Raw genomic sequence first — 114,220 nt, forward strand, 5'->3', positions numbered from 1 at the left:
GGTTTGGTATCTTCAATGTGGGGCACCGTAATCCAGTAGTGGTTTCCGCCGTACAGAATCAACTCGCAAAACAACCTCTGCATAGCCAGGAGCTTCTCGACCCACTGCGGGCGATGCTGGCAAAAACACTGGCGGCATTAGCCCCAGGCAAACTCAAATACAGCTTCTTTAGCAACAGCGGCACAGAATCCGTCGAAGCGGCGTTAAAGCTCGCCAAAGCGTATCAGTCGCCACGTGGCAAATTCACTTTTGTCGCTACCAGCGGCGCGTTCCACGGTAAATCCCTGGGTGCGTTGTCTGCGACGGCGAAATCGACCTTCCGTAAGCCGTTTATGCCGTTACTGCCGGGCTTCCGTCATGTGCCGTTTGGCGATATCGAGGCCATGCGTACCCTGCTTAGCGAATGTCATAAAACCGGCGATGATGTCGCTGCGGTGATCCTTGAGCCTATTCAGGGTGAAGGCGGGGTGATCCTGCCACCGCAGGGCTATCTGCCAGCCGTGCGTAAGCTGTGTGATGAATTTGGCGCGCTGCTTATCTTTGATGAAGTGCAGACCGGGATGGGGCGTACGGGCAAAATGTTCGCCTGCGAACATGAGAATGTTCAGCCGGACATTTTGTGTCTGGCGAAAGCCCTCGGCGGCGGCGTGATGCCGATCGGTGCGACGATCGCTACCGAAGAGGTCTTCTCTGTCCTGTTCGATAATCCTTTCCTGCATACCACTACGTTTGGCGGTAACCCGCTGGCCTGTGCGGCTGCGCTGGCAACCATCAATGTGCTGCTGGAAGAGAACTTACCGGCACAGGCTGAGCAGAAAGGTGACATGCTGCTGGACGGCTTCCGCCTGCTGGCGCGGGAATACCCGGATCTGGTACAGGATGCGCGCGGCAGAGGGATGCTGATGGCTATCGAGTTTGTGGATAACGAAATCGGCTATACGTTTGCGAGCGAAATGTTCCGCCAGCGTGTACTGGTTGCCGGGACACTCAATAATTCGAAAACCATTCGTATCGAACCACCGCTTACGCTGACGATTGAGCAGTGTGAGCAGGTGCTCAAAGCCGCTCGCACCGCACTGGCAGCGATGCGCGTGGCGGTGGAAGAAGCGTAAAAGCAGACTGTGCGGCCTTCTCCCCCTCACCCCTGCCCTCTCCCTCAAGGGAGAGGGTGAAAAGCGGCCCCTGCCCGCTCGCTCGATTCCCTCGCCCCTCAAGGCAGAAGGGGAAAAGCCGCCCCTGCCCGCTCGCTCGATTCTTTCGCCCCTCAAGGCAGAGGGGGAAAAGCTGCCCCAGCCCGCTCGATCGATTCCCTCTCCCCTGGGGAGAGGGTTAGGGTGAGGGGAAACAGGCGGCAGCGAGGCTTGTTCCGTTCACCTCCAGTCCTGCTAAACATGCCAAATCCGTCACTCGTGAACGTGCTAAGGGGGCTTGCCGCCGCCCCCTTAGCCATCCCCGCGGCCCCGCACGGAAATCGGTGCTTCGCACTGCGCTCACCTCCCGACCCTCAGCCTGCGGTCGGTTTGACTCGCCGTCCTGGCTCGACAAACCTCTGTCCGCCCTCCCTGGCGGCCAGCCCTTGTCTTCCGGCCTCCGGCTCGCCGATTTCAGCGGGGACTCAATACCCTCGCTGAAAGTCCGGAACAAAATGAAAAAAGGAATAGCTGTAGGGTTTCTTTCAGGAAGCAGCGGGGTCATTTCATATTTAATGCACTTTCTGGCAGCGAGGGTTTTCTGGTCCGGCTGAAAATCGATGAGGCGTTGACGGCTGACCGGGGCCGCCCGCAGGGACGCGGGCGGAGGGGATAGCCTGCAAGGACGCAGGCTGGTCCCCGACCCGACAGTCAGACGACATAAGCATCATGGACCGCGCCAGCGGCGATTTTCCTTGCCGGGAGCCTGGGTTGCAAGGGAGGCGGCGGCGAGCCTCCCTTGCACGTTCACGGGTTCTGGAGCAATAGAAAAGCAAGGAACATAAGGTGAACGGAATGACCACCAGAGCCGCATTTTCCCCCTCACCCTGGCCCTCTCCCTCAGGGAGAGGGGACTGTCCGTACTCGTATTATTTGTGGGGATCCCCCAGCCCTTTGGGTTGAAGGGAAACAATGCGCACCACACCAAACCGTTACTCCGGCATTAGCCCGACAAACGTCCGTTTTTTACGCGGCTCCGACATCAGATCCTCCAGTTTCTCCACGCAGGCCAGATAGTGTGGCGTCTCTTTGTGTGCCAGCACGGCGGCCTCATCCTTATAAGCCTCGTAGATAAAAAACCGCGTCTTCACTTTCGGATCCTGCAATACATCAAAACGCAGATTTCCCGGCTCCTTCACTGCCCCCTCGTGATTGGCGCGAAATACCTCAAGAAACTCATCAATCTTGTCCGGCTTGATGTTTATCTCCACCAGCGTCACATTCATTGTTGCTCTCCCTGTTTCTCTTCCTGCCAGAACTGATACGCCTCACGGGCGCTCATATTCTCGTGTACCACTTTTTTTACCGCTTTGAGCATGGCGAGCGGCGCGCTGGACTGGAAAATATTGCGCCCCATGTCCACGCCGGACGCCCCCTGGTCGATGGCGCGAAAACACATCTCTAATGCCTCCAGTTCAGGCAATTTCTTACCACCGGCAATCACAATCGGCACCGGGCAACTGGCGGTCACTTTCTCAAACCCCTCTTCGACAAAATAGGTTTTGACAAACTGCGCCCCCATCTCGGCGGCAATACGGCTGGCCAGTGAAAAATAGCGCGCATCCCGCGCCATCTCTTTACCGACGCCGGTGACCGCAAGCGTAGGCACACCGTACCGGTTCCCGGCATCCACCAGTTTAATGATGTTATTGATCGACTGGTGCTCATGTTCGCTGCCGATATAGACCTGGGCCGCCACCGCACAGACGTTGAGGCGCAGGGCATCCTCCATTGCCACCGCCACGCACTCGTTCGACAACTCGGTCAGAATGGAGTTACCGCCTGACGCTCTCAGCACCACCGGTTTGTTCGTGGCGGGCGGCACCTGGCTTCGCAACACCCCACGGGTACACATCAGCACATCCGTTTCGCCAAACAACGGCGCAATGGATAAATCAATGCGCTCAAGCCCGGTGGTCGGCCCCTGAAAGTAGCCGTGGTCAAAGGCCAGCATCACCGTGCGGTTGCTTTTGGGGTTAAAAATCCGTGAGAGCCGCGACTGCATTCCCCAGTCCAGCGCCCCACAGCCTTTGAGCGTAAACGGCACATTCTTTTGCGGCCGGTCGAGGCCAAAATCTTTGCCATCTTTAATGTCATCTAAATCCGCCATCGTTTCCTCCCGTCAGAAGTCGTATTTACCAATGTTCTCTTTGGTGAACACCACGCGTTCCGGCAGCAGCACGATCCCGTTGCCTTTCGCTTCATACTGATAGCCCTGCACGCTGTTTGGCTCGACTTTAAGCGTGCCGATATCTTTCACGTCGACGCTGTCGCCAACGTTAAGATCGCCTTTTTTCAGCAGATGTTCGGCGACATTCACCGAAATTTTCCCTTGTTGCACCACATCCCACAGGCCAAAGGCTTTCACCGTGCCGCGCTCCACATACGGGCGCATGACGTTCGGCGTACTAAAGCCCACAATCGCCACCCCTTCCCGTTTCAGGTTTTCCGCCGCCTGCGCTGCCGCCGGCAGGGCATTGGCATCCGGTGCGATGATCGCGTCCAGATCCGGATACGCTTTTAAAATCCCCTCGGCGGTTTGCAGGGATTTGGTCGCATCGTTATAGCCAAACTGCGTGGTGACGATTTGCCACTGGGGATGATCTTTCTCGATTTTGGCTTTCGCCTCTTTCACCCACTGGTTCTGGTCGGTGACGGTGGGGCTGGAATAGAAGAACGCCACTTTGGCATTCGGTTTGGTCACCTGCTTGCCCGCCATATCCACCAGCAGGCCACCCAGTTGCTCCGGCGTACCCTGATTGATGTAGATGCTGCGGCACTCAGGCTTGGTATCAGAATCCCAGGTCAACACTTTCACACCGCGCTGCATCGCGCGTTTCAGCGCCGGGCATAACCCGTCCGGCGAAACGGCGGAGACAATAATGGCTTTGTAACCCTGGTTGACGAAGTTGTTGATGAGCTGAACCTGGCCTGACACGCTCGGTTCGGTCGGGCCGTCATAGGTCACATCCACCCCCAGGTCTTTGCCCGCCTCTTTCGCGCCGTTGCCGCCGCTGGTAAAGAAGCCCACCCCAACCAGTTTGGGAATAAAAGCGATACGGTCTGCCGCCTGCGCCGCCATGACGCTACCCGCCAGCGCCAGCGCGCTCAGTTGCACTATCAGTTTTGTCTTCATCTCATGCTCCGATTGTTTTTCGCGAGAGAACCCGACGCCAGGTCATGCGCACCCATTCCCGGTGCAGACTCAGCGAACGCCCCATCACCACCACCACCAACAGCGCCCCTGACAACGCGCTCGACACCTGGTTGGGGATGCCGACCATCTGTAAACCCTGCTGTAGATACCCCACCAGCAACGCCGCCAGCGCAGTACCCAGCACCGAACCTGAACCGCCATAAATATTGGCGCCGCCCAGTACTGCGGCGGTGAGTGCAGGCATCAGCAAATCGCGCCCCAAATCGGAACGCGCTGAACCGAAATAAGAGACCAGCACCACGGCGGCAATGGCCGATGCCACTCCGACCAGCCCGTACAGTGCGTAAGGCATACCGTTGACCGACAGCGCCGCATAGCGTGCCGCGCGCGGGTTCTGCCCCAGGAGAAAGAGATGGCGGCCAAAACGCGCCCGGTGCGTAATCAGCCAGAAAAACAGGGTTACTACCGCAAACAGCACCAGCGGTACGGGTAGGCCCAGCAAGGTGAGATTGGCAAAGGCGGTAAAACTGTCCGGGAAACCGCTGATGCCTTCATAGCCCGTCGCGCCTGCCATGCCGGAAAGCAGCAGCGCGCCGCCGCCATAGAGGTAAAGCGTGCCGAGTGTGATAACCAACGGGCTGATGCCGGTGTAGTGAATCAGCGCTGCGTTGACCAGCCCGCACAGCAACCCCAACAGCAGGGTCAGCATAATGGCGATGCTCATCGGCCAGCCCGCCTGCATCATCACCCCCAGCGCAATGGCGCACAGACCGATGGTCGAGCCAAGCGAGATATCAATGCCGCCGCTGATGATCACCAGCGTCAACGGCAGGGCCACAATGCCGATGCAGATAAAGTCGCTGGTGCTGAACAGCAGCATATTGACGTCCAGCATCCGCGGGTTCAGCGCGCCAAAGAGCAGAATCTCCAGCACCAGTAACAGCAGCAGCGCAAATTCCCAGTTGAGCTTCATTTACGCCACCTCTTTGTTTTTACGTTTGGGAAAGGGGGCCACGTTTTTGCCCCCTTTATTACCGGGCATAAAGCGGCTGTATTTCAGTTGCCGTTGATGGCGGGCCAGCGCCTGGCGTAAACGTCCATCCAGCACCAGCACACCGAGCAATACCAGACCGGCGATAAAGTCATTCCACCAGGCCGGGAGCTTAAAGAGCACCAGCACAGTGTCGATTTGGGTGAGGAAAAAGGCGCCCAGGAAAGCACCAATAAGCGTCCCCGTCCCGCCGAGCAACGAAATACCGCCGAGCACACAGGCGGCGATGGCTTTCATCTCCAGCCCGCTGCCGGTCTGGTTCGGCACAAAGCCAATCTGCGAGGCAAAGACAATCCCGGCGCAGGCCGCCAGTACGCCGTTCAGAGTGAAGGCCAGCATCCGCGTGCGATTTACCGCCACGCCGAGCTGTCGCGCGGCCGCGAGGTTATCCCCCACCGCATAGAAGTCGCGGCCAAATGCCGTACGGGCGAGGATCCAGGTTCCCACGCCCAGCACCAGCAACACCAGCCAGCCCAGCGGCGATACCCCGACAGCCCCCGCCGCAGAGAGGGATTTCAGGCTGGCGGGTAACCCTTCGATCCATTTGCCGCCCGTCCATAGCAGCATCGCACCGCGATACAGCCCGAGCGTACCCAGCGTCGCCACGATTGCCGGAATTTTCAGCCCCACCACCAGCACGCCGTTAAACGCCCCGGCCAACGCGCCAATCGCCAGCGAGAAAAGCATGGCGACGGGCAGGCTATAACCGCTGTTCAGCGCGACCCCAACGGCAATGGCGCACAGCCCCACCGTGGAGCCGACCGACACGTCGATGTTGCGGGTCAGCATCACCAGGGTCGCGCCGAGCGCCAGCAGCATCAGGATCTGGCTACTGGCGAAAATCATCCCCACCGTTTGCAGACTAAAAAAGGAAGGATTCAGCGCCACCAGCACCACAAACAGCGCCAGGATAGCCAGAAACGCGCTGAGCTCACGATTTTTCAGTAACGTTTTCATGGCTGTCCTCCGCCGAAAGCCAGTGTCATCATGCGATCCACACTCACCGCGTGACGCGGCAGTTCCCCGCTAAGTCGCCCCTGGTGCATCACCAGCACCCTGTCGGCCAGCCCCGGGAACTCATCCAGATCGCTGGAGATCATCAGCACCGCCACGTTTTGTGCCGCCACGCTTTTGATCAACTGATAGATATCCGCCCGCGCCGCTACATCCACGCCGCGCGTCGGCTCATCGACAATCAGCAACAGCGGGTTAGCCTCCATGCAGCGCGCCAGCAATACTTTTTGCTGATTCCCGCCGGAGAGGGTGCGGACAATCTGATCCGCATGATTCAGCTTGATACCCAGCGCCCGGTGATAACGCTCCACCACCGCCGCTTCACGTTTGCGCTGCTGCCAGAGCGAGGGTTCATTGAGGGCGACCGTGTTCCAGCGTACCGGGGCATCCAGGAACAAGCCCGAGACCTGACGGTCCTCCGGCAGATAGACCAGCCCCCGCGCCAGGCGAGCGCGGGTAGAATCGCCATTGATTTCACGATTCTCCAGCCAGATGCGTCCGGCACGCACCGGGCGCAGGCCGTAAAGGGTTTCGGCAAATTCAGTACGCCCGGAGCCGACCAGCCCTGCCAGACCGACGATCTCCCCGGCGTGGATTTCAAGGCTGAGATCGATAAACCCTTCCCCCGTCAGCGCATCTACCCGCAGCACGGGGAAATCCTGCGGCTGAGTACGACGATTACCCGGCAGCGCCAGCCACAATTTTTGCGTATCGCTTAAGCTTTTTTCGCGGCTCGCGGGCGTCATGGCGGTAATCAGGGCGTTGTCATCGAGACTGGCGATTTCACCGCTCAGCACCACCGCCCCGTCGCGCATTACCGAGACATGGCTTGCCAGGGCGCGGATTTCCGGCAATTTATGGGAGATAAAAACAATGCCGACGCCCAGCTCTTGCAGGGCACGGATCTGGCGAAACAGCCGTTCGGTTTCACCGGGCGTAAGAGAAGCGGTGGGCTCATCGAGGATCAGGATCTTCGCGTCGCGCATCAGGCCACGTAAGATCTCCACCATTTGCTGGTCGGCGACTTCCAGCGTACTGGCGGCCGCCTGCAGGTTAAGCTGACAGTTAAGCTGCTGCAGTTTTTCTGTCAGCTGCGCGTCGTGTTGCGCGCTGCGCGGCAGACGAAACAGGATATTTTCCCGCACGCTCAGGTTGGGAAACAGCATCGGTTCCTGCGGGACCAGATAGATACCAAGCTGATGCGCCTGATTCGGCTTAAGGCGCGCAAACGCCTTGCCGCAAACGAAAAGTTCACCGCTGTCTGGCGTTTCCACCCCGGCGATAATTTTCATTAGCGTCGATTTTCCCGCGCCATTCCCCCCCATCAGCGCATGGACCTGGCCTGAATATAGCGTGAAATCAATACCTTTCAGGACCGTTACGCCTGAAAATTGTTTATTGATGCCTCGCGCTTCAATCAGTGGATTCATTGCAGCCCCGCTATTGAACAAATGATTTTTTATTTAAATAATGTTCAAAAGCGTAGACGGTGAACTATATTTACAACCGTGCAATGATCACACTTTTATGTATTTGGATCTCTCTATTCCAACAGCGACATCAAAAGATCCGTTTTGCCAGGCGGCTCACACTTTCACCCCAGGCAAGCACGAACATATGATCTAAATTTTTATAAGAGTTCAGATATGAGCGAAAAAAGAACATCAGAAGAAGGACGCTTTGCAGGTCTGGCGCTGGCAGAAGAAGAACTGGTGGCCCGTGTGGCCTGGTGTTACTACCACGACGGCCTGACGCAGAACGATATCGGAGAGCGCCTGGGTTTACCGCGCCTCAAAATTTCTCGCCTGCTGGAGAAGGGGCGCCAGTCCGGGGTGATCCGCGTACAGATTAACTCCCGCTATGAAGGATGCCTGGCGCTGGAAACGGAGCTGCAGCGCCAGTTTGGCTTACGTCTGACCCGCGTGCTGCCTGCATTGAATACCCCGCCAATGAGCGTGCGGCTCGGGATTGGCGCAGCGCAGTCGTTGATGGGGGTACTGGAGCCAGGCCAGCTTCTGGCGGTGGGATTTGGCGAAACCATGATGAGTTGTCTGCAGCATCTGAGCGGGTTTATCAGTTCGCAGCAAATTCGTCTGGTGACGTTATCCGGCGGCGTCGGCCCCTATATGACCGGGATTGGTCAACTCGATGCCGCCTGTAGCGTCAGCATGATCCCCGCCCCACTGCGCGTATCGTCGCCGGAGGTGGCAGAGATCCTGAAACGGGAATCGAGCGTACGGGATGTGATCCTCGCCGCCACCGCCGCCGACGTTGCCGTGGTGGGCATTGGGTCAGTAAACCAGAAACGCGATGCCACGATCCTGCGCTCGGGCTATATCAGCGAAGGTGAACAGTTGATGTTTGCGCGCAAAGGCGCTGTCGGCGACATCCTGGGTTTCTTTTTACAGGCCGATGGTAAACGGGTCGAAGGGCTGGAGATTCACAGGGAATTACTTGGCGTCACCCTGGATGAGCTGGCGCAATTGCCGACCATCATCGGTGCCGCCGGAGGTGTGGAAAAAGCAGACGCGATTTATGCCGCACTCAAAGGTCGCCGTATCAATGGCCTGGTGACGGAAGAAACAACAGCACGCGCGGTTCTGGCGCTGGCGCAATAACGCGCCGCTTGCCGCGCTGCGCTGATAACAGCGAGGCAAGCCCATGAGTTACCTTTTAGCGTTAGATGCAGGGACCGGCAGCATACGTGCAGTGATCTTCGATTTAACCGGCAGACAGGTCGCCGTCGGCCAGGCGGAATGGAAACACCTGAGCGTGGAAAACGTGCCGGGCTCAATGGAATTCGATCTCGCGACCAACTGGAAACTCGCCTGCCAGTGCATTCGCCAGGCGCTGGAGCGCGCGGGTCTTTCCGGTGCGGATATCAAGTCCATCGCCTGCTGTTCCATGCGCGAAGGCATCGTGCTGTACGACCAGTACGGTGACGCCATCTGGGCCTGCGCTAACGTCGACGCCCGCGCCAGCCGGGAAGTCGCCGAACTCAAAGAGATCCACAATGATCAGTTTGAATCCGAAGTCTATGACGTCTCCGGACAGACGCTGGCCCTGAGCGCCATGCCACGCCTGCTGTGGCTGGCGCACCATCGCCCGGATATCTATCGCAACGCGGCCACGATCACCATGATCAGCGACTGGCTGGCGGCGCGCCTTTCCGGCTGGCTGGCGGTCGATCCCTCCAACGCTGGCACGACCGGCATGCTCGATCTGTTTACCCGTGACTGGCGGCCGTCCCTGTTGGATATGGCCGGACTGCGCGCCGATATTCTCTCGCCGGTCAAAGAGACCGGTAGCGTGCTGGGTGAAGTGACCAAAGAGGCGGCGCAGGAGAGCGGTCTACGCGAGGGCACCCCTGTCATTATGGGCGGCGGCGACGTGCAACTGGGTTGTCTTGGGCTCGGGGTGGTCCGCCCCGGGCAGACGGCGGTGCTGGGCGGGACATTCTGGCAACAGGTGGTCAACTTGCCACAGGTGCGAACCGACCCGGAGATGAATATTCGCGTGAATCCGCATGTGATCCCAGGCATGGCACAGGCGGAGTCGATCAGTTTCTTTACCGGCTTAACCATGCGCTGGTTCCGCGACGCCTTCTGCGCGGAAGAAAAGTTGATTGCCGAACGCATGGGCATGGACACATATAGCCTGCTGGAAGAGATGGCTGCTCGCGTCCCGGCGGGCTCCCACGGCGTGATGCCGATCTTTTCCGATGCGATGCATTTCAAGCAGTGGTACCACGCGGCGCCGTCGTTTATTAACCTCTCCATCGACCCGGAAAAATGCAATAAAGCAACGTTATTCCGCGCGCTGGAAGAGAATGCCGCCATTGTCTCAGCCTGTAATCTGGCGCAGATTTCCCGTTTTTCCGGGGTGAAATTCGACAGTCTGGTGTTTGCCGGCGGCGGTTCAAAAGGGGCGCTGTGGAGCCAGATTTTAAGTGATGTCACTGGCTTACCCGTGCGCGTGCCGGAGGTTAAAGAGGCGACCGCGTTGGGTTGCGCCATTGCCGCAGGTGTCGGGGCAGGTCTGTACGACGATATGGCGGCGACCGGTGAGCGGCTGGTGAAATGGAGCCGGGAGTTCACGCCGAACCCGCAGCACCGTGAGCTGTATGACGAGATGATGCAGAAATGGCAGGCTGTGTATGCCGATCAGCTCGGCCTGGTGGACAGCGGACTGACAACGTCCATGTGGCAGGCTCCGGGGCTGGTACGTTCACCCTCACCCCGGCCTTCTGCCTGAGGGTCCTGGCAGCAATCCCGGATGCGGCGTAAACGCCTTATCCGGGCTACGGGAGAGGCCCCGAGGAATCCCAGTCATATTACGTTTTACAGCGATGACACCGCTTAATAAGAATAAAACAGTGACAGCAATGACAGGGTCCGGCTGAAAATCGATGAGGCGTTGACGGCTGACCGGGGCCGCCCGCAGGGATGCGGGCGGAGGGGATAGCCTGCAAGGACGCAGGCTGGTCCCCGACCCGAAAGTCAGACGACATAAGCCTCATGGACCGCGCCAGCGGCGATTTTCGTGGCCGGGAGCCCGGGTCGCCAGGGTGGTGGCGGTGAGCCACCCTGGCACGTTCACGGGTTCTGTCGTTATAGAAAAGCACAGAACATAAGGTGAACGGAATGACCATCAGAGCCGCATTTTCCCCCTCACCCTGGCCCTCTCCCACGGGGAGAGGGGACCGATCATCGTGCTCGCATTTTTTGTGGGGTTCCCTCTCCCCGTGGGCTGAGGAATCCCGGTCATATTACGTTTTACAGCGATGAGACCGCGTCATCAGAATAAAACCGTTACCGCGATGACAGGGTCCGGCTGAAAATCGATGAGGCGTTGACGGCTGACCGGGGCCGCCCGCAGGGACGCGGGCGGAGGGGATAGCCTGCAAGGATGCAGGCTGGTCCCCGACCCGACAGTCAGACGACATAAGACGAATGGACCGCGCCAGCGGCGATTTTCCTGGCCGGGAGCCCGGGTCGCCAGGGTGGTGGCGGTGAGCCACCCTGGCACGTTCACGGGTTCTGTCGCGACAGAAAAGCAAAGAACATAAGGTGAACGGAATGACCACCAGAGCCGCATTTTCCCCCGCACCAATCTTTGAATCCCATCACAATCGCCACATTCCCCTTTTCCCTTTTCTCCGGTAAACGCTAAATTACAACTCATCCGACCACATAACAAAAAATTAACACTGGAAGCGATATGAGCCACTACCCATCGTTGTTTGCACCCCTGGAGCTGGGTTTTACCACGTTAAAGAACCGCGTCTTAATGGGGTCAATGCACACCGGCCTGGAAGAGCGCCCCGATGGCGCGGACAGGCTGGCGGCCTTCTATGCCGAACGCGCGCGTCATGGTGTGGCGCTGATTGTCACCGGCGGCGTAGCGCCGGCGCTCTCGGGGGTAACCATGCAGGGCGGCGCGGTGCTTAATGATGAAAATCAGCTTCCTCATCACCGCCTGATAACCGATGCCGTGCATCAGGAAGGGGGCAAAATCGCCCTGCAAATTTTGCATACCGGGCGTTACAGCTATCAGCCGAATCTGGTGGCACCGTCCGCCATTCAGGCACCGATTAACCGCTTTACTCCGCACGAGTTGACCCACGACGAGATCCTCGCCCTGATTGACGACTTCGCCCGCTGCGCGCATCTGGCACAGCAGGCAGGCTATGATGGCGTCGAAGTGATGGGCTCAGAAGGCTATCTGATTAACGAGTTTCTTGCCGCGCGGACCAACCAGCGGAAAGACGAATGGGGCGGCGATTACGCCCGGCGGATGCGCTTCGCCGTGGAAGTGGTCAGGGCGGTGCGTGAGCGGGTTGGCCGGGAGTTTATTATTATCTATCGCCTGTCGATGCTCGACCTGGTGGAAGGTGGCGGCGTGTTCGCGGAAACTGTGCAACTGGCGAAGGCCATTGAAGCGGCGGGCGCGACTCTCATCAATACCGGTATCGGCTGGCATGAAGCCCGTGTCCCGACCATTGCCACCCCGGTGCCGCGCGCGGCATTCAGTTGGGTCACCCGCAAGCTGAAAGGTAAAGTCGGCATCCCGCTGGTAACCACCAACCGCATTAACGATCCGCAGGTAGCCGACGATATTCTCTCCCGGGGCGATGCTGATATGGTGTCCATGGCACGCCCGTTCCTTGCCGATGCCGAGATCCTCTCCAAAGCGCAAAACGGCCGGACCGATGAGATCAACACCTGCATCGGCTGCAACCAGGCCTGCCTCGATCAGATTTTCGTGGGCAAAGTGACCTCTTGCCTGGTCAACCCGCGGGCCTGCCACGAAACAAAAATGCCGCTCACGCCTGCCCCCCGCCAAAAAACGCTGGCCGTGATTGGCGCCGGTCCTGCCGGACTGGCCTTTGCCGTCAACGCCGCAGCGCGTGGTCATCGCGTGACGCTGTTTGATGCGGCCGCCGAGATTGGCGGTCAGTTCAATATCGCCAAACAGATCCCCGGCAAAGAGGAGTTTTACGAAACCCTGCGCTACTACCGCAAAATGATCGACATTACCGGCGTGACGCTGCGGCTCAATCAGTTTGTGCAGCCCACCATGCTGGACGCCTTTGATGAGGTGATCCTCGCCAGCGGCATTGTGCCGCGCACGCCGGAGATCGAGGGGATCGCCCATCCGAAGGTGCTGAGCTACCTTGACGTTTTACGCGATAAAGTGCCGGTCGGCGAGAAGGTGGCCATTGTCGGCTGTGGGGGAATTGGTTTTGATACCGCGATGTATCTCAGCCAGCCGGGCGAGTCCACCAGCCTGAATATCGCGGAATTTTGCGTGGAATGGGGGATCGATACCAGCCTCGACCAGGTGGGCGGCCTGCGCCCGGAAGGGCCACAGTTTCCGAAAAGCCCGCGTAAGATTGTGATGCTCCAGCGGAAAGCCAGCAAACCGGGTGAAGGTTTGGGTAAAACCACCGGCTGGATCCACCGGGCTACCCTGCTGTCGCGCGGGGTGAAAATGATCCCGTCAGTCAGCTATCAGAAGATCGACGATGAGGGTCTGCATGTGTTGATCGGCGGCGAACCGCAATTGCTGGCGGTGGACAATGTGATCCTCTGTGCGGGTCAGGAGCCGCGACGCGAGCTGGCGGATCCGCTACGGGCAGCGGGAAAAACGGTGCATTTGATTGGCGGCTGTGATGTGGCAATGGAGCTTGATGCTCGCCGGGCGATTGCGCAGGGCACCACGCTGGCGCTGACGATCTGAGGTTTTGCGATGTTCCCGGATGCGCTGCGCTTATCCGGGCTACAATTTTGTAGCCCCGCTTAGCGAAGCGCATCCAGGAGGAAAATCAGCGCTGTTTGCGCAATTTCACTGCTTTTAGCACCACGAACTTACCGTTAGACGCCACGTTGCTGCAGTTGCTAAAAATCTTCTTAAGCTTACGGAAGTAATCGAGATGACGGTTGCCGACCACGATTAATTCGCCGCCGTATTTCAGGCTACGGCGCGCATCGTGGAACATCTGCCAGGCAATATGATCGGTGATGGCGCTTTGCTGATGGAACGGCGGGTTGCACAACACCACATCAAAACGGTCCGGCTCAATACCTGACAGCCCGTTATTGACCATAAACTCGCTGCGTGCCAGCGCATCCGGCATATTGCGTTCCACATTCAGGCGGCTGGAGGCGACGGCCATGTGGGATTCATCGGTAAACAGCACGCGCGCCTGCGGGTTCTGCGCCAGCAGTTGCAGACCAATCACGCCGTTACCACAGCCAAGATCGACCATCTCCCCTTCCACATTTTCCGGCAAATGCTTGAGGAAAAGACGCGCGCCAATGTCCAGCCCGCTGCGCGAAAAGACATTCGCATGGTTATGGATGGTCCAGTCCGTTCCCTCTAATTGCCAGTCATAGGTCTGCGGCGCATCGGCCACGGCCGGGGCAGTAAAGGTACAGTAGATCAGGCGTGCTTTCTTCCACGCCAGCGATGTCGTGGTCGGCCCGAGGTATTTTTCAAACAACGCCATAGTGGAGTTGTGAATATCGCGCGCTTTGGCTCCGGCGATAATCTGCGTTTGCGGGGTCACGACGCGACGCAACGCGCAAAGCTGCTGCTCCAGCAGCGCCAGTTGTTTGGGTACTTTAATCAGCACGCGGGCGGGGGCAGCCGGCAATTCGCTCAGGCTGTCCAGGAAAGTCACCGCATCTTCGTCCATTCCGTTCAGACGCAGGTTATGGCGCGTAGCCTGCTCCGCGATAAATGAGTCATTGACGCTGACAGGACGATACTCCGCCAGGGCACAGGCCAACGCGCCGAAGCTATCGTTAAAGATGAGCGTCGTGCCTTCGGTCTCATTTACCTGATTTAACAGATATTCATCTGCCGCGTCCCACGCCTGTAACGATGCTTCTTCAGCATTAGGTGGGAAACGCTCTAATGCAAATGACTGTCCAATTAACTCAACCTGGCCCATCGACCCTCCGGGATGCTAGAATTCGCGCGTTTTATCGCTTAATTATCCGGAGTTGTAAACCCCTTAAACATGACAACACTCACTTATTTGCAGGGTTACCCCGAAACACTGCTGACGCAGGTACAAACGCTGATTACGCAAAACCGACTGGGCGAGGTTTTACGCAAGCGCTACCCCGATACGCACGACATCACGACCGATAAAGCGCTCTATGTTTATACGCAGGATTTTAAAAATCAGTTTTTGCGTAACGCGCCGCAAATCAACAAAGTCGCTTATGACAGCAAAATCCACGTTCTGAAAAACGCATTAGGGCTGCATACCGCCGTGTCGCGCGTGCAGGGGGGTAAACTTAAAGCAAAAGCCGAAATCCGCGTCGCTACCGTTTTTCGCCAGGCGCCGGAAGCCTTTCTGCGGATGATTGTGGTGCACGAACTGGCACACCTGAAAGAGAAAGAACACAACAAAGCGTTCTATCAATTATGTTGCCACATGGAACCTCAGTACCATCAGCTGGAATTTGATATGCGTTTGTGGCTTTTATGTAAAGACGAAGGGTGGCTTTAAGATGAGATTAAATAAACCATCAACAACTAATAAATAATTCCAGTGATTTATTCAACATTTATTAATATGCGATCCCAGTCACTAATCGTGCAATGAATTTATCTTTAAAGACCCACATAAAATATGCGTAACTAACGGTAATATAAGTGCTTATTTAGAAATAACCTGCATTTTCACCCGCCAGAACGCAAGCAGATACCCCCCCGGAACGTTATTTATTTTGATTTTGAATCATATGATTCAACATTTGAATTTGACGCAGAGGCACAATAAAATCATTATGCAGAAATACTTTTACAGCTTGTTGTAGAAGTATTCTCGAAGCATTTAGATGATTGGTTTAATACATATTCGCACTCAGGCACATGAATCATTTGTCAGTGGATATGGACATAAACCCTTTACTCACCATGTATCCCTTGTGGGATACATGGTTTTTTTATGTCTGAACTTATTCAAGAGAGGCTTTAAGGCGGGCAACGGCTTTTCTCAGGTTTTCATCTGCCACTGACACGTAAGACATACGCAACGTCGACGCATCCGGGTTATCCGCATAGAAGAACTCGCCCGGCACATAGACCACGCCGTTTGCCAGCGTCTTTTTCAGCCAGTCAGTGGTGTTCTTTTGATACTTAAATTTAGCCCACAGGAACATCCCGCCCTGCGGACGGTGGAAGGTCAAATGCTCGCCTAACTCGCGTTCAATCTCTTCACATAACACCTGACATTTATCTTTATAAGAGGCACGGATAATTTTTAACTGATCTGGCAGGCGCCCCGTCTGCAAATAGTGATAAGCCAGCGACTGCGAGAGTGAACTGGTATGCAAATCCGTGGCCTGTTTCAGGGTCACAATCTGTTTCTTAATCCACTCCGGCGCGACAACCCAACCCACGCGCGCACCCGGTGCCAGGATTTTAGAGAACGTCGAGGTGTAAATAACGTTTTCGCTGTTATCGATCTCTTTCGCCCATGCGGTTAATGGCTTGAACAGTTTGTCAGTGAAATTAATTTCGCTATAAGGATCATCTTCGATAATGACAAAGTTATAGCGTTTGGACAGTTCAACCAGCTTTTTGCGACGCTCATCAGAAAGTGTGACTCCGCCAGGATTGCCGAAGGTCGGCACAATATAAACGGCTTTGATGGTGGTGGTTTTAACCAGCTCTTCCAGCTCATCAACCTTCATGCCTTCACCGTCTGTGCCCACAGACGCAAGCTGCGCTTCCGCCAGATGGAAGACCTGCAATGCGGCCAGGTAGGTGGGTCTTTCCACAACAATGACATCACCCGGGTTAATCAGTACGCGGGCGAGCATATCCAGAGACTGCTGAGAACCCGAGGTAATCACGACGTCGTCAGGGTGGCAGGTAATCAGACGCTGTTTCAGAAGCTGGCAGATCGCCTCACGCAAATCCGGGCTGCCTTCGCTCAGACCGTATTGAAAAGCATCTTTCCAGGAAACAGATAACACTTTATCCATCGCCATCTGGAGCCCTTCGCGATCGAAGAGATCGGGGTTAGGAATGCCCCCGCCAAGAGAGATAACCCCTTCCATTTTGCTGTGTTTTAATAATTCGCGGATGGCAGATGACTGCACGTTTTTGACTTTCTCGGAGATTCTCTCGTCTGACATTACCTTAACCTTTGTTTTGCCGTTCGTTCTTATTATGGTGCGATAGTTTTCATGCTAAGCAATTCCGTTATACAGCAATAAAAACAGGTCGTAAACGGAGCCGCTTCGCCCCTGACTTTATTTATATTCTGCCAGTATTTTTATCTTTTTTGGTTTAATACTCTATACATGACGAGAAATATTAATTAAATAGATATCTATGACCGGTGAGTATCCGGAATTTCCTCTGATCATCGTGCGATGATTTTAAAACAATGCAGACGGCTCATCTGCGATCAACCATCCAGCCAGCATTATCATGTGAATTGCGTTCCGTCTCGTGTGAGAGCTGACTGACTGTATTTATACACAGCTAATGCACACATCAGGTCGAGGCAAATGAAAAGAGAAAGATACTGCCTTTCTGTTGCGGTTTTTATCCTGCTCGGAAGAGGCAATCAGACAGGTATGTTCAGACGCACGGGCACAGGGTGGATAGAGGGTTATTCCAAATACGGCTGGTGACGCTTCTCACCCTATTTTCGTCTCATCGCCGGAGCATTGCTCCGGCGTGATGGTTTAGCCCTGATTTACTTCCGCTATCAGAACGGCGGCGGCGCGTTTTTTCTTCCACATATAGCCCGCCCCCAGCACCAGCAGCCATGCCGGGATCAGACATACGGAGATGCGGATCCCCGGCGTCATAAACATCACCACCAGAATCGCCGCCAGAAACAGCAGACAAATAACGTTAGTCAGCGGGTAACCCAGGCTTTGAAAGGCGGTGGTTTTCCCGGCTTTCTGCATGGCGAGACGGAATTTCAGGTGGGTGATACAGATCATCGCCCAGTTGATCACCAATGCGGCAACCACTAATGCCATCAGCAATTCAAAGGCCTTACCCGGCATCACATAGTTGATCAGTACACACAGCGCCGTAGCCACAGCGGAAACGCCCAGCGCGGTCAGCGGGATCCCCCGGCGGTTTACCTTAAGCAGCGAACGCGGGGCGTTACCCTGCTGCGCCAGGCCAAACAGCATGCGGCTATTGCAGTAAACACAGCTGTTATAAACCGACAGCGCGGCGGAGAGCACCACCAGATTGAGGGCGTTGGCGACGATATTGCTGTCCAGTGCATGGAAGATCAGCACGAACGGGCTGCCGCCTTCCACCACGTTTTTCCACGGGTAGAGCGACAGTAAAACGGCCAGCGATCCCACGTAAAACAGCAGAATACGGTAAATAACCTGATTCGTGGCTTTGGGAATGCTTTTTTGCGGATCGTCGGCTTCTGCTGCGGTGATCCCCACCAGCTCCAGGCCGCCAAAGGAGAACATGATCACCGCCATTGCCATAACCAGACCACTGATGCCGTTCGGGAAGAATCCGCCATCCTGCCATAGATTCGCCACCGATGCGTCCGGACCACCGTTGCCGCTAAACAGCAGATAACCGCCAAAAACAATCATACTGATGATGGCAGCGACTTTAATAATGGAGAACCAGAACTCCATCTCGCCGTACACTTTGACGTTCGTCAGGTTGATAGCGTTGATCGCCACAAAGAAAATGGCCGCCGACACCCACGTTGGCACGTCCGGCCACCAGTACTGAATATAAATCCCAACCGCCGTCAGCTCTGCCATACTCACCAGCACATACAGCACCCAGTAATTCCAGCCGGACATAAACCCGGCAAAAGGTCCCCAGTAGCGATTGGCAAAATGGCTGAAAGACCCCGCCACCGGCTCCTCTACCACCATTTCGCCGAGCTGGCGCATGATGAAAAAAGCAATCAGTCCGGCAATCGCATACCCCAATAGTACGGACGGCCCGGCCATGCGAATCGTCTGTGCAATGCCCAAAAACAGCCCGGTGCCTACGGCCCCACCAAGCGCAATCAACTGGATGTGGCGGTTTTTTAACCCGCGTTTTAATTCGTTATCGTGTTGTGCTGCCATCTCTGACCTCTCCCCTGTCTGTAAAAGTCACCACCGGCCTGAGCAACTTTCAGGCCAGCCAGTGGGGAGAGAACGACAATAGCAGGCTAACTCACTGAATAAGCGAACAATATAAATTTTCATGCAGATTCACACTTTGTGAGAATCGGTTGAATGTTCAGCAGTTTCGCGCATTAACGACGCCAATCACGCACGACTTATGAGAAAAGTGACTTTCGAATGCATGAAAACGAACCGTTTTAGTGCAATGGGAAAAAGCGCAGCGCCGTCAGGCTTCCCGCCATCAAAAAAGCTGTTAGTCTGGTAGTCACTCTTTCGTTCCGGTATTGGCGCACATGTATAACATCGACGACTTTGATCTGAAAATCCTCACCCTGTTGCAGGCCAACGGCCGTTTGACCAACCAGGAACTGAGCGATCTCATTGGCCTTTCTGCTTCCCAGTGTTCACGGCGTCGTATCGCACTGGAGCAGGCACAATTGATTCTCGGTTATCATGCGCGGCTCGCGCCGGACGCCGCCGGGCGTGAAATGCTGGGGCTGATTGAAGTGCGTCTTTTAAACCACACGCAGGAGTATGTGGAAAGTTTCCACCAGATGATAAGCGAAGTGGACGCGATTCTCGATGCCTGGAAAACCACCGGTGACGCCGATTACCTGCTCCGGGTTGCCGTGCCGGATTTACCCGGCCTGAGTCATTTAATCAGCCATATTCTGGCGCAAAACAAAGGGGTTGCGCATTTGAAGACCTCCGTTGTCCTTAACCGCCTGAAAGAAAATGGTCAGTTGATGCCTGACAGCGGTTTGCTGCCCTGATACAGGGCAGTGCGCCTTATTTTGGTGCAACCAACCGGTTGATTAATGTATAGAATGAGAAAAAATCACACACATCACCCGAATATCGGCATGTAAACGCACAAAACACGCACCCCTCTCTTTTCGCCATATCAATATGTTAGGGATATGGCCGCCTGTTTTTTCCCCACTCAGTTATGCCGGAAAGCGGATCTGGTGTGGTTTTTGCAGGATATTTCTTATCTCTGGCAATTGTTGAATCGTACTTTCTTATGGATAACGTCCTGACTCCCAATAAACTTGCTCATACCTGGCTGGAAGATGCGCTGGCGCTGCTGTTCGGTACGCTGATGATCTCTTTTGGCGTGATTATGTTCCGCCAGGCGGGCGCGCTCACTGGCGGTACGGCGGGTATCGCTTTTCTGATCCACTACGCAACCCATTTGCCGTTTGGCGTGGCGTTCTTTTTGATCAACCTGCCGTTTTACTGGCTCTCTGTTCGCCGGATGGGCATGCAGTTTACGCTGAAAACGTTCTGCGCCGTGGCGCTGGTGTCGCTGTTCTCCGATCTGCACGGGCGCTTTATCCATTTCGATCAGCTTAATCCCTACTACGCCACACTCTTTGGCAATATCATGGTTGGCATCGGCTTTGTGGTGCTGTTCCGCCATAAAGCGAGCCTCGGCGGCGTAAATATTCTGGCGCTCTATCTGCAGGATAAAAGCGGCATCCGCGCCGGTAAATTCCAGATGGTGGTTGATGCCTGCATCGTGACCGCATCGCTGTTCTTCGTGAGCCTGCCGATGCTCGCGGCCTCTATTGTGGGTGCCGTGATTCTGAATTCCATTATTGCCATGAACCACCGCCCGGGACGCTACGCGGTGTAATGGATTGACCTCTGACTGTAATTTCAGGAGTAGTGACTGTGTTCCAGAATGTTGACGCCTACGCGGGCGACCCTATCCTGTCGTTGATGGAGACTTTCCATCAGGACAAACGTGCTGACAAAGTGAATCTCAGCATCGGGCTGTATTATGACGAGCAGGCCATCATTCCTTGCCTTAAAGCCGTTCAGGAAGCTGAGACCCGCCTGCAGAGTCAGCCACACAAAGCCAGCCTCTATCTGCCAATGGAAGGTTTTGCCCCTTATCGCAGCGCCATTCAGACACTGCTGTTTGGCAACAACCATCCGGCGCTGAACGCCGGGCGTATTGCCACTATCCAGACGCTGGGCGGCTCAGGTGCGCTGAAAGTGGGCGCCGATTTCCTGAAACGCTACTTCCCGGACTCCGACGTATGGGTCAGCGATCCGACCTGGGAAAACCACATCGCTATTTTTGCCGGTGCCGGATTTAACGTACACACCTACCCGTACTTCGATAACGCCACGCGTGGTGTCGATTTCAGCGGCATGCTCAGCACCTTAAAACAGCTACCGCCGCGCAGTATCGTGCTGCTGCACCCGTGCTGTCATAACCCGACGGGTGCGGATCTGACGAATGCGCAGTGGGATGAAGTGATTGAAGTGCTGATTTCCCGCGATCTGATCCCGTTCCTCGACATCGCCTATCAGGGATTTGGCGCGGGTCTGGAAGATGACGCCTACGCCATTCGCGCGATTGCCAGCACTGGCCTGCCTGCGCTGGTCAGCAACTCGTTCTCCAAGATTTTCTCGCTGTACGGCGAGCGCGTGGGCGGGTTGTCCGTGGTGTGTGAAGATGCCGATGCCGCCGGACGCGTGCTGGGCCAGTTAAAAGCCACCGTGCGTCGCAACTACTCCAGCCCGCCGAACTTTGGCGCGCAGGTGGTTTCCATGGTGCTCAACGATCCAGAGCTGAACGCCCTGTGGCGTGCCGAAGTGGACGCCATGCGCACCCGCATCAGCGAAATGCGCCAGGCGCTGGTGGATGTGCTTAAAGACGCTCTGCCGGATCACGATTTTACCTACCTGCTCACCCAGCGCGGGATGTTCAGTTACACCGGGTTCAGCGCCGAACAGGTGGATAAACTGCGTGAAGCCTTTGGGGTCTACCTGATTGCCAGCGGCCGTGTCTGCGTGGCGGGCCTTAACCACAACAATATCGCACGCGTAGCCTCAGCCTTCGCCGCCGTGCAGTAAGGTATCACGCCTGTTTTTGTTGCCCGAGCGTGACAAAAACAGGCGGTTCCCAGGCCGTTACCGCTGGCAACCTCCCCTCAAATTTCGCAATCTCCACCCGGCAACTCTGCGCGCTACAGCCTTGTCCCAGACGCGAACTGCCGCGATCTTCGGTTAACACATTGGGATTACCGTGTTTATCCAGCGGCTGGGCGTCGGCGGTATTTTCCGGGTCATACCAGGCGCCGGTGGACATCTGCACCACGCCGGGCCGTATAGCCTCACTCAATTTCACCCCGGCCAGTAATGCGCCTCGCGTATTGAACACTTTCACCACGTCGCCGTCGCGAATACCGCGCGCGGCAGCATCATACGGATGGATCCACAGCGGCTCTCGCCCGGAAATTTTGCTCTCCCGGCTTACGCTGCCGTGGTCGTACTGACTGTGCAGCCGGGTACGCGGCTGGCTGGAGAGCAAATGCAGCGGCCATTCCCGGGCAACCGTCTGCTGATACTGCGCTTCCGGCTCGTGCCAGTACGGATGCCCCGGACACTCTTCGTAGCCAAAATCGGCAATCGTCTGCGAAAAAAGCTCTATCTTACCGGAAGGTGTGGCAAGCGGGGCGTTAAGCGGATCGTCACGAAAATCCTTAAGCAGGATTTGCGGCTCTTCAGGACGCATAAATTCCAGCACGCCCTGTTGCCAGAAATCATCGAACGCCGGGAGTGCGATCCCTTCGGCCTCGGCGCGCGGGCGCGACTGCTCATACATAACCTGTAGCCAGGCCCTGACGTCCCGTCCTTCGGTGTAAGCCTCGCCAAACCCGAGACGGGCAGCCAGCCCGCTGAAAATAGCATAGTCATCGCGGGCATCGGCAAACGGCGCAATGTGCTGGCGCATGGCGATCATAAAGCCGTCGTTGCTGGCGCTCCCGATGTCCTCGCGCTCAAGCGAGGTGGTGGCGGGCAGCACAATGTCGGCGAATTTCGCCTGCGCCGTCCAGTACTGCTCGTGGACCACAATGGTTTCCGGACGCCGCCAGGCGCGCACCAGCCTGTTGAGATCCTGATGGTGATGAAAGACATTGCCGCCCGCCCAGTAGACAAAGCGAATGTCCGGGTAAAAGTGGGTCTGCCCGTCAAATTCATAGGGTTCGCCGGGATGCAGCAGCATGTCGGCGAAACGGGCGACCGGGATTTTGCCCTCAACCGGATTGCGCCCCTGGGGCAAACGCGGGCCGGAAAAGACGCGCCGGTCGGCTCCCGCCAGGTTGGTCGAAGCGTAGCCAAAGCCCAGTCCACCGCCGGGCGTGCCAATCTGCCCCAGCAGCGCGGTCAACGCCACCGTCGCCCAGAAGGTCTGTTCTCCCTGGCGGGCACGCTGAACCGACCAGGCTATGTTAATCATCGTGCGATGCCGTGCCATCTCATGGGCCAGATGACGGATCGCCCCGGCGGCAAGCCCGGTTCTGGACTCAGCCCATTCCGGGCTTTTCACCACGCCGTCATCCCGGCCAAAGAGATAATCCCGGTACGGTGCGAACCCCACCGTGTGGCTGTCAACAAACGCCCGGTCGTATAACCCGTCGGCAATCAGCACCTGGCAGAGCGCCAGCAGTAGCGCAGTGTCGCTCCCCGGGATAACGGCCAGCCAGTCGGCATCCGGTACGGCAGAGAGATCGTTTTTTACCGGACTGATATTGATAAAGCGGGTGCCGTTACGGCGCAAGGTCTGCAACCAGTGTTGCAGGGCATGATCGTTGGCCCCGCCGCCGTTCACCTGCGCATTACGCAGCGGCAAGCCGCCAATGGCGACAAATAACTCGCAGTGCTCCGCCAGCACCGGCCAGTGAGTATGCTGGCGTTGCAGGGTGTCGAGATCGCCGAGAATATGCGGCAAAATGCGCTCTCCGGCGGCGATACTGTAGGTATTGGTGCTGCCGGTATAGCCACCAAAGAAATTGAGAAAACGGTGCAGCTGGCTTTGCGCATGATGAAAACGTCCGGCGCTCGACCAGCCATAAGAGCCGCCATAAATCGCCGCATTGCCCTGCTCGCGTTTCACTCTGGTGAGTTCATCGGCCACCAGCGTCAGCGCCTGCTCCCAGCTCACTTCGACAAAAGGTTCACGTCCACGCCCTTCCCGCGAGGCGGCGCCTTTTTGCAGAAACCCCTCCCGCACCGCCGGACGGCGTACGCGTGAGGTTCCCTGCACCGCACCCGGCAGCGATTGCCCAATGCGCGACGGGTTGCTGTCCCAGGCCACCGGGCTGACAGCGGTCAGTTTGCCGTTATCGGTGGTCACCCGGTAGGTTCCCCAGTGCATTACCGCAAGTTGATCAGGTTTCATTGTGATACCTCAGAAATGAAACCTGCCCATCAGGCGTTATTGTTGCAGGCAGTTTGGACACGGACAGCGCGCAACAACCGGAGCGTACACGTAGTACGTGAGGATTGTGAGCACTGCCCAGGTCCAAAATGGCAAATAAAATAGCCTGATGGGCAGGTTTTAGTGCATCGTCATCCCACCAGTAACATTAATCGCCTGCCCGGTCATATAGGCCGCCAGCGGGCTGGCAAGAAACGCCACTACGCCAGCCACATCTTCTGGTTGCGCCGTGCGTCCCAGCAGAACCTGGGAACAGTCTTCGGCGTAGATGGCTTCCGGCGTCATGCCGCGCAGTTCCGCACCTTCGCGACGTTCGCGCCACTTCATCTCCGTCTCGACAATGCCGGGGCACACCGCGTTCACCAGGATATTGTCACGGGCGAGCTCAATGGCCATCACTTTAGTCAGGCCGAGGACCGCATGTTTAGACGCCACATACTGCCCCATTAGCCGATAGCCATTTTTTCCCGCCTGTGAGGCGATATTGATGATGCGGCCACCGCTTTTGACTTTCATTAGCGGTATGGCCGCCTCCGCCAGGTAACCAATGCTTTTGACGTTGACGTCCAGAATGCGCTGCCAGTCGGCATCGCTCATCTGCGTTACCGTACTCATCGCCGAGACGCCACAGCTGTTGACCAGGATGTCCACGCCGCCGAAAGTCTCCACCGCGGCGCCAATGAGCTGATGGGCCTGTTCGCGAGAGGAAACATCGGTACGTAGCACTAGCTGGCGCAGCGTCTGCTCCCGCGCTCTGGCGGCGATATCGCCTACCACTACATTTGCGCCGCCGCGATGCAGCAGTTCTGCAATGGCTTTACCAATCCCCTGCAGGCCGCCGGTCACGACGGCAGTCTGGCCGCGAAAATCGAGGGCAATCATCGCTTATTCCCGAAACGGGTCGTCGCTGATACCGGCATCCAGCACCAGCTTCGCGTATTCCTGGGCCGAGAACAGTGAGTGATCGCGATAGTTGCCGCAGGCAAGCGGCGTGACCGCAGGCACATCTGTTGCGGTAAGCACACGCTGCAAGACCCGTGTCAGCGCCGCTGCGATGTGTTTCGGATCGTGCTCATCCCACAGGATCAGATAGAAACCGGTACGGCAACCCATCGGTGAAATATCGATAACGCCTTCCAGTTCTTCACGCAGACCAAACGCCAGCAGGTGTTCCAGAGTGTGTAGCGCGGCGGTGGGAATGGCATCCGCATTGGGTTGCAGGAAACGTAAATCAAACTTCTGCACCACACTGCCAAGCCGGTGACGCTCATAACCGGCTACGCGGACATACGGGGCTTTGACTTTGGTATGGTCGAGGGTAAAGCTCTCTACAACTGGCATATTGCTCTCCTGAATAGATGAAATAGCAGCCTCACTCGCGGCGAATACGGCGAGCAACGCGGGTTCCGAGGGTCTGGATAAGCTGAACGATGACAATCAGCACCAGCGCGGTGACCAGCGTGGCGAAAGCATCAAAGCGCTGGTAACCATAGGTAATGGCTAAATCGCCGATCCCGCCGCCGCCCACGGTTCCGGCCATGGCGGTCGCGCCCAGCAGGCCAATGGTGGCGGTAGTAAGGGCCAAAATCAGAGATGATGCTGCTTCCGGCAACATAAAGTGCCAGATGGTCTGTAAGGCGGTGGCGCCCATGGCATCGGCGGCCTCAAGGATCCCCTCATCCACTTCCAGCAGCGAGCTTTCGACCAGCCGGGAAATATAGGGCGCAATAAAAACAATCAGCGGCACAATCGCCCCTGCCGTACCGATGGTGGTACCCACCACCAGACGGGTAAAAGGCAGAATGGTGATCAGCAAAATGATAAACGGCAGCGAGCGGACAACATTGATTATCGGGTTCAGCACCTGGTGCACAAACCGATTGGGCAGAATGCCGCCAGGACGGCAAACGACCAGCACAATGCCCAGCGGGATGCCGAGCAGTGAACCGAAACCCAGCGAAACGGCGATCATCACCAGGGTGTCGTGCAATGCCAGCAGGAATTGATCGCCGGTGACGGCTGTGTCAATAAACTCAAACATGGGTGATTTTCACTCCTGCGTCGCGAAGGTGGGCAATGGCGTTGTCGGTTTGCTCTGCCTCACCGAGAATCTGCACGATCATGAACCCCAGAATTCGCCCCTGAACGTCGGACATGCTGGCAAAGAGAATATTCACCTCAATGGCATAGTCCTTGATGATGCGGTTGATGATGGGCTGCTGCGCCGTTGCGCCAACAAACTCAAGGCGCAGAGCCTGCGCGCCGTTATCCCGTTGCAGCACAGAGGAGACGCGCTCCGGCAGCTTGTCATGAATCACCGACTGCACGAAGCTGGCGGTGACCGGATGTTGCGGCTGGGCAAACAAGTTAAAGACCTCTCCCTGCTCCACAATGCTGCCGTTCTGCATTACCGCAACCTTGTTACAGATCTTCTGAATAACCGACATTTCGTGCGTGATCAGCACGATGGTGATGCCATAGCGGCGGTTGATCTCCTGCAACAACAGTAAGATCTGCACCGTGGTATGGGGATCCAGCGCCGATGTCGCTTCATCACACAATAAAACGGATGGATTGGTCGCCAGCGCGCGAGCAATACCGACACGCTGTTTTTGCCCGCCCGATAATTCGTTCGGGAAGCTATGCAGCTTGTCGCTGAGATTGACAAACTCCAGCAACTCCGTCACCCGTGCCTGAATAAATGCCTTATCACGCCCCTGCAAAATGAGCGGAATGGCGACGTTATGGAAAACCGTTTTCGAATTCAGCAAATTAAAGTTCTGAAAGATCATTCCAATATCTTTCTTGATCGCACGCAGACGTTTACCGCTAAATTCCTGCAATACTTCGCCATTAATCACCACCTCTCCCTGGCCTGGCGATTCGAGACGATTGATTAAACGTAGCAAGGTACTTTTCCCTGCACCGCTATAACCAATAATCCCGAAAATATCGCCCTTAGCAATACTAAGGTTAATGTCCTTTAATGCCAGAACCGGGTTTCCATTACGGGAGAATGTTTTGCTGACATGGCGAAGCTCAATCATTGCATTGCTCATTTCAAATAATCAGGCTGCAAGTAACCGTTATATTGCTCGTGAGTCAAAATATAATTTTTGAAATCAGCTGAGTGGTATCCGGCAACAATATCTTTAGCAAACTGCGCGTCTTTATTTTTACCGGCAATGGTCACGACGTTAATAAACTGGCTTACCGGGGTTTCAAGCTGTAATGCCGAATTGAGCTTCAGACCGCTGGATACGGCAAAGTTGCCCTGAATCAAACCGTAATCCACATCCGGCAGCGCACGGACCTGCTGCGCGTTATCCATCTCTTTGAGGACAATTTTGTACGGATTTTCGAGGATGTTGCGCTGTGAGAAGGTGGCAGGATCGCTGTCTGGCTTGAGTTTTACCCAGCCGAGGCTTTGGAGTACTAACAGAGCCCGATATTCATTAGGTGGCTGATTAGGAACAGAAATTACGGTGCCTGCCGCCGGGGTTTTCAGCGCTTTAATTTTGCCGCCATACAGCCCCATTGGCGGTGTCGGCACCTGCACGATACCAATGTTGTCGATACCCAGACGTTCATTCACCGATTTCAAATATACCGGATGCTGCATGATATTGGCTTCAATGTTGCCACGGGCAACCGCATCGTTTACCTGAATACCATCGCTGAAATCTTTATATTCGACTTTATAGCCTTTCTTAATCAGAAAGGGTGCGACACCCTTTTCAAATTGTTCTTTATAAGGCCCGGGATTAAAACCGACTCGAATAATATTATCCTGCGCCGCAGCCAGAAATGAAGATGATGACAATAAAGCAAAGACAAAACCTAATACTACTGGCTTGTTCATAACGCATTTTCCCTGTTGGTGTGCAAGTAAAATCGATTAAATCACAGCCGACTGTGCGTTGTAAGTCACATTACCGGATTTCATTTTGCTTTTTTCGCATAAATATAATCAGGAAATCCATATCTAAAAATCAGAAATCAATAGCTAATTTTGTTGCTTAGACAATGCAGAAAAATAAATTAAAGATGGAAACATATTAATAAATAAATCCGAGAACCCCATGCCTGATTTTAACGCCTCACCGCTGGTCGATGCGCTGGAAGAGAATTTATTCAGTGTACTGGAAAAACTGGCAGCCCAGGTGAACACGCCCGATTTACCGCTGATCGATCTCTCGAGCGGCAGCCCGGATCAACCCACGCCGCCGGAAGTGGTCGCCTCGCTGCAGGTAGCGATTGAGAGAAGTGAGAACCACGGGTATCCCTCATTCTGGGGCAAGCCGCAGATCCGCCAGGCCATTGCCGATTTTTATCTGCGCCATTACGGCGTGGCGCTCGATCCCGACAGCGAAGTGGCGGTATTCCAGGGGTCACATATCGGGGTGAGCGGGATCCCTCGCGCGGTCCTCAGCCCAGGGCAATATCTGATTTCTACCGACCCCTGCTATCCCATTTACCGCTCGGCGGCATTGCAGTCTCAGGCCTGTTTTTACGGCCTGCCACTTCGTGCTGAAAATCAATTCCTGCCTGATTTCAACGAGGTACCGGGTAACGTTGCAGACAAGGCCGGACTGGTGGTACTCAACTATCCACATAACCCGACGGGTGCCCTGGCCACACCGGAACTGTTCGCCAGCGCGTTGCGCTTCGCACGGCGTTATCACGTGCCGATCCTGCATGATTTTGCCTATGCCGCCATTGGCAGCGATACCGCAGACACTCCGCTGAGCCTCTTCTCGCAATCCGACGCGAAAGCGTGGGGAGTGGAGACGTATACCTTCTCGAAGACCTTTAATATGGCGGGCTGGCGCTTTGGCTTTGCGGTCGGCAACGCCTCGATCATCCGGGCATTTAAAAAATTGCACACGCACAGCTACAGTACTGTGTTTGGCGCGATTCAGGATGCGGCGGTCACGGCACTCGCCCTCCCCTCTGAACGTTTAGCGCAACTGGTATCGGTCTACCACCAGCGTCGCGAACGCGTGTTACAGCGCCTGGCGGCGCTACGCTGGCCGGTACGCGAAACGCAAGGGACTTTTTTCCTCTGGCTTGCGGTACCGCCTGCGTTTAACTCGCAGCAATTTGCCCAGTTGTTGTTGCACGAGGCGCATGTGCTGGTCGCGCCTGGCACAGGTTTTGGGCAAGGTGGGGAAGGTTTTATTCGCATTAGCCTGACAGCGGGAGATGAAGCGTTGCAAAGTGCGCTGGATCGCATTGCCGGGCTTAATCTTTTTTAACAAAAAGAGTGACATGCGAGACGTCTTCCATAACCGGGAGATCAACCTTTTTTCCTCTGTGCGCATCATGCTACATTGCCAGACAGTGCTCAGTTAAAGGAACTCGCTTAATGATACGTTTTGCTGTCATTGGCACAAACTGGATCACCCGCCAGTTTGTCGATGCCGCCCATGAAACGGGCAAATATAAACTCACGGCGGTGTACTCCCGCAGCCTCGAACAGGCGCAGGATTTCTCCCGGGATTATCCTGTCGAACATCTTTTTACCTCGCTGGAGGCCATGGCGCAAAGCGATGAGATTGATGCAGTTTATATTGCCAGCCCCAACTCGCTGCATTTTCCGCAAACCCGACTCTTTCTCAGCCATAAAAAACATGTCATTTGCGAAAAGCCGCTGGCGTCGAACCTGCAAGAAGTGGAAGAGGCGATTGCCTGTGCCAGAGAGAATCAGGTAGTCCTGTTCGAAGCCTTTAAAACCGCCAGCCTGCCCAATTTTGTGCTACTGAAACAGTCTCTTGCGAAAGCAGGTAAACTGCGCAAAGCGTTTCTCAACTATTGCCAGTACTCCTCGCGCTACCAGCGTTACCTGGATGGCGAAAACCCGAACACATTTAATCCGGCCTTCTCTAACGGCTCGATTATGGATATCGGTTTTTATGTCCTGGCCGCCTCTGTTGCACTCTGGGGCGAACCGAAGGGCGTGCAGGCCACCGCCAGCCTGCTGGAAAGCGGCGTAGATGCTCACGGCGTGGTCGTGCTCGACTACGGCGATTTCAGCGTCACGCTGCAACATTCCAAAGTGAGCGACTCGGTACTGCCAAGCGAAATTCAGGGTGAAGCCGGCTCGCTGGTCATCGAAAAGATCTCCGAATGCCAGAAGCTCTCTTTCGTGCCGCGCGGCGGTAAAGCGCAGGAGCTGACGCAGCCTCAGCATATCAACACCATGCTGTACGAAGCGGAAACGTTCGCCAGCCTGGTCGAGCAGAATGAAGTAAACCATGCAGGCCTGGCAGTTAGCCGTATCACCGCGAAGCTGTCGACGGAAATCCGCCGTCAAACGGGGGTAGTTTTCCCGGCAGATGATGTGAGCGTGGAACTGCCTGCGTAAAGGTATGTAAAACATATGTTACAGATCATTGACGGGGTGAATCCCCTGTCATATTTTGTTACGAGCAAAGGGGAGTAACTTCGTTGCCGGTGGGTCGTCATTACGATGCCTCTACCCTAAAGATTTCGCGTTGCAGGAAGGCGGCAAGTGAGAGAGTCACGATGAGCTTACAAAGTAAGTGAGTCGGATGAACGAATGTAGCCAACGCACCTGCGGTTCGAAATATGACGGGTATAAGCATCCGGTCGCCGGGCGTCATTAATGTGACGTAAGTGAGACCTTGCCGAAAGGCGAGGACCCAATTGCACCTAAAGCATGCGGCTGACGTCTTTCGACGTTAGCCGTTTTTGTTTATACACGCCATCATCAAGGATGACGTGTAAGGTGCTGAGGAACCTCACATGAATACTGTCGGTACACCGCTACTCTGGGGCGGCTTCGCCGTTGTTGTCGTTATCATGCTGGCTATCGACCTCCTGCTTCAGGGGCGTCGTGGCGCGCACACGATGTCCATGAAACAGGCGGCCGTCTGGTCTCTGGTCTGGGTTAGCCTTTCTCTCTTATTTAACGCTGCATTCTGGTGGTATCTGGTACAAAACGAGGGCCGCGCTGTCGCCGACACCCAGGCGCTGGCGTTCCTGACCGGCTACCTGATTGAAAAAGCGCTGGCGGTGGATAACGTCTTTGTCTGGCTGATGCTGTTCAGCTACTTCTCGGTACCGGCTGCGCTGCAACGTCGCGTGTTGATCTACGGTGTGCTCGGCGCGATCGTCCTGCGTACCATCATGATCTTCGCCGGCAGTTGGCTTATCTCCCAGTTTGAATGGCTGCTGTATGTCTTCGGCGCATTCCTGCTTTTCACCGGTGTGAAAATGGCGCTGGCAAAAGAAGATGAAGGCGGCATTGGCGACAAGCCTCTGGTTCGCTGGTTACGCAGCCATTTGCGCATGACGGATAAAATCGAAAACGAGCACTTCTTTGTGCGTAAGAATGGCTTGCTGTTTGCCACGCCATTGCTGCTGGTGCTGATTCTGGTTGAACTGAGCGATGTGATATTTGCGGTCGACAGTATTCCGGCAATTTTTGCTGTCACTACCGACCCGTTTATCGTACTGACGTCTAACCTGTTTGCAATCCTGGGCCTGCGGGCGATGTACTTCCTGCTGGCAGGCGTGGCAGAACGCTTCTCGATGCTGAAATATGGCCTCTCGGTGATCCTGGTGTTTATCGGTATCAAGATGCTGATTGTCGATTTCTTCCATATCCCGATTGCCATCTCGCTTGGCATCGTGGGCGGCATTCTGGTGGTGACTTTGCTGATTAACGCATGGGTTAACCACCGCAACGATAAGCGTGAGCTTGCTGAATAAGCAGTTCTAAGGCGCTGAGTTAACAACGTCCCTGGTTCGCCCTCTTTCCGGAGAGGGCGTTTTTCTGATTTTTCCCCCCGCCAGTATCTGAAACAGCCCTCCGAGCAGCGAATTCTTTATACTCAATCCGTTGCGCCTGCTGGCGCAGCACCGATGGAACACCAATAAAACCAAGGAAAAGGTATGCACACACAACTCACTACGACATGGTTGCAACGCATGATGCGCGGCAATATCGTCAAGCAAATTCTCGCCGGACTGGTACTGGGCATCTTGTTGAGCTGGCTTTCGCCTGATACCGCTCTCGCCGCTGGCATGCTGGGTACACTGTTTGTCGGTGCGCTAAAAGCCGTGGCTCCGGTTCTGGTATTGTTTCTGGTGATGGCCTCGGTGGCTAATCATCGGCAGGGGCAAAAAATCAGCATTCGTCCTATCCTGCTGCTTTATTTAATCGGCACCTTCTCCGCCGCATTGACTGCGGTGATCGTCAGTTTTCTGTTCCCTTCCACTCTGCATCTGGTAGCAGGCGCGACCGATATCGTTGCGCCTTCCGGTATTATTGGCGTGCTGGAAGGGCTGCTGATGAATATCGTCGCAAACCCGGTCGATGCGCTGATCAAAGGAAATTACATCGGGATCCTGGCCTGGGCCATTGGTCTCGGCTTTGCCTTGCGCCACAGTAGTGATGCCAGCAAAAGCCTGCTTAACGACATGTCCAGTGCGGTGGCGTTTATGGTTACGTTAGTGATTCGCTTTGCACCGCTGGGTATTTTGGGGCTTGTGGCCTCCACCCTGGCGACAACGGGCTTTGGCGCGCTCTGGAGCTACGCGCAACTGCTGCTTGTGCTGGTCGGTTGTATGTTGCTGGTTGCGCTGGTGATTAACCCGCTGCTGGTCTGGGTGAAGATCCGCCGCAACCCTTATCCGCTGGTGCTTCTCTGTTTACGTGAAAGCGGTGTAACCGCTTTTTTCACCCGTAGCTCGGCGGCGAATATCCCGGTAAATATGGCGCTGTGCGAAAAACTCGGGCTTGATAAAGACACCTATTCCGTATCGATCCCCCTGGGGGCGACAGTCAATATGGCTGGCGCGGCCATCACCATCACCGTGCTCTCGCTGGCGGCAGTACATACATTGGGCGTGGCCGTGGATATCCCGACAGCCGTGCTCTTAAGCATCGTGGCTTCGCTCTGCGCCTGTGGCGCATCCGGGGTAGCGGGCGGCTCGCTGCTGCTTATTCCGCTGGCCTGTAACTTGTTCGGCATTTCAGCCGATGTTGCCATGCAGGTCGTCGCCGTCGGCTTCATTATTGGCGTCGTGCAGGACTCCTGCGAGACCGCCATCAACTCCTCAACCGATGTGCTGTTTACCGCGGCCGCCTGCCAGGCAGACAGCGAGCGCGCGTCGTTAATGCCTCTGCGCAATTAACGCGGAGAAGTACTCTCTTTTTGCAGCGCGGTTTCGACTTTAAACGGGTCGATGCCGCGTTTTTGCATTCGCCAGAAACGGATAATGTTCAGGCCGTTCACCACAAGGAAGCTGCCTTCTATCAAAGTGCCGCCAATCGATCCCAGCCACAGGTTATGCGTGACCCAGCAGGCGGTTGAACACCACATGATGCAGCGCACGGAAAGTCCTTTGCAGCGAAACAGCGCCCAGGTACTGGCAACCGTACCAATAATCGGCAGCAGTTCGACCGGGTGGTGTAATTTGATCAAACCAAAAAACAGCGTCAGTACAATAAACACGGCCATGACCCACAGCTTGCGGGTATGCATGGAGATAATAGTACGTACGGCGTTGAGTTCTGCGCTCATGCCAGCAGGCAGTGCGCCCATCAGAAAGAAATGCGCGCCGATCGTGGCGCTGTAGAGGGAAAGCTGGAGCTTGAAACGCTTTTCGTCGCGGTTAATGAACGTGGTGATACCGATGATAAACGCCAGTACACCAACGCCCTGGGCTAACCAATACGCGCTCATGGAAGATCCTTGTTAATAACGCAAAAAGAAACGACGCTTCATAATATGAAACGTCGTTTTTAAATTCTACTGCTGTGTTACCCAAAAGATGTCGTGCTACAGCCAGGCGGCAAGTCCAGGAATCCCCGGAAGCTTACATACGTAAGTGACCGGGGTGAGCGGACGTAGCCAACACCGCTGTAGCGCGAGAGATGAAGGGTAACTTATAACGTTACGCCGCTCTTGAAGATAGCCAGCTCGCGGAACTCATTGCGTTCATTACAGGTCTGCTTACCGTTGGCAAAATCCACGATCGCATCCACGAACTCGCTCAGCAGTTGCGGCATGGTTTTTCCGTGAATAAGCTGACCCGCGTCGAAATCGATCCAGTGTTTCTTCTTCGCCGCCAGTTCGCTGTTAGTCGCGATTTTTACTGTCGGCACAAAGCCGCCGTAAGGGGTGCCGCGACCAGTGCTGAACAGCACCATGTGGCAACCCGCCCCCGCCAGTGCGCTGGTGGCAACCGCATCGTTGCCCGGCGCGCTCAGCAGGTTGAGACCGTGGGTTTTCAGGCGTTCACCGTAACGCAGCACGTCGACCACCTGGCTGGCGCCCGCTTTTTGGGTACAGCCAAGCGATTTTTCTTCCAGCGTCGTGATTCCACCGGCTTTATTACCCGGCGATGGGTTTTCGTAGATCGGCTGGTTATGCGCGATAAAGTACTGTTTGAAGTCGTTCACCATGGTGACGGTCTTCTCGAAGGTCTCTTCGTCGCGGCAATGGCTCATCAGAATCTGTTCTGCACCGAACATTTCCGGCACTTCGGTTAATACCGTGGTACCACCGTTACCGATAATGTAGTCAGAAAAACGTCCCAGCATCGGATTCGCAGTGATCCCGGAAAGTCCGTCTGATCCCCCACACTCCAGACCAAATTTCAGCTCGCCCAGTTTGCCGGGCTCGCGCTTGTCATGGCGCATGGCTTCATACAATTCGTACAAATGCTCAATGCCCGCTTCCACTTCGTCGTCCTGGTGTTGGCAGATCATAAAGTGGACGCGGGACGGATCGTATTCGCCCAGCGTTTCGCGAAACGCATCGACCTGGTTGTTTTCACAGCCCAGACCAATGACCAGCACCGCCCCCGCATTCGGGTGACGTACCATATTTTGCAGCATAGTACGGGTGTTAATATGGTCATCGCCCAACTGTGAGCAACCGTAGGTGTGGCTAAACAGGTGCACGCCATCGATATCTTCGGCGTTGTGCGTCTCTTTCAGAAAACGGGTCTGGATTTGACGAGCAATGCCGTTAACACAGCCCACCGTCGGTAGGATCCACAGTTCGTTGCGAACCCCAACCTCTCCGTTTGCACGGCGGTAGATCTGAACTTCACGATCGGCCGCCGGTGCATTTTCATCAATGAGATCAGGTTGATAGCTATACTCATCCAAATCGCTTAGATTGGTACGCACATTGTGAGAATGGATGTGTTCACCTGCGGCAATATCTGTTGTGGCATGGCCGATAGGAAGACCATACTTCACCACATTCTCACCCGTCGGGATGGCCTGCAGGGCAAATTTATGTCCACGTACCACCGCCTGACGAAGCAAAATCTCATGACCGTCAACAACAACTTCTGTGCCTTCGGCGAGATCCGCCAGCGCTACCGCGACATTATCCAGCGAGTGGATCTTGATGTATTGCATATCAACCTCAAACGGCCTTAGTTCAGTTCAATCGCGAAGTAGTCACGCGCATTGTTAAAGCAGATATTTTTCACCATCTCGCCCAGCAACTGGATATCAGCCGGGGCTTCACCCGCGTGCACCCAGCGGCCAATCATCTGGCACAGAATGCGACGGAAATATTCGTGACGGGTATAAGACAGGAAGCTACGGCTGTCGGTCAGCATACCCACGAAGCGGCTCAGCAGACCGAGCTGTGCCAGTTGGGTCATCTGACGTTCCATACCGTCTTTCTGGTCGTTGAACCACCAGCCGGAACCAAACTGCATCTTGCCTGGCATACCTTCACCCTGGAAGTTACCGATCATGGTGCCCAGCACTTCGTTATCACGCGGGTTCAGGCAGTACAGGATAGTTTTCGGCAGCAGGTTTTCTTCATTCTGCTTGCTGAGTAATTTCGACAGCTCTTCCGCCAGCGGACGGTCATTGATGGAGTCAAAGCCCACATCCGGCCCCAGCAATTTGAACTGACGCAGGTTGTTATTACGCAGCGCACCGATGTGATACTGCTGTACCCAGCCGCGACGGGCATATTCCGCACCGAGGAACACCAGAACGGCAGTTTTGAACTGCGCGACTTCATGCTGGCTTAAGCTTTCACCCGCCAGGCGGCGAGCGAGGATGCTATCCAGTTCCGCGTCGCTTGCTTCGGCGAAGAGTACGACGTCAAGCGCGTGGTCTGACACTTTACAACCATGTGCTTCAAAGTGATCCAGACGTTTAGTCAGCGCGGTTTGCAGATCGGCAAAGCGACGGATGTCGGTGTCAGACACTTCACCCAGCTTGCTCATGTAGTCGTTAAACGTGGCCAGTTCAATGTTGAAGGCTTTATCCGGACGCCAGCTTGGCAGCACTTTGATGGTGAAGGTGGTGTCTTTGGCAACGGCAGCGTGGTGCTCCAGAGAGTCGATCGGATCGTCGGTGGTGCCGACCATCTTCACATTCATCTGCTGCATGATACCGCGAGCAGTAAATTTATCCTGCGCCAGTAATTCATTGCCCAGATTCCAGATTTCATCCGCCGTAGACGGCGAAAGCAGCTTACCTGTAATACCAAATGGGCGACGAAGTTCTAAATGGGTCCAGTGGTATAACGGGTTGCCGATCGTATGCGGTACGGTTGCGGCCCAGGCGTCAAACTTCTCACGATCGCTGGCATCACCGGTACACAGGCGCTCCGGCACACCATTGGTGCGCATTGCACGCCACTTGTAGTGATCACCTTTTAACCAGATGTCATACAGGTTTTTGAAGCGGTAGTTATCCGCGATCTGCTGCGGCGGCAGGTGGCAATGAAAGTCAAAAATCGGCTGATCTTTCGCGTAGTCATGGTACAGGCGGCGCGCAAATTCGGTATCTAACAGAAAATCTTCGGTCATAAACGGGGTCATTATCGTCTTCCTCTAAACGAGTGCGTCTGATGCTTACCTTAATGCTGACAAAGTTATCACACCAATTTCCAGTGGCCGAAGACTTTTTCGTGAGTTAGATCAATAAACGATGACAAATATTTACAAGATTGCGCATCAAAATCACCGCCAGCCCGCGCCAGTACTGGTCTGGTACCGCAAAGCTAAAAACCACACAAAGAAAAACACTTTTGTGATGTCACTCACCTTTTGAAGTTGTATGACAAGTTATCTTTCTGCCGTCGAATACATCAGCCGACGGAATGCATTGCCGGTGATTAATCATCGGTCTTTACGGTACGGATACCGAATTGAGCACGTTGAATAGCAAGGTTCGGGTCGTTCCGGTGTTTACCGGTTACGCCCTCCGTTTTCACCTCCCGACCGCAACCGGCAGGTGACCGCGCTAGCGGAATTAACATAACGATGAGGTTTACATGCGTAAAATTAAAGGGTTACGTTGGTACATGATAGCGCTGGTGACGATCGGCACCGTGCTGGGTTACTTGACGCGTAACACGATTGCTGCGGCAGCGCCTACGCTGATGCAAGAGCTAAATATCTCCACACAGCAATACTCCTATATTATTGCGGCCTACTCGGCTGCTTATACCATCATGCAGCCGGTCGCAGGTTACGTACTGGACATCCTCGGTACCAAGATCGGCTACGCCGTTTTCGCCGTGACCTGGGCCATCTTCTGTGGCGCAACAGCGCTGGCAGGTAGCTGGGGCGGTCTGGCGCTGGCGCGCGGTGCCGTTGGTGCAGCAGAGGCTGCTATGATTCCGGCAGGCCTGAAAGCGGCTTCTGAGTGGTTCCCGGCGAAAGAACGTTCTATCGCAGTGGGCTATTTCAACGTCGGTTCTTCTATTGGTGCGATGATTGCACCGCCACTGGTCGTGTGGGCAATCGTCATGCACAGCTGGCAGCTGGCGTTCATTATCTCTGGCGTACTGAGCTTCGCCTGGGCCATGGCATGGTTAATTTTCTATAAACACCCGCGCGATCAGAAAAAACTGACTGAAGAAGAACGCGAATACATCATTGGCGGTCAGGAAGCGCAACACCAGACCTTTAACGGCAAAAAAATGTCCGTCCTGCAGATTCTGGGCACCCGTCAGTTCTGGGGTATCGCGCTGCCGCGTTTCCTGGCAGAGCCGGCATGGGGTACGTTCAACGCCTGGATCCCGCTGTTCATGTTCAAAGTCTACGGCTTTAACCTGAAAGAAATCGCCATGTTCGCCTGGATGCCAATGCTGTTCGCTGACCTGGGCTGTATCGTTGGTGGTTACCTGCCGCCGCTGTTCCAGCGCTGGTTCGGTGTGAACCTGATTGTCTCCCGTAAAATGGTTGTGACCATGGGTGCGCTGCTGATGATCGGCCCAGGCATGATCGGTCTGTTCACCAGCCCGTATGTAGCAATCGGCCTGCTGTGTATTGGTGGTTTTGCTCACCAGTCTCTGTCCGGCGCGCTGATTACGCTCTCTTCTGACGTGTTCGGTCGTAATGAAGTAGCAACCGCAAACGGTCTGACCGGGATGGCGGCATGGACGGCAAGTACCATGTTTGCTCTGGTGGTTGGTGCGCTGGCTGACACCATCGGCTTTAGCCCGCTGTTCGCTGTGCTGGCGCTGTTCGACCTGCTCGGTGCGGTGGTTATCTGGACGGTGCTGAAAAGTAAATCCGCCAGTGAATTAGAGCAGGAAAATGCGGTCGGCGGTACCGCAACGCAAAGCTAGAACACGCACTTATTTGTACTGCTGTTTGTCCAAAAGCCGCCCACCGTTTCGGGCGGCTTTTTCTTGCCGGGTTGTGGTGAGAATGACGTAAAAGTGGTATAACAAATCTACTAATGCCTTATCTTGCCTGGAGCGCATATGGAAATCACTGAATCACGTCGTTTGTACCAGCAACTTGCCGCCGAGCTGAAAAGCCGGATCGAGCAGGGTGTCTATCTTGTGGGTGACAAACTTCCCGCCGAGCGCTTTATCGCAGACGAAAAAAGCGTCAGCCGGACCGTGGTTCGTGAAGCGATTATCATGCTGGAAGTCGAAGGCTACGTTGAAGTCCGTAAAGGTTCCGGCATTCATGTTATTTCCAATCAGCCTCGTCATACTCAGGCTCCTGACGAATCGCTGGAATTTGCCAACTACGGTCCGTTCGAGCTTCTGCAGGCGCGTCAGCTGATTGAAAGCAATATTGCGGAATTTGCCGCAACCCAGGTTACCAAGCAAGACATCATGAAACTGATGGAAATTCAGGAAAACGCGCGCAAAGAGAAGTGCTTCCGCGATTCTGAATGGGATTTACAGTTTCATGTGCAGGTGGCCCTGGCGACACAAAACAGCGCGCTGGCGGCCATTGTCGAAAAAATGTGGACCCAGCGTGTGCACAACCCGTACTGGAAAAAACTGCACGACCATATTGACCTGCGCACCGTGGATAACTGGTGTGACGATCATGATCAAATTCTCAAAGCATTGATTCGCAAGGATCCGCATGCGGCTAAAGTCGCGATGTGGCAGCATCTGGAAAATACCAAACAGATGTTATTTAACGAAACCAGCGATGACTTCGAGTTCAATGCTGACCGCTATTTGTTTGCGGAAAACCCCGTTGTTCACCTTGATACCGTAGCAAGTGGCGTAAAATAATGCTTTTCTCTGTCAGGCGCACAGCATCGCTGCGCCTGGCCACTTAAGGGTCAGTAAAAAGTATAGAGTGTCAGCCTTTGTAAATACCCTCGCCACCCCTCCTTTCGACAAGCAAAATCATTTTCTGACAAAGCGTAATTTCTCTGCCGCAGAACTATGGCATTTGTTACAATTGGACGCACTTTGCCACTGCGTGAGTTAGCGCTTGCTCACAGCGTTGTTACCGAAATAGCCAGGCTGCTGAATGCGCCACGAGCGACCATAATGTCACTATCAATAATGTCGCCGTGCTGTTTTACAGGTATCCGACGTGCCGTAAACCGATGTACCAGGAACATTGAATGGAACTTTTAAGCCAATTACTGCATGCCCTCTGGAGCCAGGATTTCGAAACGCTGGCAAATCCATCCATGATCGGCATGCTCTACTTTGTGTTATTTGTCATCTTATTTCTCGAGAATGGCCTGCTTCCGGCCGCTTTCCTCCCTGGCGACAGTCTGTTGGTGCTGGTCGGTGTTTTGATTGCAAAAGGGGCAATGGGCTATCCGCAGACCATTTTGTTATTAACGACGGCCGCCAGTCTGGGATGTTGGCTGAGCTATATCCAGGGCCGATGGCTGGGGAACACGCGAACCGTACAAAATTGGTTGTCGCATCTTCCGGCGCATTATCATCAACGTGCGCATCATCTTTTTCATAAACACGGTCTTTCAGCGTTGCTGATTGGACGTTTTATTGCATTTGTTCGCACCCTGTTACCAACTATTGCCGGAATCTCGGGTCTTAGTAGCGCTCGCTTCCAGTTTTTCAACTGGATGAGCGGTTTGTTATGGGTGCTGATTCTGACGACACTGGGGTATTTATTGGGTATAACGCCGGTGTTTCGTAAATATGAAGACGCATTGATGTCTTGTTTGATGCTGCTTCCCGTTGTTCTGCTGGTGATTGGCCTGGTTGGCACACTGGTGGTGTTGTGGAAGAAAAAATACGGTAATCGGGGTCAATAATGGAATCGCAACGTCCCTTCCTGCGCTGGTTATTGATGGGCATCGCCGCGATGGCGCTGTTCAGCGTACTCTTTTTAGGGTGGGTGACAGTGCAGAACCGTGAATCTACGCTGGCGATACGCCCAATCGCGCAAAACACAAGTGTGCCGGATGGTTTTTCCATTTGGCATCATCTGGATGCAAACGGCATCCATTTCAAGAGCATTACGCCGTTAAACGACACGCTGTTAATCAAATTTGAGTCCAGCGCCCAGAGTGCTGCAGCAAAGGAAGTGCTGGACAGAACACTCCCTCACGGCTACATCGTCGCGTTACAGGATGACGACAGCCAGACCTCTGCCTGGCTTTCACGTTTACGCGATACCACCCATCGATTCGGCTGATCCTCCAGGATTCTGAATCTTTTCACCTACTTTGGTGCTTTAGCCGTTAACGTTCTATGCTTGAGTTAATGGAACCAAAGTCCACGTTATGTCACTGGATGCTGGCGAGCCTTGTTTCGCCAGCCAACAATGGAAGGTTTCGACTATGAAATACCGCATCGCACTGGCGCTAACCCTATTATCTGTAAGCGCGATGTCTCAGGCATCCTCCCCCTGTCAGGAGAAGGAGCAGGAGATTGCGCGTGAAATCAGCTATGCCGAAAAGCACAACAATCAGAGTCGGATTGATGGGTTGAATAAGGCACTGCACGAGGTTCGCACCACCTGTTCCGACAGTAAATTGCGTGCGGAGCATCAGCGCAAAATTGCCAGACAGAAAGACGAGGTTGCCGAACGTCGCGATGATCTCGCCAAAGCGAAACAAAAAGGCGATGCGGACAAAATAAGCAAACGCGAGCACAAGCTGAAAGAGGCCGAGACAGAACTTAAGGCGCTGGAAGCCCGTGACTACTGATTTTGATGGAAGTTAACACTCACTCACCTGGAGAGAATTATGTCTAAAGAGGCAAATACAGAACATCTGCGCGCTGAGTTGAAATCCCTGGCGGATACCCTTGAGGAAGTACTGAGCACCTCCGGGGACAAATCAAAAGAAGAGTTGAGCAAACTGCGCAGCAAAGCCGAAAAAGCCTTGCAGGAAAGTCGCTATCGCCTGGGCGAAACGGGTGATGCTATTGCCCGCCAGACCCGGGAGGCCGCTGCAAGAACCGACGAATATGTACGTGAAAACCCATGGGCCAGCGTGGGCATTGGCGCGGCGATTGGCGTCGTGCTGGGCGTGCTCCTGACGCGTCGCTGATTATGGCGGATTCACGACACACGCAAGGACCGGGCAAAAGCGTCCTGGGTATCGGGCAGCGCATTGTTTCCATTATGGTTGAAATGGTGGAAACGCGGCTCCGCCTGGCTGTGGTCGAACTGGAAGAGGAAAAAGCTAACCTTTTCCAGTTGCTCCTGATGGTAGGGTTGACCATGCTTTTCGCTGCGTTCGGCCTGATGAGTCTGATGGTGCTGATTATCTGGGCCATCGACCCGCAATACCGGCTCAACGCCATGATCGCCACAACGGTGGTGCTCCTGGTACTGGCGTTGATTGGCGGTATCTGGACCCTACGTAAAGCCCGCGAATCCACAATCTTGCGCCACACGCGCCAGGAACTGGCCAATGACCGTCAGTTACTGGAAGAGGAAAAACCATGAGTCACCAGGCCGAGCGTCTCAAGCGTAAAGCCCTGCTGCTCAGTCAAATTCAGCAGCAACGGCTGGATTTGACCGCTGCTCGCCGTGACTGGCTGGACGCCACCGGTGGTTATGACCGCGGCTGGAACACCTTCCTGAGCCTGCGTTCCTGGGCGCTGGTTGGCAGCAGCTTCATGGCGGTGTGGTCTGTGCGCCACCCAAACATGCTGATGCGCTGGGCGAAGCGCGGACTTGGTCTGTGGAGCGTCTGGCGGCTGGTAAAATCCACGCTTGATCAACAACGTTAATCCCTTCCCCGGCGGCAATGTGCTGACCGGGGTCGCCACCTGTTTCTCGGCAACTCCTTCAGTATCTTTGAAAAATTTCGACAGTTTTCCTTGCTAACAATCTTTTCCCGCCCCGTTTAATATCCTCTCCATCGACAGCAAGCATGCGGCCAGCGCCGATGATTGCCGGACTTTTTACTTAAGAAGACACTGTGGTTCCCTGGAGAGAAAGATGAAAAAATTAGAAGATGTTGGTGTACTGGTAGCGCGTATTCTGATGCCAATCCTGTTCATTACCGCAGGCTGGGGCAAAATCACCGGTTATGCTGGCACTCAGCAGTATATGGAAGCCATGGGTGTCCCGGGCTTTATGCTGCCGCTGGTTATCCTGCTTGAGTTCGGCGGCGGTCTGGCTATTCTGTTCGGTTTTCTGACGCGCACCACTGCGCTGTTCACCGCAGGCTTTACCCTGCTGACCGCGTTTATCTTCCACAGTAATTTTGCGGAAGGTATGAACTCCCTGATGTTTATGAAAAACCTGACCATCGCTGGCGGCTTCCTGCTGCTGGGTATCACCGGGCCGGGCGCATTCAGCATCGACCGCGTACTGAATAAAAAATGGTAAGCGCTCTATACTGATAAAGAGACATGAAGCGAGGGGACATCTCCTCGCTTTTGCCATCTATAAGGAGGATGCATCATGGGACAACTCATCGACGGCGTCTGGCATGATACCTGGTATGATACCAGCTCGACCGGTGGACGATTCCAGCGCTCAGTGTCAGCATTTCGTAACTGGCTCACCACCGATGGCGCGCCTGGCCCGTCTGGCGAAGGCGGCTTTGCGGCGGAAAAAGACAGATATCACCTGTATGTTTCTCTCGCCTGTCCCTGGGCCCACCGCACGCTAATCATGCGTACGTTAAAAGGCCTGGAAGACTTTTTACCGGTTTCCGTAGTGAATCCGCTGATGCTGGAAAACGGCTGGACGTTTGACGATACCTTCCCGGCGGCAACCGGCGATTCGCTCTATCAGCATGAATTTCTTTATCAGCTTTACCTTCATGCCGACCCGCAATACACCGGACGCGTAACGGTCCCGGTGCTGTGGGACAAAAAGAATCACACTATTGTCAGCAATGAATCCGCTGAAATCATTCGCATGTTCAATACAGCGTTCGATGCGCAGGGCGCGCGTGCCGGCGACTACTACCCGTCAGACTTGCGGGCGCAAATTGACGAGCTGAATAGCTGGATCTATGACAACGTCAATAACGGCGTCTATAAAGCCGGTTTCGCCACCAGCCAGGAGGCTTATGATGAAGCCGTCAACAAGGTCTTCGAATCCCTTGCCAGGCTGGAACAAATCCTTGGGCAACACCGTTACCTGACAGGCGATCGCCTAACCGAGGCGGACATCCGCCTGTGGACAACGCTAATCCGTTTCGATCCGGTCTATGTGACCCACTTTAAGTGCGATAAGCATCGCATCAGCGACTATCTCAACCTTTATGGGTTCCTGCGGGATATCTATCAGATGCCGGGCATTGCGGAAACGGTCAATTTTGACCACATCCGTACCCACTACTACCGCAGTCATAAAACCATCAATCCGACGGGAATTATCTCCATCGGCCCATGGCAGGATCTTAACGAACCCCACGGTCGGGACGTCCGTTTCGCTTAATATTTTCGGGTGCAGTCACTGCGCCCGAATATATTTCACGTATCCTTTTTTCCCCGTCTATTCTTACAGTGATCGCTGAGAAAACAATGCATTGAGCGTATTCCGAGGTAGAGAATGGACTGGTATTTCAAAGTGCTGAGCAACTATGTCCTCTTTCGTGGCCGTGCGCATCGCCGTGAGTTCTGGACGTTTATGCTGGTCAACATCATTCTCGCAGGCGTGCTTGTCGTAGTGGATAACATTTCGGGCTGGCGCGCGGGTAGCGTTGGCCTGTTAAGCCTGATCTACGCTTTGCTGGTTTTCCTGCCTTCCCTTGCCGTTCAGTCGCGTCGCTTGCACGATACCGATCGCACCGCCAAATGGTTGTGGTTGTGGTGTTTTCCGGTGCTGGGTTGGCTGATGCTGCTGGCCTTCTGGAGTCAGCACGGCACCCCCGAAGAAAACCGCTTCGGGCCGGAGCCAAAAGCGTTTCCTTAAGGGTGCTGCCGGGAGGATTACTTACCGGAGAAAAGTTTAGGAATCTCGCGCAGACACCAGGCTTTCGCTTCGCCCATGCTGTCACGCCGCCAGGCCATGATAATGTCGACTTCGCTGGTATATTCCGGGCTGACAACGCGCAGACGCCCTTCTGCAATGTCCTGCTCAACCAGCGGATAAGGCATTGTCGCCACCCCCAATCCCGCCAGTAATGCCTGACGCTTGTCTTCGATCGTACTGACCGTCAGACGCGGCTGTTTGTCCAGTAATTGCACCGTCAGAACCGGACGCTCACGCGCGGTATCCGCGACCGCCACTCCGCGATATTTCACTCGCGTCACCTCAGACAGCGGTTCCGGTTCGTGGTGAATCGGATGATCCGGCGCCGCGACATAGACGTTGAGGACTTTATACAGCTTGCGAGAGTTGATTTCTGACGAAGAGCGGAAATGCATATCCGGCGCAATCACAATATCCGCGCGCCCCTGCTCCAGCCGTTCCCATGCACCCGCAAGCACTTCGGTAATGATCGAGAGTTGTGTGTTGGCTTTCGCCGCCAGTTTATCGACAAGCGGGAACAGTTCGTGCGTCGGCACCAGTGCTTCGGTGACCAGCGTCAAATGTGTTTCCCAGCCGCGTGCCAGCGCTTCGGCATCGGTAGTGAGTTTGTCAGCCGCTTCGAGCAAAACACGCCCGCGTTCCAGCAACATGCGACCCACGTTGGTAAACTTTGTTCTATGGCCGGAGCGGTCAAACAGAACAACGTCCAGCTCTTCTTCCAGTTTCTGCATCGTGTAGCTAAGTGCAGAGGGGACTCGCCCCAGTTCATCTGCTGCAGCGGCAAAGCTGCCGCGACGGTCAATTGCGTCCATGACGCGTAACGCTTCCAGCGTAAGTGCCCTATCTTTCGCCATTTTTGTTCTCATTCAGGAAATTTGAACATACCGGGCAGAATATCTGGCTAACAATGCAGCGTCCATACCTTTACCATTGTTTTAGTGTAAAGAGAGGTCAAGAATTATGATTACTACCAGAACAGCCAAACAATGTGGACAAGCGGACTTCGGCTGGCTGCAGGCCCGCTACACCTTTTCCTTTGGACATTACTTTGACCCGAAGCTTTTGGGCTACGCCTCCCTGCGCGTACTGAACCAGGAAGTGCTGGCGCCTGGCGCATCATTCCAGCCGCGCACCTACCCGAAAGTGGATATTCTGAACCTGATTCTGGAAGGCGAAGCCGAGTATCGCGACAGCGAAGGTAACCATATTCAGGCCAAAACGGGCGAAGCATTGCTCATTGCGACTCAGCCGGGCATCAGCTATAGCGAACATAACCTGAGTAAAGATAAGCCGCTGACGCGTATGCAGTTGTGGCTGGATGCCTGCCCGGAACGTGAAAATCCGACGGTGCAAAAAGTGATGATTGCCGATCAGGCTCACCAGTTGCTTGCCTCCCCGGATGGTAGCCAGGACAGTCTGCAATTACGTCAGCAGGTGTGGTTACACCATATCGAGCTGGAAAAAGGTGAAGAACTTACGTTTCAACTGCATGGGCCACGCGCCTACCTGCAGTCGATTCACGGTACGGTACACGCAGTCACGCCGTGCGAATCACGGGAAGCGCTCACCTGTGGTGACGGCGCTTTTATTCGTGATGAGGCTAACATAACGTTAGTCGCCGATACGCCGTTGCGCGCTTTACTGATAGATTTACCCGTGTAAGCGCGAGAGTTTTACGGAGTACGACGGTGAAGAAAAAGAGTGTTCACTACAGAACGTCAACGCACATGCCCACACAGCAAACTAGCCCGGCCGAATCGCCGCAATCTTTTGATTACGACGATATGCTGAGCGAACTGGAAGCAATCGTCGCCGATGCAGAGCAGCGGCTGGCGCAAGAAGACGAAGCAGCGTAACAGAAGCCCTGGTCTAAAAACCGGGGCTTTTTTGTGGCGCTTACGGAAAAATTAGCCTGACGGCAACTCGCTATCGAGCAAATCGGTGCCGTAAGAATTATCGATAGTGCACCAGCCCTGCGAAGCAATGTGGCGATAAAAGATGTCGCGCGACGGATTGTCTCGACAATGCCACTCTGAATAGGGTTGTAGCCCGGTAAACGCAGTGCCACCGGGGAATGTTCAGGCTTCCCCACACCCCACTGGAGCCAGGGGGAAGATCGTGCAGAAATTTGAAACCACGGAAAAGCAAAAACCCGCCGAAGCGGGTTTTTACCTGAAAAGATCGAAACTGACCGATAAGCCGGGTTCTGTCGTGGACAGTCATTCATCTAGGCCAGCAATCGCTCACTGGCTCAAGCAGCCTACCCGGGTTCAGTACGGGCCGTACCTTATGAACCCCTATTTGGCCTTGCTCCGGGTGGAGTTTACCGTGCCGCGAACTGTTACCAGCCGCGCGGTGCGCTCTTACCGCACCCTTTCACCCTTACCTGATCCCACTTGCGTGGGCCATCGGCGGTTTGCTCTCTGTTGCACTGGTCGTAGGCTGTTACACCCCCCAGGCGTTACCTGGCACCCTGCCCTATGGAGCCCGGACTTTCCTCCCCTCCGCCTGTCTCCCCCGAAGGAGGACAACGACGAAGCGGCGACTGTCTGGTCAGCTTCGGCGCGCAGTATAGAGGGTTTGCGCGCCGATGTCACCCCTCAGCAGACATGCCAACCTGTAAGGTGGCCGCAATGTTGCGGGATGCACGATAAATATTGTCAAACGCGCCACGGAACGCCTCTTCAAGCGTACCAATACTCGTCAGAACGCTGAATACTGCGTCAATACCATACTGATGCACAATGCCAACATCACGCGTCAGGCTCCCGGCAATACCTATAACCGGTTTGTGGTATTTTTTTGCCACGCTTGCCACGCCCACCGGCACTTTGCCGTGGATACTCTGGCTGTCGATACGGCCTTCACCGGTGACCACCAGGGTGCAGTCGTGGATATGTTCTTCCAGATTCAACGCCTGGGTTACGATTTCGATGCCGCTACGTAGCTCCGCGCCGAGGAATGCCATCAACGCGGCACCCATACCGCCCGCCGCACCGGCCCCTGGCACGTTTTTCACATCAATATGCAGCGATTTTTTAATCACATCGGCGTAATGAGCAAGGTTACGGTCCAGCTCAACAATCAGCTCCTCCGTCGCGCCTTTTTGTGGTCCAAAGATACGCGATGCGCCTTTTTCGCCGGTGAGCGGATTCGTCACATCACAGGCAACACGAATAGTGCAGCCACCAAGACGCGGATCGAGCCCGGAAACGTCAATAGCATTCAGGCTTATCAGGCTACCGCCGCCGTTACCGATGTCGGTACCATTGGCATCGCACAGCTTCGCGCCAAGCGCCTGAACCATACCCGCACCGCCGTCATTCGTTGCGCTGCCGCCGATACCGATAATGATATTTTTTGCCCCATGATCCAGCGCGTGCAAAATAAGTTCCCCGGTGCCGCGCGAAGTGGTGATCAGAGGGTTTCGTAATTCAGGGGGCACAAGTGCCAGTCCACTGGCAGCGGCCATTTCTATAAAAGCAGTTTTACCGTCGCCGGACATTCCCCAACGCGCATCGACATTTTCACCTAAAGGACCGGTGACGCGCGCCGTGTGCACAGAACCTTTTGTTGCGGCAATCATGGCTTCAACCGTTCCCTCACCGCCATCTGCGACCGGAACTGAAACGTATTGAGCATCCGGGAAAATTTCCCGAAATCCTTTTTCTATCGCCTGCGCTACTTCGGTAGCAGAAAGGCTTTCTTTATAAGAGTCTGGGGCGATTACGATTTTCATAGTTGATTAGCCTGACATTGCCGCGCAAGGCATTCTTTCACCTCGCGGGCCATTCACGTCACCGCGATGTCCGCCCTGCAAGGTGTTGATGCTTAAGAAATTCAGGGCGCGCTCCCGCGCCCTTCTTATTAGCGAGAGATTTCTACCTTCGCCAGTTTTTCGTAGTAGTACGCGAGCGCACTGTGGTCGTCGCTACCATGACCATCGGCACGCAATGCCTGCATCATTTCCATGACTGCTGCTGTCAGCGGCAACTGCGCGCCTACGCCATGAGAGGTATCCAGCGCGTTGGACAGGTCTTTGATATGCAGGTCGATACGGAAGCCCGGTTTAAAGTTGCGGTTCAGCACCATCGGCGCTTTGGCTTCCAGCACAGTGCTGCCAGCCAGACCGCCACGGATTGCCTGGAACACCAGCTCCGGATTAACGCCCGCTTTCGTTGCCAGAGACAGCGCTTCAGACATTGCCGCAATGTTCAGCGCCACGATGACCTGGTTAGCCAGCTTGGTCACATTACCCGCGCCGATATCGCCGGTGTGAACAACGGAACCCGCCATGGCTTTCAGCAGATCGTAGTATTTGTCGAACAGCGCTTTATCACCGCCAACCATTACCGACAGGGTGCCGTCGATAGCTTTCGGTTCACCGCCACTTACCGGCGCGTCCAGCATATCGATGCCTTTTGCTTTCAGGCCTTCGCTGATTTCACGGCTGGCCAGCGGGGCGATGGAGCTCATATCGATCAGAACAGTACCCGGTTTAGCGCCTTCAATAATGCCGCCTTCGCCCAGTGCAACGTCTTTCACGTGCGGGGAGTTCGGCAGCATGGTGATGATCACATCACACTGTTCTGCAATGGCTTTAGCGCTGCTGGCGGCTTCTGCGCCTGCGGCGATCAGTTCAGCGACCACATCGCTATTGCGGTCGGAGACCACCAGTGAGTAACCTGCTTTAATGAGGTTTTTACTCATTGGTTTACCCATGATGCCCAGGCCAATGAAACCAACTTTCATCGTCATAATTGCGTCTCTCTCTTTATTCAGTGGTGGTTTGATTATTTTTTGAAGGAATCAGCCAGCTTCTGCGTACCCGCACGGAACACCCCGAGGTCGCTGCCAACAGCAACGATGGTCGCTCCCCATTCCAGATAGCGGCGGGCATCCGCTTCAACAGGCGCCAGGATACCGCTCGGTTTGCCGTGTGCTTTTGCACGCGCAAAAATATGCTGGATGGTGCGCTGTACTTCCGGATGCCCGGCATTGCCGATGTAACCCAAGGTTGCCGCGAGGTCGCTCGGGCCAACGAATACACCGTCAACCCCGTCGGTCTGGAGGATAGCGTCGAGGTTATCCACGCCCTCCTGACTTTCGATCTGCACAATGATCGTGATGTTTTTGTTCGACTGCGCGAAGTAATCCGGTACGGTCCCGAACATATTGGCGCGGTGAGAAACAGACACGCCGCGGATACCTTCTGGCGGATAACGGGTTGCCGCCACGGCGTTGGCGGCTTCTGCTGCCGTTTCAACGAACGGGACGAGGAAATTGTAGAAACCGATATCCAGCAGACGTTTGATCACTACCGGATCGTTCGTCGGGATACGTACCACCGGTGCGCTGGCGCTGCCTTTGAGTGCCATCAACTGCGGTACAAAAGAGAGCACGTCATTCGGGGCGTGTTCACCGTCCAACAGCAGCCAGTCAAAACCTGCCAGGCCCAGAACCTCAGTGCTGATATGACTACCCAGCGCCGACCAACAACCGATCTGAACCTGATTTGCCGCCAGCGCAGCTTTAAATTTGTTCGGGAAGATATCGTTACTCATCTTTTGCACCTTAATTTTTTAAGCCGTTGCTTACTTTTTCAATTCCATACGTTTGATGTCGCCTACCACAAACAGGTAGCAAACCATCATCATCAGGGCCGAGCAGCCGACAAAAATCAGCGCCCCGTTGAACGAATGCAACTCTTTGACCATGTACCCAATCACCAGCGGGGTCACAATCGATGCCACATTACCGAACACGTTAAACACGCCGCCGCACAGACCGACAATTTCTTTCGGTGCGATATCGGAAATAACCGGCCAGCCCAACGCGCCAAAACCTTTGCCGAAGAACGCCAGCGCCATCAATGCGATAACCAGCACGGTGTTGTCGGTGTAGTTACACAGAATGATGCTGGAAGCCAACAACATCCCAACAACGATGGGGAATTTACGCGCCATGGTCAAAGTGCAACCACGTTTAATCAGGTAGTCAGAGAACAGACCGCCCAGCACGCCGCCCCCAAAACCACACAGGGCCGGAATGGACGCAACAAAACCCACTTTCAAAATTGACATGCCCTTATCCTGTACCAGGTAAATCGGAAACCAGGTCAGGAAAAACCATGTGATCGTGTTCAGGAAGTACTGACCAAAGAACACGCCAAGCATCATACGGCTGGATAACAACTGCTTGATGTAATCCAGTTTCGGGCCGGATTGCTTATCACTGTCGGTTTTTTTGTGGTCCATATCGACCACCGCGCCGTTAGCAGAAATATAATCCAGCTCTTCGCGAGTCATACGCGGATGGTCGGTTGGGTTATGAATGTACTTAACCCAGGCCGCCGTCAGCACAAAACCAATCACGCCCATCACGGTGAAGACATGTTCCCAGCCCCATGCGAAGGTCAACCACCCCAGCAGCGGAGAGAACAGCGCGAGCGAAAAATATTGCGCCGCGTTAAAAATCGCCGAAGCGGTACCGCGTTCTTTTGCCGGGAACCAGGCCGCCACAATACGGGCGTTTGCCGGAAAAGAAGGGGCTTCGGAGAAGCCCAGCATAAAGCGCATGATAAACATCGAGACCCCGGCCCATGCGAGCGGGAAGACGTCGACAAAGCCTTGCAAGAAGGTAAAGAGCGACCAGAAGAACAGGCTCCAGGTATACACCTTTTTCGAGCCATAGCGGTCAAGTAACCAGCCGCCTGGGATCTGCATCAGCAGATATGCCCAGCCAAACGCAGAAAAAATGTAACCCATTGATAGCGAGTCAAGATGCAACTCTTTTGCGACATCGGTCCCTGCAATGGAGAGCGTGGCGCGGTCCGCATAGTTAACTGCTGTAACAATAAATATAATAAGCAGAATTAAATAGCGAGTTGGTATTCCCCTTTTTATCTCAACTGAACTTTGCACAGACATATGGTTTCCCCTGGTGCCGCTTAATTTAAAAAATATAATTTTCTTGATATGTAATTTACCCGATATATAAAGATAAACTCACGAAACGTAATATCAGGTAATAGCATGTTTGTATTTTATTACCGCACAGTATAATCACCGTCAGGCAGTCACGCACTGGTGGTTTGCTCAATTTTAACGTAACCCATTAAGATTATTTTGAGCATATGCACACATGGCTGGGCGCTGATGCACAGATCTGGTAATTCTCATCCTTGCAGGCCGGGTAATCACGAAAATAAGTGATTTAGATCACATTTTAATATTGAGACTCCTGACATTCTTATTTCATCAAACGAGGTTTTAACTTCTGATAATTACAGAACATCCCCTCTTTATTTTTTTGAGTAATGCATCGTATCGTTAGCTGGAGATTACTTGATAATGGCCGACATTGAAATTAGACAGCAGTCGCCTACGGCGTTTTATATTAAAGTACACGACACCGATAATGTCGCTATCATCGTTAATGACAATGGATTAAAAGCGGGTACCCGTTTTCCGGATGGTCTCGAATTAATCGAACATATCCCGCAAGGCCATAAAGTTGCGCTGGTAGATATTCCTCATCACGGGGAAATCATCCGTTACGGTGAAGTTATCGGTTATGCGGTGCGCGATATTGCGCGCGGCAGCTGGATTGACGAATCCACCGTTGAATTACCGAAAGCACCGCCATTGAACACACTGCCGCTGGCGACGAAAGTACCGGAACCGCTGCCGCCGCTGGAAGGTTACACCTTTGAAGGCTATCGCAATGCCGATGGCAGCGTCGGCACCAAGAATCTTCTCGGCATCACGACCAGCGTGCATTGTGTGGCGGGGGTCGTCGACTATGTGGTGAAAATTATTGAACGCGACCTGCTGCCGAAATATCCGAATGTGGATGGCGTGGTCGGTCTGAACCACCTGTACGGCTGTGGCGTGGCGATTAACGCACCGGCAGCCGTGGTGCCTATCCGTACCATCCATAACATTTCGCTGAACCCGAACTTTGGCGGTGAAGTGATGGTGATCGGTCTGGGCTGTGAAAAACTGCAGCCTGAGCGTCTGCTGCAGGGTACCGAAGATGTGCAAGCCATTCCGGTAGACAGTGCGAGTATCGTCCGTCTGCAGGACGAGCACCATGTTGGCTTCCGCTCAATGGTCGACGACATTCTGCAAGTGGCTGAACGTCACCTGGCAAAACTGAACGGACGTAAACGTGAAACCTGCCCGGCGTCTGAGCTGGTTGTTGGCACCCAGTGTGGTGGTAGCGATGCATTCTCCGGTGTGACCGCGAACCCGGCGGTCGGCTATGCATCTGACCTGTTTGTACGCTGTGGCGCGACCGTCATGTTCTCCGAAGTGACCGAAGTGCGAGATGCTATCCATCTGCTGACACCGCGTGCAGAAACCGAAGAAGTGGGCAAACGCCTGCTTGAAGAGATGGCATGGTACGATAACTACCTGGACATGGGTAAAACTGACCGCAGCGCCAACCCGTCTCCGGGGAACAAAAAAGGCGGTCTGGCGAACGTGGTAGAAAAAGCCCTCGGCTCTATCGCTAAATCCGGTAAAAGCGCCATTGTTGAAGTGCTCTCTCCGGGCCAGCGTCCGACCAAACGTGGTCTGATTTACGCAGCCACCCCAGCCAGTGACTTCGTCTGCGGTACGCAACAGGTGGCTTCCGGTATCACCGTTCAGGTCTTCACCACCGGTCGCGGTACACCGTACGGTCTGATGGCCGTGCCGGTTATCAAGATGGCAACCCGTACCGAGCTGGCAAACCGTTGGTTCGACCTGATGGATATCAACGCAGGGACTATCGCAACGGGCGACGAGACTATCGAGGAGGTGGGCTGGAAGCTGTTCCACTTTATCCTTGATGTCGCCAGCGGCCGTAAGAAAACCTTCTCGGATCAATGGGGTCTGCACAACCAACTGGCTGTGTTTAACCCGGCTCCGGTGACGTGATTCATCATTATAAAAATCTCATCGTATTATTAGCATGGCTTCGGCCATGCTTTTTTTTATTCCTGAATCAGTAATACCTCTATCCCTAACTTCCGTAACCCGCTCAGGCTTTCTGGTGGGATATTTTCATCAGTGATAACGGTATCAATACGTTGGGTATCGATGATTTTATGCAAACTGGAGCGGTTAAATTTGCTTGAGTCAGTGACCACAACGATTCGTTCAGCCACTTCGCACATACGTCGGTTTAATCGCGCCTCATCTTCGTTATGGGTACTCACTCCCCGTTCAAGATCGATGGCATCGACGCCAAGAAAGAGCATATCAAAATGGTAATTTTGCAAAGACTGTTCAGCGCGATCCCCATAGAAGGAGAGTGACTGGCGACGCAGATGCCCCCCCGTTAAGAGTAACTCCACGCCTTGCGCTTCAAGCAACGCATTAGCCACGTTCATTCCATTTGTCATCACAATAACGTCGGTATGCTGTCGCAGTAATCGCGCAATCTCAAAGGTAGTCGTGCCGGAGTCGAGGATGATGCGATGTCCAGGCTTAATCAGTGCCACGGCAGACTGCGCAATGCTACGCTTGAGGGAAATGTTGAGCGTACTTTTGTCTTCCAGCGTCGGTTCCGCGACGGGTGGAGCATTGCCATCGCAGATCAGCGCTCCGCCATAGGCACGAACCGCAATGCCCTGTTTTTCTAAGAAAGCGAGATCATTACGGATAGTGACCGTAGAGACGCCAAACTGCTCTGAAAGATCGTTAACCTGCACACTTCCCTGCTCACGCAATTGCTGAATAATTTGCTCACGTCTGCCGCTGGTGCCGCCCGTGCGCTTTCCCGCTAAAGAATCTGTACTCATCATCAGAAATTCCTGTGAAAACCTTTCGTTTCATTTCGATTAACTTATTAACTCTTTTCTCTAAATAGAATGCAAGGGCTGGATCTTGCTGTTGCGACATCTTACGTTTTATTTGTTTCGATCCATTTCTTTTGTGAGGCAGATCGTGCTTTACAGATCTTTCATTTTCCTTTAAACAAAAAACAAAACACAGTAAAAGAAACGAAATGAAAGATAAAAAGTGTGATACATCATTATGGAGAAGAAAGTGAAAAATATTCTTGAGATTGTAAGGGCGCATAAGCAAGGCAGTATGGAAGGTATATATTCGGTGTGCTCTGCACACCCCATGGTGCTGGAAGCCGCCTTACGTTATGCCCTTGCTCATCACCATCTTCTGCTGATTGAAGCGACCTCCAATCAGGTTGATCAATTCGGCGGCTATACGGGAATGACGCCGAAGGATTTTCGCCACTTCGTACTCCAGATGGCTTCCCGACTGAACTTTCCCCATAACCAGCTCATTCTGGGTGGCGATCATCTTGGCCCCAATCGCTGGCAAGATCAGCCCGCCGCAGAAGCGATGGACAATGCCTGCGAACTGATTACCCATTATGTTGCCGCAGGGTTTAAAAAAATCCACCTCGATTGCAGCATGCCTTGTGCCGGAGATCCTGTGCCATTGAGCGACGACATTGTCTCGTCACGAGCGGCAAGACTGGCGCAGGTGGCAGAAGAGACCTGCCAGAAGACCTTTGGGGTGCGTGATTTAATGTATGTGATTGGCACCGAAGTTCCTGTACCGGGCGGCGCGCACGAAACCCTCATGGAACTTGCTGTGACATCACCACATGCGGCACAACAGACATTGCATGCGCACATTCATGCTTTTGAAAAACAGGGGATCGGCGATATATGGCCGCGAGTTATCGCACTTGTCGTTCAGCCAGGCGTGGAGTTCGATCATACGCATGTCATTGACTATGTTCCCGAAAAAGCGAAGGCGTTGAGTAAAATGGTCGAGGGAATTGATTCGCTGGTTTTTGAAGCGCACTCGACGGATTACCAGACACCGCAAGCATTACAGCAACTTGTGCGCGATCATTTCGCCATTTTGAAGGTAGGTCCGGCCTTAACCTTTGCCATGCGGGAAGCATTGTTCGCCCTTGCGGCAATTGAAGAGGAACTTCTACCCGCCCATAAACGCTCCGGGCTGCGCAACGTAATGGAAAATGTCATGCTCGACAGACCTGACTTCTGGCAAAGCCATTACCAGGGAAACCATCAATCCCGTCACCTGGCGCGCAGCTTTAGCTATTCCGATCGAGTACGTTACTACTGGCCGGATAAAGAGGTCGACTGTGCAATGGAACACCTGTTAAAAAACCTGGCGGCCATACCGCTTCCATTACCACTGATTAGCCAGTATTTACCTCTGCAATACAATCGCCTGCGTGAAGGCGCCATTGCTGCAACGCCTCATGCGCTGGTTATCGACCATATTCAGGATACTCTGCGTCAGTATCACGCCGCCTGTCGGGGCATCGCAGAGTGACATTACCAACCCATCACACGCAATGATTATCAAAAAGGGAGAACACGTAATGCTGGGCATCGTATTAACCGGGCATGGAGGCTTTGCTACAGGCCTTGAAAAAGCAATGAAACAGATCCTCGGCGAGCAGGAACACATGGTCGCTGTCGATTTTCCAGAGGATTCAACCACGGCGTTATTAACCACACAACTGGAAGCGGCGCTGGCGACGCTCCGTGAATGCGAAAGCATCGTCTTTTTAACGGATTTATTAGGCGGCACGCCATTTCGCGTGGCTTCAACACTGGCCCTACAGCAGACGGGTTGGGAGGTCATTACTGGCACCAATTTGCAATTATTACTGGAAATGATGATGGAGCGTGATGATCTTGATAGCGAAACCTTTCGCCTGAGAGCGCTGGAGTGTGGTCATCGAGGCTTAACCAGCCTGGCAGATGAATTGTCGCGAAGCCCTGCCACCGTAGAGAGCGATGAGGGCATTTAGTGTATTAATGGCGTATCCTGGCGGTCATCCATTCACAGGCCGCCTCATCCTGTTTTTCCTCCCGGCTGTCTGACGCATAATCTTTCGTTTCATTTCGAAAATTGACATAACAACGTGTAAGCCTGTTGCTTATCGTTACGTTACCTTTTTGTTTATTGTGTCACAATTTTCGATTTATTAATTTATCTCAGTTGATCTTTCGATTTCTTATCAGTAGATTTCAAGAAAAGGAAAATCCCTTAAAGAGAAACAAAACGAAAGAAGAAGAACACTCTCCTTTCGTTCACCCAGACTGACTAAGGATAAAGAAATGATCGACGCGAGGCCGTCCCCTATGACCGGGACCAAAACCTGGACAGAACAAGAAATTCGTCAGCAGCCCAACAGTTGGCGCCGTTCGCTGGCGTTCATTAACGAACAAAGAGACAAGATTGATGCTTTTCTCGCTACGATCCTCGCGGAAAAGAACGTGAAAATTATCCTGACTGGCGCAGGAACATCGGCTTTTATTGGCGACATTATTTCGCCATGGCTCTCGCGCCAGACCGGGGAAAACATTGTCGCCATCCCCACCACCGATCTGGTGACGAATCCAATGGATTATTTACAGCCTGAACAGACGACGCTACTGATCTCTTTTGCCCGCTCAGGCAACAGCCCAGAAAGCGTCGCGGCCGTAGCGCTTGTCGATCAGTACGTAAAAAAATGCTTTCACCTGGTGATTACCTGTAACGAAGAGGGCAGTCTGTACCAAAACGCCATCGCCAGTAAGAACGCCTATGCGCTCTTGATGCCCGCAGAAACGCATGATCGTGGTTTCGCGATGACCAGCAGTATCACTACGATGATGGTCAGTTGCCTGGCAGTCTTCGCCCCGAAGATTATCAATAGCACCACGTTTGGCGATGTTGCCGATCGCTGTCAGCAAATTATTGATGGTCAACCTGATTTTACGAAACCTGTATTTGGCGATCTCCCTGTGCGCCGCATCGTCTATCTTGGCAGCGGCGGGTTACAAAGCGTAGCGCGCGAATCCGCATTAAAAGTGCTGGAACTGACAGCCGGTAAACTGGTGGCCTTTTATGACTCGTCAACTGGTTTCCGCCACGGCCCGAAATCGCTTATCGACAACGAAACGCTGGTTGTTGTATTCGTCTCAAGCCACCCCTACACACGTCAATATGACATGGACTTGATTGCCGAATTGCGTCGTGACAAACAGGCAATGCGTGTCGTTGCCATTTCCGCGACGAATGAACCCGCGCCAGACGGCGACTTGCATATCACACTCCCGCCAGCCCGGAAGTTTATCGACATTGAGCAAGTCTTCTGTTTCCTGATGTATGCGCAAATGTTCGCACTTAGCGAATCCATCAAGGCAGGTATAACGCCGGACAGCCCATCGCTAAGCGGTACGGTTAACCGCGTGGTACAGGGCGTCTACATTCATCCATGGCAACCGGAGGAAGCATAAGATGGGCATCATTTCGACGAAATATTTGCTGCAGGATGCTCAGGCAAAAGGTTATGCGGTACCGGCCTTTAACATCCATAACGCGGAAACCATCCAGGCGATCCTGGAGGTCTGTCGGGAGATGTGTTCTCCGGTGATTTTGGCGGGCACGCCGGGCACCTTTAAACATATCTCTTTTGAGGAGATTTTCGCCTTATGTCAGGCCTATTCCACGAGCTATAACATGCCGCTGGCGCTACATCTTGATCATCATGAATCACTGGAAGATATCAGTCATAAAGTACATGCAGGTGTGCGAAGCGCCATGATCGACGGTAGTCATTTTTCATTTAATGAAAATGTGGCGCTGGTGCAATCGGTAGTCGATTTTTGCCATCGCCATGACTGCAGCGTGGAGGCGGAACTGGGACGCCTGGGCGGTGTAGAAGATGATATGAATGTCGATGCGGAAAGCGCATTCCTTACCTCGCCACAGGAAGCTCGCCGTTTCGTTGAGCTGACGGATGTTGATAGTCTGGCTGTCGCTATCGGCACCGCACATGGTCTGTATGCCAAAACGCCGAAAATAGATTTTCAGCGTCTGGAAGAAATACGTCAGGTGGTCGATGTTCCCCTGGTTTTACATGGTGCCAGCGATGTGCCTGATGAATATGTACGCCGAGCCATTTCATTGGGAGTTTGTAAAGTCAACGTGGCGACGGAATTGAAAATCGCTTTCGCCAGCGCCATCAGAAAATGGTTCCATGATAATCCTCAGGGTAACGATCCTCGTTATTACATGCGTGTGGGAATGAATGCCATGAAAGATGTAGTCAGAAATAAGATCACCGTTTGTAGCGCAGAGAACCGCATCGTACTTGATAAGGAAATGATATCGTAACGCGTATTTCTGTACCCTCAGAAATATAGCCGGACAACATAGAGTTATGATAATGAAATTATCATCTCAAAATAATGGCAGGCAACAATGAACACTCCAAATATTCTTTTAACACGCATTGATAATCGACTGGTACACGGACAAGTCGGTGTAACCTGGACATCAACAATTGGTGCAAACCTTGTTGTCGTTGTTGACGACGTGGTAGCTGGTGACGAAATCCAACAAAAATTAATGGGTATCACAGCTGAAACTTATGGTTTTGGCATTCGCTATTTCACTATTGAAAAAACAATTAACGTAATTGCTAAGGCTGCACCGCATCAGAAAATTTTTCTTATCTGCCGCACGCCGGATACCGTCAGAAAACTGCTTGAAGGCGGCGTACCATTAAAAGACGTTAACGTCGGAAATATGCATTTTTCCGAAGGGAAAAAACAGATCAGTAGCAAAGTCTATGTCGACGAAAAAGACATTAGCGATCTCCGATTTATTCGCGACCAGGGGGTCAATGTTTTTATTCAGGACGTGCCCGGAGATAGCAAAGAGGCCATTCCGAATTGATGTGTCTCGTCTCTGACGATCCAATGATCCTTAAGGAGCTTAAAAATGCATGAAATTACGCTTATCCAGGGAATATCGCTTGCCGCATTAGTGTTTTTCCTTGGTATCGATTTTTGGTTAGAAGCCCTTTTTTTATTTCGCCCAATAATCGTCTGTACGTTAACTGGGGCAATTCTCGGCGATATTCATATTGGCTTAATCACCGGCGGTTTAACAGAACTCGCCTTCGCCGGGTTAACGCCTGCAGGCGGGGTTCAGCCCCCCAATCCGATCATGGCTGGCGTCATGACCACCGTCATTGCCTGGTCAACTGGCGTGGACGCAAAAACGGCAATTGGACTTGGCCTGCCGTTTAGTCTGTTGATGCAATACGTAATTTTGTTCTTCTATTCCGCCTTCTCCCTCTTTATGACCAGGGCGGACAAGTGTGCCAGAGAAGCGGACACGGGCGGTTTCGCCAGAATGAATCTGCTTACGACCCTGATCGTCGCCTGCGCCTACGCAATTATTGCTTTTCTGTGTACCTACCTGGCACAGGGCGCGATGCAGTCACTGGTGAAATCCATGCCAGCCTGGCTGACGCATGGCTTCGAAGTCGCCGGGGGTATCCTGCCTGCCGTTGGTTTCGGGTTGTTGCTACGTGTGATGTTTAAGGCGCAATACATTCCTTATCTGATCGCTGGCTTCCTGTTCGTTTGCTACATCCAGGTTAACAATCTCCTGCCAGTGGCCGTGTTGGGCGCGGGTTTCGCGGTGTATGAATTCTTCAATGCGAAAGCAAAAAACCAGAGTCAACCTCAGCCGCAAGTGAACAATAATGACAAAGAGGATTACAGCAATGGCATCTGAAATCAGTAAAAAGGATATTACCCGCTTAGGGTTTCGTTCTTCGGTTTTGCAGGCCAGTTTCAACTATGAAAGGATGCAGGCTGGCGGTTTTACCTGGGCCATGCTGCCGCTGCTAAAAAAAATTTATAAGGACGATAAAGCCGGCCTCAGCGCCGCCATGAAGGACCATCTGGAGTTTATCAACACCCACCCTAACCTTGTCGGTTTCTTGATGGGGTTGCTGATTTCTATGGAGGAAAAAGGCGAGGACCGCAACACGATAAAAGGGCTGAAAGTCGCGCTTTTCGGGCCAATCGCAGGGATCGGCGATGCCATTTTCTGGTTTACTCTGCTGCCGATTATGGCCGGGATTTGCTCCTCGTTTGCAAGCCAGGGGAACCTGCTTGGGCCGATTCTCTTTTTCGCCGTCTATCTCGCCATTTTCTTCCTGCGCGTCGGCTGGACGCATGTCGGTTACTCCGTGGGTGTTAAAGCGATAGACAAGGTGCGGGAAAACTCGCAGATGATTGCGCGCTCCGCCACAATCCTGGGGATCACGGTGATTGGAGGGCTTATCGCCTCCTATGTCCATATCAACGTGGCGACCACATTCGCCATTGACGATACGCACAGCGTGGCGTTGCAAAAAGACTTCTTCGACAAAGTATTCCCAAATATTCTGCCGATGGCCTATACCCTGCTGATGTATTACCTGCTGCGGGTGAAAAAAGCGCATCCGGTGGTATTGATTGGCGTCACCTTCGTGCTGTCTATTCTGGGTTCAGCATTGGGGGTGCTATAAATGGCCGACATGATTTTCAAAGGATGTGAAAATTATCAGGAGCTTAGCGAGTATGCCAGTCAATACCTGTTTGAAGTGATTACGGCGAAGCCCACGGCAACCATCTGCCTGGCGACAGGGGAAACACCGAAACTGGCTTATTCACTCTTTGTCGAGAAGGTGTGCCGTCACAAACTGGATGTCAGCCGCGCCACCTTCGTTAAACTCGATGAATGGCTGGGGATATCGCTGGACGAACCGGGAACCTGCGAGACCTTTTTACGCCAGCATCTTCTGGAACCGTTAAAGATCGCCGACACACAGTACATCGCCTTTGAAACACACAGGGATCCAACAGAGGCATGCGAACAGGTAGAAAGAAAAATCACTGAGCGAGGCGGGCTGGATGTATGCCTGCTCGGACTGGGGAAAAACGGTCATCTGGGGCTGAATGAACCCGCTGATGAACTCGAACCGTTAACGCATATTGCACAACTTGATGAACGAACCCTTAGTCATCAGATGCTTAAAGAAACTTCTCATCCCGTAAAACAAGGCGTTACTCTGGGATTAAAAGAAATTCTTTCGGCGAGGGAAATCCTTTTACTGGTCGCAGGGTCAGGGAAAGCGAAACCATTCACGCAATTGATGAGCAGAAAAATTACCACTCGGCTCCCGGCCTCGTTTTTATGGCTTCATCAGCACGTGACCTGTGCTTACAATGCCGGAGAATATTAATAGAAACAAACAGGGCATCTCGCGATGCCCTGTTTTTTGAACCAGGCTGAATAATGGCAGCATCATGAACACAATGCGCTTTTGCGGCATTACTCGCCCTGCAGCTCCAGCGCATATTTATAGAGCGCGTTTTTCTTCACGCCGTGGATTTCCGCAGCCAACGCAGCGGCTTTTTTCAGGGGGAGTTCAGCCTGCAACAGCGCCAGCGTACGCAGCGCATCGGCAGGTAAGGCATCTTCCTGCGCCTTATGGCCTTCGACGATCAGCACCATCTCACCCTTACGGCGGTTCTCATCCTCTTTCACCCACGCCAGCAATTCCCCTACCGGCGCGCCATAAATCGACTCCCAGGTTTTAGTCAGCTCGCGGGCCAGCACCACGTAACGTGCTTCGCCCAGCACCGCAACGATATCCTCCAGGCTTTCCAGCAGGCGATGCGTTGATTCATAAAAAATCAGCGTACGCGGTTCTGTCTCCAGCGATTTTAAGGTATCGCGACGCCCTTTCGATTTGGCGGGCAGAAACCCCTCGTAACAAAAACGATCGGACGGTAACCCCGCCGCACTTAATGCTGCTATGGCGGCACACGGACCGGGCAGTGGAACCACCCGGATACCTGCTTCGCGGCAGGTGCGGACAAGGTGGTAGCCAGGGTCGTTGATCAGCGGTGTGCCGGCATCGGAGACCAGCGCGATGTTTTGCCCTTCTTTTAGCTTCGCCACCAGCGTGTCGGCCTTTTGTTGCTCATTATGGTCGTGCAGGGCAAACAGACGGGCATTAATGGCAAAATGAGAAAGCAGCAGCCCGGTGTGGCGCGTATCCTCGGCAGCGATAAGATCGACATCCTGCAATACGGTGAGCGCACGCTGGGTAATATCACCCAAATTGCCGATGGGCGTAGGGACAATGTAGAGCTGACCCTGATAATTGTCCGCAGATTCGTGTTGTTTCATTGTTCTATCCGTATTGCCGATTTAATATTGAGCATTGCGTAAAAAATATCACTGGATACAGTATGCTACCGTCAACATTTCTACGTTCAAAAGCCATGCGCTGCCTGCCTGTCGTGCTGGCCGCTCTGCTGTTCGCAGGCTGCGGCACACACCCGGTCGATCAAAGCACCGGGCACCTGGAGGGTAAGGCTCAGGCTGATTCGGGTTTTTATCTGCACCAGATGCAGCAAAGCTCAGATGATAGCAAGACCAACTGGCAATTACTCGCCATTCGTGCACTGCTGAAAGAAGGCAGAACCCAGCAGGCCAGTGAATTGTTGGCCCAATTACCTCAAGAGTTGAATGACGAGCAGCGTGCTGAGCAAACCTTGCTGAGTGCTGAGCTCAAACTCACGCAACAAGACTACGCCGGTGCGCAGGCACTGCTGAGCAAGGTCGATCTGAAAGGGTTTAGTCAGAATCAGCAGGCCCGTTACTGGCAGGATGTGATCACCGCAAGCCAGAACAAACCGTCGCCGACACTGCTGCGTGCCCTTATCGCACAGCAACCGCTGCTGACTGCCGCGCCGGATAAACAAAAGAATATTGATGCAACCTGGCAAGCGCTCTCTTCCCTGACGCCCGATCAGGCCAATGCCATTCAGGTGAGCCAGGACGAAACGGTGCTGCAAGGATGGCTGGATTTACACCGCGTGTGGTCCAATAACCGCAACGATCCGAACATGCTAAAAGCGGGTATTGCCGACTGGCAGAAACGCTTCCCGCAAAATCCTGGCGCGGTTCTGTTACCGAGCCAACTGGCGAATGTACAGAATTTCCGCCCGGCGTCGGTCAATCAAATCGCATTGCTGCTGCCGTTAAATGGCCAGGCTGCTGTCTTTAGCCGCGCGATCCAGCAGGGTTTTGAAGCAGCGAAAAACGGCACCACCACCGTTTCTGGCCCGGCAGTGCCTGTCCAGGTGGCACAGGCCGCGACGATGGCGACCACAGCGGATGTTGTCAGCCCTGCGCAGACCAATGTTAGCGATCTGACTACGCCGCAGCCAGCGCCTGCGGCTGGCACATCACCGGTAACGGCGCCGGCACAGGCACAGGCACAGGCACAGGCAGACCAGACGCAACAAACGCCGCCTGCGGTGCAACCCTCTCAGCCCCCCGCAGAACAAACCGATCCGGCCGCTCCGGCAGGGCAACCGGTGAATACCCCTGCTGTTGCCAGCACCCCGGCCAATCCGAGCGCGGTGCTGAAAGTGTATGACACCAGCTCACAGCCGCTTGACCAGGTTCTGAGCCAGGTTCAGAAAGATGGCGCGAGCATTGTTGTCGGACCGCTGCTGAAAAATCACGTCGAAGAGCTGATGCGTAGCCAGACGCCTCTGAACGTGCTGGCGTTGAACCAGCCAGAGAAAGTCGAAAATCGTCCTAATATCTGTTACTTCGCTCTGTCCCCGGAAGATGAAGCCCGCGATGCGGCACGCCATATTCACCAGCAAGGCCGTCATACGCCGCTGCTTCTGCTGCCGCGTAGTTCACTTGGCGACCGCGTCGCCAATGCTTTCGCCCAGGAGTGGCAAAAACTGGGCGGCAGTGTTGTGCTGCAGCAAAAATTCGGCTCGACGACAGAATTACGCATGGGCATTAATAGCGGTTCCGGTATTGCGATGACGGGGAGTCCTGTCACGGCAAGCCTGCCGCAGCAGCAGGGCGTAACCATCGGCGGGTTGAATATTCCGGCTCCGCCAACCGAAGCGCAGATCACCGGCGGCGGCAATATTGATGCGGTCTATATCGTCGCGACACAGGATGAAATCGCCCTGATCAAGCCGATGATCGCTATGCGTACCGGCAGCCAGAGCGGTATCGTGCTGTATGCCAGCTCCCGTAGCGCTCAGGGCGGTTCGGGCCCGGACTTCCGTCTGGAGATGGAAGGCTTGCAGTTCAGCGAAATCCCGATGCTTGCAGGTAGCAATCCGGCGCTGATGCAACAGGCTTTGATGCACACCAATAACGACTATTCACTGGCGCGTCTGTATGCGATGGGCGCGGATGCCTGGACGCTGGCAAACCACTTCTCGCAAATGCGTCAGGTGCCAGGATTTGAAATTAATGGTAACACGGGCGATTTGACCGCCACTCAGGAATGCGTGATTAACAGGAAGTTGTCATGGCTCAAATACCAGCAGGGGCAAATCGTCCCCGCCAGTTGACCCGTAAGCAGACCGGTGATGCCTGGGAGTTACAGGCGCGTCGCTGGCTTGAGCGCAAGGGAATGCGCTTTCTTGCCGCTAATGTGCGCGAGCGCGGCGGTGAGATAGACTTGATTATGCAGGACAAGTCGACAACGGTGTTTGTGGAAGTGCGCTATCGCAAATCGTCATTTTTCGGCGGTGCCGCAGCGAGTGTCACCGCCAGCAAGCAACGTAAATTACTGCATGCCGCTCGTGTGTGGCTGGCCCGGCACAATGGGAGTTTTGATACTGTGGATTGCCGGTTCGATGTGGTAGCCTTCACCGAAAATGAAGTTGAGTGGATACAAAACGCCTTTAACGACCACTCATAATGACTGAATGATAGGGATCACCCGTGCTCGATAGAATTAAAGTTTGCTTTACAGAAAGCATTCAAACTCAGATTGCGGCGGCAGAAGCGCTGCCAGACGCAATTTCACGCGCCGCCATGACCATGGTCCATTCCCTGCTTAATGGCAACAAAATCCTCTGTTGTGGCAATGGGACTTCCGCCGCCAATGCACAGCATTTTGCTGCCAGTATGATTAATCGTTTTGAAACGGAACGTCCAAGTTTACCTGCCATTGCACTTAATACCGATAATGTGGTCTTAACAGCCATCGCAAACGATCGTCTGCATGACGAAATTTATGCCAAGCAGGTCCGGGCTCTTGGTCATGCAGGCGATATATTGCTGGCGATTTCCACCCGTGGGAACAGCCGCGATATTGTCAAAGCCGTTGAAGCCGCAGTAACGCGCGATATGAGTATCGTAGCGCTTACCGGGTATGACGGTGGCGAACTGGCCGGTTTGTTGGGACCGCAGGATGTCGAAATACGTATTCCTTCCCACCGCAGCGCGCGCATACAGGAGATGCATATGCTGACGGTAAATTGTTTGTGCGACCTGATAGATAACACGCTTTTCCCTCACCAGGATGATTAAGGAGTACATATGAAGGCATTTACGCCCCTCGCAGTCCTTATTTCCGCACTGCTGCTACAAGGCTGTGTAGGCGCAGTGGTGGTCGGTTCAGCTGCTGTCGGCACCAAAGCGGCAACCGATCCACGTACGGTCGGCACTCAGGTGGATGACGGTACTCTTGAGTTACGCGTAAATAGCGCGCTGTCCAAAGATGAACAAATTAAAAAGCAGGCTCGCATAAACGTCACCGCCTATCAGGGGAAAGTCCTGCTGGTGGGTCAGGCCCCCACCACAGAGCTGGCGTCACGTGCTAAGCAAATCGCTATGGGTGTCGACGGTGCAACGGAGGTCTATAACGAAATCCGCCAGGGCCAGCCCATTGGTATGGGAACGGCCGCCAGTGACACCTGGATCACCTCCAAAGTACGTACACAGTTGCTGAGTAGCGACCAGGTGAAATCGTCTAATGTGAAAGTCACCACTGAGAATGGCGAAGTATTCTTGCTGGGTCTGGTGACCGACCGTGAAGGTAGAGCCGCTGCGGATATCGCCAGTCGCGTCAGCGGTGTGAAACATGTCACCACCGCGTTTACGATGATTAAATAGCGTTGATTCTTCTCCCCGGCAGATACACGCCGGGGAAAATCAGTTAACGCTGAGCCGCAGTTAAAACAGCGCCAGTGTTCCGGTAATCACGCCACCGAATGCCACCAGCCCCCCCGTTAGCCACAACGCTTTTGCCGGAAAGGATTTGCGCAGCATAATCAGCGACGGCAGACTGACCGCAGGAAGCGTCATCAGTAGCGCCATTGCCGGGGCTGCCCCCATTCCCGCCAGCATCATTGTTTGCACAATCGGAATCTCCGCCGCCGTTGGGATCACGAACAGGCAACCCGCTATCGCCATCGCTATCACCCACATCAGCGAATTATCAATCGCGCCATCGGCATGCGGAAACAGCCAGACGCGCGCCGCGCCAAGTACCAGAACGGCCAGAATATAAACCGGAATGGTGCTCCAGAATAGCGCCCACAGCGCCTTTCCCCAGCGGGCAAAAAAGTGCCCTTCCGGCTCCGGCAACGAAAGATCGACCGGCGCCGTCTGCTGAACATCATCTTTGACCAGATACTGCACCAGCGTCGCCACGCCAATCACTATCACTAACCCGGCAATAAGCCGCATCGCGACAAAATGCCAGCCCAGCACAAACCCCATAAAAACCAGGGTTGCCGGGTTAAGCAACGGGTTGCCCATCCAGAATGCCAGCGCGCCCCCCATCGATACCTGCTGACGACGCATTCCCGCCGCAACGGGCGCTGCACAACAGGAGCACATCATGCCCGGCAGGGAAAACAACGTACCGAACAGCGTCCCGCTCAGTCGCTTTTGCCCAAGGGTACGAATCAGCCAGTTTCGCGGAATAAGTACCTGAATTAACGAACCCAGCAACACCCCCAGCACCGCCGCTTTCCAGACGGCAAGAAAGTAGACCATGGCATAGTCGAGAGCCGCCTGGAATGGGCTGGCATCGGCCTGAGCGAGAATAGATTTACCAATGCTGTGGGTTTCTGCGGCAGTGAAGGCCTTGCCATAATAAGGCTGCCATTTCACATACCAGAGCCCCACGATCACGACGAGAAAAAAGAGAGCGGGTTTCCACCATTGCACAGGTGACGCCGCCCGAGATGAAGACTGACCAGTCATACATTTCTCCGGGGGAAAAGCGGATTTAGTTATCCGGCGAATAGTACTCCTGCGCTATTTATTTGAAAATGATTAATCACCTGCCATGGCGCGCAACCGGGCAGAGGAGAGAATCTCCACGCGCTCCAGGGAAGGGGAAAAGGCCGCTTTCAGCATCGCACTGGCAACATCCTGCGCATCAATGGATTTCCAGTTCCCCGGCATGATGCGAAACAACGGTGCCAACAGTGATTCGTTAATACGACGTTTTTCGCGCTCTCCCACCAGCATCGACGGACGCACAAGGGTCAAACGCTCCCATTCTTGCTTCATCAGCGCATTTTCCATCTCACCTTTTACCCGATTATAGAAAAAAGGCGAACGTGCATTTGCACCCAGCGAACTGACCACCAACATATGCCGCGCCCCCAGACGTAACCCTGTTAACGCCGTATCGACCACCAGGGTGAAATCGGCATGTATAAAGGCCTCTTTGCTACCCGCTTCACGTCGTGTCGTTCCCAGGCAGCAAAAAACGGTATCAATGGGCTCCGTGACCATCGAGAGCGCATCACTTAACTGCGGGTCGTAAGGATTGAACACGCCAGAGATGGGTTCTAATGGCCGACGCGTAGGGGCGGTAATGGCATTAACGCGGGCGTCATTCACCAGCATCCGTAATAAGATCCCGCCAACCAATCCGGTCGCGCCCGTTATCAATACCCGACTCATACCCTCTCCTTTTGCAGAATAGTCTGTCTTGCAATGTCATCGCCCTGAACCAGGCTTAGTAGTCCTGATAGTCATTATTGTTGAAAATGACCAGCCTGAGCTGAATAACGGAGGATACATGAGCAAGAAAATTGCAGTCTTGATCACCGACGAGTTTGAAGATTCAGAATTTACGTCTCCGGCAGAGGAGTTTCGTAAAGCAGGCCACGAAGTGGTCACCATAGAGAAGCAGGCGGGCAAGACAGTGAAAGGTAAGCAAGGTGATGCCAGCGTCACCATTGACAAAGCGATTGATGATGTCCAACCCGCCGATTTTGATGCCCTGCTTCTGCCTGGCGGACATTCGCCAGATTCTCTGCGCGGCGACAATCGTTTCGTCACTTTTACCCGCGATTTTATCAACAGTGGGAAACCTGTCTTTGCCATCTGCCACGGGCCGCAACTGTTAATCAGCGCCGACGCCCTGCGCGGCAGAAAATTAACGGCGGTGAAACCGATCGTGGTAGATGTAAAAAACGCGGGGGGCGAATTCTACGACCAGGAAGTGGTGGTTGATAATAACCAACTGGTCACCAGCCGTACTCCGGACGATCTCCCCGCGTTTAACCGCGAAGCGTTACGGCTGCTGGGTGCCTGAGTCACGGATCCAGTGAAGCTTTTTACCAAAGCCCAGTGTGTTATCGGTGAATTTCAGCTCGGTGAGGCGAATTTCCCACATCGGCGCCGATAATACGCGGGCAACGGGAAAGCGTCGGTTGTACTGCGCACGCGGGCCGGCGCTTTCCGTCTCCTCAAGACGACGTATCTCTCCGGTAAACTGCACGCCGCGAATGAGTGCGACCGTCTTCGGTTGCCCATTCACAGTTCCGGCGATGTTCGCCTGGAGGCCGGTCATTTGCGAATGACGCGTATGATCCTCACTCAGAAGATAAAATGCGACCTTCTGCGGATCATAGATATAAAAGGCATTGGCACACCACAATTCCCCCCTGTTGGCCACACACCAGGTCACAACATGCTGCTTCGCCAGCCAGCGACTAATGGCCGCAAGAGTTTCCATTTCTCTTCATCCTCGTGTTATTTTTCTTTCACATTAGCACAATGAATGACGTTATGACGCTCTGGTCTCTTTATCTCATCCGCACCGCGGACAACCGTCTCTATACCGGTATTACCACCGATGTGGCGCGTCGTTTTATGCAGCATCAGAGCGGCAAAGGGGCAAAAGCACTGCGGGGAAAAGGCGAACTTATACTGGTATTTTCCGCGCCAGTAGGAGAGCGCTCGCTGGCGCTGCGTATGGAATATCGCATTAAGCAACTGACAAAACGTCAGAAGGAGCGCCTCGTCGCCGAAGGTGGCATCTTTGAAGCGCTGCTAGAAAGCCTGGTACCGCAGCCAATTAAAAGCGATTAAAGTGCTCGTGGTATTCCACCAGCCCTTTGACGTGACTTAACGCATCGTCTGCCAGCGGGTGGAGCTGGAAAGCGCTTTCGGTATCTGGCCAACGACAATGCAAACCGAACTTCGCCGCAGGCTCAAAACCTAAATGACCGAAGAAATCTGGGCTACCCAGCGTCACCACGGCGGCATAGCCAAACTCATTCAGTGAATCCAGCCCTTCATATACCAACTGGCGCGCAAGGCCCTGGCTGCGATAAGCCTCATCGACGGCCAACGGCGCAAGGCCGACCCACTGTAAATCTTCGCCCTGCACGGCAACCGGACTGAATGCGACATAACCGATGACCTGCCCTTCATCATCCGTTGCGACAAGTCCAAGCGTAATTAAGCCGTCTTCGCGCAGATCGTGCACCAGAGTTGCTTCGCGCTCATCCGCAAAAGTGCGGCGCAACAGCGCGTCGATTCCCGGTGCATCAATCCCAATTTCTACTCGAATCAGCATGGTTCACCTACAGAAGGTTGTGGCGTTGAGGTCGGCGTTTGCAGGCCGGCTTCAACAAAATCCGCCAGTTGCAGCAGCATGACGCGAAGTGCTTTTGGCATCTGCTCCAGCTCAATGGCGTCCATCAGGTTTTTCACATACAACCCCAGTTCCGTGTCGCCTTCAATGACCAGTCGGCGTTGAAAGAACAGCGTATCCGGATCCTGTTTACGTGCAGCAATCATCAGCAGATCGCTGGCATCCGCGCTGAAACTGACATCAGCTACGGCAGACTCTCGCACGATTAATCGTGAATTTTCAACCGAGGTATACCACGTCAGGCCAATATCGCGTACCTGAATACTTAACCAGCGGCCTTCAAGAAACTCCAGCTCCCCGTCCGCCAGCGCCTGCTGGAACTGCCAACATAAGACCTGCTCAAGAACCTGCCGTTTAATGGCGAAAGGCGTCAGCTTAACCGGCACGCTCAACAAAGACGGGCCTGAGTGCACAAGACGTGAGCGCAGTTTTTCCAACACGAGCGTTACTCCCTGAAATGAAAATTCCTTCTATTTTGCCATATCAGATAAACGACATAGCGGCGTAAATCAACAATTACGTAAGAAGAATGCCTCGATTATTGATGTCACCAATACACAATTAACTGCCTCAAATCAAAAATTGTCGCTACCAGGTTAACTAAAATCCCAGTTCGTTAACAATTTAGCGCCCCTCGTGGGCTGCCAGGGCCAATACAGCCCCTGATTTCAGGATAAATTATGGAGTTGCTCTGCCCTGCCGGAAATCTTCCGGCACTCAAAGCTGCCATCGAAAACGGTGCCGATGCCGTCTATATCGGCCTGAAAGATGATACCAACGCCCGCCACTTTGCCGGTCTCAATTTTACAGAAAAGAAACTGCAGGAAGCGGTCAGTTTTGTGCATCAGCACCGACGTAAATTGCATATCGCAATTAATACCTTCGCGCACCCGGATGGCTATCAACGCTGGGAGCGCGCGGTGGATATGGCGGCGCAAATCGGGGCGGATGCGTTGATTCTCGCCGACCTTGCGATGCTGGAATATGCTGCCGCTCGTTATCCCCATATCGAACGCCACGTTTCTGTGCAGGCATCGGCGACCAATGAAGAGGCCATTCGCTTCTATCATCGCCATTTTGACGTTGCCCGCGTTGTCCTGCCCCGCGTCTTGTCTATTCATCAGGTTAAACAATTAGCCCGCACCACCCCTGTGCCGCTGGAAGTCTTTGCCTTTGGCAGCCTGTGCATCATGGCAGAAGGTCGCTGCTACCTCTCCTCTTACCTGACGGGGGAGTCACCAAATACCGTGGGCGCCTGCTCTCCGGCACGTTTTGTGCGCTGGCAGCAAACCCCGCAGGGGCTGGAATCGCGCCTCAATGAAGTGTTGATTGACCGCTACCAGGATGGTGAAAACGCAGGCTATCCGACGCTGTGCAAAGGCCGCTATATGGTCGATGGTGAGCGCTATCACGCGCTGGAAGAGCCCACCAGCCTCAATACGCTGGAATTATTGCCTGAACTGCTGGCCGCCAATATTGCCTCGGTAAAAATCGAGGGGCGTCAACGCAGTCCGGCCTATGTGAGCCAGGTGGCCAAAGTCTGGCGACAGGCCATCGACCGCTGCATTGCCGATCCGCAGAACTTCGTACCGCAATCCGCCTGGATGAACACACTGGGCGCAATGTCAGAAGGCACGCAGACTACACTTGGCGCTTACCATCGCAAATGGCAGTAGGAAATACGATGAAATATTCACTTGGACCGGTGCTCTGGTACTGGTCGAAAGAGACGTTAGAGGCGTTTTACCAGCAAGCCGCAACCAGCAGCGCGGACGTGATTTACCTTGGCGAAGCGGTGTGCAGCAAGCGTCGCGCCACCAAAGCAGGCGACTGGCTGGATATGGCGAAACAACTGGCCGACAGCGGCAAACAGGTCGTGCTCTCGACTCTCGCGCTGGTGCAGGCCTCGTCTGAGCTTAACGAACTCAAACGCTATGTCGATAACGGCGATTTCCTGCTGGAGGCCAGCGACCTCGGCGTGGCGAACCTGTGCGCCGAGCGCAAACTGCCCTTCGTCGCGGGACATGCGCTTAACTGCTACAACGCCGTTACGCTGCGTCTTCTGCTTAAACAAGGCATGATGCGCTGGTGTATGCCGGTAGAACTCTCCCGCGACTGGCTCATCAACTTGCTCGATCAGTGTGAAACGCTGGGTATCCGCGATCGGTTTGAAGTGGAAGTGCTGAGTTACGGACACCTGCCATTGGCGTATTCTGCGCGCTGCTTTACCGCACGCTCGGAAGACAGGCCAAAAGATGAGTGCGAAACCTGCTGCATTAAGTATCCCAATGGACGCCGCATGCTGTCGCAGGAAAACCAGCAGGTGTTTGTGCTTAATGGCATCCAGACCATGAGTGGTTACGTTTACAACCTGGGCAATGAGCTCAAGTCGATGGCGGGTATCGTGGACATGGTACGTTTGTCACCCATGGGCGAGGATACGTTCGCCATGCTCGACGCCTTCCGCGCTAATGAACATGGACAAGCCCCATTGCCGCTGACCGCAAACAGCGACTGTAATGGCTACTGGCGTCGCCTGCCGGGTCTGGAGCTCCAGGCCTGAGAAACCGCTCACTTTGTTAACAACGGTAATCAGATTTTAATGCACTATTAAAGATGCAGCTTTTCTGGCCGACGCATCCTGGATGCGCCAGGCTGGAAGAAGACCTTCAATCTGATGACTATGCTGTAGCAAAGTGAGCCGTTATGACTGACAAAACGATTGCCTTCTCGGTGCTGGACCTGGCACCGATCCCACAGGGCGCTTCTGCCAAAGATGCCTTCGCCCATTCACTTGATCTCGCCAGGCTTGCTGAAAAGCGTGGATATCACCGCTTCTGGCTGGCTGAGCACCATAATATGGTGGGTATCGCCAGTGCGGCGACGTCTGTCCTGATTGGTTATCTGGCGGCCAATACCACCTCTCTGCATCTGGGATCCGGCGGTGTCATGCTGCCAAACCATGCTCCGCTGGTGATTGCCGAACAGTTCGGAACACTCAATACGCTCTATCCGGGTCGTATCGATCTGGGGCTTGGACGCGCGCCAGGCAGCGATCAACCGACGATGCGGGCACTGCGTCGCCATATGAGCGGCGATGTGGATAATTTCCCGCGCGATGTTGCCGAACTGGTGGACTGGTTTGATGCCAATGACCCGAATCCGCACGTTCGCCCGGTTCCGGGTTATGGCGAGAAAATTCCGGTGTGGCTGCTCGGTTCGAGCCTGTATAGCGCCCAACTGGCGGCACAGCTCGGACTGCCGTTTGCGTTTGCCTCGCACTTTGCACCGGACATGTTGTTCCAGGCGTTGCATCTGTATCGCACCCAGTTCAAGCCTTCCGCACGACTGGAAAAACCGTATGCCATGGTGTGTATCAATATCGTTGTGGCGGACAGTAATCGCGATGCGGAATTCCTGTTTACCTCCATGCAGCAGGCTTTCGTGAAATTGCGCCGTGGAGAAACCGGCCAGTTGCCACCACCGATCCAAAATATGGATCAGTTCTGGTCGCCATCCGAGCAATACGGCGTACAGCAGGCGCTGGGGATGTCTCTGGTGGGCGATAAGGCGAAAGTGCGTCACGGGCTGGAGTCTGTACTGCGCGAAACGCAGGCCGATGAGATTATGGTTAACGGGCAAATCTTTGATCACCAGGCGCGTTTGTATTCGTTTGATTTAGCGATGCAGGTGAAAGAGGAGTTGGTGGGGTAGTTTTTTGCCGGATGGCGGCTTCGCCTTATCCGGCCTACGCGATCCCTGTAGGCCCGGTAAGCGTAGCGCGCCACCGGGCTTTATGTTTATTGATACACAGGCAGCAGGTTGAAGCTCGACAGGACATGTACCAGCGCATTGCCCACGCCAAACACCAGGATTAGCGCAATCATTGGCTTGCCGCCCCAGACGCGAAAACGTGGGCTGCCAAAACGTTTACGCGATGCGCGGGCCAGTAAAGCCGGCACAATGGCCGCCCAGATGGTCGCCGCCAGCCCCGCATAGCCAATCGCATAGAGAAAGCCATTCGGCCACAACAAACCACCGACAATCGGTGGCAGAAACGTCAGCAGCGCGGTTTTAAAACGCCCCAGCGCCGAATCATCAAAACCGAACAGATCGGCAAGATAATCAAACAGGCCCAGCGTTACGCCGAGGAAAGAACTCGCCACCGCAAAGTTGGAGAAGACCACCAGCAACAGATCCAGGCTACGGCTGTTCAGTACGCCGCTTAATGCCTGCACCAGCACATCAATGTTGCCACCCTTCCGGGCAATATCGATAAACGCCGGGCGCGGAATATTCCCCATCGTGCCCAACAGCCATACCATATACAGAACCAACGCCAGCAGCGTGCCGTATACCAGGCAACGCACAATAGTGCGCGGATCTTTACCATAGAACTTCATCAGGCTTGGCACATTGCCATGGTAGCCAAACGATGCCAGACAAAACGGCAGGGTCATCAGCAAATACGGGGTATAAGATGCGTTGCTTTCCGCCACGTTGAATAAGGTCTCAGGCTGAACATGCCCCAGCAAACTGCCGAAGGTCAGGAAGAAGGTGATGACTTTCGCCCCCAGCACAATCGCCGTCATCCGGCTCACTGCACGGGTGGATAGCCAGACGATAAACGCGACCAGCAGCGCAAACCCAAGGCCTGCGACACGAGGCGGGACATTTAACGACAGCTCAGCAAAGGTGTGGTGCAGAATGGAACCACTCGCCGAAATATAGGCGTAGGTCAGAATATAGAGCACAAACGCGATGGACAGCCCGTTGATCGCATTCCAGCCGTTGCCCAGCAAATCTTTGGTAATGGTGTCGAAGCTGGCACCAATGCGGTAATTGAGGTTCGCTTCCAGAATCATGAGCCCGGAATGCAGCATACAGAACCAGGTAAACACCAGCGCCGCTATCGACCAACAGAACCACGCGCCTGACATGACCACTGGCAGTGAAAACATCCCCGCGCCAATAACCGTACCGCCAATAATCACCACACCAGCAAGCAATGAAGGGGTAGCTTGTGTGGTTGTCAGTGTTGCCATGTTTCTTCTCCAGTAAGGTAAAATGCCGCTGCATTGTACCAGTACAAGAGTACATAACAGATAAAAGAAACCCCGATGTTTTGCACCGGGGTTGTATTAATTACTTTACGAAGTGTAAAGCTGACTTACTGAGCGATTATGCGTCACCGAAACGACGACGGCTGGTGCCTTCTTCGCGGTCGCGACGCGGCGCGCGACGTTCACCACTGAAGCTACGGCCTTCACCGCGACCGCCTTCACGACGCTCACCACCGAAGCTGCGACCACCTTCACGACGTTCGCCACCACCGAAGCTGCGGCCACCTTCACGACGCTCACCGTTACCACGGCGCTCACCACCGCGGTCAGGACGCGGCTGTGCATCGCCCAGCAGTTGCATGTTCATCGGCTTGTTCAGGATGCGGGTGCGAGTAAAGTGCTGCAGTACTTCGCCCGGCATGCCTTTCGGCAGCTCAATGGTAGAGTGGGTACCGAACAGCTTGATGTTACCGATATAACGGCTGCTGATGTCGCCTTCGTTAGCAATCGCGCCAACGATATGACGAACTTCAACACCATCATCACGGCCAACTTCAATACGGTACAGCTCCATTTCGCCCGCATCACGACGTTCACGACGCGGACGATCTTCACCGTTACGATCGCCACGCGGAGCACGATCGTTGCGGTCACCACGGCGCTCGAAGCGCTCATCACGGTCGCGGAATTCACGACGCGGACGGCGTTCAATAACCGGATCCGGCGGCAGAATCAGTGGACGCTCGCCCTGTGCCATTTTCAGCAGTGCTGCGGCCAGAGTTTCGATATCCAGCTCTTCTTCCGGCTGCATTTTAGCCAGCAGAGCGCGGTACTGATCCAAATCGCTGCTTTCCAGCTGCTGCTGTACTTTCGCGGCGAATTTTTCCAGACGGCGTTTGCCCAGCAACTCAGCATTCGGCAGTTCAACTTCCGGAATGGTCAGCTTCATGGTGCGTTCGATGTTACGCAGCAGACGACGTTCGCGGTTCTCAACGAACAGCAGCGCACGACCAGCACGACCTGCACGACCGGTACGGCCGATACGGTGAACGTAAGACTCGGAATCCATCGGGATGTCATAGTTAACAACCAGGCTGATACGCTCAACGTCCAGACCACGTGCTGCCACGTCGGTTGCAATCAGGATATCCAGACGACCGTCTTTCAGACGCTCCAGCGTCTGCTCACGCAGCGCCTGGTTCATGTCGCCGTTCAGCGCAGCGCTGTTATAACCGCTACGCTCCAGCGCTTCCGCCACTTCCAGGGTCGCGTTTTTGGTACGAACGAAGATGATCGCCGCATCAAAATCTTCTGCTTCCAGGAAACGTACCAGCGCTTCGTTTTTACGCATGCCGTACACAGTCCAGTAGCTCTGGCTGATATCCGGGCGCGTGGTCACGCTGGACTGAATGCGCACTTCCTGCGGCTCTTTCATAAAGCGGCGGGTGATGCGGCGAATCGCTTCCGGCATGGTTGCAGAGAACAGCGCGGTTTGATGACCGTCCGGGATCTCTGCCATGATGGTTTCAACGTCTTCGATGAAGCCCATACGCAGCATTTCATCGGCTTCGTCCAGCACCAGACCGCTCAGTTTAGAGAGGTCCAGCGTACCGCGTTTCAGGTGGTCAAGCAGACGACCCGGGGTACCGACAACAATCTGCGGCCCCTGGCGCAGTGCGCGTAACTGCACGTCATAACGCTGGCCGCCATAAAGGGCAACCACGTTCACGCCGCGCATATGTTTAGAGAAATCTGTCATGGCTTCGGCAACCTGAACCGCCAGTTCGCGGGTCGGCGCCAGCACCAGGATTTGCGGTGCTTTCAGCTCAGGATCAAGATTGTTCAGCAGCGGTAATGAAAACGCTGCGGTTTTGCCGCTACCCGTCTGGGCCATACCCAGAACGTCGCGACCGCCCAGCAGATGCGGAATGCACTCTGCCTGAATTGGAGATGGTTTTTCGTAACCCAGATCGTTAAGGGCTTCAAGGATAGGAGCCTTCAGGCCCAGATCTGCAAAAGTGGTTTCGAATTCAGCCATGTAGTACGTGTGCCTCGATATTAATGGCGGCCAGTCTACATAACTCATCGTGAAAATTTTCGGTAATTTTCATTAAAAGTGTGAACCGGCTCAAAGTAGGTGTATTAACGAACAACAACGCCCTCACCCGCGAAGGTGATGGCAATCAAGATAATGATTACGGGCTGATGTGTACGTCAGCTATTGCTGGTCCGATTCTGCCAGGTCATCTTGCTCCTGGCCCAAGAGCGCTAATTCCAACAATGCATAACGGTGCTCAACAAAATTGTGAACGTTGTTAGCCACCGCTAATTTGAACAGAGCCGCAGCGCTGTCCTTTTCCCCCAGACTTAGGTAGTACTTACCTAAATAGAAGTTGGTTTCACTGAGATGCTCAGCGAGCGAGGTGTTATCCGTTGCGTCTGCCTTCAGGCGGTTCATTAGCTCTTGTTCGCTAATATCGCCAAGGTAGAACTCGACAATGTTCCATCCCCATTGCTCTTTGCCCGATTTTTCGAAGCGTTGTTTCAGCGCTTCTTTAGCCTGCTTCTCATCAAGCTTCCGCTCAACGATGTAAAGCCACAGACTCCGGAAAGGGTCATTGGGATCGTCTTGATAAAACGCCAGCAGATCATCTTGCGCTAACTTATTGCGACCGCCGTAATATAATGCGATACCGCGATTCAAGTGCGCGTAGTTGTAAGTTGGATCAAGCTCAAGTACAGAATCAAACGCTTCATAGGCAGCATCAAAATTGCCTGCCTGCGTTAAATAAATGCCTAAGTAATTGAATACTTCAGGCATATCCGGTCGGATAGCCAGCGCTTGTGAAAAATCATTTCGCGCCAGTGCCCTCAGACCGAGACTATCATACAATACTCCGCGCTCATATAAAAGCTGTGCGCGTTCATCATCGGATAAAGCCCGACTGGCAAGAATTTGTTCCATGCGCGCCAGAATCACTTCTTGCTGCAAAGTCGGTTGCAATGGCACCGCGAGGACTTCGCTCTTACGCCAGGCAGAGTTGCTGCATCCTGCCAGCGTTAAAGCTGTCGCAACGAAACACCAGCGCAAAAAAGGCTTCATTTCCCACTCCCGAAGACAACAATTGGATGAACGTCCTGTCCCCCGGCTGCAAACACGGCGTCCTGCCAGTTAAATAGCCCCCCGCTTACGCGGAGGGCAAACACCATTTTACTCGCCCTGCTCTGCTTGCGGCGCTTCCGGCGCGGCTTCAGGCTGAGTTTGTTCAGTGGCTTCTTTAATGCTCAGACGGATACGGCCCTGGCGATCAACTTCCAGAACTTTCACCGGTACTTCCTGGCCCATCTGCAGGTAGTCGGTCACTTTCTCAACGCGCTTGTCAGCAATCTGAGAGATGTGAACCAGACCTTCTTTACCGCCGCCAATGGCAACGAATGCGCCAAAGTCAACGATACGGGTCACTTTACCGTTGTAGATACGGCCGACTTCGATTTCCGCAGTGATCTCTTCGATGCGACGGATAGCATGTTTCGCTTTATCGCCGTCGGTCGCTGCGATTTTAACGGTACCGTCATCTTCGATTTCGATGGTGGTGCCGGTCTCTTCGGTCAGCGCACGGATAACAGAGCCACCTTTACCGATGACGTCTTTGATTTTGTCCGGGTTGATCTTGATGGTGTGGATACGCGGTGCGAATTCAGAAATGTCGCCACGCGGCGCGTTGATCGCCTGTTCCATCACGCTCAGGATGTGCAGACGAGCACCTTTAGCCTGGTTCAGCGCAACCTGCATGATCTCTTTGGTGATGCCTTCAATTTTGATATCCATCTGCAGTGCAGAGATACCGTCGCGGGAACCCGCTACTTTGAAGTCCATATCGCCTAAGTGATCTTCATCGCCCAGGATGTCAGAAAGAACAACGAAGTTGTCGCCTTCTTTCACCAGGCCCATCGCGATACCCGCAACGGCCGCTTTGATTGGCACGCCAGCGTCCATCAGTGCCAGAGAGGCACCGCACACGGAAGCCATGGAAGAAGAACCGTTGGATTCGGTGATTTCAGATACCACGCGAACGGTATACGGGAATTTTTCCATTTCAGGCATAACAGCCAGCACGCCGCGTTTCGCCAGACGGCCGTGACCAATTTCACGACGTTTCGGCGAGCCGACCATACCGGTTTCCCCTACAGAATACGGAGGGAAGTTATAGTGGAACAGGAAGGTATCAGTACGCTCACCCATCAGTTCATCAATGATCTGCGCATCGCGGGCAGTACCCAGTGTTGCAGTCACCAGAGCCTGAGTTTCACCACGGGTAAACAGTGCGGAACCGTGGGTACGCGGCAGTACGCCAGTACGCACATCCAGACCACGGATCATGTCTTTTTCGCGACCATCGATACGCGGTTCGCCAGCCAGGACGCGGCTACGAACAACATTTTTCTCGATCGCGTGCAGGATGTCGCCCAGCTCGTTAGCATCCAGCGTTTCATCTTCTGCAACCAGCGCAGCAACAACATCAGATTTAATGACATCAACCTGAGCATAACGCTCTTGTTTGTCAGTGATGCGGTAAGCATCGCTCAGACGCGCTTCTGCCAGAGCAGCAACACGCGCGTTCAGCGCTTCGTTGACGGCTTCCGGCTGCCAGTCCCAACGCGGTTTGCCCGCTTCTTTTACCAGATCATTGATGGCCTGGATAACAACCTGCTGCTGTTCGTGGCCAAATACGACTGCGCCCAGCATCTGGTCTTCGCTCAGCAATTCAGCTTCGGATTCAACCATCAGTACCGCACCTTCGGTACCCGCAACAACCAGGTCCAGCTTGCTGGTTTTCAGTTCTTCCTGGGTCGGGTTCAGTACGTATTGATCGTTAATGTAACCCACGCGCGCTGCGCCAATCGGGCCGTTGAACGGAATACCTGACAGAGACAGTGCCGCGGAAGCACCAATCATAGAAACGATATCAGGGTTAACCTGCGGGTTAACGGAAACCACGGTTGCAATAACCTGAACTTCGTTAACAAAACCTTCCGGGAACAGCGGACGAACCGGGCGGTCAATCAGACGCGCAATCAGGGTTTCGCCTTCGCTTGGACGGCCTTCGCGACGGAAGAAGCCACCCGGAATTTTACCCGCAGCGTAGGTACGCTCTTGATAGTTAACCGTTAAAGGGAAGAAATCCTGGCCCGGTTTAGCTTTTTTAGCACCCACAACGGTAACGAATACCGCAGTGTCATCCATGCTAACCATAACAGCGGCTGTCGCCTGACGCGCCATCATGCCGGTTTCCAGTGTCACGGTGTGTTGGCCGTACTGGAATTTACGAACGATCGGATTAAGCAAAATATTATCCTTTCTTAATCTTGATGAATGACAGCAAACCCCAGGAATGCTGTCGTTTAAACCCGATCTTCCTGCATCCTCGCGACTAATGACAACCCTAACCCCGCTCTTGTGGGTAAAGCCTCTCATTAGCCGCGCGAACCTCTGCAACGAAGATCATTCATAGCAACAATACATTATTGTACTGTTAATTACTGCCGTCTGGTTGAAAAAAGGGGCCTTACGGCCCCTTTCTTGAAACTCGCAAGAATTAGCGACGCAGACCCAGACGCTCGATCAGCGCGGTGTAGCGTGCAACATCTTTACGTTTCAGGTAGTCGAGCAGTTTACGACGCTGAGAAACCATACGCAGCAGACCACGACGGCTGTGGTGATCTTTTTTGTGCTCTGCAAAGTGGCCCTGCAGGTGGTTGATCTGTGCAGTCAGCAGTGCAACCTGAACTTCGGTAGAACCGCTGTCGTTTTCGCCACGACCAAACTCAGAAACGATTTTTGCTTTAGCTTCAACGCTTAGAGACATTTTGTACTCCAGTGATAAAAAAATGAAAGGGTGCCGATCTCTAATTCAGCAACCCCGGAATTAATACCAGATATTGTTAAACAATTGACCCGGCATTAAGCGCCAATATTCTACTCTCAGTGGCTGGTTATCGCAAGATGAGGCTTAGGCAGGCGGGTACTCAACCACCAGACGACGCGGAGCAACACGCCCTTCGTCATCGATTTCACCCATACCGATAAATTTAGCCTCTTCACCTTCGGTGACACGCACCAGACCCTCATAGGGCGTACCAGTGGTTCGCACAGGATTACCGTTGCGAAAGTACACTGATGAGGTCAACGGGAGGTTAACAACCGGATAGTCAGCTGCCGGGCTATCCATTGGCATTAATAACGGATCAAGGAGTTGAGCCGCCGGGATATCGCGCTGCTCGGCCTGCGTAACCAGGTCATGCAGTTGTTCCAGCGTAACCATTCGCTCGGCAGGATATTTACTCACCGCCAGGCGACGCAGATATATCACGTGGGCGCCGCAGCCCAGTTTCTCGCCCAGATCATCAATAATTGTGCGGATGTAAGTGCCTTTCGAACAGTGTACTTCCAGCTCCAGCTCATCGCCTTCGTGACGGATAAACTGTAGCTCATACACCGTGATAGGCCGGGCTTCACGCGGGACCTCGATACCCTGACGTGCGTATTCATAGAGCTTTTTGCCCTGATATTTCAGCGCCGAATACATGGAGGGTATTTGTTCGATATCGCCACGGAAGGTATCCAGGGCGGCAGCCAGTTGCTCAGCATTAAAATTGACCGGACGTTCTTCAACCACCTGGCCATCGGCATCGGACGTATCTGTGCGCTGGCCCAGCTTCGCGATCACGCGGTAACGTTTGTCTGAATCGAGAAGATACTGGGAGAACTTTGTCGCCTCACCCAAACACACCGGTAACATCCCCGTGGCCAGAGGATCCAATGCACCGGTGTGCCCGGCGCGATTGGCATTAAAAAGACGTTTAACTTTTTGCAGTACATCGTTGCTGGAGGCGCCTTGCGGTTTATCCAGCAACAGCACGCCGTGCACATCGCGACCGCGACGACGAGGACGACTCATTAGTCCTCCTTGCTGTCGTCCGGGTTCACACGACGCTCTTCGTCATGTTTCACCACGCTGGTAACGAGGTTGGACATGCGCATCCCTTCCACCAGTGAGTTGTCATAAAAGAAGGTCAGTTCCGGCACGATACGCAGGCGCATAGCTTTGCCAAGCAGCGTACGGATGAAACCGGATGCTTCCTGCAGCGCTTTGATGCCCGCTTTAACGGCGGCTTCATCTTTGTCGTTCAGGAAAGTAACGAACACTTTGGCATAGGCCAGGTCGCGAGAGACTTCAACGCCCGATACAGTGGTCATCATACCAACACGCGGGTCTTTAATTTCGCGCTGCAGGATGATGGCGATTTCTTTCTGCATCTCCTGGGCTACGCGCTGTGGGCGACCAAATTCTTTCGCCATAATAAATTCTCCAGACAAAAAAGGGGCTAAAGCCCCTTTTTAAGATTACTGCCGGGTGGCGCGAGGCGATCCCGGCCTGCATATGGACTTATCCCAACGGGATTAGTCGATGCTGCGTTGGATCTCGATGATTTCGAACACTTCGATCATATCGCCAACGCGAACGTCGTTGTAGTTCTTCACGCCGATACCACATTCCATGCCGTTACGGACTTCGTTAACGTCATCTTTGAAGCGGCGCAGGGATTCCAGCTCGCCTTCATAGATAACCACGTTGTCACGCAGGACGCGGATTGGGTTATGACGTTTAATCGTGCCTTCGGTAACCATACAGCCCGCGATCGCACCGAATTTCGGTGATTTGAACACGTCACGAACTTCTGCCAGGCCAATGATCTGCTGTTTCAGTTCCGGAGACAGCATGCCGCTCATCGCCGCTTTCACTTCGTCGATCAGGTTATAGATGACGGAGTAGTAACGCAGATCCAGACCTTCGGCTTCGATCACACGACGCGCAGAGGCGTCAGCACGAACGTTAAAGCCAACCAGAATGGCGTTCGAAGCGGTGGCCAGCGTTGCATCGGTTTCGGTAATACCACCGACACCAGAACCTACGATCTTCACTTTCACTTCGTCGGTAGACAGTTTCAGCAGAGAATCGGTGATCGCTTCGACAGAGCCCTGAACGTCCGCTTTCAGAACGACGTTCACTTCGTGAACTTCGCCTTCGGTCATGTTGGCGAACATATTTTCCAGTTTGGATTTCTGCTGACGCGCCAGTTTGACTTCGCGGAATTTGCCCTGACGATACAGTGCAACTTCACGCGCTTTCTTCTCGTCGCGAACAACAGTCGCTTCATCACCCGCCGCCGGAACACCAGACAAGCCGAGGATTTCAACCGGAATAGACGGACCTGCTTCGCTAACTTCACGACCAAGCTCATCACGCATCGCACGTACGCGGCCATATTCAAAGCCACACAGAACGATATCGCCTTTATGCAGGGTACCTTCGCGTACCAGAACAGACGCAACCGGGCCACGACCTTTATCCAGGAAGGATTCGATCACAACACCGCTCGCCATACCGGTACGGATAGCTTTCAGCTCAAGAACTTCAGCCTGCAGCAGGATAGCGTCAAGCAGCTCGTCGATACCAGTGCCCGCTTTTGCTGAGACGTGAACGAACTGGCTTTCGCCGCCCCACTCTTCCGGCATAATGCCGTACTGGGACAATTCATTCTTAACGCGATCCGGATCCGCTTCTGGCTTATCGATTTTGTTGACCGCAACAACAACCGGTACCTGCGCCGCTTTTGCGTGCTGGATAGCTTCGATTGTTTGCGGCATCACGCCATCGTCAGCAGCCACAACCAGAACCACGATATCCGTTGCCTGAGCACCACGTGCACGCATCGCGGTAAACGCGGCGTGGCCCGGGGTATCCAGGAAGGTGATCATGCCGTTTTCGGTTTCAACGTGGTAAGCACCGATGTGCTGAGTAATACCACCCGCCTCGCCTGAGGCTACTTTCGTTGAACGAATGTAGTCCAGCAGAGAGGTTTTACCGTGGTCAACGTGACCCATGATGGTCACGACCGGCGCACGCGGTTCTGCCGCAGCACCCGTATCACGGTCGCTCATTACCGCTTCTTCCAGTTCGTTTTCACGACGGAGGATAACTTTGTGGCCCATCTCTTCGGCTACAAGCTGCGCGGTTTCCTGGTCGATGACCTGGTTAATGGTGGCCATTGCACCCAGTTTCATCATCGCTTTGATGACCTGAGAACCTTTCACCGCCATTTTGTTAGCCAGCTCGCCAACTGTCAGCGTTTCACCAATCACAACGTCACGGTTAACCGCCTGCACAGGCTTCTGGAAGCTCTGTTGCAGCGCAGAACCTTTACGCTGTTTGCCGCCTTTACCACCGCGAATGGCCGCACGGGCTTCTTCACGATCGGCTTTGCTTTCGGCATGCTTGTTGCCTTTTTTCGCTGGGCGTGCCGCTTTCGCGTTACGACCACGACCACGACCACCTTCAACTTCGCGGTCGCTGTCGTCCTCAGCCTGGCGTGCATGGCGAGAAGTGGTTACATGATAGTCGCTGCTTTCTTCTTCTTTATCGCTGCTGGCATTCCAACGGGATTCGTTTTCCTCAGCCATGCGACGAGCTTCTTCCGCTACGCGACGCGCATTTTCTTCCAGCTTACGACGAGCCTCCTCTTCCGCTTTGCGCTTAAGATCTAGCGCTTCAGCTTCACGGCGGGCTTTTTCACCCTGGGCTGTCCTGGTCATTTCGTCAGATTGTTGGTTGCTCACTTTGCTATTTTCCGCAGCTTCACGTTTTGCTTTATCAGCAGATTCGCGTTTGGCTTTTTCATCCGCTTCACGCTTCGCTCTTTCTTCGGCATCACGTTTGGCTTGTTCCTCGGCTTCGCGCTTAGCAGCTTCCTCTGCTTCACGACGGGCCTTCTCCTCCGCTTCACGCTTCGCCTCTTCTTCCGCTGCGAGACGTTCCGCCTCTTGTGGATCGCGTTTTACAAAGGTGCGTTTTTTACGGACTTCGATCTGCACCGATTTACTTTTCCCACCGGTGCCCTGAATGCTTAATGTACTGCGCGTCTTGCGCTGCAACGTCAGCTTGTCAGGACCTGAGCCATGTTCACGGTTCAGATGCGCTAACAGCGTCTGCTTTTCTTGTGCTGTCACTGAGTCTTCAGCGGACTTGCGGATCCCTGCATCAGCAAATTGCTGTACCAGGCGGTCCACAGAGGTCTGAATCTCAGCGGCCAGCGTTTTTACGGTTACATCTGTCATGCTGTTCCTTCCTGCTACAGTTTATTACGCTTCGCCACCAAACCAGCAAATATTACGTGCGGCCATGATGAGCTCCCCGGCTTTCTCGTCGGTTAAACCTTCGATATCGCTCAGGTCATCTACGCCCTGATCGGCGAGATCTTCCAGCGTACAAACACCGCGGGCTGCCAGTTTAAACGCCAACGCACGATCCAAACCTTCCAGGTTCAGCAGGTCTTCAGCCGGTTCTTTATTACCGATGCTTTCTTCCTGCGCCAGGGCCAGAGTGGTCAGGGCATTTTTCGCGCGTTCGCGCAGGGCTTCAACGGTATCTTCATCCAGACCGTCGATTTCCAGCAGCTCTTTCATTGGCACATATGCCAGTTCTTCCAGCGTAGAGAAACCTTCTTCAACCAGAACAGTGGCGAAGTCTTCGTCAATGTCGAGGTGGCGAGTGAAGGTGTCGATCGCCGCATGGGCTTCTGCCTGATGCTTCGCCTGCAGGTCTTCAACGGTCATTACGTTGAGTTCCCAGCCGCTCAGCTGCGAAGCCAGACGAACGTTCTGGCCATTACGGCCAATCGCCTGAGCCAGGTTACCGGCTTCAACAGCGATATCCATGGTGTGCTTGTCTTCATCGACAACGATAGAAGCAACATCAGCAGGTGCCATGGCGTTAATAACGAACTGCGCCGGGTTATCATCCCACAGGACAATATCGATTCGCTCGCCGCCCAGTTCGGTTGATACCGCCTGAACGCGCGCGCCACGCATCCCCACGCACGCACCGACCGGATCGATACGCTTGTCGTTGGTTTTCACAGCAATTTTTGCACGAGAACCAGGATCGCGAGCCGCTGCTTTGATTTCAATAACTTCTTCGCCGATTTCTGGTACTTCAATGCGGAACAGTTCGATCAGCATCTCAGGTTTGGAACGCGTCACGAACAGCTGGGCACCACGCGCTTCGGGACGTACAGCGTAGAGCACACCGCGAATACGGTCGCCCGGACGGAAGTTTTCACGCGGCAACATGTCTTCACGCAGAATGACCGCTTCGGCATTGCTACCCAGATCAAGCGTGATGTTATCGCGGTTCACTTTCTTCACCACGCCGGTGATGATTTCGCCTTCATGCTCACGGAACTGGTCAACAACCATCGCACGTTCAGCTTCGCGAACTTTCTGCACGATAACCTGTTTTGCCGTCTGGGTGGTAATACGGTCAAAGGTGACAGATTCGATCTGGTCTTCAACAAAATCACCCACATTCATGCTTTCGTCTTCGAAGCGAGCAGCTTCCAGCGTAATTTCGCGCGTCGGCTGGGTAACTTCTTCAACCACAACCCAACGGCGGAACGTATCGAAATCACCGCTTTTACGATCGATCTCTACACGGACATCGATCTCTTGCTCATATTTTTTCTTGGTTGCTGTAGCCAGAGCACTTTCCAGCGCTTCGAAGATTTTTTCACGCGGCAGCGCTTTTTCGTTAGAAACAGCTTCAACAACAGCCAAAATTTCTTTATTCATCGGGGGCCTTTCACCTCAATCCAGACTGTTAAAAGTGGGGGACCAGGTTCGCTTTCTGAATGTTGCTCAATGCGAACACTTCATCTTTACCTTCGACCGTAACGGTGATCATCTCGCCATCGACACCTTTGATAACACCTTGCCATTTGCGACGGTTCTGTACCGCCATGCGCAAGACCAGCGACACCTCTTCACCCGTAAAACGCGCGTAGTGTTCCGCTGTAAATAAGGGACGATCAAGGCCTGGTGAGGACACTTCCAGGTTATAAGCGACGGTAATAGGATCTTCAACATCCATCACCGCGCTGACCTGATGGCTGACATCGGCACAATCATCAACATTGATGCCATCTTCACTATCAATATAGATGCGCAGTGTAGATGTGCGACCACGCACAAATTCAATACCAACCAGCTCGTAGCCCAGCGCTTCAACCGGTGCTGTGATCATCTCTGTTAATTTTTGCTCTAATGTGGACAAGCCCACCCCCAAGACATAAAAAAAGGGCGTAAAGCCCAGTTATTCCGTAGTCAGATAACAAAAAACCCCGATAAATCGGGGCTTTAAATAACTGAACCCTATAGCCGCAACTGCGGCCTGGAGAACCTTCCGGGAGTATTTTTTTCAAATCCAGCGACGAAGGCGTTAAGTCTTCATAGTATATTTGAAAAAGAACACTTCGGGAAAGTGGTTGCGGGGGCCGGATTTGAACCGACGACCTTCGGGTTATGAGCCCGACGAGCTACCAGGCTGCTCCACCCCGCGCCTGAAACGTGGCAAATTCTACTCGGTTAGCAGAAGATTTGCAAATAATGCTGGGATTTGGTACCGAAGACGGGACGTATAATCTGCATCCATTATATTGATAAACATAACTATCTGTCAACCCTGAGAAGTTTGCATTTTATGCGCCCTGACTTGTATTATCATGCGCAAGGGTGGATGCATTTTCAGAGGGCATTCCCCGTCATTATTGCGATGAAAATTGCACTCTTCTCTTCCTGTCATCGCCAAAAGATGTTTAAATGAAAACTCATTTATTTTGCATAACCATTCACTATCGCAACAACTGAGAATGGTATTAAACATCATGGCGTGGCTGTTAAGTCTCTCACCATAGGTATATAAAGCAGGGATTTATTTTATGACGACGATTCTCAAGCATCTTCCGGTTGGTCAACGTATTGGTATCGCCTTCTCCGGAGGCCTGGATACCAGCGCGGCATTGCTGTGGATGCGCAAAAAAGGTGCCGTTCCTTATGCATACACTGCGAATCTGGGTCAACCGGACGAGGACGACTATGACGCAATTCCTCGTCGTGCGAAGGAATATGGCGCGGAGAATGCCCGCCTGATCGACTGCCGCAAACAACTGGTTGCCGAAGGCATTGCTGCGATTCAGTGCGGCGCGTTTCATAATACAACGGGCGGATTGACCTACTTCAACACAACCCCGCTCGGTCGCGCGGTGACCGGTACAATGCTCGTGGCAGCAATGAAAGAAGATGGCGTTAACATCTGGGGCGATGGCAGTACCTATAAAGGTAATGATATTGAGCGCTTCTATCGTTATGGCCTGTTGACCAATGCCGAGCTGAAAATTTATAAGCCCTGGCTGGACACCGACTTTATTGATGAGCTGGGTGGCCGTCAGGAAATGTCCGAATTCATGATCGCCTGTGGTTTCGACTACAAAATGTCCGTGGAAAAAGCGTACTCCACTGACTCGAACATGCTCGGTGCAACACATGAAGCGAAGGATCTTGAATTCCTCAATTCCAGCGTGAAAATCGTTAACCCAATCATGGGCGTGAAGTTCTGGGACGAAAATGTCAAAATCCCGGCGGAAGAAGTAACCGTACGCTTTGAACAAGGCCATCCGGTTGCCCTTAATGGCAAAACATTTAGCGATGATGTCGAGCTAATGCTGGAAGCCAACCGGATCGGTGGTCGTCACGGTCTGGGCATGAGCGACCAGATTGAAAACCGTATCATTGAAGCGAAGAGCCGCGGTATTTATGAAGCACCGGGTATGGCACTGCTGCATATTGCGTACGAGCGCCTGCTGACGGGCATTCACAACGAAGATACTATCGAACAATATCATGCGCATGGGCGCCAGTTGGGTCGTTTGCTCTATCAGGGCCGCTGGTTCGATTCTCAGGCATTAATGCTGCGTGATGGTCTGCAACGCTGGGTAGCAAGCCAGATTACGGGTGAAGTCACGCTGGAACTGCGTCGTGGTAACGATTACTCCATCCTGAATACTGTGTCTGACAACCTGACTTATAAGCCAGAGCGTTTGACCATGGAGAAAGGCGATTCCGTCTTCTCTCCGGATGATCGTATTGGCCAGTTGACCATGCGCAATCTGGACATCACCGATACACGTGAAAAACTGTTTGGTTATGCACAATCTGGCCTGCTTTCCGCCTCCTCTGCGACGGGTCTGCCGCAGGTTGAAAACCTGGAAAACAAAGCCAAATAAGCACCGACAGAAATGAGAAAAGCCGCGAAAGCGGCTTTTTTTATGCAATAACGTCTATGTAATGACACCTGCCGCAGCGAAACGCCATCAGCCCAGGCGGCGCCATGTAGCTTCTGGAGAACGGGCTTTTCTGCAGGCGAAAAAAAAGACGCTTTTTAGCGTCTTTTTTCCGGAATATTGGTACCGAGGATGGGACTCGAACCCACAAGCCCGTTAGGGCACTACCACCTCAAGGTAGCGTGTCTACCAATTCCACCACCTCGGTACGACGACTGCTTATTTCGGGATATCGCTGCTCGGCTGCGCCGGAGCTGCTGGCTGAGTCTGCTCAGTATGAGCCGGAGCACTCAGTCTTTCCCATTCACTTCCTTTATTGGTTTTGTTGGTATTGATGTTACCCAGCACCAGACTGATGATGAAGAACAGTGTCGCCAACACAGCGGTCATACGGGTCATGAAGTTACCAGAACCACTTGAACCGAACAACGTTGCAGAAGCGCCTGCGCCAAATGAGGCTCCCATATCAGCGCCTTTACCTTGCTGCAGCATGATTAAACCAACAAGGCCAATTGCCACAATAAGGAAAACAACTAAAAGAGCTTCGTACATAATCAACCTGTTCCTTGCGGGGTTGCCGCATGCCAATGCTTCAAACCAATAAAAGTGGGGTTGTTAATGTTTCCCACTGAAGCGGGTGTGAATACTAACCAAAGCGAATCACCTTCGCAAGGGCATTTTAAGCGCATTTTATCAAGTGAGGAAAAAAACAGCAAAAACGGAGACATCTCGTATTAAAAAGGCAGCAAACGCCGCCTTTTTAGACACTTAATGGCCATCAAACTGCTTTAACCGCATCTGCGATACGGTTGGCAAACGCAACTACGTGCTCTTCAACCTCGCCTTCCACCATGACGCGAATCAATGGTTCAGTTCCGGATTTACGCAACAGTACGCGGCCACGATTGCCCAACGCCGCTTCAACCTCAGCGGTCACGCTTTTAACCTGCTCATCTTCGAGCGGATCAATGTCGCTGGAGGTATAGCGCACATTCACCAGTATCTGGGGGAACATGGTCATCCCGCTGCATAAATCATGCAGGCTCATGTGATTACGCACCATTGCCGCCACAACTTGCAGGCCTGCTACAATCCCATCGCCGGTTGTCGTTTTGTCCAGCAGAATGACGTGGCCGGAGTTCTCTGCGCCAAGGCGCCAGCCTTTTTCCTGCAATTTTTCGAGGACGTAGCGGTCACCCACTTTCGCGCGCGCAAATGGAATGCCAAGCTGTTTTAACGCCAGTTCCAGTCCCATGTTACTCATCAGCGTCCCTACAGCGCCGCCGCGTAATTGCCCCTGACGCAAGGCTTCGCGCGCGATGATGTAGAGAATTTGGTCGCCATCGACCTTGTTGCCTTCATGGTCGACCATGATCACGCGATCACCGTCGCCATCAAAAGCAATACCTAAATCCGCTTTTTCACTCAGGACACGTTGCTGCAATGCCCTGACATCCGTTGCGCCGCAGTTTTCATTGATGTTGACGCCATCAGGCTCGCATCCCATTGCGATTACCTTCGCACCCAGTTCGCGGAAAACACTCGGAGCAATGTGGTAAGTAGCGCCATTCGCGCAGTCCACAACAATTTTAAGCGTATTCAGGCTGAGCTCGTTCGGGAATGTTGCTTTGCAAAATTCGATATAACGACCAGCGGCATCCACGATACGGCTGGCTTTACCCAGCTCGGCTGAATCCACGCAGGTCAGTTCTTTTTCCATCTCAGCTTCGATGGCTTCTTCTACCGCGTCCGGCAGCTTGGTACCGTCAATAGAAAAGAATTTAATGCCGTTGTCATAGAAAGGGTTATGCGATGCTGAGATGACAATCCCCGCTTCCGCACGAAACGTACGGGTAAGATATGCCACTGCGGGAGTAGGCATCGGCCCGGTAAAAGAGGCAGACAAACCCGCAGCGGCGAGACCAGCTTCGAGTGCAGATTCCAGCATATAGCCGGAAATGCGGGTATCTTTGCCAATGATAATTTTGCGTGAGCCATGACGCGCCAGTACCTTACCGGCCGCCCAGCCCAGTTTAAGCACAAAGTCAGGGGTAATTGGCGCATCACCAACGCGACCACGGATACCATCGGTGCCAAAATATTTACGATTACTCATAGCGTTTGTTTTCCTTCGCTGACGCTGACAGTGTGGCTTCCACCACCCGCATGGCTTCAACCGTTTCTTTTACATCGTGGACACGAATAATGTGCGCACCTTGCATGGCGGCAATCACCGCACATGCCAGGCTACCACTCAATCTTTCGTTCGGGCCAACGTTCAGTAGCTGGCCAACCATCGATTTACGCGACATTCCTACCAACAGAGGCAGGTTAAAATGATGAAACTCCGCCAGGCGGGCGAGGAGCGCGTAGTTGTGTGTGAGATTCTTACCGAAACCAAATCCGGGGTCGAGTAACAATTTCTCTTTTGAGATACCAGCCCGCACACAGCGTGCAATGTGGTCAATAAAGAAACGATTTACATCGGCAAAGACATCATCATATTTTGGCGCTTCTTGCATGGTCTTAGGCTGCCCCTGCATATGCATCAGACAGACAGGGAGCCCCGTTTCCGCCGCGGCCTCCAGTGCGCCAGGTTCAGTCAGCGAACGGATGTCATTAATAATGTGCGCCCCAACCCTGGCCGATTCACGGATCACTTCGGGCTTAGAGGTGTCGACAGAAATCCATACTTCAAAACGCTGCGCTATCGCTTCCACCACCGGAATCACGCGCTCCAGCTCTTCCTCCACGCTGACCTCTGCAGCACCAGGGCGGGTAGATTCGCCACCGACATCCACAATCGTTGCGCCGGCATTAATCATCAGATTGGCATGCCTGACCGCCTCGACCAACGTGTTATGCGTTCCGCCATCTGAAAAAGAATCCGGCGTCACATTGAGGATCCCCATCACATGCGGATGAGAAAGATCGAGGGTGGTACCCTGAGCATGCAATTTCATGACGTAAAACCTTTTGAATATTTGGTTGTGCAAAAAAGAAAAACCCCGGAGCAAGCCCCAGGGTTTCAGCAAAAGAACACATCATCGGCAAGAGAAAACTTACTTGTCGCCCAACTGTTCAGACATCGTGTTACCCGGGTTCGGCGTACGCGGTTCGTCTACCGGACGCGGTGCACGCGGGGTGCCATTGCTGTCAGAATTGTTGGTGCCAGGATCTTCCCAGCCGGCTGGCGGACGCACGTCGCGACGAGCCATCAGGTCATCGATTTGCGGCGCATCGATGGTTTCATATTTCATCAACGCGTCTTTCATCGCATGCAGGATATCCATATTTTCGTTCAGGATCTGGCGTGCACGATTGTAGTTGCGCTCAATCAATGCTTTCACTTCCTGATCGATAATCCGTGCGGTTTCATCAGACATGTGTTTCGCTTTCGCTACGCTACGACCAAGGAACACTTCGCCTTCTTCTTCAGCGTAGAGCAATGGACCGAGTTTGTCTGAATAACCCCACTGGGTCACCATGTTACGCGCCAGGTTTGTCGCCACTTTGATGTCGTTCGACGCACCGGTAGAAACTTGCTCAGCACCGTAGATGATCTCTTCTGCGAGGCGACCGCCATACAGTGTAGAGATCTGGCTTTCCAGCTTCTGGCGGCTGGCGCTGATCGCGTCCCCTTCCGGCAGGAAGAACGTCACGCCCAGTGCGCGACCACGCGGAATAATAGTGACTTTGTGTACCGGATCGTGTGCCGGTACCAGACGACCAATAATCGCATGGCCTGCTTCATGATAAGCAGTCGATTCTTTCTGTGCTTCCGTCATCACCATGGAGCGACGTTCCGCACCCATCATGATTTTGTCTTTCGCTTTTTCGAACTCAACCATCGAAACGACGCGCTTGTTGCCGCGTGCAGCAAACAGCGCTGCTTCGTTCACCAAGTTTGCCAGATCCGCACCGGAGAAACCAGGCGTACCGCGAGCGATAATTGCCGCATCAATATCCGGAGAAAGCGGTACGCGACGCATATGCACTTTCAGGATTTGCTCACGACCGCGCACATCCGGCAGGCCCACAACAACCTGACGGTCAAAGCGGCCCGGACGTAACAGTGCAGGGTCAAGAACGTCTGGACGGTTAGTCGCAGCAATAACGATGATACCTTCGTTACCTTCGAAACCATCCATCTCAACCAGCATCTGGTTCAGCGTCTGCTCACGTTCATCATGACCGCCGCCCAGGCCGGCACCACGCTGGCGACCGACGGCATCGATTTCATCAATGAAGATAATACACGGTGCCGCTTTTTTGGCTTGTTCGAACATGTCACGCACACGTGATGCACCGACACCAACGAACATTTCCACAAAGTCAGAACCAGAAATGGTAAAGAATGGCACCTTCGCTTCACCCGCGATCGCTTTCGCGAGCAGCGTTTTACCGGTACCCGGAGGGCCGACCATCAGGACGCCTTTCGGGATTTTACCCCCCAGCTTCTGGAAACGGCTCGGTTCACGCAGGTATTCAACCAGCTCACCCACTTCTTCTTTCGCTTCGTCGCAACCTGCAACATCCGCAAAAGTCGTTTTAATTTGGTCTTCGGTGAGCATACGCGCCTTGCTCTTGCCGAACGACATGGCACCTTTGCCACCGCCGCCCTGCATTTGGCGCATAAAGAATATCCAGACCCCAATCAGCAACAGCATCGGGAACCAGGAAATAAAGATTGAAGCCAGCAGGCTAGGTTCTTCCGGCGGCTCGCCAACCACTTTGACATTTTTAGTCAGCAGGTTATCAAGCAGTTTCGGATCGTTCACCGGGATGTAAGTCGTGTAACGGTTACTATCTTTCTTGGTAACGTTGATCTCACGTCCGTTGATACGCGCTTCGCGAACCTGGTCCTGGTTGACCTCCTGCAGGAAGGTAGAATAATCCACCTTACGGCCATTAGACTCGCTGGGCCCAAAGCTCTGGAATACTGACATCAGCACAACGGCAATGACCAGCCAGAGTATTAGGTTTTTCGCCATGTCACTCAAGGGATTAACCTCATATTACAACTGTGTTAAAAACAGCGTCAGGTTACTATAGTTTTCGCCCGGTCGCTACAATGTACACTTCTCGTGAACGGGCACGGGAAGAGTCCGGCTTACGAACTTTCACTTTCGTAAACAGAGAGCGAATTTCCCTAAGGTACTCATCGAAACCTTCGCCCTGAAAGACTTTCACAACAAAACCACCACCAGGCGCTAACACATCCCGGCACATCTGTAGCGCCAGTTCCACCAGGTACATAGAGCGGGGAATATCAACTGCTGGGGTTCCGCTCATGTTTGGTGCCATATCTGACATGACAACTTGTACTTTACTGTCCCCGACTCTATCCAGTAATGCTTTCAGGACTAATTCATCACGAAAGTCACCCTGAAGAAAGTCCACACCAACGATTGGATCCATAGGTAAAAGATCACACGCGATGATTCGGCCTGTGCCCCCGATCTGCGTGACCGCATATTGCGACCAGCCACCAGGAGCGGCACCGAGATCGACAACTGTCATTCCCGGCTTAAAAAGTTTGTCACTTTGCTGTATTTCATCAAGTTTAAACCAGGCACGGGAACGTAACCCCTTTTTCTGCGCCTGTTGAACATATTTATCGCTAAAGTGTTCCTGAAGCCAGCGACTCGAGCTGGCAGAACGCTTTTTACCTGTCATTTCACATTCCGTCTGGGTTCATCGTATACAGCAACGTAAAATTACACGCGGCGATTTGGTGATATATGGGAGATGGCGGTAGAATGACCCGTTTTCAATCCCAACGTAAGCAAAATATACGATGAATCTGAGTACTAAACAAAAACAGCACCTGAAAGGTCTGGCACATCCGCTCAAGCCTGTAGTTATGCTTGGCAACAATGGTTTGACCGAAGGGGTACTGGCCGAGATCGAACAAGCGTTAGAGCACCATGAGCTTATCAAGGTTAAAATCGCTACCGAAGACCGCGAGACTAAGACCTTGATCGTGGAAGCTATTGTACGCGAAACCGGCGCCTGTAACGTACAGGTCATCGGTAAAACGCTGGTACTTTATCGTCCTGCTAAAGAGCGCAAAATCTCGCTGCCGCGCTAAGAATATCCTTAATTGAACACAAAATCTGTGTAAAACGAGGGGTTTTCGCTAACAGACGAGCAAAATGCCATGCTCATTGAGTTGTTAAAAGGCCGCAGTGCGGCCTTTTTCTTTTCTTTACAATACGTCAACAAGTGCGGTTAACGAAATTATTCAGAGATATTCCACTTTGATAATTTCGAATTCGACATCGCCGCCCGGGGTACGAATGACAACGACATCGTCTTGTTCTTTACCGATCAGACCACGCGCGATCGGTGAATTTACGGAGATCAGATTTTGCTTAAAGTCAGCTTCGTCGTCACCCACAATACGGTAAGTCTGCTCTTCCTCAGTATCCAGATTGAGCACACTGACCGTACTACCAAAAATTACACGACCATTGTTCGGCATTTTAGAGATATCGATAACCTGCGCATTGGACAGTTTTGCTTCGATATCTTTGATACGACCTTCACAAAAGCCTTGCTGTTCGCGGGCTGCATGGTATTCCGCATTTTCTTTCAGGTCACCATGCTCGCGCGCTTCCGCGATCGCGGCGATAATTTCAGGACGGCGCACTGATTTCAAAAAATCCAGCTCTTCGCGCAGTTTTTCGGCACCACGTAAGGTCATCGGAATAGCTTGCATTTGTTATACCTCTTAAACTTTCCTGTATGGAGCAGTCTCCCGCCCCGGCTGCTATGTCTGCCCGGATTCAGGTGCATAACCCCCGACCAGAAGCAAAAGAAAACTGACCCGGAGACAAAGCCCCAGGTCAGCAACAATTTTTCAATTTGATACGTATTTTACCCGGAAGTTCACTATGGGTCATCGTTTACTTTCCGGGTCGATGCGCCGTAGTATGACGGCTTGTTTCCAGGTTGTTAGCGCGAGATTATGCGATTTCCCAGATTTTTCATCGGATTGACAACAAGTATAGCCCTGAATGTTCAGGCCGCGAATGTCGACGAGTACATAAACCAGTTACCGGACGGCGCGAATCTCGCCCTCATAGTGCAAAAGGTGGGAGCACAGGAACCGGATATCGATTATCACGGCAAGCAAATGGCTTTACCGGCGAGTACGCAAAAAGTCATTACCGCGCTGGCTGCTTTATTACAGCTTGGCCCTGATTTCCGCTTCACCACGACGCTGGAGAGTAAAGGTACGGTTGACAATGGTGTATTAAAAGGTGACTTAGTCGCAAGATTTGGCGGCGATCCGACGTTAAAACGTCAGAATATACGCAATATGGTCGCGACCCTGAAAAAATCTGGAGTGCAAAAAATCGAGGGAAATGTCCTTATCGATACATCGATTTTTGCCAGCCATGACAAAGCCCCCGGCTGGCCATGGAACGACATGACCCAGTGCTTTAGCGCCCCACCCGCAGCAGCTATTATCGACCGCAACTGTTTTTCTGTTTCGTTATACAGCGCGCAGAAACCCGGAGACCTTGCGTATATCCGCGTCGCATCATACTACCCGGTAAACATGTTCAGCCAGGTCCGTACGCTGGCGCGCGGCTCATCCGAAGGGCAATACTGCGAACTGGATGTTGTTCCTGGCGATTTAAACCGCTTCACGCTGACCGGCTGCCTGCCACAACGTACTGACCCGCTACCGCTGGCTTTTGCCATTCAGGATGGCGCCAGTTATGCCGGCGCTATAATCAAGGCAGAACTCAAAGATGCAGGCATTACCTATACGGGAACCCTGTTGCGCCAGACACAAGTCAACGAGCCCGGCACAGTTATCGCCAGCACACAATCGGCCCCGTTGCATGATTTGCTGAAAATCATGCTGAAAAAGTCGGACAACATGATTGCCGATACCGTTTTCCGCATGATTGGTCATGCCCGCTTTGGCGTACCGGGAACCTGGCGCGCCGGTTCTGATGCAGTTCGTCAGATTCTGCGTCAGCAAGCCGGCGTGGATATCGGAAACACGATCATTGCGGATGGCTCGGGTCTGTCGCGCCACAATCTGATTGCGCCTGCCACCATGATGCAGGTACTCCAGTACATTGCCCAGCATGACAACGAGCTCAATTACATCTCTATGCTGCCGCTTGCGGGTTATGATGGCTCATTACAGTACCGGGCGGGTCTGCATGAAGCTGGCGTGGACGGCAAGGTATCTGCCAAAACAGGTTCGCTGCAAGGCGTTTACAACCTGGCTGGTTTTATCACTACCGCAAGCGGGCAGCGAATGGCCTTCGTACAATATTTGTCGGGTTATGCGGTAGAACCCGCCGATCAGCGTAACCGACGTATCCCACTGGTTCGCTTTGAAAGCCGCCTGTACAAAGACATCTACCAGAACAATTAATAAAAAAGCCGGGTAGCGTTAACGCTTTCCCGGCTCAGAGTGTCTGTAATCCCCCTCAGACGTTCGTCCGTGGGGGAATAGCAGAATCAGTGTTTGTAGATGAACTCAATGCCTTCTTCGTCATCTTCGTCCCAGTCATCATCGTCCAGGTCGTCTTCTTCGGCTTCTTCAAGCTGCTGACGGTGATAATCGTCCCACATAAACTCGACCTTCTCTGGCTGTTTCTCTTCCTGCGCCTGAGCGATCGGGTTTTCGATGATAAAGGTCATCACATCCCAACAGAGGTCCTTAACACCTTGCTGGCTGGCCGCAGAGATAAGGTAATACTTATCTTGCCAGCCCAATGCTTCGGCGATCTCTTTGGCTTTGGCTTCTGCTGTAGCTTTGTCCATCAGGTCAATTTTATTGAAGACCAGCCAGCGCGGTTTAGCCGCCAGTTTTTCGCTGTATTTTTCCAGCTCGCCAATGATGATCCGCGCATTATCAACCGGATCGGAACCGTCAATCGGATCGATATCGATCAGATGTAGCAATACGCGGCAGCGCTCAAGATGTTTGAGGAAGCGAATACCAAGACCTGCGCCCTCAGATGCCCCTTCAATCAGCCCTGGGATGTCCGCTACCACGAAGCTTTTTTCGTTATCCATACGCACGACGCCGAGGCTTGGAACCAGCGTGGTAAACGGATAGTCAGCCACTTTAGGTTTTGCCGCAGAGACAGCGCGGATGAAAGTAGATTTGCCCGCATTCGGCATACCCAACATCCCCACATCCGCCAGCAGCATCAGCTCCAGCATGAGGTCGCGTTTATCACCCGGCGTCCCCATCGTCTTCTGACGCGGCGTACGGTTAACGGATGATTTGAAACGGGTATTGCCCAGACCATGCCAGCCGCCTTTCGCCACCATCAGACGCTGACCGTGTTTGGTCATATCGCCCATGGTTTCGCCTGTGCCCTGGTCAATCACACGAGTACCTACCGGCACTTTCACCGTCACATCTTTACCGCGCTTACCCGTGCAGTCACGGCTTTGACCGTTCTGACCACGTTCAGCGCGGAATGATTTTTCAAAGCGGTAGTCAATTAAGGTGTTCAGGTTCTCGTCTGCTTCCAGCCAGACGTCGCCGCCATCACCACCGTCGCCGCCATCCGGTCCACCGTTGGGAATGTATTTTTCGCGACGGAAGCTCACACAACCGTTACCGCCGTCACCCGCCACGACCAGGATGACCGCTTCATCAACAAACTTCATTTTACTCTCCGTAACTCATTCGCCTGAGCGGGGCAAAGTGACAACCACTTCACGCTTGCGCCAGCGTCCCCAAAGACGATGACCAATGGCGGAATACATTGCTCCCGCAACCACGACAAACGCACCGAGATAACCGATAAGGTTTAACATCGGTCTGGCGAAAACATCGGGCCAGGCCATTGATAATAAATCTGAAAACAACAACGTAAACAGCGGCGTCAGGGTGATGAGCGCGCTGACCTGCGCAGCCTGCCAGCGAGCCATTGCTTCCGCCAACGCGCCATAGCCGACCAGCGTATTCAGGCCACAGAAAAACAGGCACGCAAGTTGCCAGTTACTGAGCTGGGAAATCACGCTAGGCCGGGCCAAAGGCAGTAACGCTATCGTACATAAAGTGTACAGCAAAAAGAGGATCTGTTGTGAAGCCAGACGCCTCAATAATACTTTTTGCGCGACACCATAACTGACCCAAACCGTTGCCGCCCCGACGCCGAAAATGACGCCCCAGGTGTAGTCGGTCAGTTTGGTAAAAATCTCAATCAGGCTGGTGTTGAAAAACATAACCAGACCGCAAAGCAACATGATTGCGCCAATCACCTGCGTCCCGCGCATCTTCTCTTTCAGAATAAAGACACTGGCGACCATCATACCAACCGGCGACAGTTGCCCAATCACCTGCGACGCAGTCGGGCTTAAATACTGCAGGGAGGAACTAAAGAGCACGAAATTACCGAATAGCCCACCGGTCGCAATGGCGAGCAACACCAGCCATTTCGGCTTGCGAAACTGGCGCAGCGAAGGGAGTTTACGTTTACAGGCCAGAATCGTACCAAGGCCGATTGCCGCCATTAAAAAACGATAAAACACCACTGTCGGGGGTTCCATTACCGTCAGCACCTGTTTCATTGCAATTGGCAGTGCTCCCCAGCACATTGCGGTAGTGAGCGCCAAAAGAATACCAATGCCAGCCTGCTGCTTCATGCCCGTTTTCCCTACAGAAAGTTTTCCGGACTTCTAATGTAAAAAGCCCCGCAACGTGTTGCGGGGCTTTCATCCGTTACCGGACCACGAAAAACTTACTCAGCAACGATGCTGATGTATTTACGGTTATTCGGGCCTTTAACTTCAAATTTCACTTTACCGTCTGCTTTAGCAAACAGAGTGTGGTCACGACCGCAACCTACGTTAGTACCAGCGTGGAATTTGGTGCCACGCTGACGAACGATGATGCTACCCGCCAGAACGGATTCGCCACCGAAACGCTTAACGCCCAGGCGTTTAGCTTCTGAATCGCGACCGTTACGAGTTGAGCCGCCAGCCTTTTTATGTGCCATTTAAATCTACTCCTCAGGTCTTAGGCGCTGATGCCAGTGATTTTCACATCAGTGAACCACTGACGATGGCCCTGTTGCTTACGATAGTGTTTACGACGACGAAACTTAACGATTTTAACTTTCTCGCCACGACCGTGAGCAACAACTTCAGCTTTGATTACGCCGCCATCAACGAAAGGAACGCCGATTTTGACTTCTTCACCGTTTGCGATCATCAGAACTTCAGCGAATTCAACAGATTCGCCAGTTGCGATGTCCAGCTTTTCCAGGCGAACGGTCTGACCTTCGCTTACTCGGTGTTGTTTACCACCACTTTGGAAAACCGCGTACATAAAAAACTCCGCTTCCGCGCACATCATCGTGTGATTCAGAGTGCGCTATAAATATTCACAATAGGGCGCGAATATTACGCAAAACGCGAGCCTTTGACAAGTGCGATCGTCAATCCATGCAGAAAAAAAACACAATGCGTAGGGCAACGTTTATCTGGCGCGTTTTTTCAGTACAATCAACAATACTATTCTAACCCGTAACCCTTCGTTATCCCATTTTGATATGTGGTAAACAGGACTGAAAGCCCGGCTTTTGCGATGAATTTAGAAAAAATCAATGAGTTAACCGCGCAAGATATGGCGGGTGTTAATGCGACAATCCTGCAACAGCTCAACTCTGATGTTCAGCTAATCAACCAGTTGGGTTATTACATTGTTAGCGGCGGCGGTAAACGTATCCGTCCGATGATTGCCGTACTGGCTGCGCGTGCCGTTGGCTACGAAGGCAATGCGCATGTCACCATCGCCGCATTAATCGAATTTATCCACACTGCGACGCTTCTCCATGACGATGTTGTGGATGAATCAGATATGCGCCGCGGCAAAGCCACCGCTAACGCTGCGTTTGGTAATGCAGCCAGTGTGTTGGTCGGTGATTTTATTTACACCCGCGCCTTTCAGATGATGACCAGCCTTGGCTCACTGAAAGTACTGGAAGTCATGTCCGAAGCGGTGAATGTCATCGCCGAAGGTGAAGTTCTGCAGTTGATGAACGTCAATGACCCGAACATCACCGAAGAGAACTATATGCGCGTGATATACAGCAAGACTGCGCGCCTGTTTGAAGCGGCTGCACAGTGCTCTGGCTTACTGGCAGGTTGCAGCGACGCCCAGGAAAAAGGGTTGCAGGATTATGGCCGTTATCTGGGCACTGCCTTTCAGCTGATTGACGACTTGCTGGACTACAGTGCGGATGGCGAAACGCTGGGTAAAAACACCGGCGATGACCTTAACGAAGGTAAACCGACTCTCCCCTTGCTGCATGCGATGCATAACGGCACCGCAGAACAGGCGCAGATGATTCGTGAAGCCATTGAGCAGGGCAACGGGCGACATCTTCTGGAACCTGTTCTGGAAGCGATGGCCGCTTGTGGTTCGCTGGAATGGACGCGTCGTCGTGCAGAAGAAGAGGCGGATAAAGCTATCGCTGCCCTGCAGGTTCTTCCTGACTCCCCGTGGCGCGAAGCACTCATCGGCCTCGCCCATATCGCGGTCCAGCGCGATCACTAATTCACGCTTTTATTCGCTTTCCCGCTGACCACGGGAAAGCGTCAATAAGTTCTTATAACAATCACAAAAAAACGCTCACTGTTATAATCATCAGCCCTAATCATCAGCCCTGGTGAATTCTTAAATGCTGCGATATTACATGAACTTTTTAGAGCAATAGCTCTCATATGCGTATAGTAAACATTCTTCATATTGCCATAGCGTTTTAAGGATTTTTACCAGGGAGGAAGAATGGAAAACAAATTTATTGACTGGCACCCGGCGGATATCATTGCCGGACTTCACAAAAAAGGGACGTCACTGGCCGCTGAATCGCGTAAGTGCGGTTTGAGTTCATCAACGCTTGAGAATGCGCTAACGCGCTCCTGGCCGAAAGGAGAACTTATTATTGCCCGCGCGCTGGATACCGATCCCTGGGTGATATGGCCATCGCGCTATCACGATCCCGTCACCCATGAATTTATCGACAGAACCAGCATGATGCGGCAAAGGAAGCCAAAATAAACAAGATGACCCCCTTCCCGAGGCGGGTTGGGGGTTTGACGGCAAAGAGAGATTATTCGCCTTTCACACGCTCAATATGCGCACCAAGTGCGCTCAGCTTGTCTTCAATGCGCTCATAACCACGATCGATATGGTAAATACGATCCACAATCGTCGTCCCCTCCGCGATACAACCCGCCAGCACGAGGCTTGCAGATGCACGCAGGTCGGTTGCCATCACTTGTGCGCCGGAGAGTTTTTCGACGCCATGGCAAATCGCGGTATTGCTTTCGATTTCCGCATGCGCACCCATACGAATCAGTTCAGGGATGTGCATAAAACGGTTTTCGAAGATCGTCTCGGTGATCACGCCCGTGCCTTCTGCAACGAGATTAAGCAGCGTGAATTGCGCCTGCATGTCTGTCGGAAACGCCGGATGCGGCGCTGTGCGCACATTAACAGCTTTCGGACGTTTACCGTGCATATCCAGGCTAATCCAGTCGTCACCCACTTCGATTTCCGCGCCGGCTTCGCGCAGCTTAGCCAGTACGGCATCCAGCGTATCGGGTTTCGCGTTGCGACATACGATTTTGCCACCAGAGATTGCAGCCGCTACCAGGAAGGTGCCCGTTTCAATACGGTCCGGCAGCACACGATAGACACCGCCACCGAGACGCTCAACGCCTTCAATGGTGACACGGTCGGTACCCTGACCGCTGATTTTCGCACCCAACGCATTGAGGAAGTTCGCGGTATCAACGATTTCCGGCTCACGCGCGGCGTTTTCGATAATGGTGGTGCCTTCTGCCAGCGTTGCCGCCGTCATGATGGTGACAGTCGCGCCAACGCTGACTTTATCCATGACGATATGCGCGCCTTTCAGGCGACCATTCACGCTCGCTTTGACATAACCTTCTTCGAGCTTAATTTCCGCGCCTAGCTGTTCCAGACCCGTAATGTGCAGATCCACCGGACGCGCGCCAATTGCACAGCCACCCGGCAAGGAAACCTGACCCTGACCAAAACGTGCGACCAGCGGCCCCAGCGCCCAGATAGAGGCACGCATGGTTTTAACCAGATCGTAAGGCGCGCAGAAAACGTTAACCTTGCTAGCATCGATCCAGACAGATCCGTTGCGTTCAACCTTGGTACCCAACTGGCTCAGCAACTTCATAGTGGTATCAATGTCTTTCAGTTTCGGAACGTTGCGGATCTCTACCGGTTCTTCTGCCAGCAGTGCGGCAAAAAGGATGGGTAACGCGGCGTTTTTAGCACCTGAAATTGTGACTTCGCCCTGGAGCCGGGTTGGCCCCTGTACACGAAACTTATCCATTCATCTGATCTCTGTTAAGAATTCACACGCGCTGCGGGCGTAATACCCGTAGCTCAAAAACCGTTTAGTTTGCGATCGCGTGCCCACTCTTGCGGGGTATACGCTTTGATCGAGAGAGCGTGAATGCGGTTGTCCGCTATATATTCCGCTAATGGGCCATATACGGCCTGCTGTTTTTTGACCCGGCTCATGCCGTCAAAAACCTCACCCACAGCAATAACCTGAAAGTGACTGCCGTCGCCAGAGACGTGGGCTTCCTGGAGAGAAAGTGCGTTCATCAGCACTGCCTGAATTTCATGATTTTCCATGGGCGTTAATTTCATCTGATAGTGAAAACAGCCCCACATCTTAGAGGAAAGTGAGGCGGTCTTAAATAAGCAAAAAGCCTCGTCGGTATACCAAACGAGGCTTTAAAGAGTAACGTACTGAAAAAATTAGCGAGGCAATACGTCCGCAGGCAAATTATAGAGTGCTGCAAGCGTCTGCAAATTCTCGCTTATCCCTTCGAGTGAAACCTGGTGGCCCTGAATTTTTCCCTGAGCAATCAGGTGAATTAATAGGGCCACGCCAGCAGTATCAACGCGCGACACGGCGCGCAGATCGATACAGGTAGTCCCTTTCATTGCATCCTGGCGGGCATTCCACAAAGGATTAAGCACATCCTGATCGAGCTCGCCCTGCAGCACCAGCCGTTCACCCTCACGCGCCCAGCTTAATTGCGGCGTCATTATTTCTTCTCATCCAACGTAATTTTCTGGTGAGAAATGGCCTGCAACTGCGCGGTAAGACCATCGATACCTTTAGTGCGCAACAGATCGCTCCACTCATTTTGTTTGGTGGTGATCATACTCACCCCTTCGGCAATCATGTCGTAAGCCTGCCAGTTACCGGACTGCGTGTTTTTGCGCCACTGAAAATCCAGACGCACTGGCGGACGGCCGTTTGGATCGATAATAGTCACGCGGATCGGGACGATCGTGGCGTCACCTAGCGGCTTCTCCGGGGCAATCTCGTAGGTCTGACCGTGATACAGCGCCAGAGCCTGGCCATAAGCCTGCTTCAGGTATTCACGGAAAGCAGCGAAGTAGGCCTCCCGCTGCGCAGGCGTTGCGTCTTTATAGTAACGCCCCAACACCAGGGCACCGGCGTATTTAATCTGGACGTATGGCAGTAATTCTTGATCGACCACGTCACGTAAATAATCTGGATTCGCGCGAATCTTTGGCTGTTCGTTTTTGAGGCGATCAAACGTTTTCTTTGCCGCCTCCTGCATTGCTTTGTACGGATTGCTTTGTTCCGTCGCGTTGGCGAGTCCAAGTGGCGCGATAACCAGCATGGCAACCATTAATAGACGTTTAAACATGCGTCAACTCTCCTCGTTAATTCGTCTTACCAGCAGACGGTGCGCTGGAAGTATCATCCTGCTGTTTTGACTGCGCATCGCCAGAATTCTTATTGTCACTGCCTTTACTGTTGTAAAGGAATTGTCCGATCAGATCCTCAAGGACCATTGCGGATTTCGTATCCTGGATTGTGCTGCCTTCTTTAAGCATAGAAGTTCCCAGTTCAGGATCCTCAAATCCCACATTCAAAGCCAAATATTGCTCCCCCAGCAAACCTGACGTACGAATAGCCAGTGAGCTTGTATCAGGAATCTGGTTGTAACGCTCTTCGATGTCCAGCGCGACGCGCGGCAGATAAGTTTTTGGATCGAGTTCAATATCAGCAACACGGCCAACCACCACGCCACCAATACGGACCGGCGAGCGCGCTTTCAGGCCGCCAATGTTGTCGAAGGTTGCGTACACGCGATACGTCGGTTCGGTACGCATAGAGGCAACATCGGCCGCTTTCAGGCAGATAAACAACCCCGCCAGCAGCGCCAGTAACAGAAAAATGCCTACCCAAATTTCACTTTTTTTCGTTTGCATGAACTCAATTCCCAAACATCAATGCGGTGAGCACAAAATCAAGACCAAGCACGGCCAGCGAAGAGTGCACAACGGTACGCGTCGTTGCCCGACTGATCCCGGCGGAAGTCGGGATCGCGTCATAACCATTAAATAAAGCAATCCAGGTTACGGTAATGGCAAAGACAACGCTCTTAATCAGACAGTTCACCAGATCCAGTCGCCAGTCGACGGCGTTTTGCATCGCCGACCAGAAGAACCCTGAGTCGATTCCTTTCCAGTTCACACCCACCAGCGAGCCGCCCCAGATACCGACCGCAACGAAGATAACCGTCAGCAATGGCAAGGAGATCACCCCCGCCCAAAAACGAGGAGAAATCACGCGCCGCAGGGGGTCAACAGCCATCATTTCAAGACTTGAAAGTTGCTCAGTCGCGCGCATCAGGCCAATTTCCGCCGTCAGTGCAGAACCCGCGCGCCCGGCATAAAGCAGAGCAGCGACAACGGGCCCCAGTTCACGCAACAAGGAGAGCGCCACCAGCATTCCCAGACTGGTTTCCGCGCTATAGGTCGTAAGCACCAGATAGCCCTGCAAGCCAAGCACCATGCCGATAAACACGCCGGACACGATAATAATGAGCATCGACAGGACACCCACATTATAGAGTTGGCGCACCAGCAACGGCGCGTGTTTGCCAAATTCCGGCTTACCGACCAGCGCATTGAAGAGCATTAAACCAGCGCGGCCAAACGTCGCGATCGTCTTAATCCCGCGATGTCCAAGCGACGCCAGTGCATGTAACAACATGAGTGGCTTAACTCCCTGTCTCAAATAAATCGGATTGATATTGACCTGCGGGATAGCGGAACGGAACGGGGCCGTCAGCAATGCCGTCGAGGAACTGACGGACGCGAGGGTCGGCGTTTTCTTGCAAGCCTTGCGCGCTGCCCTGCGCCACAATTTTACGGTCTGCAACAATATACGCATAGTCGGCGATGCTCAGCACTTCCGGCACGTCATGGGAGACGACAACACAGGTGACGCCCAGCGCGCTATTCAGTTCAGAGATAAGCTTCACCAGCACACCCATGGTAATAGGATCCTGGCCGACAAAAGGTTCGTCGAACATGATTAAATCTGGCTCCAGCGCGATAGCCCTTGCCAGCGCCGCGCGGCGCGCCATCCCACCAGAGAGTTCGGAAGGCATGAGTTTTGCTGCACCACGCAGTCCCACCGCCTCCAGTTTCATCATGACCGTACTTTTCAGCAACGGGGCTGGTAAGTTCGTATGCTCGCGCAACGGATAGGCCACATTATCGAACACAGTCATGTCGGTAAATAATGCGCCGGACTGGAACAACATGCTCATTCGTTTGCGAACGGTAAACAGCCGGGAGCGACTCATCGCGGGGATATTCTCACCGTCGAAGAGGATTTCGCCCGCGTCTGGCGGTATCTGTCCGCCAATAAGACGCAGCAATGTTGTTTTACCAATCCCGGACGGCCCCATAATGGCGGTGATTTTACCGCGTGGCACCGTCAGCGAGATATTGTCGAAAATACGCCGACTTCCACGGGAGAAACTCACGCCACGGATATCGACCAGATTCGCCACAGTCTGGCTCATTCACTCTTCCTTATAAGCCTTGATTGGGTCTAAGCATGACGCCGGATAACTGCAAGAACCCACCATTTTTACAGAATATTACCCGTATGAGTTAGCGAAAGCTGGCATTTGTTTTACTTTTGAGCCGCATAAAGTCAAAATTAAGAATTCTCTACGCCGCTTAAAATTCCCGGTTTTCCCCGGCAATCGCAGCCTGCGGACCGGCAGATTATACCTCAAGAAAGGACTTTAGATGCTTTTAGCGACGGCGCTGTTAATTATTGGTTTACTGTTAGTGGTATACAGCGCTGACCGATTGGTATTCGCCGCCTCAATTTTGTGTCGCAGTTTGGGTGTTCCACCGTTGCTCATTGGGATGACAGTGGTGAGTATTGGCACCTCTCTTCCGGAGATGATTGTCTCCGTTGCGGCCTCCATGCACGGCCAACTTGATTTGGCCATTGGGACGGCTCTCGGCTCTAACATCACCAATATTCTGTTGATCCTGGGACTCGCAGCGCTCCTGCATCCATTTACCGTCCATTCCGATATCCTGCGCCGTGAATTGCCGCTAATGTTAATAACCAGCCTGCTGGCAGGGTTGGTGCTGTTTGACGGGCAACTGACCTGGCTGGACGGCCTGTTTTTACTTCTGCTGGCCGTGCTATGGCTGGTATACATTGTTAAAATCGCCCGTCTGGCTGAGCTGCAAGGTAGCGATACGCTAACACGTGAGCAAGTTGCAGAGTTGCCGCGTGGCGGTAGCCTGTCAGTGGCATTCTTGTGGCTCGGGGTCGCACTTATCATTATGCCGATGTCAACGCGCATGGTAGTGGACAACGCCACGGTGGTCGCAAACCATTTCGCGATGAGCGAATTAACCATCGGCCTGACGGTGATTGCCATTGTGACGGGTCTGCCGGAACTGGCAACCGCCATTGCCGGGGCACGTAAGGGAGAAGACGATATTGCGATCGGTAATATCATCGGCTCGAATATTTTCAACATCACGCTGGTGCTGGGTTTACCCGCGCTGATCGCGCCAGGTCATTTTAATAGTCTGGCTTTTACACGAGATTACGGCGTGATGTTACTGGTCAGCGTCATTTTTGCCCTCACCTGCTGGCGACGTAAGCAGCAGACAGGCAGAGGAACTGGCGCATTACTATTAGGCGGTTTTATCACCTGGTTAGCATTCCTGTACTGGGTTACGCCGCGTCTGACAGGATAATTGGACACACATTTATGTCGCATATCGATCTGCAACCGGGCTTCGACTTTCAGCAGGCTGGCCGGGACGTTTTGCAAATTGAACGTGAAGGTCTGGCCCAGCTTGACCAATACATTAATCAGGACTTTGCACAGGCTTGTGAAAAGATTTTCTATTGCAGCGGCAAAGTCGTCGTAATGGGGATGGGGAAATCGGGTCATATTGGTCGAAAAATGGCCGCAACATTCGCCAGTACCGGTACCTCTTCTTTCTTTGTTCATCCGGGAGAAGCGGCGCATGGCGATCTGGGTATGGTCGGGTCGCAGGATGTGGTGATCGCGTTGTCGAATTCCGGAGAGTCGAATGAGATCCTGGCGTTGATCCCGGTGCTCAAGAGACTGAAAGTATTCCTGATCTGTATGACAAGCCGTCCTGACAGCAGTATGGGTCGCGCGGCTGATATTCATCTGTGTGTGAAGGTGCCGCAAGAGGCCTGTCCATTAGGGTTGGCGCCGACCTCCAGCACTACCGCCGCGTTGGTAATGGGAGATGCTCTGGCAGTCGCACTGTTGAAAGCCCGGGGTTTTACCGCTGAGGATTTTGCGCTTTCTCACCCAGGCGGCGCGCTTGGACGTAAGCTCCTGTTGCGGGTCAATGACATCATGCACACCGGGGATGAAATTCCGCATGTGAGCAAAGACGCCACGCTGCGTGACGCTCTTCTCGAAATCACGCGTAAGAATTTAGGCCTGACGGTGATTTGCGACGATCTGATGAAGATCGAAGGCATTTTTACCGATGGCGATTTGCGCCGTGTCTTTGATATGGGCGCAGATGTACGTAGTTTAGGGATTGCTGAGGTAATGACGCCTGGAGGTATCCGCGTGCGTCCTGGCACACTGGCGGTGGACGCGCTTAATCTGATGCAGTCCCGCCACATCACCTCTGTTTTGGTTGCAGATGGCGACCAATTGCTGGGTGTGGTACATATGCATGATTTGCTGCGCGCGGGCGTGGTGTGAAAAAGGATCGAAGAATGAGTAATGTTGGAGCGTCGCTTGCGACATGCTACGGACCCGTCAGTACGCAGGTAATGGCGAAGGCAGAAAAAATTAAGCTGTTAATTCTTGATGTAGATGGTGTTTTATCGGATGGATCCATCTACATGGGTAATAATGGAGAAGAGTTGAAAGCGTTCAACGTCCGCGATGGTTACGGTATCCGCTGTGCATTAACATCCGACATTGAGGTTGCCATTATTACTGGCCGAAAAGCTAAACTGATGGAAGACCGCTGCGAAACGCTGGGCATTACGCACCTCTATCAAGGACAATCAGATAAGTTGTTAGCTTATCGCGAGTTATTGAACAAACTTTCTCTGGTACCGGAACAAGTTGCGTATGTCGGAGACGATCTCATCGACTGGCCTGTGATGGCAGAAATTGGTTTAAGCGTGGCGGTGGCGGATGCGCATCCGCTGCTGATTCCCCGGGCGGATTATGTCACCCGTATTGCAGGCGGACGCGGTGCGGTTCGTGAAGTGTGTGATTTGTTATTGCTGGCGCAAGGCAAGCTTGATGAGGCCAAAGGGCAATCAATATGAGTAAAACCAGACGTTGGGTCATCATTGTGCTGTCACTGGTCGCACTGATACTGATTGGGGTGAACCTGGCCGATCGCGAACAGACTGAACAAGTTACGGTTAACAATACTGACCCAACGTATAAAAGCGAGCATACCGATACGGTAGTCTACAGTCCGGAAGGTGCGTTGAACTATCGGCTGATAGCACAGCATGTTGAATACTATTCTGCTGATGCTATCACCTGGTTTACCCAGCCAGTGCTGACGACTTTCGACAAAGATAAAATTCCTGACTGGTCCATCAAGGCGGATAAAGCGAAGCTGACCAATGACCGGATGCTTTATCTTTATGGGCATGTTGAGGTCAACGCCCTGACTGCGGACGCTCAACTGAGAAAAATCACGACGGATAACGCCCAGATAAACCTGATCACGCAGGATGTCGCCTCTGATGATCAAGTCACGTTATACGGAACAACATTTAATTCCACCGGCCTGAAAATGCGCGGCAATTTACGCAGCAAAAACGCCGAGCTTATTGAAAAGGTTAGAAGCTCCTATGAAATTCAGAACAAACAAACTCAGCCTTAATTTTGCCCTGGCCAGTGTCCTTTTTGCCGCCAGTCTTCCGGCGCTTGCGGTAACTGGCGATACCGAGCAACCTATCCATATCGATTCCGATCAGCAATCGCTGGATATGCAAGGGAATGTGGTGACCTTCACTGGCAATGTTGTCGTAACGCAGGGCACCATCAAAATCAACGCCGACAAGGTTGTGGTTACGCGCCCAGGTGGCCAGCAAGGTAAAGAGATCATTGATGGCTACGGTAATCCTGCCACCTTTTATCAGATGCAGGATAGCGGCAAACCCGTAAAAGGCCATGCTTCCCAGATGCACTATGAGCTGGAAAAAGACTTCGTGGTCCTGACAGGCAATGCCTACCTTGAACAGCTTGATAGCAACATCACGGGCGACAAAATTACCTATCTGGTGAAAGAGCAGAAAATGCAGGCTTTCAGCGATAAAGGTAAACGCGTGACGACGGTTCTGGTGCCGTCGCAGTTGCAGGATAAGAACAACAATCAAACCCCGGCTCCGGCGCAAAAAAAGAGTAATTAATTCGTTATGGCAACATTAACTGCAAAGAATCTCGCCAAGGCCTACAAAGGCCGCCGTGTGGTGGAAGATGTCAGTCTGACAGTCAATTCAGGCGAAATTGTCGGGCTGCTCGGTCCTAACGGTGCAGGTAAAACCACAACGTTCTACATGGTCGTGGGTATCGTGTCGCGTGATGCGGGCAATATCATCATCGACGATGAAGATATCAGCCTGCTGCCGCTGCATGCCCGGGCGCGTCGCGGTATCGGCTACTTGCCGCAGGAAGCCTCTATTTTCCGGCGCCTGAGTGTATTTGACAATCTCATGGCAGTACTGCAAATTCGCGATGATCTCACATCCGAACAGCGCGTGGATCGGGCGAATGAGTTGATGGAAGAGTTCCATATTGAACATCTGCGCGACAATATGGGGCAGGCGCTTTCTGGCGGCGAACGCCGTCGTGTCGAAATTGCTCGTGCGCTGGCGGCAAACCCTAAATTTATCCTGCTGGATGAACCGTTTGCCGGCGTTGACCCGATATCGGTCATTGATATCAAACGCATCATTGAGCACCTGCGTGATAGCGGGCTTGGCGTGTTGATTACCGATCACAACGTTCGCGAAACGTTGGCGGTGTGTGAGCGTGCTTATATTGTCAGCCAGGGGCATTTGATCGCGCACGGTACGCCTCAGCAAATCCTTGAAGACGAACATGTTAAGCGCGTATATCTTGGGGAAGACTTCAGACTCTGATAGGGTAGGGTTTATTGACGTGTTTAGTCGGAGAGTACTGCTCTGAATATGAAGCAAGGTTTGCAATTAAGGCTCAGCCAACAGCTAGCCATGACGCCACAGTTGCAACAGGCTATTCGCCTGCTGCAACTGTCCACGTTGGAACTTCAGCAAGAACTCCAGCAAGCTCTGGAAAGTAATCCATTGCTTGAGCAAACCGATCTTCACGAAGAAGTGGATGCGCAACAATCTCAGGATAATGAAGGCCTGGATACTGCCGACGCTCTCGAACAAAAAGAGATGCCCGAAGAGTTGCCCCTGGACGCCAGTTGGGATGAAATCTATACCGCTGGCACCCCGTCTGGCAGCAGCACCGATTATCTTGACGATGAACTGCCTGTTTATCAGGGAGAGACCACCCAGTCGCTGCAAGATTACCTGATGTGGCAGGTGGAGCTCACCCCTTTCTCAGACACCGATCGCGCCATTGCGACTTCAATTGTCGACGCTGTTGATGACACAGGTTATCTCACCGTTCCGCTGGAAGACATCCTGGAAAGCATGGGCGATGAAGAGATCGGTCTGGATGAAGTCGAAGCGGTACTGAAACGTATTCAGCGTTTCGATCCGGTTGGCGTCGCGGCCAGAGATCTACGCGATTGCCTGTTGATCCAGCTCTCTCAGTTTGCCAAAGAGACCCCCTGGTGTGAGGAAGCGCGTTTAATCATCAGCGATCATCTGGATCTGCTCGCAAACCACGACTTCCGTACGCTGATGCGCGTAACACGTCTGAAAGAAGAAGTGCTGAAAGAGGCGGTCAATTTAATCCAGTCTCTTGATCCACGTCCGGGTCAGTCAATCCAGACAGGTGAGCCCGAGTATGTTATCCCTGATGTCCTGGTGCGTAAGCACAATGGGCGCTGGACGGTCGAGCTCAACTCCGACAGCATCCCTCGTTTGCAGATCAATCAGCACTATGCCGCCATGTGCGGTGGTGCGCGTAACGATGCCGACAGCCAGTTTATCCGTAGCAATCTGCAGGAAGCGAAATGGCTGATTAAAAGCCTTGAGAGTCGCAACGACACCCTGTTAAGGGTGAGCCGCTGCATTGTTGAACAGCAGCAGGCGTTCTTCGAGCAAGGCGAAGAATTTATGAAACCGATGGTTTTGGCCGATATCGCTCAGGCCGTCGAGATGCATGAATCCACGATTTCCCGTGTCACGACCCAAAAATATCTGCACAGTCCGCGTGGCATCTTTGAGCTTAAATATTTCTTCTCCAGCCATGTGAATACCGAAGGCGGTGGCGAAGCCTCGTCGACGGCTATCCGCGCACTGGTGAAGAAATTAATTGCCGCAGAGAATCCTGCGAAGCCGTTGAGTGACAGTAAGCTGACTACCATGCTCTCCGATCAGGGTATTATGGTAGCGCGGCGAACCGTTGCGAAGTATCGAGAGTCTTTATCCATTCCGCCGTCTAATCAGCGCAAACAGCTGGTGTGACTTAACCGATAAGGAAGACACTATGCAGCTTAACATCACAGGACATAACGTCGAGATAACCGAGGCCCTGCGCGAATTCGTTACCGCGAAATTTGCCAAACTCGAACAATATTTCGAAAGGATCAATCAGGTCTATGTTGTGTTGAAAGTGGAGAAAGTGACTCATATCTCGGATGCGACCCTGCATGTAAACGGGGGGGAGATTCATGCCAGTGCGGAAGGACAAGACATGTATGCTGCCATCGACGGTTTAATTGATAAACTGGCGCGGCAACTCACGAAACATAAAGATAAACTGAAACAACACTAATTGTCCGGGCACTCGTCTGGCGCGTATCACCCTGCCGCAACCCGGCAGGGTGTCTGCACTGGCGACGCTTAGG

The 114,220-nt window shown here is 53.4% G+C and carries 114 protein-coding genes, 2 tRNA genes and 1 other RNA gene (1 of these 117 only partly in view); 56 read left to right on the top strand and 61 right to left on the bottom strand.

Annotated elements, in window-relative coordinates; translation table 11 throughout:
• Positions 1-1,112, top strand: partial view of a putrescine aminotransferase gene (ygjG, locus tag L2097_RS20630; protein ID WP_047373471.1) — the 3' portion only. It extends 268 nt beyond the left edge of the window; 1,112 of the gene's 1,380 nt are visible here — the last part of the coding sequence; the start codon falls outside the window, past its left edge; its stop codon occupies positions 1,110-1,112.
• 1,010 nt (positions 1,113-2,122) lie between these two features.
• Here ygjG and lsrG read toward each other — a convergent pair.
• Genes lsrG through lsrA form a run of 6 tightly spaced genes read right to left on the bottom strand, consistent with a single transcriptional unit; the run spans position 2,123 to position 7,842 of the window.
• On the bottom strand, positions 2,123-2,416 hold the full coding sequence (gene lsrG / locus L2097_RS20635) for a (4S)-4-hydroxy-5-phosphonooxypentane-2,3-dione isomerase (RefSeq protein ID WP_047373047.1): 294 nt from the start codon (positions 2,414-2,416) through the stop codon (positions 2,123-2,125).
• Positions 2,413-3,300 (bottom strand): 3-hydroxy-5-phosphonooxypentane-2,4-dione thiolase, encoded by an 888-nt coding sequence (gene lsrF / locus L2097_RS20640; RefSeq protein ID WP_047373046.1) that lies wholly within the window; start codon positions 3,298-3,300, stop codon positions 2,413-2,415. Before lsrF ends, lsrG begins: the two co-directional genes overlap by 4 nt.
• Before the next feature lie 12 nt (positions 3,301-3,312).
• Positions 3,313-4,326 carry an autoinducer 2 ABC transporter substrate-binding protein LsrB gene (gene lsrB / locus L2097_RS20645; protein WP_047373045.1) on the bottom strand — a complete coding sequence of 338 codons (1,014 nt, stop codon included), beginning with the start codon at positions 4,324-4,326 and terminating at the stop codon, positions 3,313-3,315.
• 1 nt (position 4,327) lies between these two features.
• Positions 4,328-5,320, bottom strand: coding sequence for an autoinducer 2 ABC transporter permease LsrD (gene lsrD / locus L2097_RS20650; protein WP_250353593.1), 993 nt, complete (start codon positions 5,318-5,320; stop codon positions 4,328-4,330).
• A complete protein-coding gene (lsrC, locus tag L2097_RS20655; RefSeq protein ID WP_250353594.1) occupies positions 5,321-6,355 on the bottom strand; it encodes an autoinducer 2 ABC transporter permease LsrC in 1,035 nt (344 codons plus the stop codon).
• Positions 6,352-7,842, bottom strand: coding sequence for an autoinducer 2 ABC transporter ATP-binding protein LsrA (gene lsrA, locus L2097_RS20660; protein ID WP_250353595.1), 1,491 nt, complete (start codon positions 7,840-7,842; stop codon positions 6,352-6,354). The genes lsrC and lsrA overlap by 4 nt, the downstream gene beginning before the upstream one ends.
• A gap of 216 nt (positions 7,843-8,058) precedes the next feature.
• Between lsrA and lsrR the strand changes: the two genes are divergently transcribed.
• The 3 genes from lsrR to L2097_RS20675 all read left to right on the top strand — a co-directional run bounded on the left by lsrR (position 8,059) and on the right by L2097_RS20675 (position 13,654).
• Positions 8,059-9,030, top strand: coding sequence for a transcriptional regulator LsrR (gene lsrR / locus L2097_RS20665; RefSeq protein WP_047373041.1), 972 nt, complete (start codon positions 8,059-8,061; stop codon positions 9,028-9,030).
• Positions 9,031-9,073: 43 nt separating this feature from the next.
• Complete coding sequence (gene lsrK / locus L2097_RS20670; protein ID WP_250353596.1) at positions 9,074-10,666, top strand: autoinducer-2 kinase; 1,593 nt, start codon at positions 9,074-9,076, stop codon at positions 10,664-10,666.
• A 966-nt stretch (positions 10,667-11,632) separates the two neighbouring features.
• The gene (locus tag L2097_RS20675; RefSeq protein ID WP_250353597.1) at positions 11,633-13,654 is read left to right on the top strand and encodes an oxidoreductase; all 2,022 of its coding nucleotides are present in this window, start codon (positions 11,633-11,635) and stop codon (positions 13,652-13,654) included.
• A gap of 85 nt (positions 13,655-13,739) precedes the next feature.
• On the opposite strand, the gene rlmG is transcribed toward L2097_RS20675, so the two are convergent.
• Positions 13,740-14,870, bottom strand: coding sequence for a 23S rRNA (guanine(1835)-N(2))-methyltransferase RlmG (gene rlmG, locus L2097_RS20680; RefSeq protein WP_250353598.1), 1,131 nt, complete (start codon positions 14,868-14,870; stop codon positions 13,740-13,742).
• Positions 14,871-14,939: 69 nt separating this feature from the next.
• On the opposite strand from rlmG, the gene L2097_RS20685 reads away from it, so the two are divergent.
• Positions 14,940-15,437 (top strand): M48 metallopeptidase family protein, encoded by a 498-nt coding sequence (locus L2097_RS20685; protein WP_047373037.1) that lies wholly within the window; start codon positions 14,940-14,942, stop codon positions 15,435-15,437.
• 451 nt (positions 15,438-15,888) lie between these two features.
• Here the strand turns inward: L2097_RS20685 and L2097_RS20690 are convergent, their stop codons facing one another.
• On the bottom strand, positions 15,889-17,073 hold the full coding sequence (locus L2097_RS20690) for an aminotransferase-like domain-containing protein (protein ID WP_047373036.1): 1,185 nt from the start codon (positions 17,071-17,073) through the stop codon (positions 15,889-15,891).
• 558 nt (positions 17,074-17,631) lie between these two features.
• Positions 17,632-19,014: an amino acid permease gene (locus L2097_RS20695; protein ID WP_250353599.1), complete on the bottom strand. Its 1,383-nt coding sequence runs from the start codon at positions 19,012-19,014 to the stop codon at positions 17,632-17,634.
• 335 nt (positions 19,015-19,349) lie between these two features.
• On the opposite strand from L2097_RS20695, the gene L2097_RS20700 reads away from it, so the two are divergent.
• The 3 genes from L2097_RS20700 to L2097_RS20710 all read left to right on the top strand — a co-directional run bounded on the left by L2097_RS20700 (position 19,350) and on the right by L2097_RS20710 (position 21,927).
• Positions 19,350-19,829, top strand: a complete 480-nt coding sequence (locus L2097_RS20700) for an Lrp/AsnC family transcriptional regulator (RefSeq protein ID WP_047373024.1) — start codon at positions 19,350-19,352, stop codon at positions 19,827-19,829.
• 251 nt (positions 19,830-20,080) lie between these two features.
• Positions 20,081-20,695: a YitT family protein gene (locus L2097_RS20705; RefSeq protein WP_039077539.1), complete on the top strand. Its 615-nt coding sequence runs from the start codon at positions 20,081-20,083 to the stop codon at positions 20,693-20,695.
• Positions 20,696-20,733: 38 nt separating this feature from the next.
• Positions 20,734-21,927, top strand: coding sequence for an amino acid aminotransferase (locus L2097_RS20710; protein WP_047373023.1), 1,194 nt, complete (start codon positions 20,734-20,736; stop codon positions 21,925-21,927).
• Between the two features lie 4 nt (positions 21,928-21,931).
• On the opposite strand, the gene L2097_RS20715 is transcribed toward L2097_RS20710, so the two are convergent.
• The 6 genes from L2097_RS20715 to L2097_RS20740 all read right to left on the bottom strand — a co-directional run bounded on the left by L2097_RS20715 (position 21,932) and on the right by L2097_RS20740 (position 28,157).
• A complete protein-coding gene (locus tag L2097_RS20715; protein ID WP_250353600.1) occupies positions 21,932-24,256 on the bottom strand; it encodes a molybdopterin-dependent oxidoreductase in 2,325 nt (774 codons plus the stop codon).
• 159 nt (positions 24,257-24,415) lie between these two features.
• Positions 24,416-25,177 carry an SDR family NAD(P)-dependent oxidoreductase gene (locus L2097_RS20720; RefSeq protein ID WP_250353601.1) on the bottom strand — a complete coding sequence of 254 codons (762 nt, stop codon included), beginning with the start codon at positions 25,175-25,177 and terminating at the stop codon, positions 24,416-24,418.
• Between the two features lie 3 nt (positions 25,178-25,180).
• On the bottom strand, positions 25,181-25,636 hold the full coding sequence (locus L2097_RS20725) for an S-ribosylhomocysteine lyase (protein WP_047373020.1): 456 nt from the start codon (positions 25,634-25,636) through the stop codon (positions 25,181-25,183).
• A 31-nt stretch (positions 25,637-25,667) separates the two neighbouring features.
• Positions 25,668-26,336: a methionine ABC transporter permease gene (locus L2097_RS20730; protein ID WP_085005614.1), complete on the bottom strand. Its 669-nt coding sequence runs from the start codon at positions 26,334-26,336 to the stop codon at positions 25,668-25,670.
• Positions 26,329-27,342 (bottom strand): methionine ABC transporter ATP-binding protein, encoded by a 1,014-nt coding sequence (locus L2097_RS20735; protein ID WP_047373018.1) that lies wholly within the window; start codon positions 27,340-27,342, stop codon positions 26,329-26,331. Before L2097_RS20735 ends, L2097_RS20730 begins: the two co-directional genes overlap by 8 nt.
• A gap of 8 nt (positions 27,343-27,350) precedes the next feature.
• Positions 27,351-28,157 (bottom strand): MetQ/NlpA family ABC transporter substrate-binding protein, encoded by an 807-nt coding sequence (locus tag L2097_RS20740; protein ID WP_047373017.1) that lies wholly within the window; start codon positions 28,155-28,157, stop codon positions 27,351-27,353.
• Positions 28,158-28,377: 220 nt separating this feature from the next.
• Here L2097_RS20740 and L2097_RS20745 point away from each other — a divergent pair, with 220 nt between their 5' ends.
• The 4 genes from L2097_RS20745 to sstT all read left to right on the top strand — a co-directional run bounded on the left by L2097_RS20745 (position 28,378) and on the right by sstT (position 33,460).
• Positions 28,378-29,553 (top strand): aminotransferase class I/II-fold pyridoxal phosphate-dependent enzyme, encoded by a 1,176-nt coding sequence (locus tag L2097_RS20745; protein WP_250353602.1) that lies wholly within the window; start codon positions 28,378-28,380, stop codon positions 29,551-29,553.
• Between the two features lie 110 nt (positions 29,554-29,663).
• Positions 29,664-30,662, top strand: a complete 999-nt coding sequence (locus tag L2097_RS20750; protein ID WP_085005612.1) for a Gfo/Idh/MocA family protein — start codon at positions 29,664-29,666, stop codon at positions 30,660-30,662.
• Positions 30,663-31,063: 401 nt separating this feature from the next.
• On the top strand, positions 31,064-32,032 hold the full coding sequence (locus L2097_RS20755) for a TerC family protein (protein WP_085005611.1): 969 nt from the start codon (positions 31,064-31,066) through the stop codon (positions 32,030-32,032).
• Positions 32,033-32,215: 183 nt separating this feature from the next.
• Complete coding sequence (gene sstT, locus L2097_RS20760) at positions 32,216-33,460, top strand: serine/threonine transporter SstT (RefSeq protein WP_085005610.1); 1,245 nt, start codon at positions 32,216-32,218, stop codon at positions 33,458-33,460.
• Here the strand turns inward: sstT and L2097_RS20765 are convergent.
• The 3 genes from L2097_RS20765 to uxaC all read right to left on the bottom strand — a co-directional run bounded on the left by L2097_RS20765 (position 33,457) and on the right by uxaC (position 37,132).
• Positions 33,457-34,011, bottom strand: a complete 555-nt coding sequence (locus L2097_RS20765; RefSeq protein WP_047373012.1) for a YgjV family protein — start codon at positions 34,009-34,011, stop codon at positions 33,457-33,459. The two genes, sstT and L2097_RS20765, sit on opposite strands and share 4 nt — an antisense overlap.
• A 203-nt stretch (positions 34,012-34,214) precedes the next feature.
• Positions 34,215-35,702 carry a UxaA family hydrolase gene (locus L2097_RS20770; RefSeq protein ID WP_250353603.1) on the bottom strand — a complete coding sequence of 496 codons (1,488 nt, stop codon included), beginning with the start codon at positions 35,700-35,702 and terminating at the stop codon, positions 34,215-34,217.
• 17 nt (positions 35,703-35,719) lie between these two features.
• Positions 35,720-37,132, bottom strand: coding sequence for a glucuronate isomerase (gene uxaC / locus L2097_RS20775; protein ID WP_047373010.1), 1,413 nt, complete (start codon positions 37,130-37,132; stop codon positions 35,720-35,722).
• A gap of 455 nt (positions 37,133-37,587) precedes the next feature.
• On the opposite strand from uxaC, the gene L2097_RS20780 reads away from it, so the two are divergent.
• The 11 genes from L2097_RS20780 to L2097_RS20830 all read left to right on the top strand — a co-directional run bounded on the left by L2097_RS20780 (position 37,588) and on the right by L2097_RS20830 (position 44,884).
• Positions 37,588-38,889, top strand: coding sequence for an MFS transporter (locus tag L2097_RS20780; RefSeq protein ID WP_047373009.1), 1,302 nt, complete (start codon positions 37,588-37,590; stop codon positions 38,887-38,889).
• Between the two features lie 138 nt (positions 38,890-39,027).
• The gene (exuR, locus tag L2097_RS20785; RefSeq protein ID WP_047373008.1) at positions 39,028-39,804 is read left to right on the top strand and encodes a transcriptional regulator ExuR; all 777 of its coding nucleotides are present in this window, start codon (positions 39,028-39,030) and stop codon (positions 39,802-39,804) included.
• Positions 39,805-40,145: 341 nt separating this feature from the next.
• Complete coding sequence (yqjA, locus tag L2097_RS20790; protein WP_047373007.1) at positions 40,146-40,811, top strand: DedA family general envelope maintenance protein YqjA; 666 nt, start codon at positions 40,146-40,148, stop codon at positions 40,809-40,811.
• On the top strand, positions 40,811-41,194 hold the full coding sequence (mzrA, locus tag L2097_RS20795; RefSeq protein ID WP_085005608.1) for an EnvZ/OmpR regulon moderator MzrA: 384 nt from the start codon (positions 40,811-40,813) through the stop codon (positions 41,192-41,194). Before yqjA ends, mzrA begins: the two co-directional genes overlap by 1 nt.
• 145 nt (positions 41,195-41,339) lie before the next feature.
• Positions 41,340-41,708 carry a DUF1090 domain-containing protein gene (locus L2097_RS20800; protein WP_047373005.1) on the top strand — a complete coding sequence of 123 codons (369 nt, stop codon included), beginning with the start codon at positions 41,340-41,342 and terminating at the stop codon, positions 41,706-41,708.
• A gap of 39 nt (positions 41,709-41,747) precedes the next feature.
• Positions 41,748-42,053 carry an ElaB/YgaM/YqjD family protein gene (locus tag L2097_RS20805; RefSeq protein ID WP_039077519.1) on the top strand — a complete coding sequence of 102 codons (306 nt, stop codon included), beginning with the start codon at positions 41,748-41,750 and terminating at the stop codon, positions 42,051-42,053.
• Positions 42,054-42,055: 2 nt separating this feature from the next.
• Entirely contained in the window at positions 42,056-42,454 is a 399-nt protein-coding gene (locus L2097_RS20810) for a phage holin family protein (protein ID WP_047373004.1), read from the top strand.
• Positions 42,451-42,741: a YqjK-like family protein gene (locus tag L2097_RS20815; RefSeq protein WP_047373003.1), complete on the top strand. Its 291-nt coding sequence runs from the start codon at positions 42,451-42,453 to the stop codon at positions 42,739-42,741. The genes L2097_RS20810 and L2097_RS20815 overlap by 4 nt, the downstream gene beginning before the upstream one ends.
• A 211-nt stretch (positions 42,742-42,952) precedes the next feature.
• A complete protein-coding gene (locus L2097_RS20820) occupies positions 42,953-43,345 on the top strand; it encodes a DoxX family protein (RefSeq protein WP_047373002.1) in 393 nt (130 codons plus the stop codon).
• Between the two features lie 75 nt (positions 43,346-43,420).
• On the top strand, positions 43,421-44,407 hold the full coding sequence (locus tag L2097_RS20825) for a glutathione S-transferase family protein (RefSeq protein WP_047373001.1): 987 nt from the start codon (positions 43,421-43,423) through the stop codon (positions 44,405-44,407).
• Between the two features lie 114 nt (positions 44,408-44,521).
• Positions 44,522-44,884 (top strand): DUF805 domain-containing protein, encoded by a 363-nt coding sequence (locus L2097_RS20830; RefSeq protein WP_047373000.1) that lies wholly within the window; start codon positions 44,522-44,524, stop codon positions 44,882-44,884.
• Positions 44,885-44,901: 17 nt separating this feature from the next.
• Here the strand turns inward: L2097_RS20830 and L2097_RS20835 are convergent, their stop codons facing one another.
• Complete coding sequence (locus L2097_RS20835) at positions 44,902-45,798, bottom strand: LysR family transcriptional regulator (RefSeq protein WP_047372999.1); 897 nt, start codon at positions 45,796-45,798, stop codon at positions 44,902-44,904.
• Positions 45,799-45,904: 106 nt separating this feature from the next.
• Between L2097_RS20835 and L2097_RS20840 the strand changes: the two genes are divergently transcribed.
• Complete coding sequence (locus tag L2097_RS20840; protein ID WP_047372998.1) at positions 45,905-46,606, top strand: pirin family protein; 702 nt, start codon at positions 45,905-45,907, stop codon at positions 46,604-46,606.
• A gap of 26 nt (positions 46,607-46,632) precedes the next feature.
• Complete coding sequence (locus tag L2097_RS20845; protein WP_394373549.1) at positions 46,633-46,800, top strand: protein YhaL; 168 nt, start codon at positions 46,633-46,635, stop codon at positions 46,798-46,800.
• Positions 46,801-47,123: 323 nt separating this feature from the next.
• On the opposite strand, the gene rnpB is transcribed toward L2097_RS20845, so the two are convergent.
• The 5 genes from rnpB to L2097_RS20870 form a co-directional block, all read right to left on the bottom strand.
• Positions 47,124-47,505, bottom strand: an RNA gene (gene rnpB, locus L2097_RS20850) — RNase P RNA component class A.
• A 32-nt stretch (positions 47,506-47,537) separates the two neighbouring features.
• On the bottom strand, positions 47,538-48,683 hold the full coding sequence (garK, locus tag L2097_RS20855) for a glycerate 2-kinase (protein ID WP_085005604.1): 1,146 nt from the start codon (positions 48,681-48,683) through the stop codon (positions 47,538-47,540).
• A 128-nt stretch (positions 48,684-48,811) separates the two neighbouring features.
• Positions 48,812-49,702 (bottom strand): 2-hydroxy-3-oxopropionate reductase, encoded by an 891-nt coding sequence (gene garR, locus L2097_RS20860; RefSeq protein WP_250353604.1) that lies wholly within the window; start codon positions 49,700-49,702, stop codon positions 48,812-48,814.
• A gap of 35 nt (positions 49,703-49,737) precedes the next feature.
• Positions 49,738-50,508, bottom strand: coding sequence for a 2-dehydro-3-deoxyglucarate aldolase (garL, locus tag L2097_RS20865; protein WP_047372995.1), 771 nt, complete (start codon positions 50,506-50,508; stop codon positions 49,738-49,740).
• Positions 50,509-50,538: 30 nt separating this feature from the next.
• Positions 50,539-51,873, bottom strand: coding sequence for an MFS transporter (locus L2097_RS20870; RefSeq protein ID WP_047372994.1), 1,335 nt, complete (start codon positions 51,871-51,873; stop codon positions 50,539-50,541).
• Positions 51,874-52,296: 423 nt separating this feature from the next.
• Between L2097_RS20870 and garD the strand changes: the two genes are divergently transcribed.
• A complete protein-coding gene (garD, locus tag L2097_RS20875; RefSeq protein WP_250353605.1) occupies positions 52,297-53,868 on the top strand; it encodes a galactarate dehydratase in 1,572 nt (523 codons plus the stop codon).
• Between the two features lie 56 nt (positions 53,869-53,924).
• Here garD and L2097_RS20880 read toward each other — a convergent pair whose 3' ends face one another.
• Complete coding sequence (locus L2097_RS20880) at positions 53,925-54,737, bottom strand: DeoR family transcriptional regulator (RefSeq protein WP_047372992.1); 813 nt, start codon at positions 54,735-54,737, stop codon at positions 53,925-53,927.
• Between the two features lie 232 nt (positions 54,738-54,969).
• Between L2097_RS20880 and kbaZ the strand changes: the two genes are divergently transcribed.
• The 8 genes from kbaZ (at position 54,970) to L2097_RS20920 (ending at position 62,017) form a co-directional block, all read left to right on the top strand.
• Positions 54,970-56,268, top strand: coding sequence for a tagatose-bisphosphate aldolase subunit KbaZ (gene kbaZ / locus L2097_RS20885; protein WP_250353606.1), 1,299 nt, complete (start codon positions 54,970-54,972; stop codon positions 56,266-56,268).
• Between the two features lie 49 nt (positions 56,269-56,317).
• Complete coding sequence (gene agaF / locus L2097_RS20890) at positions 56,318-56,752, top strand: PTS galactosamine/N-acetylgalactosamine transporter subunit IIA (RefSeq protein WP_047372990.1); 435 nt, start codon at positions 56,318-56,320, stop codon at positions 56,750-56,752.
• A 310-nt stretch (positions 56,753-57,062) separates the two neighbouring features.
• Entirely contained in the window at positions 57,063-58,226 is a 1,164-nt protein-coding gene (locus L2097_RS20895; protein WP_047372989.1) for an SIS domain-containing protein, read from the top strand.
• Position 58,227: 1 nt separating this feature from the next.
• Complete coding sequence (gene kbaY, locus L2097_RS20900) at positions 58,228-59,106, top strand: tagatose-bisphosphate aldolase subunit KbaY (protein ID WP_250353607.1); 879 nt, start codon at positions 58,228-58,230, stop codon at positions 59,104-59,106.
• A gap of 87 nt (positions 59,107-59,193) precedes the next feature.
• Positions 59,194-59,670 carry a PTS galactosamine transporter subunit IIB gene (agaB, locus tag L2097_RS20905; protein WP_047372987.1) on the top strand — a complete coding sequence of 159 codons (477 nt, stop codon included), beginning with the start codon at positions 59,194-59,196 and terminating at the stop codon, positions 59,668-59,670.
• 45 nt (positions 59,671-59,715) lie between these two features.
• Positions 59,716-60,519, top strand: a complete 804-nt coding sequence (gene agaC / locus L2097_RS20910; RefSeq protein WP_047372986.1) for a PTS galactosamine transporter subunit IIC — start codon at positions 59,716-59,718, stop codon at positions 60,517-60,519.
• Positions 60,509-61,300 carry a PTS galactosamine transporter subunit IID gene (agaD, locus tag L2097_RS20915; RefSeq protein ID WP_047372985.1) on the top strand — a complete coding sequence of 264 codons (792 nt, stop codon included), beginning with the start codon at positions 60,509-60,511 and terminating at the stop codon, positions 61,298-61,300. The genes agaC and agaD overlap by 11 nt, the downstream gene beginning before the upstream one ends.
• A complete protein-coding gene (locus L2097_RS20920; protein WP_250353608.1) occupies positions 61,301-62,017 on the top strand; it encodes a galactosamine-6-phosphate isomerase in 717 nt (238 codons plus the stop codon).
• Between the two features lie 89 nt (positions 62,018-62,106).
• Here the strand turns inward: L2097_RS20920 and rsmI are convergent, their stop codons facing one another.
• Positions 62,107-62,970 carry a 16S rRNA (cytidine(1402)-2'-O)-methyltransferase gene (gene rsmI / locus L2097_RS20925; protein ID WP_250353609.1) on the bottom strand — a complete coding sequence of 288 codons (864 nt, stop codon included), beginning with the start codon at positions 62,968-62,970 and terminating at the stop codon, positions 62,107-62,109.
• Positions 62,971-63,032: 62 nt separating this feature from the next.
• Here rsmI and L2097_RS20930 point away from each other — a divergent pair, with 62 nt between their 5' ends.
• Genes L2097_RS20930 through dolP form a run of 4 tightly spaced genes read left to right on the top strand, consistent with a single transcriptional unit; the run spans position 63,033 to position 66,729 of the window.
• Positions 63,033-65,177 (top strand): penicillin-binding protein activator, encoded by a 2,145-nt coding sequence (locus L2097_RS20930; RefSeq protein WP_250353610.1) that lies wholly within the window; start codon positions 63,033-63,035, stop codon positions 65,175-65,177.
• A complete protein-coding gene (locus L2097_RS20935) occupies positions 65,135-65,530 on the top strand; it encodes a YraN family protein (RefSeq protein ID WP_085005595.1) in 396 nt (131 codons plus the stop codon). Before L2097_RS20930 ends, L2097_RS20935 begins: the two co-directional genes overlap by 43 nt.
• A gap of 23 nt (positions 65,531-65,553) precedes the next feature.
• Positions 65,554-66,144: a DnaA initiator-associating protein DiaA gene (diaA, locus tag L2097_RS20940; RefSeq protein ID WP_039077495.1), complete on the top strand. Its 591-nt coding sequence runs from the start codon at positions 65,554-65,556 to the stop codon at positions 66,142-66,144.
• A gap of 9 nt (positions 66,145-66,153) precedes the next feature.
• Positions 66,154-66,729: a division/outer membrane stress-associated lipid-binding lipoprotein gene (gene dolP / locus L2097_RS20945; RefSeq protein WP_047372980.1), complete on the top strand. Its 576-nt coding sequence runs from the start codon at positions 66,154-66,156 to the stop codon at positions 66,727-66,729.
• Between the two features lie 60 nt (positions 66,730-66,789).
• Here the strand turns inward: dolP and L2097_RS20950 are convergent, their stop codons facing one another.
• Positions 66,790-67,827 (bottom strand): permease, encoded by a 1,038-nt coding sequence (locus L2097_RS20950; protein WP_047372979.1) that lies wholly within the window; start codon positions 67,825-67,827, stop codon positions 66,790-66,792.
• A 72-nt stretch (positions 67,828-67,899) separates the two neighbouring features.
• The gene (locus L2097_RS20955; RefSeq protein WP_250353611.1) at positions 67,900-68,538 is read right to left on the bottom strand and encodes an NAD(P)H-binding protein; all 639 of its coding nucleotides are present in this window, start codon (positions 68,536-68,538) and stop codon (positions 67,900-67,902) included.
• Between the two features lie 118 nt (positions 68,539-68,656).
• Between L2097_RS20955 and L2097_RS20960 the strand changes: the two genes are divergently transcribed.
• Positions 68,657-69,175 carry a type 1 glutamine amidotransferase domain-containing protein gene (locus tag L2097_RS20960; RefSeq protein WP_047372977.1) on the top strand — a complete coding sequence of 173 codons (519 nt, stop codon included), beginning with the start codon at positions 68,657-68,659 and terminating at the stop codon, positions 69,173-69,175.
• On the opposite strand, the gene L2097_RS20965 is transcribed toward L2097_RS20960, so the two are convergent.
• Positions 69,155-69,598: a YhbP family protein gene (locus tag L2097_RS20965; protein WP_047372976.1), complete on the bottom strand. Its 444-nt coding sequence runs from the start codon at positions 69,596-69,598 to the stop codon at positions 69,155-69,157. The genes L2097_RS20960 and L2097_RS20965 overlap by 21 nt on opposite strands.
• 53 nt (positions 69,599-69,651) lie before the next feature.
• Between L2097_RS20965 and L2097_RS20970 the strand changes: the two genes are divergently transcribed.
• Positions 69,652-69,954, top strand: a complete 303-nt coding sequence (locus L2097_RS20970) for a GIY-YIG nuclease family protein (protein WP_250353612.1) — start codon at positions 69,652-69,654, stop codon at positions 69,952-69,954.
• Here L2097_RS20970 and L2097_RS20975 read toward each other — a convergent pair.
• Positions 69,941-70,444 (bottom strand): GNAT family N-acetyltransferase, encoded by a 504-nt coding sequence (locus L2097_RS20975; protein WP_250353613.1) that lies wholly within the window; start codon positions 70,442-70,444, stop codon positions 69,941-69,943. The genes L2097_RS20970 and L2097_RS20975 overlap by 14 nt on opposite strands.
• Positions 70,438-70,962, bottom strand: coding sequence for a ubiquinone anaerobic biosynthesis accessory factor UbiT (gene ubiT, locus L2097_RS20980; protein WP_047372973.1), 525 nt, complete (start codon positions 70,960-70,962; stop codon positions 70,438-70,440). The genes L2097_RS20975 and ubiT overlap by 7 nt, the downstream gene beginning before the upstream one ends.
• A 240-nt stretch (positions 70,963-71,202) precedes the next feature.
• Between ubiT and ubiU the strand changes: the two genes are divergently transcribed.
• From ubiU to L2097_RS20995, 3 genes are all read left to right on the top strand, one after another.
• The gene (gene ubiU / locus L2097_RS20985; protein WP_085005593.1) at positions 71,203-72,198 is read left to right on the top strand and encodes a ubiquinone anaerobic biosynthesis protein UbiU; all 996 of its coding nucleotides are present in this window, start codon (positions 71,203-71,205) and stop codon (positions 72,196-72,198) included.
• A gap of 8 nt (positions 72,199-72,206) precedes the next feature.
• Positions 72,207-73,085 (top strand): U32 family peptidase, encoded by an 879-nt coding sequence (locus L2097_RS20990; RefSeq protein WP_250353614.1) that lies wholly within the window; start codon positions 72,207-72,209, stop codon positions 73,083-73,085.
• 143 nt (positions 73,086-73,228) lie between these two features.
• Positions 73,229-74,236, top strand: a complete 1,008-nt coding sequence (locus tag L2097_RS20995; RefSeq protein ID WP_085005591.1) for a luciferase-like monooxygenase — start codon at positions 73,229-73,231, stop codon at positions 74,234-74,236.
• Between the two features lie 86 nt (positions 74,237-74,322).
• Here the strand turns inward: L2097_RS20995 and mtr are convergent, their stop codons facing one another.
• From mtr to L2097_RS21055, 12 genes are all read right to left on the bottom strand, one after another.
• Positions 74,323-75,567: a tryptophan permease gene (mtr, locus tag L2097_RS21000; protein WP_250353615.1), complete on the bottom strand. Its 1,245-nt coding sequence runs from the start codon at positions 75,565-75,567 to the stop codon at positions 74,323-74,325.
• A 136-nt stretch (positions 75,568-75,703) separates the two neighbouring features.
• Complete coding sequence (locus L2097_RS21005) at positions 75,704-77,623, bottom strand: DEAD/DEAH family ATP-dependent RNA helicase (protein ID WP_085005589.1); 1,920 nt, start codon at positions 77,621-77,623, stop codon at positions 75,704-75,706.
• On the bottom strand, positions 77,616-77,696 hold the full coding sequence (yrbN, locus tag L2097_RS21010; RefSeq protein ID WP_103245196.1) for a protein YrbN: 81 nt from the start codon (positions 77,694-77,696) through the stop codon (positions 77,616-77,618). Before yrbN ends, L2097_RS21005 begins: the two co-directional genes overlap by 8 nt.
• A 107-nt stretch (positions 77,697-77,803) precedes the next feature.
• On the bottom strand, positions 77,804-78,688 hold the full coding sequence (nlpI, locus tag L2097_RS21015) for a lipoprotein NlpI (protein ID WP_047372967.1): 885 nt from the start codon (positions 78,686-78,688) through the stop codon (positions 77,804-77,806).
• 108 nt (positions 78,689-78,796) lie between these two features.
• Positions 78,797-80,932 carry a polyribonucleotide nucleotidyltransferase gene (pnp, locus tag L2097_RS21020; protein ID WP_047372966.1) on the bottom strand — a complete coding sequence of 712 codons (2,136 nt, stop codon included), beginning with the start codon at positions 80,930-80,932 and terminating at the stop codon, positions 78,797-78,799.
• A 250-nt stretch (positions 80,933-81,182) separates the two neighbouring features.
• The gene (rpsO, locus tag L2097_RS21025) at positions 81,183-81,452 is read right to left on the bottom strand and encodes a 30S ribosomal protein S15 (RefSeq protein ID WP_004385056.1); all 270 of its coding nucleotides are present in this window, start codon (positions 81,450-81,452) and stop codon (positions 81,183-81,185) included.
• A 144-nt stretch (positions 81,453-81,596) separates the two neighbouring features.
• Positions 81,597-82,544, bottom strand: coding sequence for a tRNA pseudouridine(55) synthase TruB (truB, locus tag L2097_RS21030; RefSeq protein WP_250353616.1), 948 nt, complete (start codon positions 82,542-82,544; stop codon positions 81,597-81,599).
• Complete coding sequence (rbfA, locus tag L2097_RS21035; protein ID WP_047372964.1) at positions 82,544-82,945, bottom strand: 30S ribosome-binding factor RbfA; 402 nt, start codon at positions 82,943-82,945, stop codon at positions 82,544-82,546. The genes truB and rbfA overlap by 1 nt, the downstream gene beginning before the upstream one ends.
• A 102-nt stretch (positions 82,946-83,047) precedes the next feature.
• On the bottom strand, positions 83,048-85,762 hold the full coding sequence (gene infB / locus L2097_RS21040) for a translation initiation factor IF-2 (RefSeq protein WP_047372963.1): 2,715 nt from the start codon (positions 85,760-85,762) through the stop codon (positions 83,048-83,050).
• Positions 85,763-85,786: 24 nt separating this feature from the next.
• Positions 85,787-87,274 (bottom strand): transcription termination factor NusA, encoded by a 1,488-nt coding sequence (nusA, locus tag L2097_RS21045; RefSeq protein WP_047372962.1) that lies wholly within the window; start codon positions 87,272-87,274, stop codon positions 85,787-85,789.
• Between the two features lie 28 nt (positions 87,275-87,302).
• Positions 87,303-87,755, bottom strand: coding sequence for a ribosome maturation factor RimP (gene rimP / locus L2097_RS21050; RefSeq protein WP_047373469.1), 453 nt, complete (start codon positions 87,753-87,755; stop codon positions 87,303-87,305).
• Positions 87,756-87,963: 208 nt separating this feature from the next.
• A tRNA-Met gene (locus tag L2097_RS21055) sits at positions 87,964-88,040 on the bottom strand.
• A 379-nt stretch (positions 88,041-88,419) separates the two neighbouring features.
• On the opposite strand from L2097_RS21055, the gene argG reads away from it, so the two are divergent.
• The gene (gene argG, locus L2097_RS21060) at positions 88,420-89,763 is read left to right on the top strand and encodes an argininosuccinate synthase (protein WP_085005586.1); all 1,344 of its coding nucleotides are present in this window, start codon (positions 88,420-88,422) and stop codon (positions 89,761-89,763) included.
• 178 nt (positions 89,764-89,941) lie between these two features.
• Here the strand turns inward: argG and L2097_RS21065 are convergent.
• The 6 genes from L2097_RS21065 to rlmE form a co-directional block, all read right to left on the bottom strand.
• Positions 89,942-90,028 (bottom strand) — tRNA-Leu (locus L2097_RS21065).
• An 11-nt stretch (positions 90,029-90,039) separates the two neighbouring features.
• Positions 90,040-90,372 carry a preprotein translocase subunit SecG gene (gene secG, locus L2097_RS21070; RefSeq protein WP_047372960.1) on the bottom strand — a complete coding sequence of 111 codons (333 nt, stop codon included), beginning with the start codon at positions 90,370-90,372 and terminating at the stop codon, positions 90,040-90,042.
• Between the two features lie 226 nt (positions 90,373-90,598).
• Entirely contained in the window at positions 90,599-91,936 is a 1,338-nt protein-coding gene (glmM, locus tag L2097_RS21075) for a phosphoglucosamine mutase (RefSeq protein ID WP_047372959.1), read from the bottom strand.
• Positions 91,929-92,783 carry a dihydropteroate synthase gene (folP, locus tag L2097_RS21080; RefSeq protein ID WP_047372958.1) on the bottom strand — a complete coding sequence of 285 codons (855 nt, stop codon included), beginning with the start codon at positions 92,781-92,783 and terminating at the stop codon, positions 91,929-91,931. Before folP ends, glmM begins: the two co-directional genes overlap by 8 nt.
• Before the next feature lie 99 nt (positions 92,784-92,882).
• Positions 92,883-94,814: an ATP-dependent zinc metalloprotease FtsH gene (gene ftsH, locus L2097_RS21085; RefSeq protein ID WP_085005585.1), complete on the bottom strand. Its 1,932-nt coding sequence runs from the start codon at positions 94,812-94,814 to the stop codon at positions 92,883-92,885.
• A gap of 55 nt (positions 94,815-94,869) precedes the next feature.
• Positions 94,870-95,499 (bottom strand): 23S rRNA (uridine(2552)-2'-O)-methyltransferase RlmE, encoded by a 630-nt coding sequence (gene rlmE / locus L2097_RS21090; protein ID WP_039077471.1) that lies wholly within the window; start codon positions 95,497-95,499, stop codon positions 94,870-94,872.
• A 121-nt stretch (positions 95,500-95,620) separates the two neighbouring features.
• Here rlmE and yhbY point away from each other — a divergent pair, with 121 nt between their 5' ends.
• Positions 95,621-95,914, top strand: coding sequence for a ribosome assembly RNA-binding protein YhbY (gene yhbY, locus L2097_RS21095; protein ID WP_039077470.1), 294 nt, complete (start codon positions 95,621-95,623; stop codon positions 95,912-95,914).
• Positions 95,915-96,067: 153 nt separating this feature from the next.
• Here the strand turns inward: yhbY and greA are convergent, their stop codons facing one another.
• Positions 96,068-96,544: a transcription elongation factor GreA gene (gene greA, locus L2097_RS21100; protein WP_047372956.1), complete on the bottom strand. Its 477-nt coding sequence runs from the start codon at positions 96,542-96,544 to the stop codon at positions 96,068-96,070.
• A gap of 249 nt (positions 96,545-96,793) precedes the next feature.
• Between greA and dacB the strand changes: the two genes are divergently transcribed.
• Positions 96,794-98,227 (top strand): serine-type D-Ala-D-Ala carboxypeptidase, encoded by a 1,434-nt coding sequence (gene dacB / locus L2097_RS21105; RefSeq protein WP_250353617.1) that lies wholly within the window; start codon positions 96,794-96,796, stop codon positions 98,225-98,227.
• 86 nt (positions 98,228-98,313) lie between these two features.
• Here the strand turns inward: dacB and cgtA are convergent, their stop codons facing one another.
• The 4 genes from cgtA to rplU all read right to left on the bottom strand — a co-directional run bounded on the left by cgtA (position 98,314) and on the right by rplU (position 101,146).
• The gene (cgtA, locus tag L2097_RS21110) at positions 98,314-99,480 is read right to left on the bottom strand and encodes an Obg family GTPase CgtA (RefSeq protein WP_047372954.1); all 1,167 of its coding nucleotides are present in this window, start codon (positions 99,478-99,480) and stop codon (positions 98,314-98,316) included.
• A 15-nt stretch (positions 99,481-99,495) separates the two neighbouring features.
• Complete coding sequence (locus L2097_RS21115; RefSeq protein ID WP_250353618.1) at positions 99,496-100,461, bottom strand: DMT family transporter; 966 nt, start codon at positions 100,459-100,461, stop codon at positions 99,496-99,498.
• A gap of 95 nt (positions 100,462-100,556) precedes the next feature.
• Positions 100,557-100,814 carry a 50S ribosomal protein L27 gene (gene rpmA, locus L2097_RS21120; protein ID WP_003861831.1) on the bottom strand — a complete coding sequence of 86 codons (258 nt, stop codon included), beginning with the start codon at positions 100,812-100,814 and terminating at the stop codon, positions 100,557-100,559.
• 20 nt (positions 100,815-100,834) lie between these two features.
• Positions 100,835-101,146 (bottom strand): 50S ribosomal protein L21, encoded by a 312-nt coding sequence (gene rplU, locus L2097_RS21125; protein WP_003025032.1) that lies wholly within the window; start codon positions 101,144-101,146, stop codon positions 100,835-100,837.
• Between the two features lie 258 nt (positions 101,147-101,404).
• On the opposite strand from rplU, the gene ispB reads away from it, so the two are divergent.
• Both ispB and sfsB read left to right on the top strand, forming a co-directional pair.
• A complete protein-coding gene (gene ispB / locus L2097_RS21130) occupies positions 101,405-102,376 on the top strand; it encodes an octaprenyl diphosphate synthase (RefSeq protein WP_047372952.1) in 972 nt (323 codons plus the stop codon).
• 231 nt (positions 102,377-102,607) lie between these two features.
• Positions 102,608-102,880 carry a DNA-binding transcriptional regulator SfsB gene (sfsB, locus tag L2097_RS21135; protein ID WP_250353619.1) on the top strand — a complete coding sequence of 91 codons (273 nt, stop codon included), beginning with the start codon at positions 102,608-102,610 and terminating at the stop codon, positions 102,878-102,880.
• Between the two features lie 52 nt (positions 102,881-102,932).
• Here sfsB and murA read toward each other — a convergent pair whose 3' ends face one another.
• From murA to mlaF, 7 genes are all read right to left on the bottom strand, one after another.
• On the bottom strand, positions 102,933-104,192 hold the full coding sequence (gene murA / locus L2097_RS21140; RefSeq protein ID WP_047372950.1) for a UDP-N-acetylglucosamine 1-carboxyvinyltransferase: 1,260 nt from the start codon (positions 104,190-104,192) through the stop codon (positions 102,933-102,935).
• A gap of 53 nt (positions 104,193-104,245) precedes the next feature.
• Positions 104,246-104,500: a BolA family iron metabolism protein IbaG gene (gene ibaG, locus L2097_RS21145; protein WP_047372949.1), complete on the bottom strand. Its 255-nt coding sequence runs from the start codon at positions 104,498-104,500 to the stop codon at positions 104,246-104,248.
• 126 nt (positions 104,501-104,626) lie between these two features.
• Positions 104,627-104,920, bottom strand: a complete 294-nt coding sequence (gene mlaB, locus L2097_RS21150) for a lipid asymmetry maintenance protein MlaB (RefSeq protein ID WP_047372948.1) — start codon at positions 104,918-104,920, stop codon at positions 104,627-104,629.
• A complete protein-coding gene (gene mlaC / locus L2097_RS21155; protein WP_047372947.1) occupies positions 104,920-105,555 on the bottom strand; it encodes a phospholipid-binding protein MlaC in 636 nt (211 codons plus the stop codon). The genes mlaB and mlaC overlap by 1 nt, the downstream gene beginning before the upstream one ends.
• Positions 105,556-105,571: 16 nt before the next feature.
• Positions 105,572-106,123 (bottom strand): outer membrane lipid asymmetry maintenance protein MlaD, encoded by a 552-nt coding sequence (gene mlaD / locus L2097_RS21160; protein ID WP_047372946.1) that lies wholly within the window; start codon positions 106,121-106,123, stop codon positions 105,572-105,574.
• A gap of 4 nt (positions 106,124-106,127) precedes the next feature.
• Positions 106,128-106,910 (bottom strand): lipid asymmetry maintenance ABC transporter permease subunit MlaE, encoded by a 783-nt coding sequence (mlaE, locus tag L2097_RS21165; RefSeq protein ID WP_047372945.1) that lies wholly within the window; start codon positions 106,908-106,910, stop codon positions 106,128-106,130.
• 7 nt (positions 106,911-106,917) lie between these two features.
• Positions 106,918-107,730 carry a phospholipid ABC transporter ATP-binding protein MlaF gene (gene mlaF / locus L2097_RS21170; RefSeq protein WP_047372944.1) on the bottom strand — a complete coding sequence of 271 codons (813 nt, stop codon included), beginning with the start codon at positions 107,728-107,730 and terminating at the stop codon, positions 106,918-106,920.
• Positions 107,731-107,962: 232 nt separating this feature from the next.
• Between mlaF and L2097_RS21175 the strand changes: the two genes are divergently transcribed.
• From L2097_RS21175 to hpf, 8 genes are read left to right on the top strand one after another with little or no spacing between them, the layout of a single operon-like run.
• Complete coding sequence (locus L2097_RS21175; protein ID WP_047372943.1) at positions 107,963-108,940, top strand: calcium/sodium antiporter; 978 nt, start codon at positions 107,963-107,965, stop codon at positions 108,938-108,940.
• Positions 108,941-108,954: 14 nt separating this feature from the next.
• Complete coding sequence (gene kdsD / locus L2097_RS21180) at positions 108,955-109,941, top strand: arabinose-5-phosphate isomerase KdsD (protein WP_047372942.1); 987 nt, start codon at positions 108,955-108,957, stop codon at positions 109,939-109,941.
• A gap of 14 nt (positions 109,942-109,955) precedes the next feature.
• Positions 109,956-110,522 (top strand): 3-deoxy-manno-octulosonate-8-phosphatase KdsC, encoded by a 567-nt coding sequence (gene kdsC / locus L2097_RS21185; RefSeq protein WP_250353620.1) that lies wholly within the window; start codon positions 109,956-109,958, stop codon positions 110,520-110,522.
• Positions 110,519-111,094: an LPS export ABC transporter periplasmic protein LptC gene (gene lptC / locus L2097_RS21190; RefSeq protein WP_047372940.1), complete on the top strand. Its 576-nt coding sequence runs from the start codon at positions 110,519-110,521 to the stop codon at positions 111,092-111,094. The genes kdsC and lptC overlap by 4 nt, the downstream gene beginning before the upstream one ends.
• Complete coding sequence (gene lptA, locus L2097_RS21195; protein ID WP_047372939.1) at positions 111,063-111,623, top strand: lipopolysaccharide ABC transporter substrate-binding protein LptA; 561 nt, start codon at positions 111,063-111,065, stop codon at positions 111,621-111,623. The genes lptC and lptA overlap by 32 nt, the downstream gene beginning before the upstream one ends.
• A gap of 6 nt (positions 111,624-111,629) precedes the next feature.
• Positions 111,630-112,355: an LPS export ABC transporter ATP-binding protein gene (lptB, locus tag L2097_RS21200; RefSeq protein WP_039077451.1), complete on the top strand. Its 726-nt coding sequence runs from the start codon at positions 111,630-111,632 to the stop codon at positions 112,353-112,355.
• A 48-nt stretch (positions 112,356-112,403) separates the two neighbouring features.
• A complete protein-coding gene (rpoN, locus tag L2097_RS21205) occupies positions 112,404-113,837 on the top strand; it encodes an RNA polymerase factor sigma-54 (protein WP_047372938.1) in 1,434 nt (477 codons plus the stop codon).
• Between the two features lie 22 nt (positions 113,838-113,859).
• Positions 113,860-114,147 (top strand): ribosome hibernation promoting factor, encoded by a 288-nt coding sequence (gene hpf, locus L2097_RS21210; RefSeq protein WP_039077449.1) that lies wholly within the window; start codon positions 113,860-113,862, stop codon positions 114,145-114,147.
• Positions 114,148-114,220: the final 73 nt, after the last annotated feature.

It is taken from the genome of Citrobacter sp. MNAZ 1397, from assembly GCF_023613995.1.
Taxonomy (GTDB): Bacteria; Pseudomonadota; Gammaproteobacteria; order Enterobacterales; family Enterobacteriaceae; genus Phytobacter; species Phytobacter ursingii.

Bases quoted from the DNA above. Each gene is read 5' to 3' on its own strand.
- lsrG (WP_047373047.1), bottom strand. From the start codon at position 2,416: ATGAATGTGACGCTGGTGGAGATAAACATCAAGCCGGACAAGATTGAT.
- lsrF (WP_047373046.1), bottom strand. From the start codon at position 3,300: ATGGCGGATTTAGATGACATTAAAGATGGCAAAGATTTTGGCCTCGAC.
- lsrB (WP_047373045.1), bottom strand. From the start codon at position 4,326: ATGAAGACAAAACTGATAGTGCAACTGAGCGCGCTGGCGCTGGCGGGT.
- lsrD (WP_250353593.1), bottom strand. From the start codon at position 5,320: ATGAAGCTCAACTGGGAATTTGCGCTGCTGCTGTTACTGGTGCTGGAG.
- lsrC (WP_250353594.1), bottom strand. From the start codon at position 6,355: ATGAAAACGTTACTGAAAAATCGTGAGCTCAGCGCGTTTCTGGCTATC.
- lsrA (WP_250353595.1), bottom strand. From the start codon at position 7,842: ATGAATCCACTGATTGAAGCGCGAGGCATCAATAAACAATTTTCAGGC.
- lsrR (WP_047373041.1), top strand. From the start codon at position 8,059: ATGAGCGAAAAAAGAACATCAGAAGAAGGACGCTTTGCAGGTCTGGCG.
- lsrK (WP_250353596.1), top strand. From the start codon at position 9,074: ATGAGTTACCTTTTAGCGTTAGATGCAGGGACCGGCAGCATACGTGCA.
- L2097_RS20675 (WP_250353597.1), top strand. From the start codon at position 11,633: ATGAGCCACTACCCATCGTTGTTTGCACCCCTGGAGCTGGGTTTTACC.
- rlmG (WP_250353598.1), bottom strand. From the start codon at position 14,870: ATGGGCCAGGTTGAGTTAATTGGACAGTCATTTGCATTAGAGCGTTTC.
- L2097_RS20685 (WP_047373037.1), top strand. From the start codon at position 14,940: ATGACAACACTCACTTATTTGCAGGGTTACCCCGAAACACTGCTGACG.
- L2097_RS20690 (WP_047373036.1), bottom strand. From the start codon at position 17,073: ATGTCAGACGAGAGAATCTCCGAGAAAGTCAAAAACGTGCAGTCATCT.
- L2097_RS20695 (WP_250353599.1), bottom strand. From the start codon at position 19,014: ATGGCAGCACAACACGATAACGAATTAAAACGCGGGTTAAAAAACCGC.
- L2097_RS20700 (WP_047373024.1), top strand. From the start codon at position 19,350: ATGTATAACATCGACGACTTTGATCTGAAAATCCTCACCCTGTTGCAG.
- L2097_RS20705 (WP_039077539.1), top strand. From the start codon at position 20,081: ATGGATAACGTCCTGACTCCCAATAAACTTGCTCATACCTGGCTGGAA.
- L2097_RS20715 (WP_250353600.1), bottom strand. From the start codon at position 24,256: ATGAAACCTGATCAACTTGCGGTAATGCACTGGGGAACCTACCGGGTG.
- L2097_RS20720 (WP_250353601.1), bottom strand. From the start codon at position 25,177: ATGATTGCCCTCGATTTTCGCGGCCAGACTGCCGTCGTGACCGGCGGC.
- L2097_RS20725 (WP_047373020.1), bottom strand. From the start codon at position 25,636: ATGCCAGTTGTAGAGAGCTTTACCCTCGACCATACCAAAGTCAAAGCC.
- L2097_RS20730 (WP_085005614.1), bottom strand. From the start codon at position 26,336: ATGTTTGAGTTTATTGACACAGCCGTCACCGGCGATCAATTCCTGCTG.
- L2097_RS20735 (WP_047373018.1), bottom strand. From the start codon at position 27,342: ATGATTGAGCTTCGCCATGTCAGCAAAACATTCTCCCGTAATGGAAAC.
- L2097_RS20740 (WP_047373017.1), bottom strand. From the start codon at position 28,157: ATGAACAAGCCAGTAGTATTAGGTTTTGTCTTTGCTTTATTGTCATCA.
- L2097_RS20745 (WP_250353602.1), top strand. From the start codon at position 28,378: ATGCCTGATTTTAACGCCTCACCGCTGGTCGATGCGCTGGAAGAGAAT.
- L2097_RS20750 (WP_085005612.1), top strand. From the start codon at position 29,664: ATGATACGTTTTGCTGTCATTGGCACAAACTGGATCACCCGCCAGTTT.
- L2097_RS20755 (WP_085005611.1), top strand. From the start codon at position 31,064: ATGAATACTGTCGGTACACCGCTACTCTGGGGCGGCTTCGCCGTTGTT.
- sstT (WP_085005610.1), top strand. From the start codon at position 32,216: ATGCACACACAACTCACTACGACATGGTTGCAACGCATGATGCGCGGC.
- L2097_RS20765 (WP_047373012.1), bottom strand. From the start codon at position 34,011: ATGAGCGCGTATTGGTTAGCCCAGGGCGTTGGTGTACTGGCGTTTATC.
- L2097_RS20770 (WP_250353603.1), bottom strand. From the start codon at position 35,702: ATGCAATACATCAAGATCCACTCGCTGGATAATGTCGCGGTAGCGCTG.
- uxaC (WP_047373010.1), bottom strand. From the start codon at position 37,132: ATGACCCCGTTTATGACCGAAGATTTTCTGTTAGATACCGAATTTGCG.
- L2097_RS20780 (WP_047373009.1), top strand. From the start codon at position 37,588: ATGCGTAAAATTAAAGGGTTACGTTGGTACATGATAGCGCTGGTGACG.
- exuR (WP_047373008.1), top strand. From the start codon at position 39,028: ATGGAAATCACTGAATCACGTCGTTTGTACCAGCAACTTGCCGCCGAG.
- yqjA (WP_047373007.1), top strand. From the start codon at position 40,146: ATGGAACTTTTAAGCCAATTACTGCATGCCCTCTGGAGCCAGGATTTC.
- mzrA (WP_085005608.1), top strand. From the start codon at position 40,811: ATGGAATCGCAACGTCCCTTCCTGCGCTGGTTATTGATGGGCATCGCC.
- L2097_RS20800 (WP_047373005.1), top strand. From the start codon at position 41,340: ATGAAATACCGCATCGCACTGGCGCTAACCCTATTATCTGTAAGCGCG.
- L2097_RS20805 (WP_039077519.1), top strand. From the start codon at position 41,748: ATGTCTAAAGAGGCAAATACAGAACATCTGCGCGCTGAGTTGAAATCC.
- L2097_RS20810 (WP_047373004.1), top strand. From the start codon at position 42,056: ATGGCGGATTCACGACACACGCAAGGACCGGGCAAAAGCGTCCTGGGT.
- L2097_RS20815 (WP_047373003.1), top strand. From the start codon at position 42,451: ATGAGTCACCAGGCCGAGCGTCTCAAGCGTAAAGCCCTGCTGCTCAGT.
- L2097_RS20820 (WP_047373002.1), top strand. From the start codon at position 42,953: ATGAAAAAATTAGAAGATGTTGGTGTACTGGTAGCGCGTATTCTGATG.
- L2097_RS20825 (WP_047373001.1), top strand. From the start codon at position 43,421: ATGGGACAACTCATCGACGGCGTCTGGCATGATACCTGGTATGATACC.
- L2097_RS20830 (WP_047373000.1), top strand. From the start codon at position 44,522: ATGGACTGGTATTTCAAAGTGCTGAGCAACTATGTCCTCTTTCGTGGC.
- L2097_RS20835 (WP_047372999.1), bottom strand. From the start codon at position 45,798: ATGGCGAAAGATAGGGCACTTACGCTGGAAGCGTTACGCGTCATGGAC.
- L2097_RS20840 (WP_047372998.1), top strand. From the start codon at position 45,905: ATGATTACTACCAGAACAGCCAAACAATGTGGACAAGCGGACTTCGGC.
- garK (WP_085005604.1), bottom strand. From the start codon at position 48,683: ATGAAAATCGTAATCGCCCCAGACTCTTATAAAGAAAGCCTTTCTGCT.
- garR (WP_250353604.1), bottom strand. From the start codon at position 49,702: ATGACGATGAAAGTTGGTTTCATTGGCCTGGGCATCATGGGTAAACCA.
- garL (WP_047372995.1), bottom strand. From the start codon at position 50,508: ATGAGTAACGATATCTTCCCGAACAAATTTAAAGCTGCGCTGGCGGCA.
- L2097_RS20870 (WP_047372994.1), bottom strand. From the start codon at position 51,873: ATGTCTGTGCAAAGTTCAGTTGAGATAAAAAGGGGAATACCAACTCGC.
- garD (WP_250353605.1), top strand. From the start codon at position 52,297: ATGGCCGACATTGAAATTAGACAGCAGTCGCCTACGGCGTTTTATATT.
- L2097_RS20880 (WP_047372992.1), bottom strand. From the start codon at position 54,737: ATGATGAGTACAGATTCTTTAGCGGGAAAGCGCACGGGCGGCACCAGC.
- kbaZ (WP_250353606.1), top strand. From the start codon at position 54,970: ATGGAGAAGAAAGTGAAAAATATTCTTGAGATTGTAAGGGCGCATAAG.
- agaF (WP_047372990.1), top strand. From the start codon at position 56,318: ATGCTGGGCATCGTATTAACCGGGCATGGAGGCTTTGCTACAGGCCTT.
- L2097_RS20895 (WP_047372989.1), top strand. From the start codon at position 57,063: ATGATCGACGCGAGGCCGTCCCCTATGACCGGGACCAAAACCTGGACA.
- kbaY (WP_250353607.1), top strand. From the start codon at position 58,228: ATGGGCATCATTTCGACGAAATATTTGCTGCAGGATGCTCAGGCAAAA.
- agaB (WP_047372987.1), top strand. From the start codon at position 59,194: ATGAACACTCCAAATATTCTTTTAACACGCATTGATAATCGACTGGTA.
- agaC (WP_047372986.1), top strand. From the start codon at position 59,716: ATGCATGAAATTACGCTTATCCAGGGAATATCGCTTGCCGCATTAGTG.
- agaD (WP_047372985.1), top strand. From the start codon at position 60,509: ATGGCATCTGAAATCAGTAAAAAGGATATTACCCGCTTAGGGTTTCGT.
- L2097_RS20920 (WP_250353608.1), top strand. From the start codon at position 61,301: ATGGCCGACATGATTTTCAAAGGATGTGAAAATTATCAGGAGCTTAGC.
- rsmI (WP_250353609.1), bottom strand. From the start codon at position 62,970: ATGAAACAACACGAATCTGCGGACAATTATCAGGGTCAGCTCTACATT.
- L2097_RS20930 (WP_250353610.1), top strand. From the start codon at position 63,033: ATGCTACCGTCAACATTTCTACGTTCAAAAGCCATGCGCTGCCTGCCT.
- L2097_RS20935 (WP_085005595.1), top strand. From the start codon at position 65,135: ATGGCTCAAATACCAGCAGGGGCAAATCGTCCCCGCCAGTTGACCCGT.
- dolP (WP_047372980.1), top strand. From the start codon at position 66,154: ATGAAGGCATTTACGCCCCTCGCAGTCCTTATTTCCGCACTGCTGCTA.
- L2097_RS20950 (WP_047372979.1), bottom strand. From the start codon at position 67,827: ATGACTGGTCAGTCTTCATCTCGGGCGGCGTCACCTGTGCAATGGTGG.
- L2097_RS20955 (WP_250353611.1), bottom strand. From the start codon at position 68,538: ATGAGTCGGGTATTGATAACGGGCGCGACCGGATTGGTTGGCGGGATC.
- L2097_RS20960 (WP_047372977.1), top strand. From the start codon at position 68,657: ATGAGCAAGAAAATTGCAGTCTTGATCACCGACGAGTTTGAAGATTCA.
- L2097_RS20965 (WP_047372976.1), bottom strand. From the start codon at position 69,598: ATGGAAACTCTTGCGGCCATTAGTCGCTGGCTGGCGAAGCAGCATGTT.
- L2097_RS20970 (WP_250353612.1), top strand. From the start codon at position 69,652: ATGACGCTCTGGTCTCTTTATCTCATCCGCACCGCGGACAACCGTCTC.
- L2097_RS20975 (WP_250353613.1), bottom strand. From the start codon at position 70,444: ATGCTGATTCGAGTAGAAATTGGGATTGATGCACCGGGAATCGACGCG.
- ubiU (WP_085005593.1), top strand. From the start codon at position 71,203: ATGGAGTTGCTCTGCCCTGCCGGAAATCTTCCGGCACTCAAAGCTGCC.
- L2097_RS20990 (WP_250353614.1), top strand. From the start codon at position 72,207: ATGAAATATTCACTTGGACCGGTGCTCTGGTACTGGTCGAAAGAGACG.
- L2097_RS20995 (WP_085005591.1), top strand. From the start codon at position 73,229: ATGACTGACAAAACGATTGCCTTCTCGGTGCTGGACCTGGCACCGATC.
- mtr (WP_250353615.1), bottom strand. From the start codon at position 75,567: ATGGCAACACTGACAACCACACAAGCTACCCCTTCATTGCTTGCTGGT.
- L2097_RS21005 (WP_085005589.1), bottom strand. From the start codon at position 77,623: ATGGCTGAATTCGAAACCACTTTTGCAGATCTGGGCCTGAAGGCTCCT.
- yrbN (WP_103245196.1), bottom strand. From the start codon at position 77,696: ATGAAAATTACCGAAAATTTTCACGATGAGTTATGTAGACTGGCCGCC.
- nlpI (WP_047372967.1), bottom strand. From the start codon at position 78,688: ATGAAGCCTTTTTTGCGCTGGTGTTTCGTTGCGACAGCTTTAACGCTG.
- rpsO (WP_004385056.1), bottom strand. From the start codon at position 81,452: ATGTCTCTAAGCGTTGAAGCTAAAGCAAAAATCGTTTCTGAGTTTGGT.
- truB (WP_250353616.1), bottom strand. From the start codon at position 82,544: ATGAGTCGTCCTCGTCGTCGCGGTCGCGATGTGCACGGCGTGCTGTTG.
- rbfA (WP_047372964.1), bottom strand. From the start codon at position 82,945: ATGGCGAAAGAATTTGGTCGCCCACAGCGCGTAGCCCAGGAGATGCAG.
- infB (WP_047372963.1), bottom strand. From the start codon at position 85,762: ATGACAGATGTAACCGTAAAAACGCTGGCCGCTGAGATTCAGACCTCT.
- nusA (WP_047372962.1), bottom strand. From the start codon at position 87,274: ATGAATAAAGAAATTTTGGCTGTTGTTGAAGCTGTTTCTAACGAAAAA.
- argG (WP_085005586.1), top strand. From the start codon at position 88,420: ATGACGACGATTCTCAAGCATCTTCCGGTTGGTCAACGTATTGGTATC.
- secG (WP_047372960.1), bottom strand. From the start codon at position 90,372: ATGTACGAAGCTCTTTTAGTTGTTTTCCTTATTGTGGCAATTGGCCTT.
- glmM (WP_047372959.1), bottom strand. From the start codon at position 91,936: ATGAGTAATCGTAAATATTTTGGCACCGATGGTATCCGTGGTCGCGTT.
- folP (WP_047372958.1), bottom strand. From the start codon at position 92,783: ATGAAATTGCATGCTCAGGGTACCACCCTCGATCTTTCTCATCCGCAT.
- ftsH (WP_085005585.1), bottom strand. From the start codon at position 94,814: ATGGCGAAAAACCTAATACTCTGGCTGGTCATTGCCGTTGTGCTGATG.
- rlmE (WP_039077471.1), bottom strand. From the start codon at position 95,499: ATGACAGGTAAAAAGCGTTCTGCCAGCTCGAGTCGCTGGCTTCAGGAA.
- yhbY (WP_039077470.1), top strand. From the start codon at position 95,621: ATGAATCTGAGTACTAAACAAAAACAGCACCTGAAAGGTCTGGCACAT.
- greA (WP_047372956.1), bottom strand. From the start codon at position 96,544: ATGCAAGCTATTCCGATGACCTTACGTGGTGCCGAAAAACTGCGCGAA.
- dacB (WP_250353617.1), top strand. From the start codon at position 96,794: ATGCGATTTCCCAGATTTTTCATCGGATTGACAACAAGTATAGCCCTG.
- cgtA (WP_047372954.1), bottom strand. From the start codon at position 99,480: ATGAAGTTTGTTGATGAAGCGGTCATCCTGGTCGTGGCGGGTGACGGC.
- L2097_RS21115 (WP_250353618.1), bottom strand. From the start codon at position 100,461: ATGAAGCAGCAGGCTGGCATTGGTATTCTTTTGGCGCTCACTACCGCA.
- rpmA (WP_003861831.1), bottom strand. From the start codon at position 100,814: ATGGCACATAAAAAGGCTGGCGGCTCAACTCGTAACGGTCGCGATTCA.
- rplU (WP_003025032.1), bottom strand. From the start codon at position 101,146: ATGTACGCGGTTTTCCAAAGTGGTGGTAAACAACACCGAGTAAGCGAA.
- ispB (WP_047372952.1), top strand. From the start codon at position 101,405: ATGAATTTAGAAAAAATCAATGAGTTAACCGCGCAAGATATGGCGGGT.
- sfsB (WP_250353619.1), top strand. From the start codon at position 102,608: ATGGAAAACAAATTTATTGACTGGCACCCGGCGGATATCATTGCCGGA.
- murA (WP_047372950.1), bottom strand. From the start codon at position 104,192: ATGGATAAGTTTCGTGTACAGGGGCCAACCCGGCTCCAGGGCGAAGTC.
- ibaG (WP_047372949.1), bottom strand. From the start codon at position 104,500: ATGGAAAATCATGAAATTCAGGCAGTGCTGATGAACGCACTTTCTCTC.
- mlaB (WP_047372948.1), bottom strand. From the start codon at position 104,920: ATGACGCCGCAATTAAGCTGGGCGCGTGAGGGTGAACGGCTGGTGCTG.
- mlaC (WP_047372947.1), bottom strand. From the start codon at position 105,555: ATGTTTAAACGTCTATTAATGGTTGCCATGCTGGTTATCGCGCCACTT.
- mlaD (WP_047372946.1), bottom strand. From the start codon at position 106,123: ATGCAAACGAAAAAAAGTGAAATTTGGGTAGGCATTTTTCTGTTACTG.
- mlaE (WP_047372945.1), bottom strand. From the start codon at position 106,910: ATGTTGTTACATGCACTGGCGTCGCTTGGACATCGCGGGATTAAGACG.
- mlaF (WP_047372944.1), bottom strand. From the start codon at position 107,730: ATGAGCCAGACTGTGGCGAATCTGGTCGATATCCGTGGCGTGAGTTTC.
- L2097_RS21175 (WP_047372943.1), top strand. From the start codon at position 107,963: ATGCTTTTAGCGACGGCGCTGTTAATTATTGGTTTACTGTTAGTGGTA.
- kdsD (WP_047372942.1), top strand. From the start codon at position 108,955: ATGTCGCATATCGATCTGCAACCGGGCTTCGACTTTCAGCAGGCTGGC.
- kdsC (WP_250353620.1), top strand. From the start codon at position 109,956: ATGAGTAATGTTGGAGCGTCGCTTGCGACATGCTACGGACCCGTCAGT.
- lptC (WP_047372940.1), top strand. From the start codon at position 110,519: ATGAGTAAAACCAGACGTTGGGTCATCATTGTGCTGTCACTGGTCGCA.
- lptA (WP_047372939.1), top strand. From the start codon at position 111,063: ATGAAATTCAGAACAAACAAACTCAGCCTTAATTTTGCCCTGGCCAGT.
- lptB (WP_039077451.1), top strand. From the start codon at position 111,630: ATGGCAACATTAACTGCAAAGAATCTCGCCAAGGCCTACAAAGGCCGC.
- rpoN (WP_047372938.1), top strand. From the start codon at position 112,404: ATGAAGCAAGGTTTGCAATTAAGGCTCAGCCAACAGCTAGCCATGACG.
- hpf (WP_039077449.1), top strand. From the start codon at position 113,860: ATGCAGCTTAACATCACAGGACATAACGTCGAGATAACCGAGGCCCTG.